Raw genomic sequence first — 115,343 nt, 5'->3', positions numbered from 1 at the left:
GTGTTCCTCATTCGCAGTGTTAGGTTTCCGGTTGTAGTAAACCGGTAGTTGACCGACTGACCGAGGAAGGGAGACGGGGAGGCGGCCGCCGGGATTGTGTTCACCAAACATCACTTCGGCGATTCCCTCGCCGCCGTGTTCGCCCGGAAGCCACGCATAGAGGAGCGCGGGCGCTTCCTCGGCGATCCACTCGAGAGAGTGGGGTTTCCCGCTCACGACGACGACGGCCAGCGGCGTCCCGGTCTTGTGGACACGTTCGACGAGTTCCTGTTGCACGCCCGGGAGACCCAAATCGACCACGTCGCAGCCTTCACCGCTGGTCGGGACGCTAGGAAGGTCGGCTTGCTTCTCGTCCAGATCTGTGAAGTCGACGGCGGAGCGTGCGCCGACGAACGCGATGGCGACGTCGGCGGCTTCGGCCGCCTCGACCGCCGAATCGAAGTTATCAGTCGAGGACCCGGTCGTTGTACACCCCTGCTCGTATCGAACATCGAATCCGGCTTTTTCACCGCGTGCCTGGATGGCGTCGAGGGGAGTCGTAGCATCGAGGTTGACCTCCTCCGTGGGATAGTGGGCTGGATATGCGTAATCGCCCATGAGTTCCTGTGCGTTGTCGGCTTTCGGTCCGACAATGGCCACGGCATCCAGCGTCCCGCCGTCGAAGGGAAGGACGTCACCCTCGTTCTTCAGGAGGGTCATCGATTCTCGAGCAGCACGAATGGTGAGAGTTCTCGCGTTCTCGGTCTTGAACGGGTCGGCGGCGGCGTCGACGTCAACGGTCGGATCGTCGAGGAGCCCCTTCTTGACCTTCGCACGGAGTACCCGTCGAACCGCCGTGTCCACCGTCGCTTCGGCCACGTCCCCATCTTCGACGGCGTTCACGAGATGCTCGCCGTAGCAGTCAGTATAGGGGAGTTCGACGTCGAGACCGGCCTCAACCGCCATCACCCCCGCCGCTTGCTCAGACACCGCGACGCCGTGCTCGCTTCGCAGGTATTCGACGCTATAGTAGTCAGAGACGACCGTCCCATCGAATCCCCACTTGCCGCGGAGAACGTCCGTTAGTAACCATTCGTCGCTCGCGCATGGGATGCCGTCGATGTCGTGATAGGCGTTCATCACGGATTCAGCGTCGGCTGTTTTGATGACAGCCTCGAACGGGAACAGGTGGGTTTCCCAAAGTTCCCGGCGTCCGACGTTGACCGAACTGCGATTTTTTCCGCCTTCTCCGGCCCCGTGGCCAGCGAAGTGTTTGAGCGTCGCCGAGATACCGTCGCCTTGGAGGCCGTTCACGTACCCGCAGGCCATCGCCGCTATCAAGTACGGATCCTCCCCGAACGTCTCCTCAACGCGTCCCCACCGGGGATCTCGTGCGACGTCGAGGACCGGAGAAAGCGCGTGTTTCGTGCCGATGGCCGCCAATTGACGACGAATCGTGGCCGTGATTTCCTCGACGAGCGACGGTGACCACGTACTCGCCACCCCGATCATCTGGGGAAACGTTGTCCCTCCAGGACCCATGTATCCAGACAGACACTCCTCGTGGGGAATCGCGGGAATACCAAGTCGAGTCTCGTCTCTGAGAAACGCTTGAAGTTCGTTCGTCCGTTTCGCGGCCTTCCGTGGCGGAAGGCTCCCCTCTCCCCCAAGTCTCGTCAGGTGACCGACTCCGTGTTCGAGGTGTTCCTCCATCGCTTCCCGGTCGTGGGTCGCGTCGCCATTGAGCAGTTTGTTTGCGTTTACCGAGCCGAGCTGTGCGACTTTCTCCTCAACGGTCATTTCATCGAGGAGTTCCTGTATCCGCTGCTCGTCGGCGATACGACGAGGTCCAGAATCCGGTCCAGTTTTCATCGCTTAGGTCCTCGCAATCACATCTATTAATAGTTTGGATAGGTGAGCAAAGAGATTTCGTATCACTGGAGAGATTCGTGCAACGATTTATTCTCCGTATCAGAATCAAATGAACGAACAGAACCCTCCGAGTCGAGAACAGAAGAATCGAAGAATACCAGACTTGTCACACCGTGGCACTGTGACTCTGGTTCGAACCGCGATACGAGACTGCTATCCCATCGTGTGGAGTCTCTCGCCAACGAATCTCCAGATACGTTCCCTAATACAGAAACGTCTTTCCGAGGCGTAACCGGCGAATGCACACACCTGCGGCGTCGGTTCCCGTACCTCGCCGTAGATTGGCTAATATCCCAGCCAAATTCGAGATTGCGAACCCATTCGAGACGCAATGAAGAACGTGACAGCCCAACTGGATACCGTCGCCGGAACTCGCGGCGTCTTACGATCCGAGTATATTCGTGATCACATGTTGGACGATATCTGTTGGAGATATTTTCGTTCGATACCTAATCTAAACCGACAACAACGAGATCCGTGAGAGAACTTCCTCGCGTTTTAGCGCTTTGAAGCGCACCCTTACTCTTGTTCAGCGATCAAAGCAGTATGTCGGGGAGGGCGACTAACTCACAGCAGTTCGTATCAAAGACTAGTAGAAAATGCGCGAAATAGCGTCCCAAGTTCGTATCCACGATTCCACTCCAAAAATTGAATCAATTTTCCACTTGATTACGCGAATAATTCGACGGTTTTCATTACATAGGTAGTTTTGTAATTGATCCAGAGATTACCGCGTCAAGCGCTGTCGGAACCGGTCTCATCTGCCAACCGATCGACTTCGGTAATGGGGGACCATTTGTGACATCTGTGACTCTGCCCCGACCGGATCAAGTAATCGCTGACCTCAAACACTGACGATAGCGGTTTGAATAGCTCCGTCGTTATCCAGACATAACGTACCGTGTGAATAGCACCCACAATTACGTTCGACCTCGACGAGCGAGATGGCGACCACCTGCGAAGAGCTCGTATCTTGGGCGACACAATCGCCTCCCCGAGACGCTGGGTCCGCTCACGAGAACCGTGCTCGTGCCGCTGGAGTCGTTCACCCACCAACGGCACCCTCGCGCCATCGATATCGCCGCATCGCCCGACTCGTGAACGATACCGTCCGGTCACCAGGTCGGTTCCGGAAGATGACTGGTACCGAGTCCGGCGTAGTTTGTTCTGTATTAGGGACTAAAGAAAAACGGTCGCCACCCGGAGTCTGCTATCGTTTACCGTCGAAGGTGGTTCGGAAACGACCGTGTCTTCGGTGGAAGCCAGGGAAGAATGTCGCACCGTCACAGGATTCCCGTCCTCGACTTAATACGATGAAAGAAAGGATGAACTATTCTCTATTACAAAACGAAAAGCGCGAATCACTGTATATTGACCGTTCGGAGAATTTTAGAGGGTACCGTCGAACACGTGGGGAAAAGGAATGCGAAGCGGAGAGCACGTCAACGAGCACCGATCGTCCCGTTTCGTGGAGGACGAACTGGTATCTCGATGTCGTCCTCCTGTGTTCTACAATACAGAACGCCACAGTCAACGAAGGACGATCGAGTAGATTGGCGCAATCGACCGAAGCTTTATGCTCCCACCTCCGTAGGTGGAAATCATGACCGATCAAACCAGCGTGCTTCTCATCGGGGAGAACACGTTCCCCTTCCACGAATTTGATGAGATGGCACCCCGTATCGAGAATGCTCTCGGGGACGACGTTGCCGTGACTCGAACGACGGATCGAGATGCCCTGCGCAGCCTCGACGACTACGACGTCCTCGCCGACTACCTCACCGACAGCTCCCTTTCCGGCGCTCAGCGAGACGGTCTCTCGTCGTTCGTCGCGGATGGTGGCGGTTATCTTGGGATACACTGTGCCGCGGACATCACCAGTACCCACGACGGGTCCGGTGGCATCGACCACCGAGACGAACCGTTCCCTGAACTCCGGGAGTTGCTTGGCGGGCACTTCATCGGGCATCCGGAGCAATCGACGTTTCGCGTCGATATCGCCGACACCGATCATCCGGTTACCGCTGGGGTCGAAGATTTCGACGTGTTCGATGAACCGTACACGGTCGATTACGACGAGGACGCGGTACGCGTGCTCGCCCGGATGGACCACCCCGATCTCGACGACTATCCGGTCACCTGGGTACGGACGGTCGGCGACGGAAACGTCTGCTACGTCTCGCTCGGGCACACAGCTGAGGCATTCGAAAACCCGCAGTACCGACGCCTCCTTCGAAACGCCGTTCGATGGGTGAGCGCCTGATCGGCGTCTTACCTTTCCACCGCTACATCTGTAGGGGTCCCCTCGATCACGAGCAGATCATAGCCGGGAACGGTCTCCTCACCTAACCGAACGTCTGCGTCGCCGACGTCGACGTCTATCGGTTCGCTGCCGTAATTGAACACCCACGTCAAATCGCCGCGGTGGGCGACCCGGACGCGGTCCGGGAGCGGGTCGCTCGCGTGTGTGACGTTAGCCCGCGTGAGCACGTCGGAGACGAGGGCGTCCGCGAGGTCGTCGTCCGGCCAGATTCCGACGTAGGCGACCGACCCAGGTTCGGCTTCACGCACGGTGATGGCCGTACGGCCTTCGCAAATCCCGGTCGCGTACTGCCCCACCATCTTCGCGTCGTCAGCGTCGATCCACTCCGCCCACGTTCGATATCCATACCGTTCGCCCCGATACGAGAGGCGGGCGTCGGACGAGTCCGCTGGGACGCTCTCGTGCTGATCGACACGAACACCTGCGAGGTCGGCGAGCGGTCCCGGCGGTCGCGTGGCATGAAGCTTGTTATGCGGGTCCTTCTCTCCCGAACGAATCGTAAACAACAGGTGACCACCGCTCTCGACGTATCGTCGGAAGGTCGATACGACCTCGTCCCCGACGAGGTGCAGCGATGGGGCGAGGACCGCATCGTAGTCTTCGAAGTCGGCGTCGGTCGGAAGTATGTCCACTTGTACGCCGCGACCGCGAAGCGCGTGGTAGTACGTGTGGAGGTGGCTCCAATAGTCGAAATCGGGCGACATCGCCTGTTCGTTGAGCGCCCAGAGGCTTTCGTAGTCGAGGACGAGCGCGACGGGTGCGCTGACCGAACCCCGGTCGAGATCGGCGAGTTCCGCCGCCGCCGTCGTCGCGTCGTGGTATCCGCGGTCGGCGGTCCCGTCCCGCTTTCGAAGCCCGGCGTGATATTGCTCCTGTCCCTCCAGACACCGTCGCCACCTGAAGTAGGAGACGACGTCGGCGCCGTGAGCGACCGCGTGGTGTGCCCAGAGACGCATCGCACCCTCTGCCGGTTGGGTGGTCTCGGGCGGCCAGTTGATCGACCCGGGCTGTTGCTCCATGACCCAGAAGTTCCCGGGTGCGGCGCAGCGATAGCGGTCGTGATTGAATCCGATCTGGTCCGGGTTTCCGACCCGAAGTTCGTCCGCATCGGCCGGGTCGTCGCCGGCGACTTGGGGGAATCCGGTCGGATACGAATCCCACGCGGCGAAGTCGAGATCGTCGCCGACGTCGTAGGGGTCTAGCTGGCCGAAATCGAACATGAAGTTGTGGGTGACGAACCAGTCGTCGTTCGCCTCCCGCAGTCGATCCGCTTGCGATCGGTTGTAGGATACGACGCTCTCGTTCGCGAAGCGGTGGTAGTCGAGCAACCGTCCCGGATGGTGATCGGTGACCGTGTGACGCGGCGGGTCGATCTCCTCGAAATCGGTGTGATGCTGGCTCCAGAACGTCGTCCCCCACGACTCGTTCAGCTCGTCGATACCGCCGTACTTCTCACGAAGCCAAGTCCGAAAGGCCGTCGCGCAGTCGTCGCAGTAACACCGGATGGTGTCGTGGCAGCCGTACTCGTTGTCAGTCTGCCAACCGACGACCGCTGGATGGTCAGCGAAGTGTTCGGCGAGGACGGTGATGATGCGGTCGGTCTGCTCTCGGTAGCTCTCCGAGTTGAAGCAGTAGTGTCGCCGACTGCCGAAATGGCGGGCATCCCCGTCCGGTTCCTCCTGAAGGATGTCCGGGTGCTCGTCGACCAACCATTTGGGTGGCGTCGCCGTGGGGGTACACAGTACCGCTTCCATTCCATGCTCGTGCACGAGATCGACCGCGGTTTCGAGCCACTCGAAGTCGAGTTCGCCGGGTCGCGGTTCGAGTCTCGACCAGGAGAACTCGCCCATGCGAACGTATTCGATTCCCGCCTCGGCCATCTGCTCGACATCGGTGGCCCACCGTTCGCGGGGCCAGTGTTCCGGAAAATAACACACGCCTATCGACATACCTTCGTGTGTCGTGGAAACTATTATCAAGCTGTCGGTGGCATCGAACGGCGCTCGTTCTCGATTCCGGCTTCTCGTCGATCACGTCATCGAGGTAAACACGATGAAGGCGACGGTCGTCGGAAACAACGCCAGGGTGCTTCGAATCCGACCGAGACTGTAGCGTCGTGCGAGCACTGGCCGAAGGAGGAGCGCACAGAGAAGCCATCCGCTGATCCGGAGCAGCCGTACGATTTGCATCTGCTGTGTACTCCGGATGTTCATCCGTACTTCCATGATCTTCGGTGCCATCTGTGAGACGTTGCTGCCGGAAACGGCGGCGATGCCGACGTCCGAGCCGGAAATCGTGAGCGCGAGAACGGATGCGACCACGAAAATCGGGACGAACACCACGGAGAGGTACCCACCGACTTTGAACGTGGTAACGTCGAGACTTCGATTGGAGGCGATCAACCCGGCGATCGCACCGATCGTTCCGAAGAAGAAGAACAGCAACAACAGCGTCTGGAAACCCGTGTAGATAAAGTTGAGGACGAACGCCGACAGCAGCGACTGGAACGGCTCACCACCCTTCATCACTCCTGGTTCGATGAGGTACGTAAATCCGCTCCGAAAGAGGACGTGAGCGAAAACGCCGATCGCGGGTGCCGTCCAGCCGTAATATTCGATGGATTCGGCCGCCTCACCGAAGTCATCCGCGTCGAGGAAGGCCCGCCACGCGTCAGTGGTCGAATCGACCCTGGCGCGCCAAGCCCCGTATGCAGTTTCGAACGCCATGCAACGTTCAATTTTACCGGGCTATCAAGAGTGTTTCGACCGTGCACCAAGACGTTCGGTACCAAAATGTTATTACCATCCGGGGAATGTAGTGAGACGAAGTAGCATGGTGAAATACTATCAGTTACGGAATCAGTTCCTCAACAGAGTTTCGCTACCTCGAAAGTATCGTCACCTCCTGTCGAAGGAGAGCGTTTGGGGTTGGTTATTTCTCGTTCCGACCCTGGTCTCGCTCGGTCTGGTAAGCGTCTATCCCGTCATCCGTGCGGCGTACTTGAGTATGAACGAGTACAACGGAATCACCCCGCCGACGTGGGTTGGCCCGGCACACTACGTGAAGATACTGTCGGGATGGCCGGAATTCTGGCAGGTGTTACTCAACACCGTTTCGTGGGCGTTCGGCTCAATCATCATCATGCTCATCGTCGGGATGGGGTTCGCCGTCCTTCTCAATCGCGAATTTCGAGGGCGAAACGTCGTTCAGGGGTTGCTCCTGCTGCCGTGGGCGATGCCGTACATCGCCGTGGCGCTGAACTTCCAGTGGATGTATAACTACAATCTCGGGGTGTTCAACGGACTCTTGCGGTTGGTCGGTCTCGGCGCGATTCCGTGGATCGGGAGTTCGAAGTTCGCGCTGTTTTCGGCCATGCTCGGCTGGGTGTGGCGAAACTTCCCGTTCTTCATGATCAGCTTCCTCGCCGCGATGAAAGCGATCCCCGATTCGCTGTACGAGGCGGCGCTCGTCGATGGCTCCTCCCGATGGGAGCTGTTCCGCCACATTACGCTACCATACCTACAGCCGGTTATCATCGTGACGACGCTGTTGATGAGTCTGTGGACGTTCAACAATTTCACTATGATATTCGTGCTGACGAGCGGTGGTCCGGGAATGTCGTCGATGGTGCTCCCGGTGTACGTGTACAACAACGCGTTCCTTTCGAACTCCGTCGGGTTGGCAAGCGCCATCGGGATGGTCATGATGGTCATCATGCTCGGGTACGGACTGGTGTACCTCCAGCTCTACCGGCAGGATATCGGTCAGGTGTGAGGTGAACACGATATGGCAACCAAATCACCGCAATCGAACTCGTCGTTCCTGAACGACCCGAGGCTCAAAACGATCGGATTCCACGCGTTCGTGTGGAGCCTTACGCTCATCGTCCTGTTTCCCATCATCTGGATGGTCGTCACCTCGTTGAACGTGACGACCGTCGAGGAGCTAACGCAAATTGGTATCACGGGGTGGCTAAGCGGAGTGAGCCTGAACAACTACATGACGATGTTGAACCAGACGACGTTCCTTACTTGGTTCATCAACAGCGCCATCGTCTCGCTGGCGTCCACGCTCATCAGCATCGTCGTCTGTATCTTTGGGGCGTACAGCATCGGACGATTGCGATTCCGCGGTCGAAAGGTGGTCGCAACGTTCCTCCTCATCACGCAGATGTTCCCGTACGTAGTCATCGTCATCCCGCTGTTCCTCGTCTTCCGTGACCTCGGGCTGTTCAATACGCTCACTGGCCTCGTCATCGCGTACATCGCCTTCACATTACCGTTTACGACGTGGATGTTGCGGGGATTCTACGAGAACCTCCCCGCCCAATTAGAAGAGGCGGCGATGGTCGACGGCAGTACCCGCATCGGGGCGGTCATCAGTGTCATTCTCCCGCTGTCCGCGCCCGCCATTGCGACGACGTTCATCTTCGGGTGGATTCTGGCGTGGAACGAGTTTCTCTTCGCGCTCGTGCTCATCAACGACCCGACCAAGAAGACGCTACCCCCGGGGATCGGCTCGTGGATCGGACAGAACACGGTTAACTGGGGGCTCATCATGGCCGGTTCGACGGCCGTCAGTTTGCCGCTCCTCCTGCTGTTCGTCTTCCTGCAACGCTACCTCGTCGAGGGACTAGCAGAGGGTGCTGTCAAGTCGTAACGGACGTCCGAGAGCAAAACGACACGAATTTTCACAAAAGTAAAGTTCGGTGGGGTCCGTTCTGTTTTCTATGGAGCAATCACATACACCCCCATCCGGTCAGATCTCCGGATACACTCGTTTCGACCGGTCCGAAACGAGCGAAATCATCAGAACCGCGGCCGAGGAGATGGGGAGCCTCGTCCGAAGCACGCTCGGACCGTCTGGCCTCGATAAACTCATCGTTCGCCGACAGCAAGACAACGAGATCCGCGGACTCGCGAGCAACGACGGGATTTCCATCATCGAGGAGTTCGAGGGGGAGACGAACCATCCGGTCGCACAACATTTCATCGAAACGGCGGAGGCACAGGAGGACGACTTCGGGGATGGAACGACGACGACGGTACTACTGACGAGCGAACTGCTCACCGCCGGACTCGACCTCGTCGACGAGGGCGTCGCCCCGACGACCATCATCGAGGGATTCTCCATCGCCGCACAGCGGACGCTCGAAGTCTGGGATGACTCCAGCGTCTCATTAGCGTCGTCAAACGGTGCATCGCTCGACCGCGATCTCCTTCGGAACGTGGCGATAACCGGGATGACGAACGGGAGTACGAAATCCTGGTCGCTGCACGGTCTCGCCCACCCCGTCGTGGAGGCCGTCCTCCGCGTGTCGAACCCGCAAACCGGTTCGGTAGACCTCTCGTTCATCCGAACGGAGGCGATGCCGGGCGGGGGCGTCGCCGATTCGTCCCTCGTGCCCGGTGCATTCCTTCCCCAGGAACCGTACTGGGGAACCAGCGAACTGCCGGTCGAGGGACCGGCGCTGCTGGTCGGCGGCGACGTGGCACCCAGAAATCCGGCGTTTCAAGGCAACGTAACGGCGGACACGGGCGGATTCGACGGTGTACGGACCGTAGACACACGTCGGTTCGACGACATCGCGGCCGCGATTTGCGCGACGGACGCGGTTGCCGTCCTCGCGAGCGGGGATATTCACCGCGATATCGCCCAAGAGCTGGGTAGCCGTGGCGTGCTCACGGTGCAGAACGTGAAGGATTCGCGCATCGAGTTCCTCGCCCGTGCGACTGGAGCACCGGTATCGACGCCGCTCGTTTCGGCCGACGTGGTGGACGCCGAAGCGACGGCACCCGTGCACATCGACCAACGGGTCGACCAGCAGGACGAGAGCTGGTTGGCAGTGATGGCGACCGGCCCGGATGTCCCAGAGGCGGTGTCGTTCGTCGTCCGCGGCGGCAGCGACTCCGTCGCCCGCGAAGCCGAGCGGCGGGTCAAGGACGGACTGAACGCCGTTCGAGCGGCGGTGATGCGCCCGGAAGCGCTTCCCGGCGGGGGGGCGGCGGAAATCGCCGCGGCGGTGGCGCTCCGCGACTTCGCACCGGGTGTCCCTGGACGGGCACAGCTCGCGGTCGAAGCGTTCGCGGACGCGATAGAGACGATTCCGCTCACGCTGGCTCGGAACGCCGGTCGCGATGCGCTCGGTACCGTGCTCGACCTCCGGAGCCGTCACGCCACCGAGAGTGGACGGGCGGGGATCACTGCGAACGGAGTCGTCGTCGACGACGTGTTCGACCACGGCGCGTTCGACCCGCAACTCGTTCGGACCAGCGGATTCGTTCGCGGCGTCGAGTTCACGAACAGCTACCTCCGCATCGACGGCATCCTCTACAACGCGACCCCCGGCAGTCCGCTCGACGGAGCATCGCCGTGACTCGAAAAAGGTCGGTGGTGGCGAGAGCGGAGCTGAGTACGAATACGGGTGTAGCAGTCGAGTGGTAGGTCCCGTCCGGTCGGCAGTGAGCGTCGTCCGTTTTCCGCAAACGGCTATCGGACCGGTGGGTCTTCCCGCTGCGTCCGCCCCTCGACGAGGAGGTTGTTGCCCGTCTCCTCGTCGAACAGGTGAATGTCGTCATCGTCGAAAGTGATGTACACCTCGTCGCCGACGTCGGGATTTACATCGGGCGGGACGAACATCACGTATTCCCGTTCTTCGTCCACGTCCGCCTCCATCGCCGACGGCTCAAAGTACAGAAGATTGTCCCGGCCGAGCGGTTCGACCAGCTCGACGGTGACCGCGCTCGCGTTCCGGTGGGACGATTCGCACAGTTCGAGGTCTTCCGGTCGGATGCCGAGAACGAATCGGTCCGAAGCGGTTCGTTCGGCCTTCTCGGCGATATCGTCCGATAAGACGTGGTCGATCTGTCCCGTGAACCGGGCGACTCCTTGTCGGTCCTCGACGATTCCGTTGAAGATGTTCATGCTCGGACTCCCGATGAACTGGGCCACAAACAGGTTCGTGGGGTCGTTGTATACCTCCCGTGGGCTGCCCACCTGTTGGAGTTCGCCGTGGTTCAGGATGGCGATCCGGTCCGACATCGTCATCGCCTCCTCTTGGTCGTGCGTGACGTAGATGGTGGTCGTCCCGAGTTCCTGCTGGATGCGGTTGAGTTCTGTCCGCATATGTTTGCGGAGTTTGGCGTCGAGGTTCGACAACGGTTCGTCGAAGAGGAACACCTCGGGTTCGCGGACGATAGCGCGTCCCGTCGCCACGCGTTGTTTCTGTCCGCCGGACAGCTGACGGGGTTTGTTGTCGAGGAGTTCCGGGATACCAAGCAGATCGGCCGTCTCCTCGACGCGTCGGTTGATTTCCTCCTTGTCGAGCGTCGTCGAACGCTTGAGCCCGAACGCGAGGTTCTCACGCACGCTGAGGTGCGGATACAGTGCGTAGTTCTGGAACACCATCGCGATATCCCGGTCACGTGGCGGGAGGAAATTCACGACTTCGTCGTCGATGGATATCTCCCCAGCCGTTATCTCTTCGAGCCCGGCGAGCATTCGGAGCGTCGTTGATTTGCCCGAGCCGCTCGGCCCGACTAATGTCAGGAATTCTCCGTCGGCGACCTCGAGTTCGAAATTATCGACGGCAACCGTTTTGCTGCCGTAGACCTTTTGAACGGAATCGAAAACTATTCGTCCCATATACCATGTTGATAGGGAACAGTTGTCTATAAAAATATTCCGTCGTTATCGACGGGATTTTTCCCATCAGATACAGCTCTCCGAGCCGAGAAATCGTCGTTTCAGTGGATCGGATGGCGAAGGTTATCAACCCAGACCAAACCCGACGGGCCTCATGGATGTGGTGTCGGGAACGGCGGATGTACCCACCTTGTCGTCATTCGTAGGGATTCCAGATCTTCGGCGTGTTGTTGGAACCGGTGATCCAATCCTGCACCTCCTTCGGAGCGTCGTCGAGGCTCGGTTTCTCGGACTTGTTCTTGAGCGTGTAGTCCAGTTTCTTGTTCGCCTCGTTCCGAACGTTGTTGGCCATGCCGACCAACGCTTCCTTCGGGTCCTTGTTCGAGCCCAGGATGGCCGAAATCGCTTGGCTGTATCCGGTCGTCGAACCTTCGACCGATCCGAGGAACGGCGTGTCCTGTCCGCCGCCGTAGACGCCGTATCGCCGAGTCTCCTGTGCTTGGGTGACGAATGCGTCAAGCCAGTCGTCGGGAAGCTTCGTCGGGTTCTTCGTGAAGAGGTCCATCTGTTCCTGACTCTTTCGTACCGGCATGAAGACGGGTGCGGACGCCGCGAAGTAGTCGGACTGGTTGTCCGGTTGCATCATGTACTTCACGAACTCGTTCGAGAGATCCCCGACATCGTGTTTGGAAACGTCGTCGGTGAACGGGCTGAGACAGGAACCGCCGCGGAACGACCACTGTTTGCCAAGCGGTCCCTCGGGCATCGGCTGGATACCCACGTTATCCCGAAGGCCAGCGTGTTCCTTCGTCCGGGCGAGACGCGCGTCCTCCGCGCCGAGGTGCGCCATCCCGGCGTCTCGCTCCCGGAAGAACTTGTCCGTCGCGCTCGAATCCTGGCTCGTCCAACCGTCTGCTGGCAGGTTCCACGCCTTCTTCAGGCTGGCGTAGAACAGGTGACCGAACAGGGACCCGGCAGAATCGAGTTCCACCTGCCACTTCCCGTCCTTCTTGCTGTAGAACTTCCCGCCCGCGTTCGCGGTGTAGGCGAACGTGTGTTGACCGGTCGTGAAGTCGCGAGCGCCGGGTTCGATGTACCCCGGATTTCCGGTCTCTTTGACCACGTCTTTCCCGATTTTAACGAGCTCCTTCCAGTCCTTCGGCGGCTTGCTGTGACCTGCCTTTTCGAGGAGGTCCTTCCGATAGTACATCGGTCGCGTCTCGACGAACCACGGGACGCCCCACTTCTTGTCGTCCCAACTGGCCCATGCTTCCATCGGCCCGTACCAGTCATCGTACGAATCGTAAATGTCCGTGATGGGTGCAGTCGCACCGAGACTTCCGAAGTTCACGGCGTGTTCGTTGGCCATCTCCGAGACGTTTGGCGTCGTCCGTCCCTGAATGGATGCGTTCCACTTCGGGAACACCTGATTCCACACGATGACGTTCGTCGAGACGTTGACCGGCGAATCCGAGTGTTTTTCGAAGCCCTTGGCGGCCTGTTTGATGTTCTTCGTCACTTCCGGGATGTATCCGCGCATCGTCCAGAAGATGAAGTCCTTTTCACCCTTCGTTTTGCTATCACCGCCGCTACCGCCGAACTGTTCGGTACATCCGGACAATCCGGCCGCGGCACCGGCTGCACCCATGGATGCAGCGGCCTCCATGAAACCGCGCCGGGAGTAGTCTCCCTCGTCGGGGGTACCGGTTATCGTCTCGTCAGTAGCGTCGCCGATCGATGAATCAGTTGCCTTCGGCATAGTGACACGGATTATCATTACTATAGAGGACAATAATCTTTTCCCTTAGGATGATTCGCGCCTCGTCGAACAGCCCTTCGAAGGAAAACGAGAATCCTACCCGTTTAGGATAGCACGACAGTCGCTCACGGCTGCCGTGTCGTCCCCTTCGGGAGAGAATTCGCACCCGATGTATCCGTCGTACCCCGCAGCGGCGAGCGCGGGGAGGATGTTCTCATAGTCGAGTTCCCCCGTTCCGGGTTCGTGTCGGCCGGGAACATCCGCGATGTGGACGTACCCGATATGGTCGAGGTGACTCGTCATGTTGGCGATGACGTTTCCTTCCGTGATCTGCTGATGGTACACGTCGAAGAGGAGTTTGACATTCGAATCGCCGACTGTATCGACTATGTCGTATCCTTCCGCCGACGATTCAAGGAAGTAACCGGGGTGATCCACGGCCGTGTTCAGCGGTTCGACGGCGAGCGTAACGCCCGCGTCGGTGGCGTCGGGGGCGACGCTCTCGAGAGCACCCACGATAGCACCCCGTTGGGTTGAGTGGTCGATATCTTCCTGTTCCTGTCCCACGGTGATAATGAGGGTCGGACAGCCGAGGCGTGCGGCCGTTTCGATGGATTCACGCATGGATCGGCGGGCCTCGGAGGTTCGGTTCGGGTCCGTCAGCGGGACGTCGCTGCCGAGCATGGCTGCGACGTTCAGGCCGTGTTCGTCACACGCGTTGGCGACCGCATCGAGGTCCTTGTCGCGCCATCCCCAGAACTCCACCGCGTCCGCGCCGGCCGCCGCGGCGAGACCGATTCGCTCCGTAAACGGTGCTCCTTTGAAGACCATCTCGACGCAAACCGACAGTTCTGGCATCGGTCAATCCTCGGCCGGTTCCGGAGTAAGCGTTCCATCTTCGATCAGCGCATCGAGGGGGTTGTCCTCGATGCCGAGCGGCAACTCGACGCGGCCGTGTCGTCGTGACGATTCCCACGCGCCGAAGATGATTTCCGTCGCCTTGAGCGCGTTCTCCGCGTTCAGTTCGGAGGTGGAATCGTTCTCGACCGCTTCGACGACGTCGGCTATCGCACGGTCGATGAAGACTCGACCGAACTCCCGGGAATCAAGGCCGTGGAGACCCTCGCCATCACAGTCGACGTATTCCCACTCGTCATCCTCGTCGCGCTTAATGCGGAGAATCCGGTCGTCGGTTTCGTTGTCCGGGAAGCCGTGTCCGATTTCGACGGTGCCCTTGCTGCCCACAAGGCGGTTATGACAATTGACCAGATCCGCTCCGATTCCGGTCGTCGCAAGTCCGTAGACGCCGTTCTCGTATCTCCAAGAGGTGAGCGTCTGGTTCTCGTTGTGAGCACCGAACCACAGGTCTTCGTCTCGGTAGTCGAGTTGGGAGATGACCCACTCGGCCCTCCCCTCGTCGTTGAAGTAGTTACAGAGGTCTACCGAGTGGGACCCGTAGTCGTAGATGTTGGGAGCCGCGCACTCGACCCGCTGGAGATCTCCGATTTCGCCGGCATCGAGCAATTCCTTGGCCCGTCGATATCCTCGGCCAAAGCGGCGTTGGTGATTGAACGTCAATTTTACGTCCTCTTCGTCACACACCTCCACCATTCGCTCGACATTCGACCACGTTCTATCCATGGGTTTCTCGCAGTGTATTGCCTGCACCGCATCGCTTCGTGCGATGTCGGTCACAATGTCGGCGTGCGTTGGCGGGGGCGTACAGACGCTGACGATGTCGGGTTCGACCGCGGTGACCATGTCGAGATACTCCTCGAACACGCCGTCCGCTTCGATACCCCAATAGTCGGCGAACGCTTTCGCGTTGGGTTCGACGATATCGGCACAGGCGACCAGCTCCGCCCCCGCGTGTTCGTACGCCGCGGCGTGGCGATACGCCATCGCAAATCCTTGGTTGTTCTGTGTCTCCGGGTCCGGTCCGGTTCCGACGAAGGCGCTAGTAACTGCTTTCATTGCCTCTGAATCACGTAAGGAGGTTATTCGAATTCAACAATAAAGTTTGTGATTTGGTAACTTGTATCTCTCCGATGGCGTCCAGGGGTGTGACAGGACAAATTATATGAATCGACCGTGTGATTATCAATCATGGATGTCGGAGTCCTAACAGTCGCATTAGCCGAAGAATCGATAGAAGACACGTTCTCGTATCTCTCCGACCTCGGAGTCGGTGCGGTCGAACTCGCCTGTGGCGGGTTCGTCGGCGACACACATCTGCCGAAGGAGGAGTATCTGGACGACGAGGACGCACAGTCCGAACTACAAGCGCTCCTCGACGAGAACGACCTGTACGTCTCGGCGTTGGCGACGCACAACAATCCGTTACATCCTGTCAACGGCGACGAGGCTGACGCGGAACTCCGCGACGCGATTCGGCTCGCGAGCCAACTCGGTGTGGACGCCGTGACGACGTTTTCGGGACTTCCGGCGGGCGGACCGAACGATTCGGTTCCGAACTGGATCACCGCACCGTGGCCGGACGAGCATCACGAGGCACACGAGTACCAGTGGAACGAGGTGGCGATTCCCTACTGGCAGGAGTTGGAATCGTTCGCGGACGACCACGGCGTGGACATCGCCATCGAGATGCACCCGAACATGCTCGTCTACGAACCGCGCGGGATGCTCGAACTCCGCGAGGCGACGGGCGACCGCATCGGCGCGAACTTCGACCCGTCTCACCTGTTCTGGCAAGACATCGACATCACCGACGCGATTCGACTGCTCGGCGAGGCGGACGCCATCCACCACTTCCACGCCAAGGACACCAAGGTGTACGACGCGAACGCCCGCGAGAAAGGCGTGCTCGACACGACGCCGTACACCGACGAAATAGACCGGTCGTGGCTGTTCCGCTCCATCGGGTACGGTCACGGCGAGGCGTTTTGGAAGGACGTCGTGTCGACCCTGCGAATGGTGGGGTACGACGGCGCGCTCTCCATCGAACACGAAGATTCGCTTACATCGGCGACGGAAGGGCTGGAGAAGGCCGTCGACGTACTCGACCGAGCGGTGTTCGAATCGAACCCCGGCGACGCCTACTGGGCTTGAGGTGTGCAGATGGACGAACCACTCTCCGTCGGCGTCCTCGGTTATCGATTCATGGGCAAAGCGCACGCCAACGCGCTCGCTCGACTGCCGATGTTCTTCCCGGACGCGCCCGAAGTCGAACGACGTGTTCTCGTCGGTCGGGACGAGGCGGCACTGTCGGACGCGGCGGACCGGCTCGGTTTCGAGGGGTACAGCACCGACTGGGAGTCCGTCGTCGGCGACATCGACGTGTTCTACAACCTCGGCCCGAACGCGATTCACGCCGACCCCTCCATTGCCGCGCTCGAAGCCGGAACGGCCGTGTTCTGTGAGAAGCCGCTCGCACACACCCTGTCCGAGGCGGAGCGAATGCGGGACGCCGCCCGCGACGCCGACGCGACGGCGAGTATCGCGTTCAATTACCGGTTCGTTCCCGCGGTTCGGTACGCGAAACGGCTCATCGACGCGGGCGAACTGGGCGAGATTCACCACGTCAGGGGGAGCTATCTGCAGGACTTCCTCGTCGATTCCGAAGCGCCGTGGTCGTGGCGACTCGACGCCGATGTCGCCGGAAGCGGCGCGCTCGGCGACCTCGGCGCGCACACGCTCGACCTGACGCGCTTTCTGGTCGGGGACCGAACGGGGAATATCGAAACCGTCCGTGGACAACTGCGAACGTTCGTGGACGAGCGTCCGGTTTCGGGAACGAACGAAACGCGGCCGGTGACCGTAGACGACGCGTACACGGCGCAAGCGACGTTCGAGAACGGCGCGGTCGGGACGTTCGAGGCGTCGCGATTCGCGACCGGACACAAGAACGACCACGCGGTCGAGGTGAACGGGTCGAAGGGAAGCCTCCGGTTCTCCATCGAGCGACCGAACGAGTTGGAGTTTCTCGGCCCGGACGACAGCGGCTTCCAGACGATCATGGTCACGGCGGACGAGGACCCGTACCTCGAACAGTGGTGGCCGGACGGGCACGTTCTCGGGTGGGAACACACCTTCGTCCACGAGAACTACGAGTTCCTCTCCGACGTCGCACACGGGACGAGCGCCGAATCCGGCGACCGACCGTCGAGCGACGTTCCCTCCTTCGAGGACGGCTACCGCGTCCAACAGCTGCTCGCCGCCATCGAGACGTCCGACGAGACGGGCGAGCGAATCGACGTTTCCTAATCGGCAAAACGGTCTCGGGAGAACCGAGCGGTCCACCGGACGATGGACGCTTCCCGGGCCCGAAATTGTCTGTTCCGGACGCTACGAAACGGGCCGTGTCGACTATGGGATTGACCGTCGCGCCGCTTAGCTCATCGTCTCGGCGAGCCACTGCTTGATGAACCCACCGTGCTGTTCGGGGGCGTCCTTCAGGGTCCACGGCACGTTCGCACCCGAACCCGGGGAACTGAACATCGTCGGCGCCCACGAGTCGTCGAAGCACCACGCGAGCCATCCCATGTTCTCGTACGACGCCACCCAGTCACGGAACGGCTGGCCCCAGCCGGAGTTAGTTCCCTGATCCAACCCGTCGCTGTCGGGGTCCCACCCGAACTCGGTGATGACAATCGGCACGTCCTCGGCCGGTGCGCCGTAGGTTGCGTCGAAGTCGCTGGGCTGGCCATTGTCCGGGTAGATGTGACCCGAGTAGACGAGGTTATCGCCGTCGAAAGGGTACTGTGGAGCCATGTTGGGCACGGACGTCCATCGCGGCGACCCGATTATCACCGGCGTCTCGGGGGCGTGACTCCGCACGAGGTCCACCCACGGCTGGGCGGTGTCCCGCCACGTCAACCACGCCGTCTCGTCGTCGCCCCAGTACGCGGGCGTAGTCGGCTCGTTGAACAGTTCGAAGAGGACGTGCTCGTCGCTCGCAAACTCGGGAGCGACGGTTCCCCAGAAGTTCCGGAGGAGTTCGTCGGGGTAGGCGTCGTACGACGTGTCCGCGTTATCGGTCGCCTCCTCGGTGTACGGTCTGACGAGGTGGTAATCGACGAGCGCGTACACGCCGCGCTGCCCGAGCAGGTCAACCGCCGGTCTGAGCACGTCGGTGACGAATCCCTGCGGCCCACCGAACGCCGCGACCGAATCCTGCGTGCAAGGAAGTCGAACGATGTTGGGGTACCAACCGCGACTCTCGTCGGTCGCCCACTTCAGCACCTCCGCCACGCTTTTCGGATGGTATTGCGCGTAAAATCCGGGGTCCGCAACCGCGAGACCGCGCAGTTTGACTGCATCGCCGTCGGGGTTCCGTATCCACTTTCCGTCGGTGTGGAGTCGCGGCGTCGGCCCCGCCGCGGCCGCGGTTTCGACAGTCGCTCCCATGGTCAACGCTCCGATGCTCGCACCCGCGGCGCGGACGGCACTCCGCCGCGTCAATCGAGCGAGGCCTTCGGCTGGCTGTCCCTCTCTGTGTTGCTAGTTGTCGCGTACCATGCACCTATTAATCCATAATATATAATATTAAATTTTTTTCTGGAAACCATAGTTATTTCCCGGATCTGCTGTCACCGTCAGGAATAGGTGGCGGACGAAGTACGGCGATAGTGACGCTCGCCCGTTCCGCGCGGTGGTGGCACCGACCTCACATGGTCCCAAAAGTCGTTTCGAGCGAGGCGAGTCGCTCAGTAGTTGATATTGAGTTCGATGACGTTCGCCGCGTTGAGCACTCGCTTCGACAGTTCGCCGTGGAGGTCGTCGTCGCTCACCCTACTCGCCGGGGCCGAGACGCTGATGGACCCCAACACTTCGTTCGAGGAGGCTTTGACCGGGGCCGCGATACAACGGAGGCCTTCCAGTCGCTCTCCGTCGTCGATGGCATATCCTCGCTCGCGGACGTTCTCCAGCGTCTCGAACAGTTCTTCCCGCGTGCCGATGCTCTGGGGAGTAACCCGTTCGAGACCGTGGCGTTCGATAATCCCGTCCACGCGTTCCTCGGGGAGGTGTGCGAGGATGGCCTTCCCGAGCCCGGTAGTGTGAAGGTACGTCCGAAGCCCGGCGTGGGTATCTAAATCGACCGCTTTCGCCCCTTTGGCTCGCATCAGATAGACGCCCTTTCCCTGTTCTTCCACGAGGAGGTTCGCGAGTTCACCGGTTTCGTCCGCGAGCGACTTGATCTCCGGTTCCGCAACCTCGTACAGTTCCATCGATTTCCGGATGTGACCGCCCACTTCGAGAAACTTCAGCCCGAGGCGATACTCGTCATCAACCTTCACGACGTACCCGTGTTTTCGGAGCGTCGTCAGATGGTTGTGAACCATGCTCTTTCCCATGTTCGACCCGTCGGCGAGTTCGGTTACACCACACGACCCCCGCCGCATCAGCTCCTCGATCAGCGCGAGCGTTTTTTCGGTGGTTTGCACCGGGTGTTTTGCGTCCATGTCAACATAGGCCACACATCCCCTCCGCATAAACGTTCTGGATACCAGAACGCGAATTTTAACGTGTAACCCGAAGGGACATGTCACCCGTCGGTGACGCCCCACGTCACCGTGAAGACCGTTTGACCGGTCACCCTTCCACGTCGGCTATCGTTCCCGTACGTCCCGTTCGACGTTCAGTAACTGTCGTACACCGTCTTCTCGATGGTGTAGAACTCCATCCCTTGGTCACCCTGCTCGCGCCACGTCTCGCTAGAGGAACGCTTGAACCCGCCGAATGGAACGTGGAGTTCGAGCCCCGTCGTCTTCTCGTTGACCTTCACGACGCCCGCTTCAGCCTCGTCGACGAAGCGGTTTGCTTCCGTGTGGTCGTCGGTGACGATGCTCGCCGAGAGGCCGTACTGAACGTCGTTTGCGACCGCGACGCCCTCGTCGAAGTCGCTCGCCTTCAGCACGGCGACGACCGGCCCGAAGACCTCCTCCTGTGCGATTCGCATCTCGGAGTCCACGTCGGTAAACACGGTCGGTTCCACGAAGTACCCGGTCTCGACCGCTTCACCGTCGGGAGTGTTGCCCCCCGCCGCGAGCGTCGCCCCCTCGTCCTTGGCGATTTCGATGTAGTCGAGCGTCGATTCGAGTTCGCTTTGGCTCACCTGCGGTCCCATCTCGTAGTCGGCACCCGGACCGACGTCGAGGGACTCCGCTCGGTCCACGAGTTCGGCCACGAACTCGTCGTACACGTCCTCGTGGACGATGGCGCGGGAACACGCGGTACAGGACTGGCCGGTCGTCCCGAATCCACCGCCCGCGACGATATCGGCGGCCTCCGCCGGGTCGGCCGAGGCCGCGACGACCGTCGGGTTCTTGCCGCCGAGCTCCGTCTGGACGCGTTTGCCCGCGTCGGTCGCCCGGTCGTACACCATCTCGCCGACTTCGCTGCTACCGGTGAACGAGACGGCATCCACCGCATCGTGCTCGATGAATTCGGTGCCGACGGTGCTCCCCGACCCGGTGACGACGTTCAGCACGCCGTCGGGGAGTCCGGCTTCGTCCAGCGCCCGCGCGAGTTCGATTGCGACGCCGGGTGCGGCCGACGCCGGTTTGAGCACGACCGCGTTCCCGGTCGCCAAGGCCGGTGCGAGCTTCCATGCCGGAATGGCGATGGGGTAGTTCCACGGCGTGATGAGCGCGGCGACGCCGACCGGTTCCGTTCTCGTGTACAGGTTCTGGTTCGGTGCGCTCGGACTCTTCATCGTTCCGCCGAGGTCGGCCGCTTTTCCGGCGAAGTAATGGAAAATGTCGATAGCCCGCTGGACCTCTCCACCGGCTTCGGCGTGGGCCTTCCCTTCCTCGGCGACGAGCACGTCCGTCAGCTCATCCTTACGCTCTTCGAGCAGGGTTCCGGCCGCGCGGAGAATGTTCCCGCGCTCCGGTCCCGGCGTCGATGCCCAGTCGTCGGCCGCGGCCGCGGCGGCTTCGACCGCTTCCGTCGCGTCGGTCGTATTGGACGACTGATAGCGTCCCACGACTTCGTTCGGATTTGCGGGGTTCTCGACTTCGATGGTGTCACCCGACTCCGATTCGATCCACTCGCCGTTAACGTAGTTGTACGTTGTCTCCGACATCACGCCGTTATTCTCACTTCTGCCATACGACTGTTACGGTTCGACGAACGTTTGACGGGAATTTTACTACGGCCATCACTAGTTTTTTGCCGACTGGGTTGAATCGTCCGAGTATGACCATCGACGACTACCTGAGCGGTATCAGACAACGGGATTGGGAAGAGCTGGAATCGGGCACGCTCCGCGTCGCCGTCGTGGGGCTCGGTTGGTGGACGCGCGAGCAGGCCGTCCCGGCGATTCGAGACTCGAAGTTCTGCGAGACGACCGTCGCCGTCAGCAGTTCCCACGAAAAGGCCGAGGCCGTCGCCCACGATAGCTCGACCGTCAGCGCCGCCCTCACGTACGACGAGTTCGTGAACGGCGACGCGACCGACGAGTACGACGCGGCGTACGTCTGTACGCCGAACGCGTCTCACCTCCAGTACGTGTCCGCCGCGGCGGACTACGGGAAGGCGGTGCTCTGCGAAAAGCCGATGGAGGCGACACTCGATCGCGCCGAGGAACTCGTCGCGGCCGCCGAAGACGTTCCGTTGATGGTCGCCTATCGAATGCAGACCGACCCGCAGGTTCGTCGGATGCGCGAGCTCGTCCGCGACGGTGCCATCGGCGACCCGGTGGCCGTCCACGGCCACATGGAACAGCAGATGCTCGACGTCGTTTCGGGCAACCCTGACCAGTGGCGACTCGACCCCGACCTCGCCGGATACGGTTCGACGGTGATGGACCTCGGTATCTATCCGCTGAACACCGCTCGGTTCGTCCTCGACGCCGACCCCGTGAGCGTGACCGCACAGATGCACTCCGAACACGACGCGTTCGACGACGTTCCGGACGAACACGCCACCTTCTCGCTCCGGTTCGACGACGGCACGTACGCCGCCTGCACCGTCAGCCAGAACGCGCACCTATCGGGCGGGTTCCGAGTTATCGGTACCGAGGGCGAACTGCGCCTCGACCCGGCGTTTTTAGGTGCCACTCCACAGACGCTCACGCTTCGACTGGCGGACGGCCGCGAGATGGAGATCGACGACGGCCGCCGCGACCTGTTCGGCGACGAGATGACCGAGGAGTTCGACTACTTCGCCGACCGGGTCGTTCGAGGGGTCGAGCCGACGCCCGACGGCGAACACGCCCTCGTCGATATGCGGACGCTCGCCGCCATCTACGAGGCCGCCGAAACCGAGAGACGGGTGTCGGTCGAGTGACCGATTCGGACGATATCTCCCGAGTCGCAACCTTTACTACCGACCTCTGGAAACCCCTCGCATGCAATGGTTGATCAAGCGAAGCTCCGCGACCCGAACGCGGAGTATACGATGCGTGACCTCTCCGCCGAGACGATGGGCCTCACCAACCGACGCGGCGGGGTCCGCGATGCGGAGATAACCGACGTACAGACGACGATGGTGGACGGGAACTACCCGTGGATTCTCGTTCGCGTCTACACCGACGCTGGCGTCGTGGGAACCGGCGAATCCTACTGGGGCGGCGGCGACACGGCCATCATCGAGCGGATGAAGCCGTTTCTCATCGGCGAGAATCCGCTCGACATCGACCGACTCTACGAGCATCTCGTCCAGAAGATGTCCGGCGAAGGCTCCATCTCCGGGAAAACCATCTCGGCCATCTCCGGTATCGAAATCGCCCTGCACGACCTCGCGGGGAAACTCGTCGAACTCCCGGCCTACCAACTCGTCGGCGGGAAGTACCGCGACGAGGTGCGAATCTATTGTGACTGCCACGCGGGAGACGAGTCGGAACCCGAATCGAACGCAGCGGAGGCGGAACGCGTCGTCTCCGAACTCGGCTACGACGCAATCAAGTTCGACCTCGACGTTCCCTCGGGGTACGAGAAGGACCGCGCGAACCGCCACCTTCGCGGCCCCGAGATAGACCACAAAGTCGAAATCGTCGAGCGAGTCTGTGAAACGGTCGGCGACCGCGCGGACGTGGCGTTCGACTGCCACTGGTCGTTCACGAGCGGCAGCGCGAAACGCCTCGCGCGCGAACTCGAAGGCTACGACGTGTGGTGGCTCGAAGATCCGATTCCGCCGGAGAATCACGACGTACAGCAGAAGGTCACGGAATCGACGACGACGCCCATCGCCGTGGGCGAGAACGTCTATCGGAAGTTCGGTCAGCGGACGCTCCTTCAACCGCAGGCGGTGGACATCATCGCGCCGGACCTGCCCCGCGTGGGCGGGATGCGCGAGACGAGAAAGATCGCCGATCTCGCGGACATGTATTATATCCCGGTCGCCATGCACAACGTTTCTTCGCCCATCGGAACCATGGCGTCCGCACAGGTCGCGGCGGCGATACCCAACAGCCTCGCCGTGGAATACCATTCCTATCAACTCGGTTGGTGGGAGGACCTCGTCGAGGAGGACGACCTCATTCGGGAAGGGAGGATGGAAATTCCCGAAGAACCGGGCCTCGGCGTGACGCTCGACATGAACGCCGTCGAGAAGCACATGGTCGAAGGTGAGGAGTTGTTTGACGAGGCATAGATTCGTCGAGCCAGCAAAGCTTTGCTTTGCGTCGTTTGACGAAGCGTGAGCCTCGCCGTGCCAGTGAGCCAGTGGCTCACGCGGGTCGTCTAAATGTCGAAGGGACCCGTTTCGTCACCGGCAAAACGGGTTTCTCCACGGCGATACTCTTTTAACACCTTCCGCTCATCACTGTGTATGCGCTATTACCGACTCCCCGGGGGAGAGCCTCGCTCATCCGCGGATACGTTGGTCGTGATCGACGACGACGGAACCGCATACGACCTCACGTCCGTCTCAGCTGACCTCAGCTCGTTCAGGGCGCTCGCCCGCGCGGCGAACGCGAACGACACGTCCATCGATACCGTCGCTCGAAACCGCCTCGACGACGCCGACCGCATCGAGTTTGACGACGCCGACCGGAACATCCGCCAACCCATCGTCGCCGACGAGGTGTGGGCGGCGGGCGTCACGTACCGGATCAGCGAAGAGGCGCGCAAAGCCGAGAGCGGCAAGCCGGAGGTGTACATCGACGTGTACGACAGCGGGCGACCGGAGCTGTTCATGAAGGCAACGCCGTCGCGGACGGTCGGTCCGTGGGAAGATGTCGGCGTGCGCGGGGATTCGGAGTGGGACGTCCCGGAGCCCGAACTCGGCATCGTCCTGCACCGCGGCGAAGTCGTCGGCTACACGGTCGGCAACGACGTCTCCAGTCGGGATATCGAGGGAGAAAATCCGCTGTTCCTTCCACAGGCGAAAGTGTACGACCGGTGTTGTGCCATCGGTCCCTGCATCGCTTCGGCGGAAACGGTCGGCGACCCGCACGACCTCTCGATGTCCCTCTCGATACGACGCGACGGTGAGACGATGTACGAGGAATCGACCACGACGAGGGAGATGGCGACCACCTGCGAGGAACTCGTCTCGTACCTTCGACGGCATAACAGCCTCCCCGAAACGTTGGTTCTGCTCACGGGAACCGCACTCGTGCCCCCGGAGTCGTTCACCCTCACCGAAGGCGACGAAGTTATCATCGACATCGACCGAATCGGGCGGCTCGTGAACGGAACGGTTACGGTCTGACCAGACGACAACCGGCGACGCGACCGGATAGAGACGTCTTTCTCCGGAAATCAGCTTCCCGACGTGATACCGCCACGCGACTCGTGAATGGTCCGTTCCCAATACCAGAACGGTCCGGGTGCCAACCCCGATTTTCGCCAGGTTTCAAAAGCGGTTGATAGCCGGGAAAGTCAGCGATATTCGACGGAATCGATGGAAAATCGGACACCGAAGTCCCTCGGGTGGACCGCTAATACGTTCTCTATATCAGAACGTATTTCGGTCGAAGCGACCGAGGAACGGTGATCCCTCCATCCGCACGCCAAGAATTACAGCACTATTATTGTAATGCTAGGGAGAGGAGCGGACGGAAGTCCCGTTCGACCGCGGTGCGTCGAAGACGTCGAGACGCGGTACGTTTTCGATGTCAGAACCGGGCCTTCCGTTCATCCGTCGGACACGGTACGTTCCACTCCTCGTGTGTTTTCGCCCGTCGAGTGCGACCGACGGGCGTTCGGTGCGGGCGGCGGTCGGCGCTACGCGGTCACCTGTTCGGCCAGATTGTCGATGTCCTGCAGGTCGTTCGGTACCAAGACCAACCGAAGTCGCGGACGGCCGACGTCGATGGGAACCTTTTCCGTCTCTATCAGGCCGCGGTCTTCGAGTCGCGTTTTCGTCCGCGAAAACGTTGCTTTACTCGCGACGCCGGTGTCCTCGCCCCATTTGCTGATGTCGTAGAGCAGTTCCTCGTTGTTCGCTCCGACCAGCAGCGCGATGGCGACCTCATCGAGCTCGTCGTCCTCCCCCGGAATCGTATCGACCGACTCGACGATCATCATGAAATCGTCCTTGACGTCCTCCCCGAAGTCTTCGTCGAGCGTTTCTTTCACGCGGGAGAACGGCGGGGTCCGCAAACTGAACGTATCGCCCGTCTCCCACTCGTCCATGAACGTCGTCCGAACGTTTTCGACCAACTCCTCGTCAGACGACTGCAGCCCCGTCAGTTTCCCGTCCAAGGTTATCACCGTCACGACGAGGTCCTCGCTGACGAGCAGGGAATTCCGTGCGATATCCGAGGTCGTGCGGAGCGTCAGTACCTCCTGTTCGACCAAATCCGCGACGCGACTCGCGAGGATGAAGTCCTCGACGGCCGATTTCAGCACTTCGGAACTGGCGAGCACCTTGAGGTCGGGAAGGTCGATGTCGGATTCGACCGCCGTCAGTATGAGCGCTCGAAACACGGGCGGTGCGGGATTCACTATCAGGACGGAATCCGCATCTTCGAACAGCGAGCGAACGGTTTCTTCGAACTGTTGATCGACGACAGTTGTTTCGGATAGCATACATCCACCATCGAGCGGAGGTATCTTTGTTTCGACCACATTACTAATCGAAAGAGGCGGCTAAAAATAGCGGATGGAACGGATTAACTTGGGGTGCAGAGAAATGCGAAAAGTCTCAGAACACGATGGTCCGATTTGTTACCAATGTGTGACCACTTACTGAATTCGGTCTCGTGAGTGCATCCTGCTAGGTCTCCCAAAACGTATAAAAAGCCAGATAATATGGAGAGTGAACGGAGCGGACAATTCCTTTTTGTGAAGGAAAACGCCGTATAGACGGCCTGTATCCATCGGTAGTTCGAATACCGATTGAGCGTATTCCAGAACCGCTCTCGACCCGGTTATACTACAATCTGACAGCTTGGGATTCCGTTCTCGATATCAGGTCTCGGTACCGATACCAGTACCACGAGTGCATCCGCAAGTTCGCTCGGATTACCCGTGGTAGCGTGCGCAATCCTCGGTTATAGTCGGCGATTACCACCGTGTTCACTGCCGGATATGGGCCGAGAACGCTTCGATAGCGACGGTCGCCGAAAATCGGGGTCGGTCCGTGGTCGGCACGGTCAGCCGCGCCTTCACCCGACGTTCTATCGCGCGTCGCCATCACTCGCGTTCGTCGGCCGACTAGTCTTCGAGGAGCGGAGGGCTACCGCCGCGATGCCTCGATGACTTCGACCGGATGGCGCACGTCGGCGGACAGGAGATCCACGAGCTGCTCCGTACAGGAGGTTCCGGAGGCGACGACGGTCCGGTCGGTCTCGTCCTCGAACTGGTCGCGGAGCGTCTCCCCGACGTCCATGCTCAACTCGTAGTACTCCGATTTGTACCCGAAGCTCCCGGCCATGCCGCAACACTCCACGTCCGACGTAGCGACGTCGTAGCCGAGGCGCTCGAAGACCGCCTCGGTGTAAGCGTCCACTCCGAGCGTTCGCTGCTGACAGTGGCTGTGGTAGGCGAGTTTCGTGCCCGGACTCGCAAGCGCGTCGGCGTCAGCGCCGTTTTCCAGCAGTCCGAACACGTATTCGAGCACCTCGTAGCTGTTCTCGGAGAGGGTTTCGAAGGCGCGCGGGGGGAGCAACTTCTCGTACTCCCGTCGGAACATGGCGAGGTCGCTCGGTTCGATGACGACGACATCGCGGCCGCGGTCGATGTGCCGACGGAGGCGGTCGAACACGCGGTGGGCCTTCGATTCCGCGGTGTCGACCATTCCCTGCGAGAGCGGTGCGCGGCCACTTCCGGGGACGTCGGGAACGACGACCTCGACGCCGAGGGATTCGAGGAGGGCCACCGCCGCCTTCCCGCGGTCCACGAGAACGTAGTTCGTGTACACGTCGGGGTACAGGACGGCGGTTCGGTCGGCGTCGCGGACGCGACTCCCGCCTCGGGCCGCGAACCACTCGACGAGCGATTCACCCTGGAAGGTCGGCAGGTCGCGGCGGCGGTCGATTCCCGCGAATCGGCTCATCGCGGCCCTGACAGGGGCCGACCCGAGCAGTCGATTCGAGACGGGGGCGGTTTTGCTCGCCACCTTCGCCAGCGTCTCGAAGTTGCCGAACGCGCGCTTCTGGAGGTCGAGACCCGCGGGTTCCTCGTCCGGGGTCAGCCCTTCGACGAGGAAGTCGAACTCCGACGAGTCGTGCTCGCGGTTGAGCCGGTCGCGGACGACCGTGTTTATCCACGGGATGTCGATTTTGACCGGGCAGGCGTTCACGCAGCGCGAGCACCCCGTACAGAGGTCGTTGAACTCGCCCGCGCTCTCGATGCCGTGGACGCCGGTCTCCCAACCGGTGGCGATGCCGCCGGTGTACGTCTCGCCGCCGAAGGCGTGGCCGCCGACGTGCTGGAAGTTCGCACAGGAGTTCGCACAGGCACCACAGCGGATGCAGTACAGCGTCTCGCGCAACTGGTCGTCCTCGCGCATCGCCATGCGGCCGTTGTCGATGAGGACGAGGTGGAACTCCCGGTCGCGCTGGGGTCCGAATCCCGGCTCGTCGGGGTGCTCGAAATCCAGCGTGGGCGAGTCGGTCGGCGGACTGAACAGCGAGACGTACTGGGCGATGTCCTGCCCGGTGGCCGACCGGGCGATGAGTTCCACGAACGGCCCGAGTTCCGACAGCGACGGGATGACCTTCTCGACGCCGGTGACCGCGATGTGGGTATCGGGCGTCACCGCACACTTCCGCGCGTTCCCCTCGTTGGTGATGAGCGTTATCGTCCCCGAGTCGGCGAGGACGAAGTTCGCGCCGGTCATGCCGACGTCGGCGTCGCGGATTCGCTCGCCGAGGTAGTCCCGGGCGAAGTCGGTGAGCTGTTCCGCCGTCTCGAACGGTTCGTCCGGGTCGAAGTACTCGTTGAAGAGGTCGGCAACGTCGTCGGTCGTCCGGTGGAACGCCGGTCCGATGAGATGCGACGGCGCTTCGTCCGCGACTTGGATGACGAACTCGCCGAGGTCCGTTTCCCAGACGTCAACGTCGTCGGTTTCGAGCGCCTCGTTGACGTCGAGTTCCTCGGTCGTCATCGACTTGCTCTTGACGACGGATTCCGCGTCGGCATCGTCGACGACGGTTCGGATGTACGCGTTCGCGTCCGCGGCGTCGTCGGCGACGTACAGGTGGCCGCCGTTCTCCTCGACCGACTCGCGGAGGGTTTCGACCAGTTCGGGGAGTCGGTCGATGGCGTCCTCCTTGATGGCGCGCGCTTCCTCGCGGACCGCTTCGTACCCGTCGAACTCCTGAATCGCGTCGTAGCGTCCCTCGTTGAAATGCGTCGTGTTCTCCTGAACGCTCTCTCCCTCCGTCTCCAGCAGGTTGCGAATTTTCGCCGCCGTCCGGCGTCGGCTCTCGCCGCTCATCAGCGCCCCTCCACGACGATGACGCGGACGTCGCCCGGTCCGTGAACGCCTTCCACGAGCGCGCCCATGTCGCCCGTGGCGCTGACGCCGGTGGCGAAGACGGCGGACCGCCGACCGGCGTCGAACTCGCTGTCAAGCCGTTCGAGCGCGTCTCGAACATCGGGAACGATGTCGCTCTCCCGAACCACGGCGACGTGACGGGGAGGATAGAGACTGACGGGTTCGGTCCCCTCTGCGGACGACTGCAGAAGGAGACTTCCGTGTGCTGCGACGCCGAGCGCGGCGGGTGTGACGCCCGTCTTCGCGTCCGCGAGTTGTCCCGTGGACGGCAAGCGCATCACGTCCGCGTCGTCCATATCTATTCCGTCGATGTCCAGTGGGACGCCCACCGCAGGCGCCTCGATTGCCGCGTCCAGCGCGTCGGGGAAGTCATTGACGGTCGTCACTGTACACGGCACGTCGAGCGTTCGTAACGACGATTCGAACGTCGCGGTCGATTCCGTCGGCATGGTTGGGTCGTTGTGGTGGCGGCCTAATAACCATTCCCGTGGCGGCGATGTTCCACCCGTTTCCTCGAAACCGCCGTCTTCCTGCCGCGATACCGATACCTCCTTTCGACCCGTGTGTGGATTTCCGTTCGCGCACGTCGAAGAACCAGCGTGGCCGGTGGAACGGTCACCGACCGTCAACATCCGTCCAAACGGTTCGCCAAGTATTCATTACATCACTAGTGGTGTAATTCACCATCGGGTCGATGAACGCGAACCGCTCAAACGTTCCGGACGCCACAGGTAGTTTGATAAATTCAAACGAAAGCCAGACCGGGGCTACCCGTAGAAAAACGCGCGGTTGCACGACGAACCGTGGCTCATCGAGGCCGTTTCCGGCCGAACCACAGGTTGTTCACGAATAAATAGAACGTTTGTTGTTCTGGAATCCCCGTCAGCCCGTGTGAACGTCCCGACGGCACACCGGTTTTTGTTTTAGTATATCAAACGGCGAGCGAAGCCGAAACAATAGATTTGATGATTTCAAACGAAAAGCCGTAGCTCATACTAGCTCCCACACCACTGGAATCGGTGCGAAACGCGCGATATTCTCCGTTTAGGTGCGCGGTTTGTCCTTTCTCGGAGCGTTTCCGTCCCTCGTCACGACGCCGTATTCGGAATCAGTATTCGTATTATTTGATGTGGTCAAACACTTCCGCCGCTCATCGACGGGACGCCATTATCTCGTCGTTTCGAGGTTGCAAATAACCGCCCAGGAACGCGAGAATCACCGGTTGCGCATCCGTGGTACCCGGACGGACTATCCGACGAACCACCGGAACGGTCACGGGAAACGTGAGCGTCGGATGTCGCCGCGGGAAGTCCGGGCAACCCGTGCAGGGACCGCCGAGTGGGGGAGAACGAAAACGAAGCGAGGCGGTTCGGTCAGTACGTCTCGGCGAGGTGGCGAACGGAAATCGACTCTTCCAACTCCTCGTCGGAGACGTCACGCTCGGATTCGTACGCGAGCGTCCGCTCCTCTCCCGGCGCGAGGTGGAAGTAGTTGTCCTCGAACCGCCCGCGTCCGTCGCTTCGCAACTCGACGAAGAGCGCGGCTTCGGGGGCGCGAACGATTGCGTTTCCGTCGCGCACCGTCAGTTCGAGGTCGGAGTCCGGCAGCGAGAGCCGTTTGTACGGGACGAGCGTGTGATACGCGGTCGAATCGGTGTCGAGAGTCACCGGGGTCGCCCGGAACAGCACCTCCGAGCGCGCGGCGTCGCCGAGTGCGGTTCCGACGTCGACAGTGCCGATTCGGTCGCTCCCGTCCTCGTGTACCTCGGCGGCGAACGCGGTTTCGAACAGGTGCTCGCCGTCCACCGTGACGGCGTCCACGCGGACCGTCCCGGAAATCGGCTCGCCGCCGTCGTTCGTCACCCACAGTTCGAGGTCCTCCTCGTCCTCGACCATCGAAACCAAGGTCGGTTCGTAGAATCGCCGCGCGATGTGGTGGAGCGCCTTCCACTCGCCGCCGTATTCGACGGACGACCACGACGCACACTGCCAGAGGTCGTTCAGCTGCCAGTAGAGCGTCCCCATACAGTGTGGTTTCCGCCGTCGCCAGTGTTCGACCGCGGTACGGATGGCCAACCCCTGCTGAATCTGGCTCAAGTAGACGAAATCGTCGAAGTCCGACGGCATGCGGAAGTGGTCGGCCATCCGCTGGAGGATGCGCTTGTTGCCGCCCTCGTTACGCTGGTGGTGTTCCATCAGCGGCGCGGTCGGATTGTGCTGGTCGGCTGGAACCACGTTGGCCAGCGTTTCGACCGAGGGGAAGGACTGATAGCCGAACTCCGAGACGAACCGCGGTTCCGTCTCCAGAAACGCCGAGAACGGTTTCCCCTCGTGCCAGACACCCCAGTAGTGGATGTCGCCACGTCCTTCGTCCTCCGGGTCGAGCCTGTCTGGACCGCTGGACGGGGAGGCAGACCAGTACGGACAGGACGGGTTCTCCTCGTCCACGACCGCTCCGAGGGTTTCCCTGAACAGTTCGTCGTAGTCGTCTTCGAGTCGGTCGATGTGGTCGCTGTCCGCGAACCAACTCTCCACGCCGACTTCGAGTTCGTTGTTGCCGCACCACAGCGCGACCGAGGGATGGGTCGAAAGACGACGGACCTGATAACGCGCCTCCGCCTCGACCGAGTTCACGAACGCGTCGTCGCCCGGATACAGCGCGCAGGAGAACATGAAGTCCTGCCAGACGAGCAGTCCCTTCTCGTCGCAAAGGCGATAGAAGGCGTCTCGTTCGTAGTAGCCGCCGCCCCAAACGCGAACCGCGTTCATGTTGGCATCGACGGCGCTGGAGAGCAAGTCGTCGTACGTTTCCGTGGTCACGTTTCGATACATGGCGTCGGCGGGGATCCAGTTCGCGCCGCGGGCGAAGATCGGTTCGCCGTTCACTCGGAGGTGGAAGCCCTCGCCGTCACCGTCCCCGTCGGGCGGTCGAACGAGTTCGACGTCACGGAATCCGATCCGTTCGGTCACCGAGTGGGCGACGTCGCCTTCGACGGTCACGCCGAGGTCGTACAGCGGTTGGTCGCCGCGACCGGCGGGCCACCACAGTTCCGGCTTCTCGACGGTCATCGACAGCGCGACTTCCCCGTCACCGTCGAGCGTCACCCGCCGACTCGCCGACGCGTCGGTTCCATCGACCGCCGCGGAAACCTCGTACTCGCCGGGGGTCGGCACCGAGAGTCCGACTCGAACGTCGAGTTCGACGTCCCCTTGGCCGTGGCGCTGTACGGGCGTTACGTGGTCGATTCGCGGCGACGAGTGGGCGACCAGTCGGAGGTCGCGCCAGATGCCGACCGTGGGAAGACACGGCCCCCAGTCCCAGCCGAAATGACACTGGGCCTTTCGGATGAAGTTTCGAGCGGGCTGGTCGACCGGATATCGAAGCGTGGGCACGTCGTACGGGTGGTCCGCCGCCCGCTCGGCCGCGTACTCGACGGGCGAGCGAAACCGGATTCGAACCTCGTTTTCCCCTGCTGTCAGGGCGTCGGCGACGTCGAACACGTGTCGTCGGAACATGTTTTCGGCCCCGCCGACGATTTCACCGTTGACGTAGACGGTCGCAACGGTGTCCAGACCGTCGCACTGAAGCACGACCCGCTCGTGGTCGAGGAGCGATTCGCCGACCGTCACGACCCGACGGTACTCCCAATCCGATTCACCGACCCACTGCAGGTCGAGTTCGTTGTCGTTTTCGTACGGATCGTCGATCTCGCCCGCGCTCAGTAGGTCTCCGTATATCCCTCCGGGAACGGTCGCCTCGCGCCAGCGTTCGTCGCCGGAACGTCGAAACTCCCAGCTCCCACTAAGGGTGGCTGTCTGCATACTGCTACCAAATTTCGACGGGGAGATATAATACTTCCCCTCTCGACGATGCGACGGAAACCGCCACCCGTCGTCGGCGACATGACGGGGGCGATGATATTTTTATACCCCGTCGAAGAAACATGGGGCCATGCTCGAACGGACGAGAGACGCGACCACGCTCCGCTACGACATCGACGAGGCCCAACTGTCGATTCACGACGCCAACGGCGTCGTCTTCGCCGGTTCTCCCGGTGTCGTTCTCGACGGCGAACTCGTCACGTCCGACGGGTCCGAAGCCCGCTCCGCCGACGCCACGCTCGACGATTCGACGCCCGCCGTCGTCCACCGTTGCCGACGCGACGGCGGAGAACCCGTCGAACTCCGTCTCGAACTCGATACGCATCCGAGCGGCGTCGTCGTGACCATGGAACTGGAAAACGAGTCCGAAACGGCCGTAACGGTCGATTCCTTCCGGATAGCGGGCGGCAACGTCGAGTTCGGTTCGGACGCCCGCGTGTACCGACACGGCTACCAGTCGTGGACGCCGACCGGGGCGCTTCCGGTCGGGGAACGCTTCCCGCCGGAGAACGAGGACGCCGCACCGATGATGTACGACCTGGCGACCGACGGGGAAACGCGGACGAGCAACTACGTCACGGCCGTCGCTGACGGGTCGCGGTCGCTCACCCTCGGGTTTCTGGACCACGACCGCTACGTCACGCGGTTCGACATCGCGGACGATTCGACCGGCGTCTCCGGCGTGACGGCCGTTTGTCCGGCCGACGGCTACCGTCTCGCCCCCGGCGAAACGCTGACCAGTTCCCCGCTTCTGGCGGACGCCTCGCGGACCGTATCCGATGCCCTCGCCGCGTGGGCGTCCGCCGTCGGCGAGCGAATGGACGCCCGCGTCCCCGAGACCGTCCCGACGGGGTGGTGTTCGTGGTATCACTACTTCACGGACATCTCCGAGGCCGACGTCCGAGAGAACGCGGAGGGGTTGAACGAGTGGGGGATTCCGGTCACCCTCGTGCAGGTCGACGACGGGTACACGACAGCCATCGGCGACTGGCGGTCCGTCAACGACGACTTCTCGGACATGGGCGCGCTCGCCGCGGACATCGAATCGGCGGGCTACACCCCCGGCATCTGGCTCGCGCCGTTCCACGTCGCCGCGGATTCGGCCGTCGCCACGGAGCACCCGGAGTGGCTCATCGCCGACGAGGACGGTCCCGTGGGAGCCGGATTTCGGTCGGGGGAGTACCTGTACGGCCTCGATGCGACCCACCCGGAGGTCCAGACGTGGCTCCGCGAGACGTTCCACACCGTCGTCCACGAGTGGGGCTACGACTATCTCAAACTGGACTTCCTCTTCGCCGCCGCGCTACCGGGCGACTACCACGACGAAACGGCGACGCGGGCGGATGCCTACCGGACCGGGCTGTCCATCATCCGCGACGTCGCGGGCGACGAGACGTTTATCCTCGGATGCGGTGCACCCATCGGTCCCAGCGTCGGCATCGTGGACGCGATGCGAATCGGCCCGGACGTGGACCCGGTGTGGGAGACGCCCGGCGAGTCGGACAGCCAGCCCGCCCTGAAGAACGCCGTGCGGAACACGCTCAACCGCCAGTTCACTCACCGTCGCCTGTGGCTCAACGACCCGGACTGTCAACTCGTGCGGACGACGACGGACCTGACCGACGCCGAGCGGCGGGCGTTCGCGGCCGTCGTCGCGCTCACCGGCGGCCTCAACGTCTTCAGCGACGCCATCGAGGAAATCGACGACGCGGGACGCGACCTCCTCGAACGAACGCTTCCGCCTGCCCGAACCGGCGATGTCGTCGGCGTCGGGAGCGAGGAGTTCCCGGACCGCCTCGTCTGCGACCACCCGTTCGGCGACGGTGCGACGATCGCGGCGTTCAACTGGACGGACGAACCGGCGACCGTCTCCGTCTCACCCGAGGAGGTCGGCGTCAGCTCACCCGTCGCGTGGGACGCGTTCGAGGAGCGCGCCGTTTCGCTCGACGGGGCGGGAATCGAGCGCACGCTCGCCCCACACGACGCTCTCCTCGTCCACCTGTCCGAACCCACTGACCGACCGGGAGTCACCGGGACGCGCGACGCGCTCACCGGCGGGTCCGGCGCGATTCGTTCGACGTCGTGGGACGACGGGACGCTGACAATCGAACGCGCGGACGCTCCGCCGGTCGAAGCGCTCGTCTCGGTTCCCGAGGGGTGGTCGTTCGACGGCGAGGACCTCGCGGGAGGCGAGGACGGCACCCGGATATTCGCGGTCGAACTGGAGGCCGCCGTGACGGAACTGACGTTCTCCCCACCATCAGAACTCGACTGAGACGGAAATCCGCCAACGGAAGCGGCGCTTATCGTCCGCCCTCGACAGCGGTACGGACGTTCTCCTCGGCCTCCCGGAGCGCGGGGAGCGCCCGGTCGTCCGGGAGTTCGTACTCGACGACGAGCGGCGCGTCCACGGCACCGTGGTCGTCGAACAGGCCGAGAACGGTCGGAAGGTCGAGCGTTCCGGCACCGGGGAGGTCCTCTATCTCGTCGTCGCTGGTGTCCTTCAGGTGGACGGCGACGATTCGGTCGCCGACCGTCGAAATCACGTCGGCCGGAGACTCGTCCATCACGAGGAAGTGGCCGGTGTCGATGCAGACGCCGAGTCGAGGGTGGTCGTATCGGTCCACCACGGACCGAACGTCGTCGATGCCGGAAAACACCGTCGAGAGGTCGTCGTGGTGGACGGTCGAGTAGTTGTGAATTCCGACATCGAGGTCGAACGCCTCGGCGAGGTCTACGAGTTCCTCGGTGATGTCGTCCCGCGCTGGCGGGTAATTCACGGTGACGTACTCCGCGCCGAGGTCGGCGGCGAACGCGAAGCTGTCCCGCGCTTCCCCGGTGTCTTCGATATCGATAACGCCGTACCCATCGACCGCCACCGACGACTCCTCGACTCGGCGTCTGCCCGCCGCGATGGTCGCCTCGTCGTCCTCGGGGGACAGGTGCTCCCCCCAGAGTTCCAGTCGGTCGATATCGGTCGATTCGAGCGCGTCGAGAAGATCGCCGAGCGACCGGGAACGGAACACGACGCTCTGTACACTGATGCTGTAGTCGGACGGATTGGACATGGTAGCACCCACGGCGGGGCGCGCGAAAAGCGCACCGACACGTCCGGGGTTCTTGCACACTTATTATCGACACCTTCGTACGTCGAATACCGCCATGTACTCCGATACGCATCCCTCCGTGTCGCTCCACAACGTCGCGGAGACAATTCCCGCCGACTGGGCGACCGACGGCACACAACTGTGTCGCGTCCCGACGTCCGTCGGGAACGACCTGAACGTCGACGCGCGCGAACGCGTTCGTCACCCGACAGGGTGCGAGGTTCGATTCGTCCCGAAACGCGACGACGCGACCGTCCGTGTGACGCTCTCGGCGGCCGAATCAGCGGTTGTTCGGCCGTTCTGGGGCGAGTTTCAGTCGTCGGAACTCGTCACCATCGGACCGACGCCGACGACGTTCGAGTTCGCCGTTCCGGAACGGCTTCGAAAACTCGACGACGAGACGGAGCGAGCGGGCGCGTTCTCCCCCCGGGTCTGCCGACTCCGATTCGAGGCCGGTGCGCCAGTCGCCCTGCACGGCGTTTCGGGGGACTGCCGCCCGCCGACGTCGGATGAACTCCCGAGCGGACGGTATCTCGCGTACGGAACCTCGATCACGGAAGGGGCGGCGGCTTCGGCGGGCCACCTCTCCTACGTGGCCCGAGTCGCCCGCCACCTCGGTTTGGACGCGCTGAACCTCGGATGCTCGGGGTCTGCGTTCTGTGAACCCGCCATGGCCGATTACCTCGCTGGTCGTGACGATTGGGACGTCGCAACCCTCTCTCTCTCGGTGAACATGGCGAACCGAGGATTCACGCTCGCGCAGTTCCGCGATCGCGCGGATGCGCTGGCGAACGCGGTCGCCGGTGCGCATCCGACCCGCCCGGTCGCGTGCGTGACGCTGTTTCCGTATCACGCCGACGTGGTTCGGGACGACGACGCCCGGCGCGCCGCGGACTTTCGGGCGGCGTTACGGGATGTCGTCGCCGAGTCGTCACACGACAACCTTCACGTCATCGACGGCGACGAGGCGATGGATGCGACCGGACTGACCGTGGACATGTTGCATCCGGGGGACGCCGGAATGGAGGCCATCGGACGCACCGTGGCCGGACGACTCGCCGAACTGCTCGATTGAATGGATGGCCTCCGGATCGCCAACGGGCGTCGCGGGACGACTCCGCCGACCGTCACGTATTTCTATCGGGCGTCGCTGTCTTCGGTCGAATGACGGGTGATAACGACGAAATCACGGCACTCGACCCGGAAACAGTTTCACCGGGCGACGTGGACACCGAAGGCCTCCGCGCGGCGCTCGAACGCGAGGACAACCTCGTCCGAACCCACGCGGCGCGACTCGTCTCGGCGGTAGCCGAACGGGATCTCGATAGCGTCGAACCGCTCGTTCCCACGCTCGTCGGGGCGCTCGACGACGACCGAATCGTCGTCCTCCGGGAGTCGCTGGTCGTCCTCGCCGCCATCGCGGAGGACTCGCCGGAAGCCGTTCGTGAAGCGATTCCGTCCCTCTGTTCCCTGCTCGAACACGAGACGCCGCTGATTCCGGCCCTCGCCTCCGAAGTCGTTCGGGTGCTGGCGGTCGAACGCGCCGAGTGGTTCGTCCCGCACGTCGGCGAACTCGTCACGGCCATGGAAACCGAACCCACGGACCCGACCGCTGGCGGAGCGGACGCGTTTTCGAACGATGCGGAACCGCGGGCACACGTGACCGACGTTTATCGGGAAGAACTGCGACGGCAAATCACCGCTCGAACCGTCGTCGCGAACGTCGTCTACGAGGTCGCAACCATCGACCCCGAGTCGGTTCGCCCGCACGCATCGCGGTTCGTCGCCCTCATCGAGGCCGGGTCCGGTGCGGTGCTGTCGGCGAGCGTTTGCGCGGTGAACATGATTTCCGAGGCGAATCCGGAGGCCGTGGAGAATGCGGTCGAACCGCTGTGTGACCGCCTCTCGGTCCCGGACAGGGCCGTACAGGTTCACGCCGTCAGTGCGTTAGGTAACGTCGGCGACCCGACCGCTGTCGAACCGCTCCGCGAGTTCGCCGACGGGGACGCACCGCTCGACGACGAGATTCGGTCGTTGGCGCGGACGACAGCGGACGGGACGGCCGACGATTCTCGAACCGCGTGACGGCGGACGGTCGGTTCGGGCGGATTACCGTCTCGCGTATCGACGGACGCTGTACCAATACACACCGGCGACGACCGCCCCGAGGCCGACGATGAGTGCGAAATCGACCAGGAGCATCGCGGCCGACGCGGGGTTCGACTGCCCGAAGACGAGTGCGGCCCCCGAAAGTACGAGGAGGAACAGGAGGAAGAACAACAGCAACTGGAGGTACCGTCGAGCGCCGTAGACGAGCTCCCAGAACCGGTCGTATTCGTTCATACCGGCGTATCGTCCGATTCCGTCAAGAAAGTTCGCAAACCGGTTCGTTCGGGACGAGTACCGTCGTCCTATCCCGTACGTCGCTTTTCGTCCCGAACGGAGCGTAATGGTTGATGGTGTGCAAACATTTATCTATGACTAATGTTCTGGTTCTATTGGACCATGAGAGACGATTCCACGAGTCGTAGTGACGTATATAGCCGTCGGCATCTCCTCGCGATGGCCGGGACCGCTGGCGCCGCCGCGCTGGCCGGGTGTAGCGGCGGGGGTGACGACGACAACGGCGGAGACGGAACCGGCGACGGGTCGCAGATATACGACAAGAAACACATAAGCCGTGTGAATCAGGTTCCGACGAACATTCAGTGGAACCCTTCGAACCCGTCGAGTTACGCACAGGCGTCACAGAACCTGTTGTTCGACCGCTTCGCCCAGTACAATCTCGCGAAAAACGAGTTCGTCCCGTACGCGATAACGGACTGGTCGTTCGGTGACAAATCGTTCACCATGAAACTGCGAGACGGCCTGACGTGGGCGAACGGGGACGCGGTTACCGCGGACGACATCGTTACCCAGTTGAAACTCGGCATGCACACGGGCACGGGGTACGCCGACTACACGAAATCCATCGAGGCGAAGGACGATTCGACCGTCGTCATGCACTTTTCCCAACCGGTCAACAAGACCATCGTCAAGTTCCAAGTGCTCGTCAACAACTACGTTCAGCAGAAAAAGAGCGTCTTCGGAAAGTACCTGAACAAGATAGAGAAAGACGAGAAGTCCGGCCTCCACGAGCTACAGAACTTCGCGTGGAAGGAACCGATAGCGAGCGGCCCGTTCGCGTTCGAGAGCACCAGTCAACAACAGGTGGTCACGAAGCGCCGCGACGACCACCCCGACTCGGACAAGATCAACTTCGAGACGTACTCCTACCTGTACATGGAGGGGAACCAGTCGGTGTACAACGCGATGACCTCCAACCAAATCGATTCGGTCGCCACCGCGTTCACGCCACCCCACATCCTCGACCAGTTGCCGAAGAGTTGGCAGGAGATCAAGTTCCCGTCGGGCGTCGGCTACGGCTTGGTACCGCAGTTCGACCACAAGCACGCGGGCGACCGCGCGGTTCGACAGGCCATCGCCTACGTCCTCGACCGGAATGCTATCGTCAAGAACGCCGGACCCGCCTCGAAGAAGCCCGCCGAACTCTCCGTCGGAATCGCCTCAAGTGCGGTCGATAAGTGGCTGGGAGATTCCCGGAGCGACTTCACGGACTACGGTAAATCCGAATCGAAGACCGCAAAGGCCGAGGCGGTTCTCAAAGACGCCGGATACAAAAAGCAGGGCGGAACGTGGCACGACAGCGACGGCGACGTCGTGAAGCTCCCCGTGCAGGTTCCGTCCGGGTGGTCGGACTGGGTGACCGCGACACAGACCGTCGTGGATCAGCTCAACAGCTTCGGGTTCAAATCGAGCGTGGACGGCCGTACCTTCGGCAACCTGCAGGGACAGGTGTGGCCGAACGGCAACTTCGTCCTCGCCTCGGGGAGTTGGCTTCCGGGTGGCGGACAGGCGACGTTCCCGTACTTCTCGCTGCGCCAGATGATGTTGGAGAACTATCGCGGATTCACGTACAACTATCCGGCGGCGAACGAAAATCGCGGCGGGAACCACGGCACGGTGACGGTCCCGAAACGCGGCGGGTCGGGCGAGATGACGGTCAATCCGTCGGAGCGGTTGAAAGCCATGTCGCACGCGACGGACGAGGCGAAAGTCACGGAGATCGCCGTCGAACAGGCGTGGGTCACGAATCAGGACCTCCCGATGCTCCCCGTGGCCGAGAAGCAGACGCAATCGTTCCTGACGGGCGACGTGTGGGACATCCCGGAGAAGGGAGCCGAGGTGTCCAAGGTCCGGTGGCCGGAAACGTGGCTGCCGCGTCTCGGAAAGATGAACTACGCGAGTAACTGAACTACGGATAACGAAATAACGCATCCACACTATATACCACTGCGAAGGATATATCGAAACCATGGCCAACTACTACGTTAAACGAACGGCACGGGCGCTTCTGACCCTCTGGCTCGTCGTCACGCTCACGTTCGGCATGATTCGGCTGTTGCCGGGAGGGCCGTTGACCCAGCTCCGAGGAAAGTTGATCCGACAGGGATACCCGCCACAGCAGATCAACTCCATCATCGAGACGTACCAGAACCTCCAACCGGACGCGCCGCTCTACGCCCAGTACTTCGATTACATCACGGCGCTGCTCCACGGCGACATGGGGAAGTCGTTCACGTACCCGCGAACTGTCGCGAGCATCATCGGCGAAGCGCTACCGTGGACGATATTCGTCATGGTGACGGCGACGATAATCATCTTCGCCATCGCCATCGTCTGGGGCGCATTGATGGCGTACAAGGAAGGAACCAGATTCGACATGGTGTCGAGCAGCCTGTCGATTCTGCTCTCCTCGATACCGTTCTACGTCCTCGCCATCGGGCTGGTAGTCCTGCTCGGATACAAGTATCAGGTGCTGCCGGTTCGGTATCGGCTCAGCCCCGGCGTCGAACCCGGATTCACGCTCCAGTTCGTCACCGACGCACTCTATCACGCGTTCCTGCCCATCGTCTCCCTCGTCATTTCCGGAGCCGGATTGCAGGCGCTCGCGATGCGGGGGAACAGCATTCAGGTGCTCGGCGAGGACTACGTTCGGGTCGCACGACTTCGCGGCCTCTCGGACCGCCGCATCTCGGTGTGGTACGTGGGACGGAACGCCGTCCTCCCGATGTACACGGGCTTTCTGACCCTCATCGGGTTCAACCTCGGCGGGTCCGTCATCCTCGAACAGATATTCACCTATCCGGGCGTCGGCTACTACCTGTTTCAGGGGTTACAGAACCGCGACTATCCGCTGATGATGGGTATCTTCCTCGTCATCACGACGGCGCTCGTGCTCTCGGTGTACATCGCCGACCTGAGTTACGGAAGGATCGACCCGCGGGTTCAATCGGGTGATTCCAGTGAAGCGTACTGACGACTCGAACGCCGTCGCCGACGGCGGGTCGAGGGTCGAGGAGTTCAGCTTCGAGACGACCACCTCGGACGTCGAGGTCACGTGGAAGGAACGACTCGGGGACTTCTACACGGAGTTCGTCTACAAGCCGGGCCTCGTCGCGTGGGACGACCGCCGAACCCGAATCGGCGGTATCATCCTCACCGTCTACATCCTCATCGGAACCGTCGGCGCGTGGTTCTACCCCGAGCCGATTTCGAACCAAGTGCCGCGGAATCTCGCGCCGTTTCAGGACTGGAGCGCGCCGCTGGGGTCCACCCAGTCCGGCGTGGACGTGCTGGCGATGGCGATTCACGCGACGCCATCGATGCTCATCATGATCGCAACCGGTGGCATCTTCGCGACCGCCATCGCGCTGGTCATCGGGACCGTCGCCGGGTACAGCGGCGGAACCGTCGACGCCGTGCTGACGTCGTTTTCCGACATCGCGATGACGATTCCGGGGCTTCCCCTCATCATGGTGTTGGCCGTGGTCTTTCGACCGGACAACCCCGTCCTCATCGGCATCCTCATCACCGTCAACTACTGGGCCGGGTTGGGACGGTCCATCCGGTCCCAAGTGCTCACCCTGCGCGAGGCGTCCTACGTGGAGGCCTCGCGGACGATGGGCGTCAGCACGCCGCGCATCCTGTTCAAGGACATCATCCCGAACCTGATGCCGTTCGTGCTGGTCAACTTCGCCAACGCGGCCCGGTACGTCGTCTTCACGTCGGTCGGTCTCTACTATCTGGGAATCCTCCCGACGTCGGTTCCGAACTGGGGAATCCAGCTGAACAACGCGTACAAGCAGGCCGGTGCCCTCGTCGGGACGAGCGCGCTGTACCAACTGGTCGTGCCGATGGTCATGATAATGGGTATCGCGCTGTCGCTCATCCTGCTCGCACAGGGTCTCGACCGCGTGTTCAACCCCCGCGTCAGAACCCGTCTCGCGGGAGAATCGTCGTCGCTCGAAGAGTCAGACGAGAACACCGAGGTGATGTCACAATGATATCCGAACAAACGAACGTTCACTCCTCCGAGGTAACGGATCCGATACTGAGTATACAGAACGCGTCGGTCACCTACGACGACGGCGAGTCGTACGTCCTGAACGACGTAAGTCTCGACATCGGGCGCAACGAAATCGTCGGCGTCGTGGGCGAGAGCGGGTCCGGCAAATCGATGTTCGCCGAGACCATCCTCGATGCCATTCCCGACCCCGGGATACTCGAAGGACGGGTCGTCTACCGCCCGGACGGGGGGACGGAAATCGACGTCCTCGAACAGAGCGACGAAGGACTACGGTCGATGCGCTGGGAGCAGATATCGATGGTGTTCCAGGGTGCGATGAGTTCGTTCAATCCAACGATGTCCATCGGTGACCACTTCCACGACACGTTGGACGCGCACGACGCCGACCGAACGGCGGGAATGGAGCGGGCGCGAGAACTCCTCTCGGACCTCTACCTCGACCCCGAGCGCGTCCTCGCTTCGTACCCACACGAACTCTCCGGCGGCATGCAACAGCGGGCGCTCATCGCGCTGTCGCTGGTGCTGGAACCCGATATCCTCGTGATGGACGAACCAACCGCCGCGCTCGACCTGCTGATGCAACAGTCAATTCTCATCCTGCTGAAGGAGCTTCGGGAGAAGTACGACCTGACGATGGTGTTCATCACCCACGACCTGCCGCTCGTTGCCGCGCTGGCGGACAGGCTCGCGGTGATGTACGCCTTCGACATCGTGGAAGTCGGACCGGCCGAGGAGATAGTCGACGACGCGGCACATCCGTACACGCGGGCGCTGCTGAACTCGACGCCGAGTCTGAACGCGCCGCTGGAGGAGATGCGTCCCATCGAAGGCCAGAGTCCGGCACCCATCAACGTCCCGGACGGCTGTTCGTACCATCCGCGGTGCCCGCTCGCAACCAGCGAGTGCGTCCGAAACGACCCAGCGTTCGAAACGCCGTCGCCGAACCACGCGGCCGCGTGTTTCCACTGGGAGGAAGCACGGGAGGAAATAGCGTTGAACTACGAAGACCTATTGGAACATCCGTCCGAACGGCCGGGAGGTGAGGACCGGTGAGCGACGCGCCGCTCCTCTCACTGAAGAACGTGGAGGTCCACTTCGAGAACGAGCCCGGACTCCTCGATTTCGACGGGGAGGCACAGACTGTCCGCGCCGTCGATGGAGTCACCATCGACATCGAGGAAAACGACGTCATTTCGCTCGTCGGCGAGTCCGGGTGCGGAAAGACGACGCTCGGCAAGACGGCCATCGGACTCCAACGGCCGACCGCCGGGAGCGTCGAGTACAAGGGCCACGACATCTGGGATATCCGGGACGGAAACAGCGACGCGGACATCGCGTGGAGCGACGTGCGCCGGTCGCTACAGATAATCCACCAAGACCCGGGGAGTTCGCTGAATCCCAACCGTCGCATCGTGTCCATCCTCTCCGAACCGCTCCGGCAGGTCAGTCCCGGTCTCAGCACCGGCGAGCGACGGGAGCGAATCTACTCGCTGCTCGACAGAGTTGGCATGAGTCCGGCACCGGACTTCGCCGAGCGCTACCCCCATCAACTGTCGGGCGGGGAGAAACAGCGCGTCGTCCTCAGCCGCGCGCTGTTGATGAACCCGGACGTGATTCTGGCGGACGAGGCTATCAGCGCGCTGGACGTCTCGTTGCGCGTCGAGATGATGGACCTCATGCTCGAACTGCAGGACGTGTTCGACACGTCCTACGTGTTCATCTCGCACGACCTCTCGAACGCCCGCTACTTCACCGAACACGGCGGGGGGAGAATCGGCGTGATGTACCTCGGGAAGCTCGCAGAACTCGGTCCCGCCGAGCGACTCATCCAGAACCCACAGCACCCGTACACCGAGGTGCTCCGCTGGGCGACGCCGAACCTCGGTATGAACATGTCCGTCACGAGCGACTTCCCGATGCGGAAGATCGACGTTCCAGACCCGATAAACCCGCCGTCGGGCTGTCGATTCCACACGCGCTGTCCGAAGGCGCGGGGGGTCTGTACGCGCGAGACGCCCGACTCGATTTCGGTCGATGAATCGTCGGAAGCGGCGTGTTTCCGGGCCGACGAGCGACACGAGTACTGGAACAGCGAGCCACTCGACGGCGTGGAACCCGAGTCCGACCCCGGTTCGACGAGCGGCGGCGTCGAGATGGACTGATTCGAGCGCTGTACCCGTTTCCGCAACCCGTTTTTCGATTCCGCCACCGGAAAACCAGTCGAACGGCGTCGAACGACGCGAAAAGAAAGTTCTCCGTCTACTGCTCGGCTTCCTCGAGGGCTGGTTCGGGGACGATAGCACCCGAATCCACCATCGATGTGAGCGGGTTGTCATCGATGTCGAGGGGTAAGTCCACCCGTCCGCGACGGCGTACCGATTCGTAGCCCGCGAACAGTATCTCGGTCGTGTTGAGTCCGATGCGGCCGCTGATGGTAGATTCCGCACCCGTTTCGAGCGAATCGACGATTTCTGCGACCGCACGGTCGTGGAACTCGGAGCCGTATCGTCCCTCCTCCGCTCCCGTGTGGTGCATCGTTTCGCCGCCGACGTCGATTTCCGTTTTGGTCCCGCCCCGTTCGAGTTCGAGCATCGGACCGTCGGTCGCGTCGATTCTGATGATGCCCTCCGTTCCGCGGAGAAGGAGCGCCGCGTCGACGAATTCTGCCTCGGGTTCGGTGGAAGCCATGCCGTACACGCCGTTCGTGTAGCGCCACTGCGCCCACATCTGGTTCTCCTGATGCACGCCGAACCGAACGTCCTCGTCCCGGTAGTCCAACCCCGCGATGACCCACTCGGCCGGTCGGTCGTCGTTGAACATTCCGGCGAGGTCGACGGTGTGCGCGCCGGTGTCGTAGAAGTCGCCCCAGCCGATTTCGACACGACGAAGCTCGCCGATTTCTCCCGCATCGAGCAGCCGTTTGGCCTCCGTGAACGGACGGCCGAAGCGCCGCTGTCGGTTGAACGTCAGTTGGACGTCTCGACGGTGACACTCCTGTACCATCCGTCTGGCGTCCGCCCATTCGGTCGCCATCGGTTTCTCGCAGTGAATCGCTTCGACGTCGCGCCGAGCACAGCCGACGACGATATCGGCGTGTATCGCGGGTGGAACGGTGACGCTTACGATGTCCGGTTCCAGCGCGTCGAGCATCTTCTCGTACGATTCGAAGATACCGTCGTCCGGAATGTCGAACGCGTCGGCGAAGGCTACGGCGTTCTCCGGGACGATATCCGCACAGCCGACGAGGCGGCAGTCGTCGTGGTTCGTGTACGCTTCCGCGTGTCGATACCCCATAGCGAATCCTTTGACGGTCGGGTTGGATGGGTCTGGCCCAGTCCCGACTATCGCGACGGTGTGCTCACTCATTGAGACATGTACTCAGTGGGAGAGCGGTATCATAGTGGTTTCCCCTGTTGCGCCCCGTTTTCCGTCTCACCGGATTCGTTCGTTGCCACTACCCCGTTATTTTATAGTGGTCAATTCGCCTACCGTGGGTATGAAACGTGGAGTGATAGCCATCGACGAGACGGAAGCGCACGAAACACTTCTCCGTGAGGCCGGGCAGTGGGCCGCCGCGGCCGACGCGAAACTCGTGGTACTGACCTTCCTCGACGAATCGGAGTACGAAAAGGGCGTCGAGACGCTCGAATCGGTCGGGAAAGTCGAGAACGTGAGCTACGACACCGGTGCCGTCACGGAGGCGGCGGCCGACGACGCCGCGGCGTTCGCCGCCGGTGTCCTCGACGGGATGGGCGTCGAGTTCACGACCGTCGCCGCCGTCGTCGGGGACAAAGAACGCGGGTCCCGCGTCGTCGAGGCGGGTGAGAAATACGACTGCGACCACGCCTTCGTCGTCGGAACGGGGCGCTCTCCGACGGGAAAGGCGCTCTTCGGCGATTTCGCACAGCAAGTGATACTCAACTTCGACGGACTCGTCACGATCACGATGGAGTGAACGATGCGGTCGGGAACCGGAGCAACGGGAAATCGTGAATTCGGGGCCTTTTTCGCCGGTCGTTAGAACCGTCCCAAAACGCCGCCTCCGTGGGAGAGCGATTCCAACGGAGCTTCGGGTTCGTCGTGTTCGTAAATCGCCCACTCGACACCGGCATCGCGGACGGCGCTCGCACAGGCCGGGACGTCCAGCACGCCGTCCCCGACCTCCGTCGGCGAGCGCGTCTCGTCGGCGTCGGAGACGTGAACGAGCGGAATCCTGTCGCTCCAGCGTTCGAGGAACGCCGTCGGGTCCGCGCCCGTCGCCGTCGCCCAGCCGAGGTCAACTTCGAGTTCGAGCGCGTCCCCGGACGCCTCCGCGAACCGTTCGAACGCGGGGCGGGCTCCGACCGTCTCGAACTCGTGGTCGTGGTTGTGGTAGCCCAGTTCGACGTCGTGTTCCGCGACCGCCCGCGCGAGCGACGTGAGTCGCTCCGCGGTTTCGTCGATGGCCGCTTCGCTCTCGAAGTGCTCCGGGTCGAGCCACGGGACGACGAGCCGGTCACAGCCGAACGAGCGATAGAACGAGACCGTCTCGTCGAGGTCCTCCTCCAGTTCGTCGATACCGACGTGCGCGGCGACGGATTCGATTCCGCCGTCGTCGAGCGCCGCTTTCACGGCGTCGGCGTCGGTGTCGGTGATTCGGTTCGCGAATTCGACGCCCTCGAATCCGGCGTCCCCCGCACGGGTAATCAGTTTCGCGAGGGGTTCGTCTACGGTACGGAGCGAGTACAATTGCACGGCTGGTCGTGCCATACTCGTACCACTCGAACGGGCGGGTGAAAACAGTTGCTTTCTCGGAAATCGTATCGAAACGCATACCGTCGGGTCGGCCGTCGGATAGCGGTCGGTCTCGGCGGAGGCGACAGGGAAAACTGAATATCGTTGCCGCCAGAGCCATGGGCATGCGTAACGACCAAACGCTCGACGTCGGGGTCGTCGGCCTCGGAACGCACGGGTTGAACCGTGCACAGACGCTCGTTGATTTCGACCAGCGAGTGTACGGTTCGGACGCGAGTCCGGACGCTCGAAATCGGTTCGAGCGGCGGTTCGGGAGTGCCCACTTTGAGAGTCCGACCGAACTGTTCGAGGAGGACCTGAACGCCGTCGTCATCACCACGCCGAACAAGTTCCACGAACCGGTCGCGACGGCCGCGATGAAGCGGGGTATCGACGTGTTCATGGAGAAACCGTTAGCCCACACGTTGGCGTCCGCGGAACGCATCGCTGACACCGCGGCCGAGACGGGCCAAACCTGCATGGTCGGCTTTCAGAGCCGATTTCTGAACGTCTGCAAGATACTCAAATGGTACATCGACAGGGGATTTTTCGGGGAGATAACGCACGTTCAGTCGGCGTACATGCGCCGCCGCGGCGTCCCCGGCCGCGGGTCGTGGTACACCTCGAAGGAACTGGCGGGCGGCGGCGCGCTCATCGATATCGGTATCCACGTGATAGACCTGCTCTTTTACTTCCTCGACGAACCGACCGTGGCCGACGTCGCTTCGACCACGCGACGAGATTTCGGCAATCAGGAGTCCTACGCGTACCTCGACATGTGGGGCGAGGACGACGACGCAAACATGTTCGACGTGGAAGATTCGGCGTCGGCGTTCCTGGAGTTCGAAGGCGACAGGACGGCGACGATGGAAACCGCGTGGGCGGTCAACGCCGATTCCGTACACGCGTATCAAATCCACGGCACGGAGGCCGGGGCGCTCTTGGACATCACGGACATCCCCAACACGGACGGCGAGGTGGACCAGACGCTCGAATTCTTCGAGACCCGGAGCGGGGGTGTGGACCACTACCTCGACACGTCCGTCACCGCGAACCGGAACAACCCGTACCGGGAGCAGATACGGGCGTTCCTCGACGCCGTTGCGGCGAACGACACACCGGACATCAACACGGTCGAGCAAGCGCTCGCCGTCCAACGCCTCGTCGAGCGCATCTACACCGACAACGAGTGACGGACGGCGTTTGACACCATCAAATCGAGGGATACATTCATATATCGACGGGATACAGGTAAGGTCATGGCGCGAAACGGTCACGGGAGCAAGACCATCAAATCGGTGGGGAACGCGTTTCGGATTCTGGAGGCGCTGGAAGCGAACGAGCCGATGGGCGTTACCGAACTGAGCGACGACGTGGGACTCTCGAAGGGGTCGATACACCACTACCTCGCGACGCTCCTCGAACACGATTTCGTCGAGCGATGCGACGGGAAGTATCAACTCGGTCTTCGGCCCCTGACGTATGGCGGGGAAGTGCGCGAGCGGGAGAAGGTCTTTCAAATCGGCAAGGAAGGGGTCGATAGACTCGCGAAGACGACGGACGAAACGGCCCGTCTGGTCGTCGAGCGGGGCGGTTACGGAGTCACGCTCTACCAGTCCACTCATCACGACCGCTCGGGGATACGAACCCACCTCGGGACCCAAGAGGACCTCCACAGCACGGCCGCCGGAAAGGCGATGCTCGCGGCGATGGACGACGAGCGTATCGACGACGCCCTCGAATGGGGAGCATTACCCAGACACACGGACAACACTATCGTCGATGAATCCTCGCTCCGCGCAGAAATAGACGATATCCGGTCCCGTGGCATCGCCTTCGACGACGAAGAGCAGTTCGAGGGGGTCCGTTGCGTCGCAACCGCGCTGGTGACCGAGATGGACGAGCTCCTCGGCGCGATCAGCGTCAGCGGTCCCGTGGACCGAATCGACGACGAGACCTTCTCCGAGGACATCCCACAGGAGATTCGGAACGTCGCGGGCGTCATCGAGGTCAACACGACGTACCTCGACTGGATGGAGTAGTTCCGTAACTGAAGCCGAAAACGGGATTCGACTATTGCTTGCCATTCGAATGACTTTTGCCGCCGTGTAGGTCACCAGTTCGGTCGCAAGCGAACCACGGAAACACGACGCGGTAGACTGTGATTATCGGCAATCGCATCGAGCGTCGGAATCGCCCGAGCGACGGGAAGGAATTATATACTTTCATCGAGAGCTACCTCTCGTACGAGCGGGTAGTTTACCTCGTTGGCAGAGGCATCTCTACCCGAGTTGCGACGAATCATGACCGGTACCGTTCTCGATTTCTGGTACCCCGCTGTCTCGACCGCGAGCACGGCGGCTTCTACTGGGAAGGGAACGCGACGGATACAGCCGCCGCGGAGCGCAGCCGGGTACTCGGAGGGGCGCTGAGAGTTACCGGGTTAGAACCAACACGATTGGGTACGGGAAAAATAAACTGACGGATCTTCGTTCGTTCTAAGATCCATCCAATAATAATATAGATGTCTGGAAAGGTAGTCAGACAATGATTTCTAAACGAGTTTATCACCGCTCAATTGACCCGTTAAGTGCCCCTCACCATAAAAGCTACTTTATTCTGACTAGTATGTGTAAATGGATATTTCTTCCCACCTATCTCTGAATGACACCCGATATTCATATAGTGGAATAGAGTATATCATGCGCCGCAAAGTCGGTCGCCCCCTCCCCGTTTAAACTCCCCCATATGTCGAGGGGAAACTCATTACTCCGGCGCTAGCAACTATCTATATAAGGGCGGATACATTGCATCACTAGCAACTGTCTCCACAACGAAGGAACCGATATCCAATGAACGAATACGAATTCACCTGCTCGGAGTGTGGGCAACAGATCGAAATCAACGGGCCGATGCGCGAGGCGACCCTCACGCACGGGTGTCCCGTGTGTGGGGCGACCGTCAGTCCGGACAATTTCGCACCGTGTTAGGAACCCGACCGTTCGCTCGTCTTTTCGACGCTCTCGGTCCCGACGGTCGTTATTCGTTCTCTTCGCGGTCGATTTCCGTTCGACGGCCGCTCAACGTGGTCGGTTCGAATTCGTAGAGTTGGATGTCGAGGTTCTGTTTCGACTTGCCCCAGATTTCGAAGAGGGGACGCTTTGCCGCACCGTACTGTTCGATGTGTTCGACGGTCAGTTCTTCGGGGGGAATCTCTTCGAGCAGTCCGACGGCGACGGCGCTTCTGTACGTCGTTTTGTCGCCCGTCTCATCGTACACGACGAGGCGGGCATGCGGTGAGGACGCGAGGAAGCGTCGCTTCTCGCTCTCTGGCGTCGAAACGAGTCGCATGAAGAACGTCCGTTCACTGGCGTCGTACCCATACGAGATGGGAATCGAATACGGCTGTTCGCCCTGAGCGAGAGATAAGACGCCAGTCTCGTGCTCACCGAGGAAATCGTCGATTTCCGACTCCGTCATCTCAGTTTCGTGGGCGAGTGTCATGGTCAGTACGTTTACCGACCGCGCGTTCTGCCTTAAACTATTCCCACTGCGATAGGCCACCCCAACCACAGTCGGTACGTACCGCCGAACGGCTCAGACGGGCGTGAACACGTCGGACGAGACGACACTCCCACAGACCGCGCATCCGTGGTCGAGAAGGGCGTCCTTCATAGCGGAGTCGACCGTGGTTGACCTAGCGCACTCCGGACAGACGAAGGTGTAGTTCTCGGTCCTGCTCATCGTTAGTTTGTAGTACGTCGTTTGGGGATAAATGACGTCCTCTATTTCCAAGGGCGTGAGAACACACCCGTCGAACCGCCACGCCGACGGACGGCAGGGGTTCCTGCGTGCGTCACCACCAGTACGCTAAAGGTGCGCGGAGGGAAAGACAGGAGTGGTACGATGGCGTCCGGGATACGAGCGACGGTGAAATTCGATTCTCCGGGTGAGTGTCCGCTCGCTCAGTTCTCGGAGACAGCGGACACGACTATCAATCACGTCTCGTCGAGCGTCGCCCTACCGAATTCGACGGGGAGCGTCACCGAGTTTTTCGCCGCTGTGGACGACCTCCCGGACGACGTAGACAGGGAGCCGGTGTTCTCGTACGGGTCGTCGAATCTATATCGAATCGCGCACGAAGGAGACGTGTGCTGTCCGTGCGAGTGTCTCGGTCAGTTCGGCTGTCCCGTCCACCGATACACCGCAGCGGAGGGTGTGCTGACGCTCGTGTTCCACGCGGAGGATTTCCGCCAGCTACAGGACGTGATGGCGGAGTTCCGGGAGCGGTACACGTCGGTCGACGTGCAGCAGTTACTCCAACCGCCGCTGGAAGGAACACCGGAAGAGCGGGTGTTCGTAAACCGAGGGAAACTCACGGACAGACAGCTGGAGGTGTTACAAGCCGCCTACGAGAAGGGGTATTTCGAGCGACCGAAACGGGCGAACGCGACGGAAATCGCGGCGGAACTCGGTATCACCCAATCGACGTTTACCGAACATCTGGTCGCGGCACAGTCGAAGATTTTCGAAGACGTGCTGTGACACGGTGTGCTGCTCGGTTGCCTTTTCGAACCGCCTCGCACCGATATTCGGCAGGAGTATATAAAGCACCCCCGATATGAGTGGTGCAGACTGGTTTCGATAGCGGCCATCCAATAGTATATGAGCCAATCATCTATGGCGGCGGTCGGAACGCAGGTACGACAGGGATACGCAACCGATTCGACGGTCGTCACCGATGCCACCGAGGTACAGGCGATTCTCGATACGATAAACGACGCCGACTGCCGTGCAATCCTCGACGTGACCGGCGAAGACGTCCTCTCGACGAAGGAAATCTCCGAACTCTGTGACATCCCGCTCTCGACCACGTATCGGAAACTCGACTGTCTCACCGACGTCGGACTGCTGGAGGAAACCATCAGTATTCGACGGACCGGGAAACACACCAGCGAATACTACACGCGCGTCTCCGACGTGATGATGTCGGTCAACGCCACCGACGGACTCTCGGTCACGATTTCGTACTCCGCACCCCCGAACTAGTTCTCGAACACGTCGATGGCGAGCGAACGGGAAATTCTTATTGTGCACTGACTGGTTACCGACGGGTATATGGACGGGTTCGGCGACGCCGTGGACGGGTATTTCGACGTCGAAGACCAGCTCTCCCGCTATTTGCTGCAGCGTGCGGACGACCTCGGCTCGAAGGGACGGGACCGAACGGCCGCCGTCGATTCACGAGAGGACTTCGAAGCACACCGCGAGCGCGTGCGCTCGACGCTCCGTTCGCGTATCGGCGGCGTCCCAGAGCGACCCGACGACCTGTCGGTCGAGACGACCGGCCGCCGTCGGGGAGACGGGTACTCGGTCGAATTGCTCACCTTCGAAAGCCGTCCCGACTTCCACGTGACCGCGAACTGTTACGTCCCCGACGGCGACGGGCCGCATCCGGGAATTCTCTTTCTCTGCGGCCACGCCGAGCCGCCGAAATCCGACCCGTTGAACCAGAAGGCGTGTATCGAACTGGCGCTACACGGGTTCGTCGTCCTCATCATCGACCCGATAGGACAGGGGGAACGCAAGCAGTACCGCGACGTGGAGATAGAGGGAACGGCCGTGAGCGGCGGCGGCGGGACGTTTCCGCACAGCTACGCGGGCCAGAAGTGCTTCTACGCGGGGGCGAACCTCGCGCGATACATGATAAACGACGACCGATGTGCGCTCGATTACCTCCACAGTCGCGACGACGTGGACGACGACCGAATCGGCGTCGCGGGCACCTCTGGCGGAGGCATACAGACCCTGTACCTCTCGCTTCTGGACGAGCGAATCGACGTCGCGGTCCCCTGCTGTTCGATTTCGCACCGCTACGAGCGGCTGAAAACGGGGGGACGAACCCACGCCGAACAGGCGATTACCGGCAGCGTCGCCGAGGGAATCGACGACGCCGACCTCGTGGCCGCGATGGCACCCCGGCCGGTCTGCATCGGCGCGGCGGCGTCCGACCGGTACTTTCCTATCGAAGGCGTCCACGAGACGATCGCCTCCGTCCGGCGTCTCTACGATATCTACGACGCCGGGGAACGGGTGAACCTCGTCGTCAGCGATACCGGACACTGTTCCGTGTACGAACTCGGAGACGAGGTGTTCGAGTGGCTATGTGAACGACTCGGCGACACCGAGTACGAACCACACGACGAGCTACCGACCCTCGACGAAGCCGAACTCCACTGTACACCTCGTGGGAGCGTCCGCGACGCGTACGCGAACGAACGGACGATAGACGACCTCATCCGGGAGTACGTCACGAAGACGTATCCGGATGCGGGGACGAAACCTACCGTCGATTCCGACTGCGGGTACGCCGAGCGATTGCGACGGACGCTCACCGAGACGTTCGTCGCCGACCGGGAGAGCTGTGAACTGTTCCCGCGCTTCATCAGTCGAACCGAATCAGACGGGGTGCGGGTCGAACGCGTCTGGTTCAAAACCGAACGGGACCCGGACATCGTTTGTACGGGCGTGTTGGTCACGGACCCCGAATCGGCCGCCGAATCCCCCGCCGTGGTCCTGTACGAACGCGGGACGGACGAACTCCCGGAGCGGAGCGAAGACGTCGCGTCGCTCGCGCGCGAGCACGGGGCGGCGTTCGTCTTCGACCCGCGCGGCGTCGGCGCGGTGCGGAACCGAAATATCCCGGTGCCGAACTGGGCCGACCACCACGACGGCATGTACGGCACCGAATTCAAACTGGCGAACGACGCGTTGCTATTGGGGTCGTCGCTCCTCGAAATGCGCGTCTTCGACGTGTTCCGCGCCGGGTCGTTCCTCCGCTCGGAAACCGACGCCGAGCGCGTCTCGTTCGTCGGCGAGGGAATCGGCGCGTATCACGCCCTGTACGCCGCGGGCATCGCCCGGAACGTGGACCGGGTCACGCTCCGGTCGCTCGGTCCCAGTTTCTTCGAGTTGGCGACCCGTCGGGAGGCCCCGTTCCGTCCACAACTCACCGCGTTCGACGTCGTTGGCGACCGTGACGTCCCCCACGTGCTCGCGGCGCTCGACCGGCGAGAGGTGCGCGTCGAGCGGGAAATCGGCGAACGGAAAACAGCCGACCGATGACCGCCGACGATGGACGCGGGCGACGGCACACCGGCAAACGGTGAAGGGGGAGGACAGCGAATCTCACCGTAGGACAATGTACTCTCACATCGTGATCGCCGTCGATGGAAGCGACGAGGCGAACCGGGCAGCGCGGCGCGGTCTCGCATTCGCGGGGGAGTTCGACGCGACAGTCGACGTCCTCCACGTCGTCGAACGGAAAGCGCTCGGACTCACGACGAGCGGCGACGAAGAAGAACGGCTTCGAGAGCGCGGCGAGCGAATCCTCGCGGACATCGAGGACATCGCTTCGGAACGCGGACAGTCGGTGACGACGGCGCTTCGGGAGGGCAAGCCCGTCGTCCAAATCAGCGAGTTCGCCGACGAACGGAACGCGAACCTCCTCGTCATCGGTCGCCAAGGAATGTCCGGGGTTGGGAAACAACTCCTCGGCGGCGTCACAGAGCAACTCCTTCATCGGAGTACGATTCCCGTGTTCGTCGTCCCCAAGGGTGAGGAAGAGATGACGAACGCGACCGACTACGCTCGCATCCTCATCCCGACGGACGGGAGCGAAAACGCCGACGTCGCGGTCCCGCCCGGTATCGAAATCGCTCGGCAGTACGATTCGGCCGTTCACGTCCTGAACGTCGTGGACCTTCAGGCGGCCGGTGGGGCGTTCGACGCGGGCGGCTTGGAAAGCGAATTCGTCGAACGACTCGACGAGAGGGGGCAAACCGCGGTCGAGGAGGTCGCACGTGAGGTCGAAGAAGGCGTTTCGGGAGCGGTGACAACCGCCGTGGAGCGCACGACGTCCTTCGAGGGTGCCGCGGCGGGCATCCGGGAGTACGTCGGGGAAAACGACATCGAACTCGTCGTCATGGCGTCCCACGGCCGGTCGAACGTCGGGCGGCAGTTTCTGGGAAGCGTCGCCTCGACGCTGCTTCGGACTATCGATGTCCCAGTGGTCGTCGTGAGACGGAGTTCGTAACCCACGACGCGGCGGCACTCGCTTTTCGAAGGGAGTGCAGTCACCGGAGAGCGCACCCGCGGAATCGGGAACGCAATTGAAGTCGGTTCGAGGCGAACGCTTCGTGGGGGTTCGATGTACGACTCGATTCTCATTCCGACTGACGGCAAAGACGGGACGAAGCCAGCGATTACACACGGCATCCGGCTCGCCGCCGCGTGCGACGCGACGGTACATACGCTGTACGTCGTCGATTTGCCGTATCTCTCCGGGTCGCGGGCCGAACAGCGGGTCGAACCGCTCGAAGCCAAGCTGAACGAAGAGGGGCGGGACGCGACCGCTTCGGTCGCAGAGCGGGCGCGCGAACGTGGTCTCGACGTGACGGAAACGGTTGCGACGGGCCTCCCGTTCCTGTCGATCATAGAATACACCGACGCGCACGACATCGACCTCGTAGCGATGGGAACCGAGGGTGCCGGAAGCTCCAAGGCCCGGCTCGTTGGGAGTACCGCGAAGAAGGTGGTCCGTCTTTCGAAGGTGCCGGTACTGACGGTTCGAGCGGTCGAAACCGCTCCGGCGACGGAGTATACGGATGTCCTCCTCGCAACCGACGGAACGCGAGGGTCACGTCGGGCGATTTCCCACTGCAGCGAGCTTGCCGCCGCGTACGATGCGACCGTACACGTCGTCTCGGTCGTCGATTCACGACTGATGCGCGAGGGGTCGGGACGTGAACTCATGGCCCAGCAAGCTGAGCAGGCGTGCACGGATGTGGTCGCTCGGATTTCGAACACCGGCGTTGCGACTACCAGTGACGTTCTTCACGGTCACCCCGCGGACCGAATTCTCGACTACGCGGACGACCACGACATCGACCTCGTGATTCTCGGGACGCACGGCCGCTCCGGCATCGACCGGTTCGTGATGGGGAGCGTCGCCGAAACGGTTCTGGGGCGAGCCACGACACCGGTCCTGACGGTTCGAGACCTGAGCGAGGAGGAGTGAGCAACGGCGACTCGGGGTCGTGAGCGCGGAACTCGATGGGTCAGCACGAATCGCTTCCACATCGGACGTCGCGGTTCGTTTTGTGACGGTCGGTTCCAGCAGGGGTTCCTCAATCGACCAGATGCGATTTTGGCAGACGAGTACAGTACCTCATGAGGGTTACTGTGTGCCGGAGACGAACGGCGGATAGTCTTTGTCGAGAGCGTTCGCTCTCGCAGCGAGCGTTTTTGTCACCCCTCGGAGGTCAACCGGAGAGTACAGTCGGAACGGACAACAATGGGTAGAGGTTCACACCCGCATCACTCGATTTGTCGCCAACTCCATTCGGGTTCCCAGCCGAACAGGTCGTCTGCCTTCCCGGTATCGACCAGCGACGAGTAGTCGTCATCGCCGAGCGCATCACGAACCTCGACATCGGGGAAAACGTCCTCGATGAGTTCACGAGTGGGCGTCTCGGCGCTGGTATCGGGCGCAGACACCCAGACGCGTTCGTGGCCTCGAACGCTCGCCTCGACGGCCAGACGGACGAGTTGGACCGCATCCGACAGGTGAACGTACGTGAACAGCGTGTTTCGCTGGGTGTGAAAGTTGTCGGAGTTTCGCATTCCGTCGAGGGTTCGGTCGGCCTCGACGAACGTCTCGCGGGCGAGACTATCGTCGACCACCCACGGGAACCGCAGGGAGATAATCGTCCGAGGCCGGTCTTCGACGCGACGGGCGAACCCGTCGGCCGCGATTTCGGCCGTCTGTTTTCCCAATCCGTAGGGGTTCGATGGCGTCAGGCGGTGGTGTTCGTCCAGCGGAAGATAATCGACGGTGATTCCCTCGGGCTCGAATCCGCCACCGATAGCACTGAAACTCGATGCCAGTACCACCGTCTCGATTCCCAACGCACCCGCGGCCTCGAGAACGTGATAGCTGGACATGGCGTTACTCTCGTAGGTTCGGTATCCGGGCGTTTCGTCCGGCGTCGGAATCGTGCCCAAGTGCACGACCGCATCGGCGTCACTCTTCCCGAGCGAACTGTAGACCTCCCCCGCATCCACTAAGTCGGTCCGCAGATAGACGTCCGAGTGGTTCTCGTCGCGCTTGCCACGCGAGAGGTTCACGGTTCGATATCCCTCCTCGTTCAGGTACGCCAGCACGCCACGCCCGACCCGGCCGTTTCCGCCGGTGACGACGATTGTCTTGGTCACAGACCCGCCGTTCTCGCTCCTGCCGTAAAAATACTCGCCGGGTGTCGCTCCTCCGGTGAGTGGCCACAATTCATATACCGTTCGGTAGCCCTCTCCGATACACTAACCCGCTTCTTCAATGAGCCATATCGAAAGCGACGATGATGAACGGACGGGAAGTATAGAATACATCCTCGGAAAGTCGTACGAACTCTTTGCGACTACCCTGTTCAGGGGGAACCGAAAAGTCGTCCTCGTCCTCACGACTGCCGTCTTCGTCAGCACCGCCTATCTCCTGACGCATCGCTATCCGGCGTACGGTGCCGGACTCTTCCTCAAAACATCCGAAACCATCGTGAGCGGGAACTACGCGTTTCCCGACCGGGTGATGGGCTATACGCGAAGTGGGGTTCCGTTCGCGTATCCTCCCCTCACGTTCTACGTCAACGCCATCCTCCTCGACCTCGGCGTGAGTCCGTTCCAGATCTCGCGCGTGCTACCGGCGATGGTGACGTCCATCGCCTTCGTTCCGTACTTCTATCTCGCCCGCGAGTTCCTCCCGTCGTCCGAACGGGCGGGTGTTGCGGCGATCATCGCTGCCGTCACGCCGATGCTTCTCCAGTGGCATCTATCCGCCGGGGGAATCGTTCGAGCACCCGCGTTTTTCGTCCTCCTGTCCGGGTTGTACGTCGGTATCCGGCTGTTTCGCTATCGGACCCGCCGTTCACTCGTCGTCGGCACCGTCCTGTTCGGACTGATGGTGCTTACTCATCCGACGTATTCGATGTTTTTCGCGGCCAGTTACGTCCTCTTTTTCCTCCGAGAGGACCGGTCGCTCGACGGGTTCGGGCGGGGACTCGTCGTCGCCGGAGGTGGACTGCTAATCGCAAGCCCGTGGCTCGTTCGAGTGGCCTCGACTCACGGCATCGACGTGTTCACATCGGCGGCAGGGACGCACGGTGGACTCGGAGCGGGCGTGATGGTATTTCTCGACCGGCTTGGCGACCCGTTCGCCGGTTTCCCCGTTATTTTGGTCTGGTACGTGCTTCTCACCTTCGGCATCTACTACTTCGTTCGGAGGAAACAGTACTTCCTTCCCCTCTGGTTCGGCGTTTCCGTCTTTCTGATGGACGAGATACGGTTCGCATTCATACCGGGCGTCATGATTCTCACGCTCGGGGTGACCGACGTGATGCCAACTATTCACGCTCGTCTCTTTCGGTCGGAACGGACTGCCACGTCGCAGATCGCCGTTACCGCGGTCGTCCTCTGCTTGTTCGTTAGTCTCGGTGGGATGTTCGTCGCGAATCAGTCGGTCACGAATCACGACCCGATGCCGTCGTTTATCGACGGCGAGGACACGTCGGCGATGACGTGGGTACAGTCGGAGACGCCATCCGATGCGGAGTTCGTGGTCATCGGTGACGCCGCGGAGTGGTTCCCGTACTTCACCGACCGAACGATTCTCGTCGGTCCGTGGGGCGTCGAATGGAAGACGCCCGCGGCGTATCAACGGCAGATGGACGCCTATCGGAGTCTCTCGGATTGCGACACGGCTCGTTGCCTGACCGATGCCCTCCGGTCGAGTGGCCGTCACCCGGCGTACCTCTATATCCCGAAAGGACAGTACACGGTACGGGGAGTTTCCACCGTACAATCGAGCCGTATGCGTCGTTCGCTCGAACGAAGTGACCAATACGAAATCTCGTACGAAAATACGGGCGTGCTGGTCGTTCGGATTCGTCCGCATACGTGACTCGCGTCGTACGCGTCCACGTTTACTCGACCTCCTATCACGTGGACGTGGAGGAACACAACTCAGCGATGTATAAAATCATAACCATCGGGCACAGTCTTTATCATACGACTCGACAATCGACCTTCTACGAATGGATTCCCGGATTTCCCGCCGTCGTTTCCTCCAAGTGGGTGCAACCTCCGCTTCCATCGGGTTCGCTGGCTGTAACGCGTGGTCCGTCTCGTCGGCCGATGAAACGGGTCGCACACAGGGTGTAAACGCTTCGTCGCGCGAACTGGCATCGAATCGGGACCCGGTGGACGTCCGCGGGGCCATCTACATCCCGACGCGGGCGTTCAACCGGTACCAGATGTGGCACGAGTACGACCCCGCGGTTATCGAGCGCGACCTCGGGTACGCCGCCAGTTTGAACCTGAACGCCATCAGAACGTGGTTGAGCTACGAGTTCTGGCTCGAAGACCGTACGGCACACGAAGAGCGATTGGAACACTTTCTCGAAACCGCCGACTCGTACGGCATCGAAGTCCTCCTCGGCCTGTTCGACAGTATCGGCGAAGAGCCGACCCTCGAGAATCTGTACGACATGGGCCTTCTCACAGGCGTCCAAACGTTTTCCCCATCGACGAGAACGATGTTGGACAAGGAACTCTGGGGGAATCCGCGCGACTTCATCTACTGGTTCATGACAAAGTACCGAGACGACGAACGGTTGCTCGCCATCGAACTCTCGAACGAACCGGGGTGGAAGCGGTCGTCTCGGAAGTTCGTCGAGGGAATGGCGAAGATGATGACGCACTATCGGGGGTCGATTCCGCTCACCATGGGGTCGACGAGCCTCGCGAACAACACCGACTATCTCGACTGGGGGTTAGACATTCTCCAATTCCATTACAATTTCGCACAGACCCCAGCGCTGTTTCGGCGAGTGCTCGAACAGGCGGCGCTCACGAAATCCAGACAGGGAAAGCAAGTGTGGCTCTCCGAATGGCAGCGGGTGCGACCGGGAGAAGGGTTCTTCGCGGACGTGACTGGCGAAGCACGTTACCCGGACTACTCGTCGCTCGCCCCGCTCATTCACGAAGCGAACGTCGGGAACTTCTTCTGGTCGCTCATGCTACGGCCGGCCTCGGAACTCCACTTCCGTCGCCAAGGCGTGGTGAACGGCCTCTTTCACGAAGACGGTGCCGTCTGGAATCTCGACGACGCCCGCGCCATCAAAGCGATGTCCGGCGACCCGGAATACGACGGAACCGAACGCAAGGAGTACCCGGACTGGATGTCCGAGATGAAGGGATCGACGATTCCGAGAACCGGCCCCCATCCGAGATGATGCGTGCCGACCGGACGACCAACCTACGGTACACCGCTTACCCCCTCTTGAGTCGTTCGACAATCGGGGCAGAGGTTACCAGCGAACGGAAACGCCGCCCGTTCGGATCGAAATCAACGACACGTCACCGTTCGTCGGGACCGTTATCGTCGTCGGTTCGACGATGATAGCGATGTGCCCACTGCCGGGTATCGGCACGTTCGCGACCCCGGTCCCAGCAACCGTCACCGTCGTGTCTCCTTCTACCACCGTCACGTCGCCGGTGACTCCCGTTCCCGCCGGAACGACGGGCGTGACCGGTGCGTTCGCTGGCTGGTCGGCGACGAGCGAGCCGAGCCAAATCCCCCCCAGGAAGAGCGCCAGAACCACCAGTATCGCCAGCAAGAGAGCGCCAATCGCTCCGATGACGATGGACAGCGTTCCACGGCGGTTCGACCGCCGAGTGCGGCGCGATGCCCGTTCGTACCCCTCGTCGTAGCCACGGTCGTACTCCGACCCCACATCTTGTTTTTCATTTTTCATTTGTGTCACCCCCCTACCGAGTAGGAACGCGTGAAATTCGTCGCGGAATCGCGCGACGGAATACGAAAGTCGATGGGACCTCACGGAAGCACCGTACGCAACGGCCGGATTCATAGCGGTCGTCTTGCCCCCAGATGACCAGTCGTTCGTCGGTACCCCCGGTGAGCGCCCCTCGCCTCTCCAACTATAGATAGGACAGCTATCAGTATAAAGATTTGTAGAAATAGAGAACAGTCGGGGACGAGAGTGGGGAGGGTCGGCCGCTCCGACGCGAGAGTCATCAGCGACGAAATGCCGATGTCGCGGCCAAGCGCGCCGCACAAATGCGGCTTCAGTGAGCGAGAGCCCGAAAAATCACCGTTTCGACTCCGATTCCGGCGCTATCGGTTCGCTATCGGTCGGATAGCGACCCCGGAGTCCACGACCCGTCGAAATCCTCGTGCGTGAACGACTTGGCGTCCGCCCCAGCGTAGGTTCCGACGACCTGTCCGTCGCCTTCGAGGTAGTACTGGTAGGTCGTCAGGCCTTCGAGGCCGACCGGTCCCCTCGCGTGTATCTTTCCGGTACTGATTCCGACTTCGGCCCCGAGTCCGAACCGGTAGCCGTCGCTGAACCGAGTCGAGGCGTTGTGGAACACGCTCGCCGAATCGAGACTGCGCATGAAACGGCTCGCACGCTCCGCGTCCTCGGTCACTATCGACTCCGTGTGTTTCGACCCGTACGTGGTGATGTGGTCGATGGCCTCGCCGAGCGAATCCACGACTTTGACGGCGACGACCAAATCGCCGTACTCCGTCGCCCAGTCGTCCGATTCCGCCCGTTCCATATCGACGATTGCACGGGACGCCTCGTCGCCTCGCATCTCGACGTTCGCGTCCACGTACCGCTCGGCGATTTTCGGCAGGAACTCCGCGGCCACGCTCTCGTGGACGAGTAGGGTTTCCACCGCGTTACAGACGGCGGGATACTGCACCTTCGCGTCGTACGCGATGTCCGCCGCCATCGAGAGGTCCGCCGCGTCGTCCACGTAGACGTGACAGATGCCCTCCGTGTGGCCGAGGACGGCGATACTCGTGTTGTCCTGTATGTATTCGACGAACGCCGAACTGCCCCGCGGCATGAGGAGGTCGATGGCGTCGTCCATGTCGAGCAGCGCATCGACGTCCGCGCGCGCCTCGATGAGCTGAGACCACCCGTCGGGCATCTCGGACGTCGCCTCCCGAATGATTTCGAAGAGCACCCTGTTCGAATGGCTCGCCTCGCTGCCGCCCTTCAGTATCACCGCGTTCCCCGACTTGAGGCCGAGGGCGGCGATTTGGACGAGCGCGTCGGGGCGCGATTCGAAGATGGTTCCGATGACGCCGATGGGAACGGTGCACTTGTACAGTTCCAAGTCCTCGTCGAGTTCGCGCGCCGTTTGGGTCTCCCCCAGCGGGTCGTCCTGGGCGGCGACGCTCCGAACCATCTCGGCGATGCTATCGAGCTTCGACGGCGAGAGTTCGAGTCGGTCCACGAGGGCTCGACTGTACTCCCCCGCGGCGAGGAGTTCTTCCGCCTCGCTAACGTCCCGTTCGTTGGCTTCGAGTATCTCGTCGCTTCGCTCGATAATCGCATCGGCAATCGCGTTCAGCGCCGCCGACCGCTCGTCGTCGGACAGTTGCGCGAGTTTCAGCGCGGCACTCTCCGCCTCTGCCACTTTCGTTTCCGTCGATTTTTCAGTCATCGTTGGCTCCGTCTTCCGGAATGAATATCGTTCCGACCGCGTTTCCGTCTACGATTCGGTCTACGACGTCCTCCTTCGTGGACCGCGCGATGATGGCCGGAATACCACGCTCGCTCACCGAGTGTGCGCCCGCAACCTTCGTTTGGATGCCGCCGAACTTGGCGGTCGCGCTTTCGTCGACCATCTCCTGTACGTCCCCGTAGTTGCGACCCACCGCTTCGATGCGGTCCGCCGCGGGATTCTTCTTCGGGTTGCTGGTGTAGACGCCGCCGACGTCGGTGAGCGTGACGAGCAGGTCCGCGTCCACGCCGACCGCCACCGACGACGAGAGCATGTCGTTATCGCCGATTCGAATCTCCTCGGTCGCCACCGCGTCGTTCTCGTTGATTATCGGGACGATACCCCACTCCAGCAGCGTTTCGATGGTGTTCTTGAAGTTGGTGAACCGTTCCGCGCTGTCGAGGTCGTTCTGCGTGACCAAAATCTGGGCGATCTTCTGGTCGTAGCGTTCGAAACTCTCCGTGTATCGACGCATGAGGTGAGATTGGCCAACGGTCGACAGGGCTTGGGATTCCTCGACGGTATCGTTCGGATACCCGACCCGGCCCTTCCCGGCACCGATGGCACCGGACGAGACGAAGAGCACTTCCCGCCCGCGCTCACGGAGCGTCATCACGTCGTCCACGAGTTTGTCGAGCTTTTCGTCGTCGAGCTTCGACGTCTCGTCCGTCAGCGAGTTCGTCCCGGCCTTCATGACTATTCGGTCGGCCGTCGCCGCCTTCCGTCTCGCGCGTTCCAGGTCCCGCGTTTCTCTAGCCTCATTCGTCGTCATAGTCGGGTGCCAACTCCTTCGAGCGATTTTCCGCCGCCGCCACTGCTTCCCCAATCGTTGCTTCCACGGAACTGTCGCGGAGGACTTCCATCCCCGCTATCGTCGTTCCTTTCGGTGAACACACCGCGTCTATCAGTTCCTCGATACTCTCGTCGGACTGGAGCACGGTCTCGGCGGCCCCTTTGAACGTCTGTGCGGCGAGTACCGTCGCGTCCTCCGGACGCAGGCCGCTCTCGACGCCAGCCCACTTCATCGCGTTGAGCAGGTAAAAGACGAACGCGGGTCCGCTGCCGTTGACGGCGGTTGCGACGTCCATCTGCGCTTCGTCGATCTCGACGAAGACGCCGAGGTCTTCGAGGAGCGACGCGACGTCATCGGAGATCTCCGCCCCGGCGACCGCCGCCGCCATCGTTCCAGACTCGGCCGCGAGATTCGGCATCAGACGAACGACCGTCGCGTCGGTTCTCGCTTCGAGCGCCGTCATCGGAACACCCGCGGCGATAGAGAGTAGCGTTTGTTCCGGGGAGAGGTCGAGTTCGGTAACGACGTCAGCGACCAAATCGGGTTTGACCGCGACGAACACGATCTCCGGCTCGGTCGCCACCGCGATATCCGTCGTCGTTTCCGAGCAGTGCCCCGATACCGCATCGAGGGCGTCCGGGTCCACGTCGTATGCGACCACGGAATGGTTTCCAGTTCTGGAGAGTCCCCGAACGAGGGCACCCCCCATGTTTCCACACCCAATAACGCTAGCCTGTACCATCCTATACTGACCCGTCGTAGGGACGGAGACTAAATAACGTTGGTAACGGCAGGGACTGCCATTCGAGTGAATCGTTATCGAATGGAGGGGAATTCGGCCCGTTCGTATCCCTTCCGCGGACCGACGAACGGGACACGACCGTGGCGGCAGATATCCCAGCGTGAAATTCCCGTCGTCGCGGGTTCGACGATGCGATTGTTCGACGATTCCCGTACCGCGTTACTTCACTGCGCCGAATCCGTTTGGGATGGGCTCGGCGTTTGTACGTGCGAGAGATACCCAGTGAGGTCCGTCGTCGAAATCATTCCGATGACGCCCTCCGTCTCGTCGACCACGGGCATGTGATGGAATCCGCCTTCGACCATGCGGTCGGAGACCTCTCGAATCGAATCCTGTATCGACGCGGTACTCACGTCGGCAGTCATGTAGGCGGAGACGGGCGTTTCGTCCTTGGGCTGGCGTTCGGCCACGATTTCGACGAAATCGGTGGTCGTCAGGATACCCTCGAGGTGATTTTCGTCGTCGATGACGATAACCGACCCCACGTCGTTAGAAAGCATCTTCTGTGCCGCCTCTTCCACGAGCGTTTCGGGCGTTACCGTCTGAAGCGTGGTAGACATGAGCCGCCCTACCAAAACATCTTCCATACCGTTGTCTCTCTCCGAATATGGATAAAAGTTGCCGCTGATACAGTTTCAACTATCGGAACGATTGGACCGCTTGGGACTACTCCTCGGGTACCCGGTTCGGCACCGGTGGCGGACGAAAAGCGCCGTATTCCACAACCGGCGATTATGTCGCAAGGATTGTCATTGTCGTTTACAAACCACAATATCTGCCAGTCTCACTCACCTTATATGGGTCTGGGTAGCACACTGAACTGGCTATCATGACCAGGGATCGATTTATTCGGGGACTTCCCCGAACAAACTCCACCTTCCGATTCTGACGTACAGTTCCTCGATACCACGCTCCGCGATGGCGAACAAGCGCCCGGCATCTCACTGACGCCGACGGACAAAGCCGAAATCGCACGAAAACTCGATGCGACCGGCGTCGGCGTCATCGAAGCGGGCAGTGCGTGCACGGGAGCGGGCGAGAGAGAAACGATTTCGCGCGTCGCCGACCTCGGCCTCGACGCGACGGTGACGAGTTTCGCTCGCGGTATCAAGGGCGACATCGACTTGGCGCTCGACTGCGGCGTCGGCGGTGTCAATCTCGTTGTCCCGGCGAGCGACCGCCACATCGAGGGGAAAGTCGGCACGACGCGCGACGATGTCGTCGAGACCGCGGTCCGTCTCACCGAATACGCGAAGGACCACGACCTGTGGGTCGAAGTCCTCGGCGAGGACGGGTCACGCGCCGACCTCGACTTCCTCGAACGACTGATGCGCGCGGCCCTCGACGCCGGTGCCGACCGCATCTGCTACTGCGATACGGTCGGGCACGCGACGCCGGACCGCACGGCGGACGTCATCTCTCGATTGGCTCCGCTCGGTCCCACGAGCACCCACACCCACGACGACCTCGGCTTGGCGCTCACGAACGCGCTGGTGAGCGTCGCGGCCGGGGCCGACCTCGTTCACGCCACCGTGAACGGCATCGGCGAACGCGCCGGGAACGTCGCGTTGGAGGAAGTCGCGGTGGCGCTCGACCACGGATACGACGTCGAGACCGTCTCGACCGAGAAGTTGTACGACCTCGCGCAGACGGTCGCCACGGCGACCGACGTTCCGCTCGCGCCGAACAAAGCCGTCATCGGAGAGAACGCGTTCACGCACGAGTCGGGCATCCACACGGACGGGACGCTGAAAGACGACGCGATGTACGAACCGTACTCGCCGAGTGCCGTCGGCCGCGAGCGGCGACTCGTTCTCGGAAAGCACGCCGGACGTGCGGGTGTTCGTGCGGCACTCGACGAACACGACGTCGACGTGACCGAGGACGAGTTGAACGCGATAGTCGAGCAGGTGAAGGAGATCGGCGAACGCGGAAAGCGTATCACCGATACCGACCTGCTCGCCATCGCCGACGAAGTACAGGGCCGCGAACGAGACCAGCGCGTCGAACTGCTGGACCTCACCGCGACGAGCGGCGGTGCGACGCCGACAGCGAGCGTTCGACTGGCCGTCGACGGCGAAGAGCAGGTGGCGAGTGGCGTCGGGAGCGGTCCCGTCGACGCCGCCATCACCGCCACCCGGCGGGCGCTCGACATCGATGCGACGCTCGAATCGTATCACGTCGATGCGATTACCGGGGGGACGGACGCGCTCGTCACCGTCGAAGTCGAAGTATCGCACGGCGATCACTCGGTGACGGTGAACGCGAGCGATTCGGACATCACCCGCGCCAGCGTCACCGTCATGCTCGATGCGTTCAATCGACTCCTCGACGGGAATCCGGAACCCGCTGTGGCCGACGATTAGCGCCGCGTACGGCGGCTAGATGGGAACTCTTTTTTAAAGAATGCGTCCGTCGAGAGCTGAGTGCCGTTCGGGTCCCGGGTGGGACGGTAGTATACACAGTGCGTCTGTCTAATAGCAAGAATTATGTGAGAGAATGACTAACGTAGAACCGTCGTCGTATAGTCATCCAACCAAGGTTGTCAGGAATGATTGCCTGTCGTCCACGCCACGAGGTAGACGTCACCCGACGTCTGCTTTCGATACGCTCCTTCATCCCAAACTAAGAATTACGGAGACCGCGGACCGACGACGAGATGCGATTCTACCGATATTTGATTCGGTACGTCGACCGGGGGGAGTCCACCGATTTCGCGCTTTGGTTCCCCGCTGTGAGAGAGACGAAATTCGTGTGAGCGGTAGACCCTGGGCGCGTCCGCCTCGCCAACCACCGACCTCGACTCACCTCACGGCGCGGTGTTATCGAACGGCGGCTCGGTTTCCGGCGGAAGCGGCGTCTCGTAGCTCTGTTCACCGGTTTCCGCGTCGAACTCCTCGTTCGCTTCCGCGACGATGGACGGATTCTCGATGAGCGTGTACGCGGTTCCGCCGAGCACTTTCGCGGCGTAGACGGCCCCCTGTTTCCCGAAATCGCCGTTCGCCGCGGTCGCCTGCCACGTGTGGCCCGGCGTTCCGACCGCCCACGTCGCCGCTCGGAACTGACCCGTCGGCGTGATCCAACTCACGTCACCCACGTCGGTCGAACCGCCGCCGACGTCACCCTCCGCGTGCGGTGGAACCGGGACGTCGTAGAGGTTCGCGTCGCGTATCTCCGCCGCGTACTCCTCGGGCACGTCTTCGAGACTCGCCTCGATCCGTTCGTCGGAGACGGTCTCCTTGAGTTCGCCCGCGAACGTTCTGTCGTCGTCGGAGTACCCGATCTCACCGACTTCCTGCATGGTCTCCCAGATGACGTCGGTGACGGTACGGTTGGGAAGGAAGTCCCAGCAGCCGGTGATGAACCGGCGGTTCACGTCCGTTTGCGTCATCGTGGCCGCGCCGTCGGCGATGTCCGTCAGCCAGTCGCTGATTTGTTCGACTTCGGAGCGCGTGGGTGCACGGACGTAGTACCACACGGTGGCTTTCGCGGGGACCACGTTGGGAGCGTCGCCGCCGTCCGTGATGACGTAGTGGACGCGGGCTTTCTCGGAGATGTGTTCCCGCATGTATTCGACGCCCGTGTTGAGGAGTTCAACGGCGTCGAGCGCACTGCGCCCGGATTCCGGTGCCGCCGCCGCGTGTGCGGAAACGCCGTCGAACGTGAACTGGATCGAGTCCAGCGCGAGCGACCGGTCGAGCGTGGGCGTACTGAGGGTCGATGGATGCCACGTGATGGCCGCATCGAGGCCGTCGAACACGCCATCGCGGGCCATGAAGACCTTCCCGACGAGCGTCTCCTCCGCCGGACAGCCGTAGAATTCGATGGTTCCGTCGATATCGCCGCGTTCGATGGCACGCTTCACCCCGATAGCCCCGCCGACTCCGGCGACGCCGAAGAGGTTGTGACCACAGCCGTGACCCGGCCCACCTTGTTCAACGGGGTCGTGTTCCGCCGTTACCTTCTGGGAGAGGTCCGGGAGCGCGTCGTACTCCCCGAGAATCCCGACCGTCGGGTCGCCGCTTCCGTACGAAGCCTTGAACGCCGTCGGCATTCCGCCGAGTCCGACCTCGACGTCGAACTCTTCCTCCATCAACCGGTCGATGAGCACCTGCGCGGATTCCTCTTCCTGCAGACCGAGTTCGGGCGTCTCCCAGATGCGCTGAGCCATCGATGTCAGTCGTTCCCGCTCGCTCTCGACGTCCTCGTACACGGTCGCTCTCGCCATGGCTCTCCGCTCGTATGCCGGGACCATCAACGTTCGGCTCCCGCACGGCCTTCACCGGTATTCCGCGACGGTGCGGGCTGACGGAAAAGCGATATCCGATTCAGTAGAGCGTTCCCCCGGGAGGAACCGATTTTTCGGGCGTGACGAGGACCGGATTCCCGTCGTCGCCCGGGACGCCGACGGTCAGCGCCTCCGATTCGAACCCAGCGATCCGAACCGACCCCAAGTTCGTCGCACAGAGCACCTGCGTCCCTACGAGGTCGTCGACATCGTGGTGATACCCCAACTGTGCGGCCGATTGAAGCGATTCGTCGCCCACATCCAACCGGAGTTTGACCATCTCGGGCTTCTCCGCTTCGGGGAACGCTTTTGCCTCTCGCACCTCGGCCACGCGAATGGTCGCGTCGAGCGGACTGTCGGTCATACCGGCTTCACTACGGACGCCCGCAAGTAAGTGGTACTGTCCGTTTCCGTCCGGGCCGACGTGGTGAGGGTTCGCCGACTACTTCGACCGGAGTCGCTCGATGATGCTCGCCGTCTTGTCCATCGCCTCGATGTCGGAAATCGAATCGCCGACGCCGATCCGACCGGATTCGACTACATCCGCACATATCCCGCCGCGGCCGTCTTTGAGCGCTCGGGCGACGCCCTCCTGTTCGTTGAGTTGTTCGACGTGCGCACAGGGCGGCCGCGGTCTCGTCCCCTCCAACAGCGCGTCACCGACTCGAAAGCGGTGTTTCAGGAGGTCGTGCACGTCGATGCCCTCCGTGACGACGTTGCGTCGATGCTCGCCAGCCGTCAGGTCGAGGCCGAACTCCCGGTCGATTGCGTCGATCGCTTCGTTCGCTATCAACGTGACCTGACAGACGTCGTACGGGGAGTAGTAGCCCGTTCCGTTGAAATATCGGTCGCCCCGGAGTCCCCTGTCGGCGACCGCGTGTACCTCCGTGACCGACTGCATCGGTTCGGACCCGGTCCCTGTGATGAAGAGGTCCGTAATCTGTGCCATACCCATCCCTTCGTCTCGAACACGGATAACGACTCATCTCTGTTTTTCTCTCGGACATGGTGTCCGAAGCGTCACTTTCGACCGCCCGGTTCAAACACCCGTGCAAGAGAGGTGTGGAAGCGAATCCCGGGATATTCGCTGAGAATCGTGGAGCCAATCCGGGACGTCGAATTACCTGCTTGAATATGCAGCCCCATCGAGTATAACGCTCAAATACCACATTCTGTTGAAAGGATTTACTATGAGACGACATTGTTCGAAAACCGAAACCAGTCTCCCTCAAGAGTACAAATCGTTGCGACACCTCTCTTCTGATGACACGAGCGAATTGAATTGCGATAGCGATCGAACCACGCATCAGGATAGATCGGATCTGAGTAGCGCTGGTACCACGTAAAATGGTCGAGCATACCCGTACACTCGGATTCAAGGTTGCGTTCGCGCTCGGTCTCGGGACGATGATTGCCGCCGGTATCTTCTCGCTGTCCGGGACGGCGGTGGCGGCGGTGGGGAGCAGCGCGATTATCTCGTTCGTTATCGCGGCGGTCATCGCAAGTATCACGGCATACACCTACTCGGAGTTCGCCTCCATCTACAGCGAAAACGGCGGCGGGTATCTGTTTTCCTCGCGTACGTTCGAGGAGGACCGATTGCTGTTCGCCATCGGTTCCTCGTTGTTTCTCGGATATTGCGCGACCACGGCGTTCTACCTCGCCACCATGGGCGAGTGGTTTCACCAGTTCATCATTCCCCACGGCATACCGATTCCGCACGGCGGTATCGCCGTTCTCACCGCGATTCTCCTCGGATACCTCAATTCGAAGGGGACCGAGGAGAGCGGCACGTTTCAGGTACTCGTAACGAGCGCGAAGGTGGCCGTTCTGGTGGTGTTCGTCGGCGGAGCCTTCGGAAGCGCTGGTCCGGCGGAAGCCATCGGTACGTTCACGACCGGATTTCAGAACGACGTCGGTGGCATCGTCTCCGTCGCCGCGGTCGCGTTCATCACGTTCTTCGGGTTCTCCGCCATCGCCGCCAGTGCGGGTGAAATCATCGAACCGCGAAAGACGGTCCCCAAAGCAATCGCCGCGAGTATTCTCACGGTGACGGTCCTCTACATCTTCGTCATCGTCGCCATGGTCAATTCGCCGATTCCCGCGGAGGTAGTCGCTCGGCAGGGCGAAACCGCCATGGGAAAGGTCGCCGCGGCGTTCCTGGGTTCGTTCGGAAAGTGGCTCATCGTCGCCGGTGCCATCTTCAGCATGGTGTCGGCGTCGAACGCCTCCATCCTGGCGGCGTCGGGTATCGGTTCGTTGATGGGGAAACAGGGCCAAGCACCCCGACGGTTTAGCCGCATTCATCCGACGTACGCCACCCCGTTCTGGAGCGTGATAACGACGACGGGGGTGATTTCGGCCCTCATCGTCGCCTTCATTACGCTGTTTCCCAGCGAGGGCGGGGTCGGCCCGCTTCACCTCGGCCTCAACGCGCTGACCGGGTTTGCGAACCTGAACCTGCTCGCCCCGTTGGCGGTCGTCAACGTCGCGCTCATCGCCTCTCGGCGTCGGTTCCCCGACCTCGAACGGCCCATCCGGGTCCCGTTCTCGCCGTGGTTGCCCGTGTTGGGAATCGTCGCCAATCTCGCGCTCATCGCCAAGTTGCCGCCGACGGGAATCGCGGTCGGCGTCGCCGTCGAACTGCTGTTCATCGGTGCGTATCTCGTCTGGGGCGGCGCGCCCAACGTGGACGAACTGGTCAGGCACGCCGTCGAACAACAGACGCAACCGCTCGGGACGACCGGAGACGGTCAAGCCGGAGCGGAGACGCCATCGGAACTCGATACCGACGTGGAGGCGGCAGGCGAGGAATCGGAAGACCGCTATCGCGTACTGGTACCGATGGCGCGCATCAACCGCGCCCCCGACTACGTTCGATTGGCGGCGACGCTGGCGAACGCACGCGACGAAAACCCCATCGTTCACGTCCTCAACGTCACACACATCCCCGACCAGACGCCGTACGAGATGGTCCAAGAGACCGCCGAAAAGCGAGCCGACCGACTCGTGGAGCGGCTCGACACCGTGGACGTGAACGCCGAGTATACCGTCGGCGGGCACATCTCACGGGACGTCGGGTTCGATATCAACGAGACCGCCCGCAGTAACGAGGTGGACCTCATCCTGATGGGATATCCCGAGGAACACTACGAAATCGCCGAGTCGGTCGAATACAACGCCCCCTGTGACGTCCTGTTCGCGCAGAACTTCGACATGGGGGATTCGGAGCAACTCGACACCATCAACGTCGGTGTGGGCGGCGGTCCGCACCACGAATCGATGCTCTCGCTCGTCGGAACGCTCGGGAAAGCGGGCGCAACGGTTCACGTCATCAACGTCACCCCGACCGGTAACAACGGGACGACGGAGGAGATGCAGGAAACCCTCGATGAACTGCCACCCGATATCGCCATCGAGCGCCACGAGGTCACGGCCGAAAGCGTCGCCGACGGAGTGGTCGACGTCGCCGCCGAGAACGGAGGCCCGTTGTTCATCGGGGCGTCACGGACGCGGTTGCTCAAACGATGGGTCCTCGGGTCGACTCCCGATCAAGTCATTCAGCGGGCCGACGCCGCCGGTGTCCCGGTCATCGTCTACGCGACCCCCACCGGTATCACCGGCCGTCTCAGTGAAGCGTTGACCCCGCTCGGTCGGCTTACTCGGCGAGTGTTCAGGCGAAACCAGGAACGAGATTCGGCCACGCCGGTTCGGTCGGACTGACGCACACGCCGACGGTATTCGAACGCACACTGGGACGAACGTTTCGACTGGGGACAGTCGGAATCACCGTGTTCTCCGGTCTTTTCTTCCGCTATTCACTCGGTGGTAAAACGATGGTCTCGCTCTCGACGGTGCCTCCCGTATCACTGTTTGAGCGTGCAGTCCGACTTCGTGTTCGACCTTCTCGCGTCCCTCGTCGCCCTCTTCGTCTGTCTTTTTTCGCTCTCGGTCATCCGCTTGACCGCCCTCGGGAGTTCCGTATCGACGTATCGGGACGAGGTATCGCTCCTCGCCGCGTTCACGGGACTCGGGTTCGGCATGGGCGTGCTGAATACGACCGTACCGGCAACGATCAGACTTCTCATCGCCCTCCTCTAGCCGCTTTGGCCAGTTCCTCAAATCACTCATCCGTCCAATACGGTCCTCATTTTTCCGCTTTCCAGTCACCGGCCTCTTCGCCGTGGAACTCACCCTTCGCTTCGCGCGTGGTCGGCCAGAACGTCACGACTGCCGTTAGCAAATAGAAGAGAAAGACACCGCCGATGACGACGACACCGGGAATTCCCGGGACGGCAGCGGTCGCGAGCGGACTCTCGTTCGGGACGAAGACGGTAATGCGGAAGAGCCACGCCACGAGGAGAACCGTGAGCAGCGGAAAGTAGATCCGTTTCAATCGACGTGACATCGCTTCCCGTAGCGACACTTTCACCGTCGGTTTCCGAAGGTCCGCGCCGATCTTTTCTCGCCAGTCACGGTGGACCGCGCCCTCCGGGTCGAACGCGTTGGCGAAGATGTTCTCTTCGATCATCCGCACACGCGAGCGGGTCGCATCGTACGTGCGATACCGCCGAACGTCGAACAGCAGGAACATGACCATCGCAAACATCCCGATCAGCAGGAAATAGGGCGGACTATCCGTACTTTCGAATGACAGCGCGAGCATCGCTACGATAACGGCAATCGCCCAGTCGATAGTGAGGTCCAAGCGGTCCAACCGAGTGGACATCTGTGAGACTTCGCCCCGGTAGTAGTGGGGTATCAACGAGAGGAAATCGGAACGCTCCTCTGCCGCCTTCGTCGCCACCTCACGGGCATGACGTTGCTCCGGGTCGAACTCCTCGTCTTCGCGGTCCCCCATACGAATGAGTTGGAGATACGCGGATAACTATCGCTCGGTAGGTATGACGGTTACCACGTATCAATCAGTGCAATCCCCGCTTTTCGGGAGCGTATGGGGTAGTTTACGAGGCCACAGAGAGGGTGGCTCGTCTCGACTTCATCCGTCGCGAGATAGGGGTTTCCACATTCTTCCAGTACGTTCGCGACGAGCGGCCCGTTCTCCCTCGTAAATGGCCTCTTTGATGGTCCTCGGTGCGCCGCATCCCGACTCAGCGGTCGTCGTTCGCTCTCCCCATCCGTCGCGCCGCTTCGACGAGGGTTCCGAGCGCCTGTCGAACGTCGTCGTCGCGTAACGCCGCGAGCAGGCCAAACAGGCCGAGTTTCTTCGGCTTCGTCTCGTCCGTGAACGCGCTCAATCCGGCGTCGAGCGAGTTCACGACCTCGGGTTGGGCGGCCGTCTCGGTCAGCGCGACCAAGCCCTCCATGTTCCTCCCCAGTTCGTACATGTCCGGCGTCTCGCGCTCCCGGCGGGCGTCGGTGAATCCTTCGACGGCAAGCCGCAAGTCCGCGATGGGTTCGCGGTTGTTCCGGGCGACGTCCGTGAGTTCGGGAACGAGGTCGTCGGCCAGCCCGCGCGTCACGTCGAGGAGTTCGAGGAGTTCGACGAGCGCGTCGGCGTTCTCGCCGAGTCGTTCGAGGAGGACGATTGTTTCTTCCTTCTCGAACGCCGCTCGCAGTCGCTCGATAGTCGCACGGTTCTCGCGGACGACCGTGACGAGTTCCGGCACGAGGTCCTCGGTCAGCCCGGCGCTGACTTCGAGCACGTCCAGCAGTTCGACCAACTGTTCCGAATTGTGCCCGACCTTCTGGAGCAGGACGAGCGTCTCTTCGCGCTCGAACGCCACGCGAAGGTCGCGGATGGGTTCGCGGTTGTCGCGGGCGACGTCCGTCAGTTCGGGGACGAGTTCCTCCGCGATGCCCTGCGTCGCATTGAGGGCGTCGAGCAACGCGATGAGGTCCTCGGCGTTGTCGTCGATTTTGTCCACGAGCGCGTCGAGGTCCTCCGAGTCGCGTTCGATGACCGCCTCTTGTGTCTGTGTATCACTCATTCGTGATCACCTACGGGAGCGGGTCGTAACCGTGCAGCCAGAGGTTCCAGTACACCGACGGCAGCACGTTGACGTCCAAAATCCAGTTCATCTTGCTCTCGACGGGCGCGGAGATGCTCTCCTCGTAGTCGAACTCCGCCATCATCGCCTTCCCCTTCTTCGTGAGGAGCGGACAGGCGGCGTAGCCGGAGTACTTCGCGTGCGGCGTCCGTCCCTCGATGAGGGCTTCGAGGTTGTCGGCGACGACGTGCGCTTCTTTGCGGGCGGCCGCCGCGGTCTTCGAGTGGGGCGCGTTCTCACAGTCGCCCAATGCGAACACGTCGTCGTACTCCGTGTGCTGCAGCGTGCGCTCGTCTATCGTCACGTACTCGCCGTTCTCGCTGCCCTCGGTCAGGGGAGAACCTTCGGTGATGGCCGTCTGACCGTACTGGGGCGTCACCGGGGCGAGGAGGTCGTACTCTATCTCCCGGCCGTCGGCGGCGCGGACGACCTGCTCGTCGGGGTCGATTGCTTCGACTGAGAAGTTCGCTTCGAACTGTATGTCGCGGTCGTCCCACAACTGGTAGAGTTTGTCCCGGTAGGGCTGGACGCCGAAGTGGTGGTCGGCGTTCCGGGTCATGATGAACTCCGTCTCGTCGCGGATTCCCTTGCGCCGAGCGAAATCCTCGGCGAGCATCGTCATCTTCAGCGGCGCGCCGGGACATTTGATGGGCGTGTTCGGTTGGGTGACGACGAACGTTCCGCCGTCGAAGTCCTCGAACGCCTCCCGCATCGCCATCGCCGCCTCGTAGTGATAGAACGGATAGACGGAATCGGTTTCCTCCCACCCTTCGAGCAGTCCGGGGGTCGCTTCGGGCGCGAGTCGATGGCCGGTGGCGACGACGAGATAATCGTACTCGATGTCGCCCTCGGCGCACTCGACGACCTTCTCGTCGGGGTCGACGCCGGTCACCTCGTCCTGCACGAACTCGATGCCGTTGTCGAAGAGTTCGCGGACGTCCCGAGCCTGCTCTTCGGCGTCGAGATAGCCGAAGGGGATGAGGTAGAACGACGGCTGATACATGTGCTTCGTGCTCTTATCGACCACCGTGATATCGGCGTCAGTGCCCAATTTCCGTCGAAGGATGTTCGCTGTCATGGCACCGCCCGTACCCGCACCGAGAACGACTATCTTTACCATACCTACTTACACGTGTGGTCCCACGCCCATCAAACTAGAGATAGAAGCAACATTGTTGTGCAATACTCACAACACCGAAAGACGGCGGCAAAATTTGTATCCCAGCAGAAGCGGACGATACAGACCGGTTGCAGCGTGTGGGGTCACTCCGTCTCTATCGGCGCGTCCACGAGGTTTCCCCATTCGCTCCACGACCCGTCGTAGTTTCGCACGGTCTCGTAGCCGAGGAGTTCGGAGAGGACGAACCACGTCAGGGCGGAGCGCTCGCCGACGTGACAGTAGACGATAACGTCGTCGTCGGCCGCCACCCCTTCCGCCTCGTAAATGTCCCGGAGTTCGTCGCGGCGCTTGAACCAACCGTCGTCGTCGAAGATGTTCGACCACGGAACGTGGACGGAATCGGGGATGTGACCGCCCACCATCGTCGCGGGCATCCCCTCGCCGTCCGGCGGTGCCCGGACGTCACCGACGAACTCCTCGGAACTCCGCACATCGAGCAGCGTCACGTCCCCCGCGAGCGCCCGTTCGACGTCGTTGCGAGTCGCCCGGAGGTGGTCGAACGGACCGCTCGCGTCGTACTCGCGCTCCGTAACCGACGGAATCTCGGTCGTCGTGGGATAGCCCGCCTCGACCCAGTAGTCACGACCGCCGTCGAGGAGATAGAGGTCGTCGTGGCCGAAATATTTGAACAGCCAGTAGGCGTAGGCGGCGAACCAGTTCGACTCGCCGCCGTAGAGGACGACGGTGCTTTCGTCGGTGATGCCGTGCCGACCGAGCGACTCCTCGAACGTCCCTTTCTCCGGAACGCCGCGGCCGTTTTCCGCCGTCAGATGCGTCAACCAGCCGAATTTGATCGCGCCGGGAATGTGACCGTCCTCGTAGGCGTCGCCCGTGTCAGCCTCTATCAGGCGAAGCGACGGGTCGTCGCTTCGAACCTCGTCCAAGCGCTCGGCGAGCCACTCCGCCTCGACGAGGACGTCCTTTGCGTAGCCACGCTGGTCCGGCCCGTCCAACGCCAGCCCGTAACAGGTCTGTCGGGCGTCGCGGAGCGCCGGTGACGATTCGAGCAACCCCGCGTCGTCGAGCTGTTTGATACCGTAGCGCGTCGTTCGGGCCGACAGCATCGTCTCCTCGATGAGAGCCTTTTGAGTCATTCGACCGTTCCGTTCGAGCGTCTTGTAGATGAACTTAGAACTGGGAGGGAGCCCATCGAGTTTCTCACGTATCGAGTCCGAATCAGACATCGCGGGTCACCTATCCGTCGTAGTGGTCCCAACGTAATGTGGTTGCCGGTTTGTTCCAGTCAATAAGGACATTATCACACAATACTGCCGAGACCACCCCGAGCCTCACCGAGGGGTCAGTGGAAGATGCGGAAACGTTCGAAGAAGGGGCAAAAATGTTGATTACCCGTGTTCGACATCCGGTATCGGAGCGATAACCCGGCAACAAAACCGTCCTGACGAACCCTTATTATTGCATAGACAATACAATTCGATGCAATGGTTCAGGAAATCACGGTGGAGGAATTGCGAGATAAGATCGACGCGAACGGAGACGTTACCCTGTTTGATACGCGAAACCCCGAGGATTACGCGGACTGGCACATCGCCCAGGCCGAGAACGTCGAATATTCGGGCGCGAACGACGAACTGGTCGGCGACTTCGACGCCCACCGCGAGGAACTCAACGCCGACGACGAGATTATCACCATCTGTGCGACCGGCAGTTCGGCCGGACAGTTCGCCGAGTGGCTCGAAGCGGACGGGTTCGAGAACGTACTGACTGTCGAGGGCGGCATGGAATCCTGGAGCATGCTCTACGACGTCGTACCCATCGCAACGCGGAACGACGACGTGGAAATCCTCCAGTTACAGCGCCGTTCGAAGGGCTGTCTCGGCTACGTCGTCGGCGACAGGCGCACCGGCGAGGCCGCCGCCATCGACGTGACGCGCGCCACGGAGACGTTCAAGAACGCCGCCGCGGAGCGCGGGTTCGACATCACGCACGTCTTCGATACGCACATCCACGCCGACCACATCTCCGGCGGTCGCCGACTCGCCGACGAACTCGGCGTCCCGTACCACCTCGGTTCGCCCGCCGCGACGCGCGACCCCGAATACGACTTCGACGGCGTCGACCCGAACGACACGGTAAACGTCGGTGACGTCGATATCAAGTCGGTTCACACGCCCGGTCACACGACGGGCATGACCTCGTGGCTGATCGACGACGAGGCGCTGTTGACCGGCGACACCCTGTTCGTCGAGTCCATCGGCCGCACCGAACTCCAGTTCGCCGACGCCGACGCGCGCGACGGGGCACGCGTCCAGTACGCGACGCTCCAGAAGGTCATCCTGTCCCTTCCCGACCACGTGAAGATTCTCCCGGGCCACTTCTCGGTCACCGACGACGGCGAGTACGTGGACGTCACGCCCGGCATGCCGATGGTCACGACGGTCGGCTCCGTTCGGCAGACCAACGAAATCGTCCAGTTGGACGAGGAGGAATTCGTCGAGCACATGTTCGAGAACCTTCCATCGAAGCCGCCGAACTACGAGACGGTCATCGCCACGAACCAGGGTAGCTACCAACCGGAAAACGTCGATGAGGAGAACGAACTCGAACTGGGACCGAACCGCTGTGCGGCGACCGAAGACAGCGTGGTCGCCGACGACTAACGATTCGACATCGACGCTCCTCCCGACGACGTGAACGCCCGAGAACTCGTCGGAATCTCACTCACAGGTAGGTTATTCACGAGCTTCGTCTGTTCGGCGCTCGACGTCGCCGTCGTCGCGCCGTTCGGAACATGGTAACGGGCGCTCTCTGGCAGTAACTGCCCTCGACGTTTCCGCGGTTCGACACTCGTTTTGAAACCCCCGCCGAACGCGTCGAAGAACGCCCGGATCGAACCGCATGGCGGGCGAGTGATTCGGTTTCCCGACATATAGCACTCCAAAAACTTACTGGCCAGTCAATCCATCGGAACCGGGTGGAAAGACGTCCCAAACACCCCCAGTCGTCCGAATCACCGCGTTTCAAGCGTTATTTCCCGTCCATCAGTTAGTCGGCACCTGCCAAGCCGGAACGTTTATCCGCGTTGCTAACTGAGTAGTTAGTAAGAAATGATTCGGAGCCACAGCACACATCATCACATCGAGGAGGGACCCCGATAGTGGGCGTACTCGATACGGACCGTCGAATTCTCGCGCTCGCGTTCGCGCGGATGGCCGACTCCATCGGGAATTCGTTCCTCATCGTCGTCCTCCCGCTCTACATCGCCAGCGGCGTGGTCAGCGGGGGAACGTTCGGCCTCAGCACCGCCCTCGTCACGGGACTCATCCTATCCGCGTTCGGGTTCTTCATGAGCGGCGTCCAGCCAATCGCGGGGAACCTGTCCGACAAGACCGGGAAGCGGAAAGCCTTCGTGGTCGCCGGACTGCTCATCCTCGCGGTTTCGAACTTCACGTACTCGCTCGCCGGGAGTTACGGCGCGATGTTGCTCATCCGCATCGGACAGGGAATCGGCGTCGCCGTCACCGTTCCGGCGACCATCGCGCTCGTGAACGACCTCTCCACGGACGACACGCGCGGCGGTTCGATGGGCGTGTTCAACACCTTCCGTATGCTCGGATTCGGTATCGGCCCCGTGGCGGCGGGCACCGTCATCTACGGCGGTCCGTACGCCGTCCTCGGCTACGCGGTCACGGGCTTCGAGGCGGCGTTCTACATCGCCACGCTCGGTGCGCTCGTCGGCGCAATCCTCGTCTTCGCACTGGTGAGCGACCCCGACATCGACATCGACGCGGAGAACACTGCAGACGCGGGCGGCGAACACAGCGTCGCCGTCTTCGAGCGAGACGGCAACGGCGTGCTCGACTCCGTGTTCACGCTCGGCATCGCGTCGCTCTTCATGGCCATCGGCATCGCAATCCTTGCGCCCCTAGAGAGCATCATCAACCAGCATCTCGGCCAGAGCGCGACGCTCTTCGGCATCGAGTTCGCGGCGTTCACGCTCGGTCAAGTCGTCACGCAGACGCCCGTCGGCACCGCGAGCGACAGGTACGGCCGGAAGCCGTTCATCCTCGCGGGGCTCGTCCTCCTCGTGCCAGCGACGCTCGCACAGGGACTCGTTGCGACGCCGGTCGGGATGGTCGCCGCTCGGTTCGTGCAGGGAATCGCCGGAGCGATGGTGTTCGCACCGGCCTTCGCGCTCGCCGGTGACATCGCGCGGAACTCGAACGCCGGGACGACGCTCTCCGTGCTGACGATGGCGTTCGGTCTCGGCACCGCCATCGGCCCGCTCGCGGGCGGGTGGCTCGTCGGCTTCGGCTACGTCGTCCCGTTCGCGTTCGCCGCCGCGCTCGCGACGTTCGGTCTCGTTCTCGTCTACACGCAGGTCGAGGAGACTCACGCTGGCGAGAATCTCGGCGAGGACCTCACGCGGGTCCTCCTCGGGCGCGACACCCAGCCCGCGGACTAGCCCGACGCCGGAGCGCGGTTTTACACGGTTACTCGAAAAATCGAAAAATACGGTTAGGCGGCGGGCCGTCCGGCGGTGCTGTCGTCGGTTATCGTCTCACCGAGGTCCTCATCGTCGGAGGCGTCGAGTTCGGTGTACGCCGTCGCGAGCACGGCGGTTGCGAAGACCGTCGCGATAGCGCTGGCGGCTTGCGCGAACACCAAGGCGACGAAATCGCCGACGAAACTGCCGCTCGCGAGGTCGCCGAAACCGAAGACGAGGTTGAGGAGCAGCGTGATGAACGCCACCGCCACGCCCAGCATGAAGAGGTTGAGGCGGTAGCCCCGCGTCAGTCCCCAGCTGCTTCGAAACGCCTCGACGAAGTTCTGGTCTTCGACGGCCACGTAGACCGTCCAGAACACCAGGGTCACGAGCAGGAAGATGCCCGGAACGACCAGCGCGACGAGACCCAGTGCCACGATGATTGCGAAGACTATCGTCCCGACGAAGAGGTTGACCGCGGCCCAGACCATGTTCCGGGTGAAGAACTCTCGCGGGAGACGCTCGGTTTCGTCGCTCACGAACACGCGAATGGCCGCGATGCTCACGACGAGCAACGCGATGCCCAGTATCAGGGAGACGATACCGGCACCGAGCGGCGGAACTATCACCAACGGATTCGCCTGCACACCGGCGGCCCCACCCTGTCGGGCGACCCACCGGTCAACACCGAGCCCTAACACGCCGTTAAAGACGGAGATGACGAAGAGTATCCCCATGAGCATGAGGCCGTTTCGCTCGATACTTCGACTGTAGCCTCGCTTGAGGGTGGTTGTGATGTTGATCGGCATGGTCAACAGAATATATGTCACGAGAGGAGATATACTCGACGAGTAGTTCTCAGCGGGCGGGAAAAACGGGGAGGGAGTAGGGTCAGTTCGAGCGACGAACGAACAGGCCGAGGACGAATCCGAGCACGAGTGCGAGCGTCACGTTCCGGGATTCCGAAAAGCGGACGAACCGCGTCTCGTCCGGCGTGACTTCGAGGACGCCGACCGGGGACGCACCCACGCCGCCACCCAGTCCACTTCCCTCGTCGCCGCCGCCGCCGCCGAACCCGTAGCCGACGGTCGCAACCGGGACGACGGTCCGGTCGCCGGTCGAAATCGGGTCGCCGTACACCGTTTCGACCGTCGCGGTGCGCCGGAGTCGTTCTATCAACGAGTCGAAGTCGTCGAAGCCGTTCATAGCCCTCCGAGACGACGAGCAGCGACAAATGAGTTTGGGGAGCGACACGATTCGGCGGGGTACTTCGGCACCACCACGAGCCGCAACCGAGAATTCGGTCGGAAAATACACGAGACCGCTCGTGACCGTGGTTCCGAGGTCAGTCGGGAGACGAGTCGGGCGGCGTCGAGTCGGTGACGAGGGCGTTGACGCGGGCCGCGGTTCGCGTCGCGACGAGTTCGAGCGCACGCCTCGTCTCGCCGCCGTCCTCGCGGAGTGCCATCGGCTCGGCGCTCGTGGGGCGTTCGCGTTCCGCCTCCGTCCGGGGCAGTTGCAACCGGCCGAGGAGCGGAACCGAGACGCCGGGCGGGTCGGGTGGGTCCTCGCCGCGTTCGAGTTCGCCGACGGCGGGGTCGAGCGGAATGTGCCCAAGAACGGGCACCTCGAACGCCTCGGCCAATCGGTCGCCGCCGCCCGCGTCGAAGAGGTCGTGGACGGAACCGCAATCGGGACAGCGGAATCCGGCCATGTTTTCGACGATACCGAGAATGGGAACGTCGTACCGTGCGAACCCTTCGAGTCCACGCCGGGCGTCGTCGACGGCGACCGCTTGCGGCGTCGTCACGACGACCGCACCGGTCACGGGCAGATGTTGGACGAGCGAGAGCTGTACGTCCCCGGTACCGGGCGGGAGGTCGACGATGAGGTAGTCGAGGGGACCCCACTCCACGTCGCCGAACAGTTGCGTTAGGAACCCGTCCACGACCGGGCCGCGCCAGATGACCGGGTCGTCCTCGCCGACGATGAACCCCATGCTCATCACCGAGACGCCGTGCGCTTCGCGGGGAACCATTCGGTCGTCGAGGGTTGCGGTCGGCGTCCGTTCGCCGACGCCGAGCAGTTGGGGTGCGTTCGGCCCGTAGACGTCGGCATCGAGCACTCCGACCGACGCGCCCGCATCGGCGAGCGCGACGGCCACGTTGGTGGCGACGGTGCTTTTGCCGACGCCGCCCTTCCCGGAGGCGACGGCGATGACGTGTTTCACGTCGGGGAGCAACTCGACGCGGACGCCGGGGTCGGGTACCCGTGGCTCGAAGCGGCACGTGACCGCATCGATGCCGTCGATAGCGCCGACCGCCTCCCGAACGTCGCGCTCGACGACCGTTCGGACGTCTCTCGCGGGAAGCGGCAGCGTCACCGGGACGATTGCCGTCCGGCCATCGACGCGAACGCGTCCGAACCCGTCGAGGTCGTCCAGAGCGTAGAACAGACCGTCTCGCCCGATGTGGGCGTCCGCCAGCGCGCGTTCCACTTGAGCGGCGAGTGACTCGTCGTCGGATGGTGTCGTGCCCATCCGCGTTACTCCTCGTCGGCCGTCGTCGACAGGGATTCGGGGTCCCAGCGGCCGGGGCGTCCGATGGGCCCGTCCACGAACCACCCCGCGTCCGCTCCGGAGTCGGTCGGAGGGGCGATGGGGCGTTTGAGCCACTTCGGGCGACGAAGCCCGTCGGGTCCCGGAGCCGGTTTCGTCTCGGCGAGCCACTCGCGGTAGATTTCGAACGACCGCTCCGTATCGACGTAGATGTCGCCGTAGTAGTCGTCCGCCTCCGCCGGTCGGATGGTCACCTTCTGGTGCCAACAGTGCATTCCCGAGATGGGGTCGGGATGCGGGGCGTGCGTGAGGTTCTGTGCGACGCCGCCGTCCGTCCACCAGACGCGCTCGCTGTCGCTGTCGTCGCTCTCGAACGGATGGATGCCCTCGACCTGTCGCATCCCCCACCGGCCCGCCTCGGTGTTCAGGTCGACGGTCACCTTCCCGTACGGGTCGCCGCCCTCCTGAACGTCCGACTCGTCGTTGTCCGGGCGGTCGATTTTCCACTGTCCCATGTGGTGGCTCATCGCGGCGATTCCCGGTTTGATGGACTCCGTGACCCAGACCTCGTTGACGTAGTAGCCGATTTCCGTCTCGACACGACAGAGGTCGCCCGTTTCGAGGCCGAGTCGGTCGGCGTCCTTCGTGTGAAGCCACACCGGGTTGTTGTGTGAAATCTCCTCCAACCACTTCGAGTTGGACGACCGGGAGTGAATCGCCGTCGGGAGGCGGAACGTCGGTACCAGTACCATCTCGCCGTTCTCGTAATCGACGTTCTCGGGATGGACGTGGGATTTCAGGTAGTGCGGAACGGTGTATTCGAGGTCGTCCCAGCCCCACTCGGCCATCGTCCGCGAGTAGAACTGCTGTTTGCCCGTGGGCGTCGGGAATCCGCGTTTGGGTTCGCCGTCGACCATCACGCCGAGAACGTCCGAGCCGTCGGACGCGGACGCGCTCGACGGTTTCTCGCCGCGACGAATCGTCCCGTACTCGTCGACGGTCACGTCGTCGGCGTCGAGGATGGACTCGTCGAGCGGTTCCCGATGCAGTTCGTAATCGTTCTCGGACGCCTCGAACGCCCCGTGGTGTTTCATGTATTCGAGGGGCGTCATGTCCTTTTCCGCGGCGAGTTCCACGAGGTTGTCCTCGTGCTCGAAGATATACCGGTAGTACTCGTCCACGGTCATCTTCGCCGGGTCGTCGCCGTCGCCGTCGCGGTAGGGTGACTCGAAGTGCTCGCGGATGCCGAGGGTTCCGTCCTCGTCGAGACGCCACGACAGTTCGATCCAAAATTCGTCTTCCTCCCAGACCTCACCGGGATTGGCCTCGTAGGTGAACTCGACGTCCTCACCCTCTCGTTCGGCGTACTCGCGGAGGACGGGCTGTCGGTACGTGACCCACGTCCCGGCGTGCGTCTCTTGGCTCTGGATGTCGTGTCGTTCGGGCGAATGACCCATCGGGAGCACGTAGTCGGCGAAGTACGCCGTCTCGTTCCACGTCGGCGTGAGTGCGACGTGCATGCCGACCTTCTCCTCGTCCGTCAGCGCCTCTATCCACGAGAAGCCGTCCGGGTACGTGTAGACGGGGTTGAACACGCGCGTGAAGTACACCGAGAGCTTCCCGCGACCCTCCTTGAGGAAGTACGGGAGCAGTTGGCTCAGCTCGTAGTGGGCGAACGGATACTCGGGCGGAAGTTGTAACTCGTCCCAGAGCCGCTGACGGGGTGGTTCGTTCGGCAGGTGCGGGTCGAACTTGTGCCACGCGTTGGGTGCCGTACCGCCCTTGGTTCCGACACTTCCCGTCAACACCGAGAGGAAATGGAGGGTGCGCGAGACCTGCCAACCGCCGTCGTTGCCCGAGGCCGCCGAGCGCCAGATGTGGCTGGCAAAGCGGTCCCCGGCGGTGCCGACCTTCTGAGCGACCGTCTCGATTGTGTCGGCGTCGACGCCGCTTTCGGCCGCCGCGAATTCGGGCGTGAACCCGGCGTACACCTCCCGAATCGTCTCGATGTAGGAGTCGAAGCTCCGCTCGCGGTCCGGGAACTCCTCGTCGAGGAACTGCTCCCAATTCACCCAGTTGCGGACGAACTCGGCGTCGTACAGGTCCTCGTCGAGGATGACGTTCGCCATCGCCAGGAGGACGGCCGCCTCGCTGCCGGGCTGGGTCGGAAGCCAGAAGTCGGCCATCGCGGCCGTGTTCGACAGCCGCGGGTCCACAACGGCCAACTGGCCGCCGTCCTGCATGCCTTCCATGATTCGCTGGGCGTGCGGGTTGAAGTAGTGGCCCGATTCGAGGTGCGCCGACAGGAGGAGGATGAACTCCGCGTTTGCGAAGTCGGGACTCGGACGGTCGTACTTGTGCCAGAGGCCGTACCCGGCGCGGGCACCGGCGCTACAGATGTTCGTGTGGGAGTTGTGGCCGTCGACGCCCCACGCTTGGATGACCCGGTCCATGTACTCCTCGTGGCCGGGGCGACCGACGTGGTAGGTGATTTCGTTGCCGCGGTCGGCCACGATGGCCTCGCGCATCTCCCCGGCGATGTCGTCGAGGGCCTCGTCCCACGAGACGCGAGTCCATTGGCCGCTCCCCCGGGGACCGTCGCGTTTGAGCGGGTGCTCGATGCGTTGGGGGTCGTTGATCTGGTTGACGGTCGCGGGCCCCTTCGCGCAGTTTCTGCCGCGGGAGCCGGGGTGTTCCGGGTTCCCTTCGATCTTCCTGATGGAACCCGTCTCCTTGTCGATGTAGGTGAGAAGCCCGCACCCGGCTTCGCAGTTGAAGCAGGCGGTCGGGACGACCGAGTACTCGGTCGGTTCGCCGGTCGAATCGTACTCCACCCACTCGTGCCACGTTTCGGGGTCGGGATAGCTCGATAGTTCGCCCGGTGCGGCGATTCGATTGACGGCACCACTGGTTCCCTGTCGTTGCTTCGACGTGCCCGTCGAGCGGTCGGACAACAGCCCGAGGCTCTCGGCGAGTTTCTCGATTCGACTGAGTTCGTATTGGTGTCCCATGGTTATGCGAGCGAGATGGTTTGCGGAGCGGTTATCCAGCAGTACTCGAAGGCGAACAACCCGGCGAGGGCGAGCACGCCGCCGACCGCGACGACCGCGGGACTAGCGCTCGCCGCGAGGGCGACGAGCGGCAGCGCGATACCCACGAGGATGCCGCCGATCCAGAACGCCCGGCTGAACCGACCGCGGGTGATGCGCGCGGCGGCTTCCTCGGCGTCCTCGGTCTGGTGCGGCGTGAATATCTCCGAGGCGATTATCAGCAGATGGACGACGAGGGCAGCGGCGAGCGTGAGCCGAGAGAGGCCGACGAACGCGTCGAACCCGGCGATACCGGCCAGCCCCAACAGCCCCGTTACGCTGGCACCGGCGACCACCGCTTGGGTGAACATGTGGAGCGGCATCGTCGGACTCTGCCAGAGGTCGCGGCCCTTCGACTGGCTGAACAGGAACGCGGTGTAGACCGCCGTGGCGGCCGCCAGTACCGCCCCGACGCCGAGCGTGACCGGGTTGGTCACGAGGGTCTCGACGCCGAGCAGCCAGCTCCCCGCGACGAGCGTCAGGAAACCGCCGGTGGCGGTCAGGATGTATCCGCCCTTCACGAGCCACGAATTCCAGTTCGGGCGCAACAGGACCCAGTGGAACCGGGTCGGCTGTTCGAGGTCGAGGACGAGCAACAGCGTGGTGAGGCCGAGGAAAACGAGGCTCACGAGCGACGCGACGCCGATGGTGGTCGCGTTCGGTTCGACGAGCCCCGCGAGCGTGAACAGCGCCGGGAGCATGAACACGCCCGCGGCGATGGATTTGGTCCACGTGTACGAGTAGACCTCCCATCCCCACGAGGTGTAGTGGCTCTCGCCGATATCGTAGACGCGTCGTGCCTCTTCGTGGAGGAGTTCGTACGCGCGCTCGGTCCGACTGCTCTCCCGTTCGTCCGACCCACCACTCCGGTGTCCGTCCGCCCTCCCCGCGGCCGATGTCGCCGTTCCTCCGTCCGAGGCAACGCGGTCGTCGCACCGGCACTCACCGCCGCACCTACCGCCGCAGGCACACCCTCCGTCGGACCGCGCCTCGTCGCTCCGTCCGAGGTCGACGTCCGAGTCGGCGAGCGATTCGGCGGCGCGACGGATGTCGAACTCCTCCCGCGCTGCCCCGCGCGTCTCCACGCGGTTCGGGGCGTCCGACCACATGTAGTGGTCCTCGCGGGCGGTAGTTCCCGGCGTCGTGCTTCCTTCGTCTCCGTTGACGTAGAACAGCGTCGGGTCCGTCCCTTTCTCCGGTTTGCGCGCCTGTACCTCCTGTTTGGAGATCGTCTCGGCGATCTCCGTGTCGGGATTCTCCACGTCGCCCGCGATGATGGCGTCTTCCGGGCAGACGGTGACGCAGGCCGGTTCGCGCCCCGTATCGACGCGGTGCGAGCAGTAGTTGCACTTCGCCGCGGTCGAGGTCTCCGGGTCGATGTAGAGCGCGTCGTACGGACACCCTTGCATGCAGGCCTTACAGCCGATACATCGCTCGGGGTCGAAATCCACGATTCCGTCCTCGCGCTCCCAGAGAGCGGTGACCGGGCAGACGTCCGTACAGGGCGAATCGTCGCAGTGGTTACACCGCATCACGGAGAAGTTCCGGTTCGTGTTCGGAAACTCCCCTTTCTCGATATACTTTACCCATGTTTTGTTAACGCCGATGGGGTCGTCGTGTTCTGTCTTACACGCGACGGTGCACGCGTGGCAACCGATACATCGCCTGTTGTCGATGACGAAGCCGAAATTGGTGATTGTCACCACCTCTCCTGAACAATGTTACCATTAAACGTGACATAGGCACTTATACTTTTCTCGCTATTCCCAATATTCCGCAATATCATTAGTGCGGTCGCCGGGAAGCGGATCCGAAGGGTATCCGAATACGGAAATCAGTCGGCAGGTAGCACGTCACTGCCGGGTATCGACGGTCCGTCCGCTTCCGCGCATCGAGAAGAGACCGACGGGCGAAAACTCGAACGAACTCTCGTCGAACGACCGGTATGTGAAGATGGGTATTGCACGGAGGGAGCATACGTCACCGAGACGCGACGAGAACCAAGAGACGGCGCCACGGGAACACCCGACGCCGACGATGACCGTCGTTCAGACGCTCGGTCGTACACCGCGAACGAGACCGCGGGCGGTGAGGACCGCGAACGCGAGTGCGAGGAGCAGGCTCACCGCGAGGTGGACCGGGAACGTGAACAGCGCGTCCGCACCGGGGGCGTTGACGTATCGGAGTCCGGCGATGGCGAGGAACGCGACGCCGAAGGTCGCGTACGCGACGAGCGCCGCCAGGGAGATCCCGGAGAATCGCCCCGCCGTAACCGCAACGCCAGCGCCGACCGACACGCCGACGACGAGACCGACGACGAGGCCGAGCATGCCGACGCCGGGGCTTTCGCCGTACACGGCACTCAGTAGCTCGATAGTGGCGGCACCGGCGAGCAAGACGGTCGTGACGGCGCTCGCAACTGCGAAAAGGATGGCACGTGCGTTCATAGATATTTATAGGCGAGAGGAGAACATAACCGTAGACAGTTGCTCTTACTGGGTGAGAACTGACTCGGCCGGTCCGAGAAAGTCGTTCGAGGTCGAAGACGAACGAATCGAAGAACGGGGGAGCGGGCGGGACGGTATTCAGTGGATTTCGATGTCCGTCCAGTCGAGATATATCTCGAAGTCCTGATAGTCGCCGGTGACGACGCGGCCGAGGGTGGCTTGATAGGGCGTGATGTACCGGTTACCGTCCTCGTCACGTTCGGGCAACGGGATAGCCGCATTGTGTTCATCGACGGAAACGATGACGTGCGATTCGACGGGAGACGTTCCGTAGAAGAGATAATACTCGTAGCTATGGCTCGGCGCGGGGAGTTCCGCGGTCCACTCCTGCTCGACATCCGCGGCCAACGCCTCGGTTCTCTCCAAGCGGAGGTTGACGTCGTGTTCGTACACCCAACACGCGCGCATCGATTCGTCGTCCGAGCGAACGGGATGCATCGTGAACGGGTGTTTCTCCCAGTTTTCGATTTCCGATTTGCCGACCGCGTCTCGGATTTTTGATTTCGAAACCATGATACTATTCTAAAAGAATGTTTGATATATAAATTTTCAGCCGAGATGTCCATTGCCCGCAACGTGAATACCGACATCGAGACGCGAGCGGAGCGTCGTAACCACCCGCAAAGGAATAACCGTGCTAGAACGGACGACATTTATCCGATAGTTGATTTCAGAAATGAGTGGATTCAGCACGGGCACTAGCGAAGAATAACGGCATTATATTCAAACTGAAATTAAGAATTTACAAAGTTTAAAATGAAAGTCCAGAAGAATATACGTGCAGGATAATATCAGTAGAAAGTACAGTAAGCCGTTGTTCGTAGATATTTCCTCATACGCCCATGTTATAATCATATATTATTAGATGGAATATAATACAGTTCACACAGACATGATTTATAATTTGTAGAGTGACGGGCCAAACTGCAATAATTTCTCTAACAGAATCAAAAAATAAGTGTTATATTTTCAATAGGGAAAGTTTTAATATATTATGTATTAATGTGTTAATTGCATGTCCGTTGCAATCAACAGCACGGCGGCACAGATCGATAAAGAAAGCTACGACGCGGAATTCGACGCCGCAACGTCGGAAACCGAATTCGACGAGGACGACCTTCTCGGACCGGCCGAGATGTGCTGGTTCTCGTGTGGTCTCAGCTGCGGCCTCACCGGATAAAATAACGAAATCACAGATGCCCTTGCATCTGTTGTCCGAACGCTCCAGTCGAATGCGACAAGGGTCGAAGGTGCGAATCGTTTTGATCAGTCACGAGAAGATAGCAGTTTGATATGAAACACACGCAAACATGTTCGGACAAGAGGTTTTAATAAACATATACTATTTGCATCGGTATATGTCAGTCCAAATTTGCAATATGCCTTTCGAGGCGTATGAAAATTGGAGCGGCGTCGGTTCGACGGCGGTCAGTCGGCCTCATCGACTCGGCAGTCGGCGTGCCGTTTACGGGCTGGGTTGTACCACCCACCTGACGCGGTTCGAACCCGTCACGGACGACGCGAATCGAAACGACGAGACACGCCGACGGATTCGACAACAAACCACACCACGGACGTTTTCGAGGATACGATGGACACGACATTCACGAAACAGGAACGGCGCGAGATTGCTGGACGGGCACGAACCGTCCACGAACGAGTTGAAGGACCCCCGAACGAGCCGGGAGCGGAACCGCCGATAGAGCCGGAACAGATTCTTCACGAGTGGAAGGACAAGTTCCCGGACGAAGCGGCGTTTTACGAGCGTCTCAGGCGCGACGGACTAACGGAAGAAACCGTCCGCGAACAGCTCGCCGCGACCCGCTGGCCCGCCGACCATCCCCTTCCCGACTGGATACACACGGTCGAAGAAATGGTTCGACACGTCGAAGCGACGCCGACCGCCGACCGACGTGCAATCGGCGTTACGGTTCCCGAGGAGACGCCGTTCGTGGAGCTGTTGGCCAGCATCGCGGAGTACGCCCGTCAGCGACTACCGACGGGTACCGTCACTATCGACGCTATGTCGCCGATGGTCGAGGGGTTCGTCTCACAGCTCTCGAAAACGTGTGTTCGACCTCTGTACGTCGAATTCAAGAGCTTCGTCGAGTATCACGACCCGGAGTTGGCGAAAGCCGACCCCGGCGACGTTGCGAACCCGGACACGACGTACTACGACCAGTTCATCGACGCCATGTTCGAACACGGCTTCAAAAATCTCTTTGTGGAGTATCCGGTGCTCGGACGGCAGGTCGTCGTGTTCGTCGAAAACTGGATCGACGCGATTACTGAGGTTTGTGAACGGTTGGAACGAGACGAGATGACCCTCCGTGAACGGTTCGGCGTCGAGGGGAACATCACGGCACTCTCCCCGCTCGCCGACGACGTTCACGGCGGGGGTCGTATTCCGGTCCGCGTCTCGTTCGAGACGGGTGACGTGATTTACAAGCCGCGACCGGTCGATGGGGGCGTCGCGTTTTACACGATTCTGGAACGGCTCGACGAGTACCTCTCGCTTCCGTCCTTCGAGACGCCGACGTACGTCCCCCGCGAGGAGTACGGGTGGATGGAGTACGTCGAGTATCGGGACGTACCCAACGAAACCGCCGCCACTCGATACTACGAGCGTGCTGGTGCGATGTTGTGTGTCGCGTACGCGCTCAACTTCACCGACTGCCAGTTGGAGAACCTCATCGTCGACGGAGAGAACCCGATGATAGTAGACGGAGAAACGCTCTTTCACCCGCACATGGACGCGGACGCGAAACAAGTCCCGGAGGAGATATTCGACGTGATGGACGGCTCGGTCCTGCTGACCGCGCTGCTTCCGTGGTCCGCGGGAGACCCGCGCGAACCGGACAAGCAAGGGTTGGCGGCGTCGGTGGCCGGGTTCGGGAGGAAAAGCGGTCAGACACAACTCGCAAATCGGTCGCTCCCGTCCGTCGAGGCCGTCAACACCGACGTGATGTCGGTCAAAGAAGAGGAGATGACGGTCGGTTTGAGCACGAACACGCCGAGTATAGGCGGAGAAGACCAATCGCCGGACGACTACATCGACGCGCTCGTTCGTGGGTTCGAAGAGACTCACGAAACGATTCGTCGGCTCCACGTGGACGGGAAGTTCCTGTCCACCATCGCAACGTACGACCTCATCGACGGCATCGAAAACCGTCTCGTGTACCGGGCGACCATGCAGTACCGGTCGATTCGGCGCTCGACCACCGCGCGAAACCCGCTCCGGGACGGTGCACGCTTCACGGTCGAGTTCGAAGACCTCGCGGTTCCGTTCTTCGACGGCCGGATCAAAACGGATCGACACTGGGAGTTGTACGAAGCAGAGCGGCGCGACCTTCGACGGCAGGACATCCCGCGGTTCACGTCCCGACCCGACCAACGGCGGCTGTTCCACCACGGGGAACCGCTGGACGTGGTGGCGGACGAGTCGGGGTACAACCACGCGAAACGGCGCCTCGACGCGATGGATGAGGACGATTTGGCGGAACAGGTCTGGTTGCTCAGACAGATATACGATACCGCGGAACCGGACGAATTGACCCCCGAACCGACGGAGATAACCGAAGACCGACTGCAGCGCGACGCGGAGGAACTGTTCGACGACGTGATGGACGCGGCCATCGACACACCGGACGGCCACGGGTGGATTTCGGTGTGTCCGACCAATACCATGGTCAACCTGGCTCCGGCGAGTTATTCGTTGTTCTGGGGGCGAGGCGGTATCGCGCTCTCCGCAGCGGCCCTCTACGACGCGACCGGCGAGCAGCGGTACCGACGGGTGGTTTCGGAAACGCTCGACCCACTGCTCGAAGACCTCTCCAGCGGGGACTTTTCCGCGTCGCTCGGCGGAACGAAGGGGGTCGGGTCCGTCGTGTACACCCTGTCGGTCATCGCCGAACTGCTGGACGACGACGCCTACCGAGCGGGTGCGTTGGCGGCGACGCAAAAAGTGACCGCGGAAAAGCTCGCGCGTGACGACGTGTTCGACGTCATGGAGGGGTCCGCCGGGACGCTGCTCGGACTGCTCGCCTACTACGAGCGGTACGGCGAGTCGAGCGTCCTCGACCGCGCAATCGAGTGTGGGGAACGACTGCTCGAAGCGCGCGTCACGGTCAACGGGTGTCGGGTGTGGAACACGGGCGACAGGGAGACGCCGATAACCGGCTTCTCGCACGGGTCGAGCGGAATCGCGTACGCGTTGGCTCGGCTCGCCGCCGCGACGGACGACGCGCGATACGCCGAGGCCGCGCGGGAGGCGCTCGATTTCGAATCGAGTTTGTACGCGCCCGACCGGGACAACTGGGCGAGTTCGTCGGCGGTCGAGAACTATCGGGACAGGTGGTGTCACGGGCGGGCCGGAATCGCGCTCGCTCGCATCGGTATCAGCGAACAGCTAAACGACTCGTCGTTGCTTCCAACGGTGAACGATGCGCTGTCCGCGACGGCGACGGAGCGGCCGTCGCATCTCGACAACGTTTGTTGTGGAAACCTCGGCCGCGTCGAGACGATGCTCGTCGGCGCGCGTCGCGCCGACGGCGACCTCGATGCGGCGGAAACGTTACTGGGTCGCTGTCTCACTCGTCGGGACCGTGACGGCGTGCTGTCGCTCCCCGGCCATTCGGAGGCGTTCGTCAATCCGACGTTCTTCGACGGGATTTCGGGAGCGATTTACACGCTCCTTCGACTCCGTGACCCCGATTCGCTCCCCAGTGTCCTGCTGCTGGAGTGAGCTCACGATATCATATTCGTGGAAATCAGCTGTGTACCGTTCGTATCGGTACAAAACACGCCAGCGAAGAGGTCACTCATCGAGTATGACCGCTGTTTTAATAATTTAACTAGAGCAATAAGTTTAATATGATTGCACTAATATAATTATATTGCATGTCAGTTGTGATAGAAGATAAGAGTTCGATTCAGTTCGACAAGAAAAAATACGATGCGGAGTTCGACGTTCCGATGGAAACGCCGGATATCGATGACGACGAGTTCGTCGCAAAAGCCGACGATTCGTGGTGCTTGATCACGTGCGGTGTGTTCACGTGCACCATCACCGGCTAACGTCGCCGCATCAAACGACGGACCCCATTTTTAGTCGAGCGATGGTACTACTCTCACCGAGGATTCTCAAAAGGACCACACAAACGGACGACAATGAGAATAATAGAAGATAAAAGCGGTGTTGGTCGGATATACCGTTAAATAGCATCCGCAAATTCGGAGTATTGGTATAGTTCTATAGATATTGGATTCAATTTCAGTCCGGTAGTAAATTTTAATATATATCATGATATACGTATTGTATGTCAATCGTAATTGACAGTCCGGTGGCGGCACAGCTTAACAAAGACGTCTACGACTCCGAGTTCAAGACGGATGCGCTGGTTCCTGAATACGAGGACGAAGAGGACCTTGGCCCGGCGAAGCTGTGTCTTCTCACGTGCACCGTCAGCTGTGCAGTTACGGTCAGCGTCTAAGCGACGACGAGTGCTCGAACTGACCGACACATCACACAATTTTACGCGGCGGCGTGCCATATCCAACAGATTCACGACAAGATTATTTTTCTCGATATCAGCATAAGAATATAGTACAGTAATAAAAGATTGAATATAATACTAATATTTAATACTGTATAATTTAAAGTGTACAACGCATGTCAGTTGCAATTGATAACACGGTGACGGCACAGCTCAACAAGAACGCGTACGACTCCCAATTCGACGTGGAGATGACAGCCGACCTCGACGACGACACGCTCGGTCCGGCGAAAATGTGCATCATCACCTGCCTCATCACGGGTATCTAAGACGTCGGTACCGAGGGGGGAACTCCCCTCGATTCGAACGAATTTTATGAATCCCCATTTCCGTCCCCCAGCACCGCATACCGAAGCGCCCGCGGTAACAGGAACCACCATCCACCGTCCGGGTCGCCGTCCCGAAACGGGAAATCGTCAGTAGTGCCCCATCACGCCTCTCGTGCGCGCTGTAATGCCCGCTCGGTAGAAGCAGTAGTAGCCGACCACGAGGTAGAAGACGCTGGTTGCGACGAACAACGCGAGTTCGGAGGTGGGAAACTCCCAGAGTCGAATGCCGTTTTGCATCGCCATCCGCGTGAGATAACTGCCGTGTGCCACCGGCAGGAGCTTCAGCCACTCGATATCGCCGGTCGGCGCGGCGATGAGACCGATGAATCCGAACTGGACGATTTGGAACACGTTTTCGATGCGCTTGTACACGAGGGCGAGTCCCGCGAACAGGAACCCGATTCCGATGACGGACATGAGGGTCAACAGCACCAACGGGACGACCGTCAGCGGGTCGATGGTCAGCCAGCGCCCCGTCGTGAGCATCATAAACACCAGCAGAACACCCGCCCAGAGGACGCTCATGCAGACGTTGACGACCGTCTTGACGGCCATCACCGTTCCAAGCCCGTGTGGGGACATGAACAACCGCTCCAGCGTCCCCCACTGGGCTTCGCGCGTCACGTTCCACGCCAGTCCCGAGTAGGCGATGATCGACAGGGTGAACAGGAAGAATCCGACGATGATCCCGTCCAACGAGTCCGTCAGGGCGGCACCGGAAACCGCCTGTCCGCCGAAGAAGACCACCGCGAAGAGGATTATCAGCGTGAGCAGTCGAGCCACGGTGTTGACGGGATAGCGAACGAGGAGGATGAGGTGTTTGGACACCATGACCTTCACGAGCGCGAGCAACGAGGCGTCGTCCCGCGTCTCCGTTCCGGTATCAACGGTCGCCATCGGCGCTCACCTCCGTCGTGGCCGCGGTAGGCGGACCGTCCGAATCGCCGGGAACCGGCCGAGTACCCGTTGGAGCGGACGAATCGTCGGTCGGCCCGTCGCCGGTTTCGGTGAGTCGGAGGAACACCTCCTCCAAGTCCGGGTCCACGGATTCGACATCCCGTAACTCCGCTCCCGCGTCCCGGATGGTGTCCATCACGGCGTACATCTCGTCGCCGTCGGTCGCGGTGAACGTGACGGTCAGGCGGTCACCGTCATCGGAGCAGTCGGCTCCGACCGCCCGTTCGAATCGACGGAGAACGTCGTCGGCGACCGGCGATTCGAGCGTGACCTGATAGTCGCGGGTTCGGAACAGTTCGAGCAGGGAATCGACGGTATCGTGCTCGACGACAGAGCCGTCGTTGAGTATCAGAACGCTGTCGCAGACGGTCTCGATGACGTCCATGTCGTGACTGCAGAGGACGATGGTGACGTCCTCGCGGTCGGCGAGACGGTCGAGTTCCGAACGGAGTTCGAGGGAAGATTCGATGTCGAGCCCCAACGTCGGTTCGTCCATGAACACCACATCGACGTCGCGTGCCAGCGTCGATGCGAGCGAGACTTTCTGTTTCATGCCGCGAGAGAGGTCGTTCACCGGCGTATCGGCGTACTCCGAGAGACCGAACTGTTCCAAGAGGGACTCGTGTCGCTCCCGAAGATCGTCGGGGTCATCGCCGCCCAATCCCGCGAAAAACGAGAGGTTTTCCTGGACGGTGAGCCGCCAGTACACGTTTCGAGCGCCTTCCAAAATCGCACCGACGTTCCGATACGCTCGCCGTGGTCGTTCGTGGACGTCGATACCGGCGATTTCGACGGTTCCGGAATCCGGGATCACCAGCCCGAGGATGGACTTTATCGTCGTCGTCTTTCCGGCCCCGTTCGGTCCGAGCATCCCGACGACGGTTCCCGTTTCGATGTCGAAGGAAACGCCGTCAACGGCTGTTACAGCGTCATCGCCGTCGCCGAACGACTTCCGTAATCCGTCGACCCGAATCGCCGGGGTTCCGCCCGAACTCGTGTCAGTGACCATAGTTTTCTATTTGAATTTTACTTCTTCATATACTTTAATTGTTGTGATTATTTTTAAATCGATTACGCCCACATAATCCAGAGATAGGTCGAATCTGGTGTCGAGCTTCGAATCGGCGATATCGACCAGGTGCCGAGAAAAGAGACGGGGCACCGTCAGGTTGGAATACGGATGGTCACGACACTCCCCGACGGGTCGTTTTCGCCGATGGAGATATCTGCACCCAAGCGAGAGACCCCCCAGTAAACCAACCACAGGCCCAATCCGCTTCCATGCTGGAGTGGCGTCTCTTCGCCGTCCAGCAGAACCGCGCGCTCGTGGTCCGGAATCGCGGGACCGTTGTCCCGCACTTCGATGACGACGGACTCGTCCGCTCGCCGGACGAGAATCGTGACGCTGGGGTCCACCGTCCCGGTGTGTTTGAGCGCGTTATCGACGACTTCCGCGAGCGTCGCTTCGAGAATTTCCCGGTCGGTACGCGCGTCGATACCGTCGTCCGGTGTCGAAATCGTGAGTTCCCCGTCCGGGTACGTCCGAGCGACGTCGGAAGCGACCGACCGAACCAACGCATCGACGTCCACCGGTTCGCGGTCGAGGGCCTCGCGCGCGAGCAATCGCTCCGCCCGTTCGACGGTCGTTCCGAGGTGGACCAGTTCCCGCGAGACATCCCGAATCCGCGCGGCGACGGTCGGCGTTTCCATGGGGCCGTCGTCACCGAGCGTTTCCGCAAACGCTCGAACGGCGTCGAGTTCGTTCCGGAGGTTGTGTCTGAGGACGCGATTGAGGACTTCGAGGCGCTGTTCGTGCGTCCGTTGTTCCGTCACGTCTCGGAAAAGATAGACGTGCCCGATGTGAGTTCCGTGTCGCTCCGTCAGGGACGAGCGACTGACCTCGAACTCGCGGCGACCATCGACGGTTTCGAGAGAGATGACTTCGCCCGTCGGGACGTCCAGTGCGACGCCGAGAACATCGTCCACCGACTGGCCGATGGCGTTCTTCGTTTCGATGTCGAAGGTGCGCGTTGCCTCCCGATTCGCGTCCAGGAGACGACCCTCTCGGCCGACGACGCAGACGGACGCCGACAGTTGGTCGAGAACGGTTTTCCGAGCGAGATGACCCGTACTCGGGCCGCTTTCGAACAGTTGGTAGTTGCGCTGGACGAGAACGGCCGCCGCGCTGATGGCGACCGCACCCAGCAGAACCACGTCCGTTATCACCTCGAACCGTGCCGTTTCGAGGCTCGCCGGAAGGGCGAGGAGGGTAATGCTCGCCCCGAAGACGGTCAGGACGAGCGCCCTGTCGGACGGTAGGTCGTCGTACGAGATGGCCGATTGGAGGACGAGAAACACGCCGAAGCCGCCGACCGAGATGGTCGCTAGCAACACGACGCTCCCGAAGGCGAACGAGGCGGATTTGAACGGGCCGGAGAGCGAATTTCGAACCACCGCGTTCACCCAGACGAACGCGGGTAGCAACAGCAACCCGGCGACCCGGCGACCGGTCATCGTCGGACCGCGACCGGTGTACTCGAACGCGAAGACGGCCCATATCACCGACGCGACCATCCAGCAGATGATGAGGCCGCCGAGAGCGAGTTCCGTCGAAAGGACCCCCGTTCGCCCGAGGACGACGAACCCCGTCATCGAAACCAGCGCGAGCAACAGGAAGACGAACGCATCCGCACCGGGGAGTTTCCGATGGCGGACGGCCATGGTGGTTGCGACGGCGAACAGCCCTATCGCACCGACGCCGGAGACGAGAACCGTCGCGTCGGTCACCGTTCGGCACCTCCATCGACCGGAGACGGAGCGTCTCGGCTGAGGGAGCCATCCCGACCGGACGAATCCGTCCGTCCCGAAGCACGCGACGCCGAACCGATGCCGGGAAGTCGGACGCGGATACGACGACCGTCGGTTTCGTCGGGTGAAACGGAGACGGAACCGTTCGCGTGTTCGACCGCGAGTCGGGCGATCTGCATCGAGATGCCGTCCGAGAACTGTCCCTCGTCTTCGGCGGAGTCCGACTCGGACGGACCGTCATCGACAATTCGTATCGTCACCATCTCATCCGTCTCTTCGACGGCGACGGCGACGGTTTCGGCGGCGTGACGGACGGCATCGTCCAGCAGCGTTTCGACCGTGGTCCGGAGGAGCGACCCGCCGATTGCAACCGGGACCGGACCGTCGGGGAGCGTCGGCACGATGTCGATGTCAGCGGAATCGGCGTTCACCACGTCCCGGACTATCGGAACCGCATCGGTTCGCTCGTCGGCCCCGGTCCCGTCGCCGTTGGCCAGCGCACGCTCGACTTCGCGGGTGCGCTCGACGAGCGTCAGCAGGTCCGTCGTCGTCGTGTGGATGCCGTCGCCGACACCTTCCGGGTCCGTCGCCTCGGCCGTCTCGGAATCGAGCAGCGCGGTCACATCGTCCGCGACGGCCCCCATTTGCTCACGCATCGCGCCGGTCAGTAGGTGGTTGAGGACCGCCAATCGGTCCTCACGATTTCGGCGGTCGGTGACGTCCTGACAGACCAGGAGGTGGCCAAACAGGCGGTCACGGTCGTCCGTGACGCTCCGCACGGTGACCGACAGAATCGTGTCGTCGTCCGTTCGAACGTGGGTCGGTTCTTGGGCAGCGGCCGCGCTCGCCGTGTCGAACGGAACCGGGAAGACATCTCCGAGCGGCCGTCCGAGGGCCGCGCTCCGGTCGATGTCGAACACCGTCTCGGCGCTCGGATTGAGGTCCCGAACTCGACCGTCGCGGTCGACGACCACGACCGCATCCGATAGCTCTTCGATGATTCGGTCCCGCCCGGCGACGCGGACGACGGGAAGCATCTCGAACGGACGATAGCGGCTCACGGCCACGCTCAGCAGTCCGCTCGCTGCGATGAACATGGAGGGAACGACGACGGGATTCGGAAACTTCGACGCGACCACGGGAACGAGGACGAGGACCGCCGCACCGCCCGAGAGTAGCATCGACCCGCGAATCAGGAACTCGTTTTCCTCGTAGGAAACCGTGACGACGACGATGAGGCCGATGACGACCAACGACGCCAGCACGAGGATGACGGAGTTGAGGAGGACGTTGACCAGAACGAACCGCCGGAAGAGCGACGTCGCACCGGCGATATCGATGCCGAGCATGGTGACGGACAGCCCAGCGACGAGCGCGACCGCTAACGGAGTAACTCGTCCGCCGCGGCCGGTATACCGGAGGGCGAAGAGGAACCAGAACCCGCCGCCGAAGACGATGACGGAGTACATGCTAAGGAACCAGAATTTCGTGAGGAACGTGGTCACGAGCGGGTGGACGACGGCACCGAGGAACACGACGACCGCAACGCCGAGCAACGGCAAGGAGGTCGGTTCCGACCGAACTCGCCACATGATCACGAGGAAGTATCCCGTCACGAGGACCGAGACGAGGTTTATCGCAACGCGCAGCCCCAACTCGACGTCCATCATTCGACTAGCACATCACCGCACGCGGCGCTGGGTTCCTGCTAACGGTGCGATACACTTCGCGGGGGAGGGGAGTGACGTCACGGTCGTAGGGCGAACGGATGAAGCACACATAACGGGCGGACACTGACGGATAGGTCTTATTTGTGAACGGTATTAAACCAAGAGGAAACCAACGCGGGCCGGAACGGCCGGGGATAGCGATATCGGAACGGAAAGACAGGAAAGACGCCGCGGTCGCCCCGAAAACCGGTAGCGGACGGGTCTGACTCCGCACCTGACACGACCGCCGTTTCGATATCGACCGGTCCGTTCGACAATCCATATGAGGTAGCTAGCGCCCATCACTGAAAATGTCCCCTCTAGGAGTACAGATACCGTACGGGTCAGCACCGCGAGACGGCACCGACGCCGCGCGTGGACGTGGCAGTTTCCCGTCGAAAATAGTTGGTAATTATATGATGGCGACGAGATACGACGGGTAAGGCTCGATTCAGATGGTGAGCGATACGGACGACGAGACACTGGCGAAGGCACTCATCGTGGACGACCAAAAGGAGGTCGCAGACGCGTACGCGCTCCGACTCCAAGGACTCTGTTCGGTCGAAACCGTCTACGATGGGGAGGCCGCTCTCGCAACGGTCGAGGAGTCGACGGTCGACGTCGTTCTCCTCGACCGCCACATGCCCGGCATGTCCGGAGACGAGGTACTCTCCGAACTCACCGGTCGGGGGTTCGACGGCCGCGTCATCATGGTGACGGCCATCGACCCCGGCTTCGACGTTCTGGATATGCCGTTCGACGACTACCTCTGTAAGCCCGTGGACCGCGAGGACATCCGAACGGCCGTTACACAGCAGTGTACGATTCTGGGATACGAAATGCTCGGCGAGTACTTCAGCGTCGAGTCCAAACGCGCGGTTATCGAGGCGGAGATACCCGAAGGAAAGCGCCAAGACCATCAGCAGTATCTCGACATCGAGCGCAAAGCGGCGCAGTTGGCCCACCGAATCCATCGATTGCTCGACGACCCGCACGAACTGTTCGAGGCGTTCGAGGCCATCGACCGCGAGGGACGCTAAGTCCACACCGAACCGTCACCGAATCGAGAGCGGGTGTGTTCCCGTTTCGTCTCCTACTTTCGAACCACCGAAACCGAGTCGTCGAAAAACGAATCCAACAGCTTCCGCTGTGCCGCCCGAAGGTGATAGAGGAGCGTCGAACCGGTGATACCGAGGGTGCTTGCGACCTCCTCGGCGGTGCTTCCCCGCGGCGATTCGAAGTAGTCGGCGAAAAAGGCCGTCCTGAGCACGGCCTCCTGTTGGTCGGTCAGCCTGTCGCCGAGTTCGTCACGGAGTTGGTTCGCGGTCGTAACGGGTCGCTCGCGTTCCCGCACGGCAACGACGTCCGCGTCGAACTGCCGCGTCACTGCATCGGCGATTCGACGAACGCTTTCGTCCGGGGAGAGTTCGACGACGATGCGCCCGGACCCGTCCTCGAACTCGGCGGACCGGATGGAGACGCCCAGCGTCGAGAGCACCCCGAGCAGGGTTTCGGTGCCGAGTTCCATCTCGACGGAACCGGTCTCCGCGCTATCGTTGACGATGCGGGAGACGACGGCATCGTCGCCGAAATCGAGCGTCTCGGCCACCGTCGCTGGCGGTTCGCCATCGACCCTGAAATAGCAGAGCAGTCCCCTGTCGTCGTGTGAAACCATCCCGGCGAGCGAGAGTGCAGCCGAGAGGTCGGCGCTGGCGGCCACGAGAGGGGAGTCCGGGTCCGTCACCTCGAACGTGAGTTCGGTGACGGTATCCGATAGGAGGAGGTTTCGGTTGCGCGTCGCGTTCACGGCGAATCCGGCGATTTCGCCGACCGTCTCGAAACTCGCGCGCTCGCGGGAGGAAAACGCCTCCTGTTCGGACGAGTAGACGCCGACGACGCCGTGTACCTCCGGTCCGAACGTGAGCGGAATCGCCAGCATCGACTGCAATCCCTCGGCGAAAGCCGCTCGACGGACGGCCTCGGGGACCGTATCGTCGCTCGCCAGCGAGCGAACGACTTGGAGCGTTCCCGTCTCGGCGGCGCGTTCTTCCGGACCCATTTCGGACCGCGACAGGCTCTCCGTGAGGTTCTCGAACGTCCGACCGGTCGCCCCCGAGGACGCGCGGACGACGATTTCGTCCGCGCCGAGTTTCCGCTCCCCGACCCACGCGAACTCGTAGATGTCCGTCTCGCCGAGGCGCTTGCAGATGGTCTCGGCGATTTCGTCCCGCGTGGACGCATCGACGAGATCGGTGAGAATCTCGGAGATGAGGCCGTTGAGGAGTATCAACCGGTCGAGCTGGCCTTGGATATCCGCGACGGTCCGTTCGTGGCTCCGGCGGTCGGTCACGTCGCGGAGATAGACCGTCACCTCATCGTCCACCGGGACGAGCGAAACCACGAGCCACCGTTCGAGTTCGGGGTAGTACTCCTCGAACTCGCGGTCCTCCGTGGGCGGTCCCGCATCGAGGACGGTCGAAAGCGTGTTCTCGACGCTCCGCGGAAACACGGTTCCGACGTCGGCACCGGTCACGTCGGCCGTTCCGACGTCGAGGAGCCGCCGGGCGGCCTCGTTCACGCCGGTCACCGTGCCGTCCGTCGAACAGTCGAGAACGCCTATCGGCGCTCGGTCGAGTTTTTCGTCCATCGTTGTGCTGGTGTCGAAGTCGTCCCTGTCGGTTAATCGATACGATTCCTGCTATTTCACCGTGTCGCTCGCTACGACCGCGGGGTCGAATCGTCGCGGCGAACGTCGCACACCTCGAATCTGGCTCCGCCGTTCGCCGACTCCTCGATTCGAATCGTCCACTCGTGGGCCGCGACGATGCGGGCGACGATGGCCAACCCCAAACCGGTTCCCCGTTCGTGGGAACTGTATCCGGGTTCGAACACGACCTGTCTGTCCCGCGGCGGTATTCCCGGTCCGTCGTCGGCGACGTAGAACCCGTCGTTCGAGTCCCGCGATAGCCCGCCGATGCGGACGGTCGGCGTCTCGCCGCCGTGTTCGACCGCGTTTCGGAACAGGTTCTCGAACAGTCGGCCAACGTGGTCCGCGTCGGCGACCGCCGTCGGAAGCGAGTCTTCGACGGTCAGCGTCGCCCCGTCCGTCTCGACCGTCTCCCACGCGGCCACGGCCAACTCCTCGAAATCGACGGCTTCGGAGGGGTCGACTGCTATCGTATCCGTCCCGCGAGAGGCGGTCAGAACGTCCCGTATGATGCGCTCCATGCGCTCGTGTGCTCGCTCGACGTGCTCGAAGTGCGCGTCGTCGCCGGTTTCACGACCCGCGCGGAGACGGGCCTTGGCGACGTCGAGCGGATTCCGGAGGTCGTGGGTGATGACGCTCGCCACCGACCCCCACCGCTCGTCTCCCGGTTTCGTTCGCGGACGTTCGCAACCGGGTGCGAAGACGACGTGTCCGCCGGACCCGTCGGACGCGGGTACCACCCGGACGAGATAGCTCGTTCCGTCGTTTCCGCCGTCCCCGTTGCCCCCATCGGCGTCGGCCCGTTCCGGGACGCGAAGACGGGTACCGAACTGCTCGTTCCGAGAAACGCGAGTCACGAACTCGGTCGGGGAGGAGGTCCCGGAAAACTGAAATCGGTCGAAGACGGAGCGGAGCGAGACGTTCGACGCGTCTGCGTCGAACGTCTCCCGGAACGCCTCGTTACCCGCTCTCACCACCGGTCGTTCGTCCTCGAAGCCGTATTCGAGCACCGGGTCGGGGTACCCGTCCACCGGGAGCGGTTGCAGTCCGTCGTCGGAGTCATCGTCGGTCATGTTCGTTAGCGGTTCTGACGGCTGTAAGCACGAAAATACGCGGATTCCGGCGTCCCGGTGCGCGAGAGGGCACGTCGCATTTATCCTACGTTAGGCCGCCTCGAACTTAGTGGTGGATTCTAGCTATGCAGAGGTTGGCGTCGAACGAGGCGGTCGTCGTGGGTGTGTGGTTGGGTCGAGAAGAAAGTCGGCGGGAGACGGGTAGTTAGGTCGGGCGGGGCACGGAGGTGAAGGTGGAGGTGGAATGGCGTCAGCGGGGAAGCGAATGGAGGGCGTCAGCAGGTCGGCGGGGACGGAGGAGGGAGGGGTGTCGAAGGGGAGAGTCGAGCGCGCCAGCGGGAGTCGATGGGAACCGAGGAGACTGGACGAAGCGGTCAGGTCTGTCGAAGCGCTTCGATGGGGTCGATTCGAGCGGCGCGCACGGCGGGGTACAACCCGGAGACGATACCGACGCCGACCCCGACCGCGGCGGCGATGGTGATCCAATCGACCGGATACGTCATCGGCCACTCCGCGAGGGTGACGGCGAGGTAGCCGAATCCGATACCGACCAGAATACCGAAGACCGCACCGATGGCACCGAGGATGATGGATTCGACGAGGAACAGCTGAACGATGTCCCGTTTCCGTGCGCCGATAGATTTCATGATGCCTATCTCCCGCGTTCGCTCGGTGACGCTGACTATCATCATGTTGGCGATGCCGATGGACCCGACGACGAGCGAAATCGCGGCGATACCGCCGATGAGGACCGTCAGTTGGTCGAGAGTGGAGGACACGCGGTCAACCTCGTCTCGAATCGTCTCCACGACGATATCGAAGTCGTCGGCCTTGAGCTTCCGAGCGTCCGACCGTTCGTGCATGTAGTTCGCCGCGGCTTGCTTCACCGAATCGACGTCATCCATGCTGGTCGCCCGTATTTCCACGCCGGAGTAGGCGCGCTTTTCCTCACCGCCGGGCGTCCGGACGGTGGTCGCGTACTGTGAGCCGAGCGGGACGTACACGATAGGGGACGCGGCGTGACTGCCGATATCCTCATCGACGATGCCGGTCACGGTGACGGTCTTTTGCGAACCGTCCTGGAACGAGAGGGTCACCGTCTCGCCCGCCGAGACGTTCTTCTCGAACAACTGTGCCGCCCGCGTGTTCATCACCGCTTGGTCGTCCCCGGAGAACACCTCGCCCTCGGTGAACTCGTGCGGTTCGCCGTGTTCGAACCGGTCGGTAGTCGTGGCCTGCACCGCGAACATGCCGGTGATGCTGTCGTTTCCGTGCGACAGTTGGGCGGCCGGAACGCTACCGAGCGGGGCGACGTACTCGACGTTATCGAGCTGTCGCAAGGCCTCGACGTCGGATTCGGTGTAGATGGGAGAGTGGCTCTGTTGGATACCGACCGCGCCCGTCGACCGTTGCGTCGATATCTTCATCACCGGTTCGTTCATCGCGCCCACGTCACCGAGGATGTTCGCGGAGAACGCGCCGCCGAGAATCATGAACGTGATGACGGACCCGATACCGACGATGACGCCGAGCGTCGTCAGCGTGGACCGGAGTTTGTGCGAGGTGATCGTCCGCCAACTGATACGGAGGCTTTCGCCGAGTTTCATTCGTCGGTCCCTCCGGTGTCGTCGGAGTCGGTGTTCGAACGCTCCGCGGACGCCGATAGAACCTCGATGTCGTCGATAGCTCCGTCGACGAGGTGGATGATTCGGTCGGCGTACTCGGCGATTGCCCGCTCGTGGGTGATCATCACGATGGTCCGCCCCTCGTCGTGTAGCTGGGTGAACAGCTCCATTATCTCCTCGCCGGTTTCGGTGTCGAGGTTGCCCGTCGGCTCGTCGGCGAGCACGAGCGTGGGTTCGTTCGCCAGCGCGCGTGCGATGGCGACCCGCTGGCGTTGCCCGCCGGACAGTTCGTTGGGCGCGTGGTCCAATCGGTCGCCGAGGCCAACGCGGTCTAAGAGCGTGCGAGCGCGCTCGCGGCGGCTTTCATCGACGGCATCGTGAAACACCATCGGCAGGGTGACGTTTTCCGCCGCCGTGAGTTTCGGCATCAGGTTGAACTGCTGGAAGACGAATCCGATTTCCGTGCCGCGGAGGCGCGCCCGTTCGTTGTCCGAGAGCGAATCGACCGCCTGCCCGTCGATACTGACGGTGCCCTCGTCGGGCGTGTCGAGACAGCCGAGCATGTTCATCAGGGTACTCTTCCCGGAACCGCTCGGTCCCATGACCGCGGTAAACGACCCGTCCGGGAGGGAAACGGAAACGTCGTCTAGCGCGTGAACCGGCTTTCCGAGGTGGTAGGTCCGTCGAACGCCGCTGGCCGAAACCACGGCCGGACGGTCGTTCGCCGTTCCGTCGTTCGTTCCGGGGCGTGGTCTATCGGTCGACGACGAGTCGCCGTCCAACACCGAGCGTTGGGAGCGACCCCCGTCGTCAGCATCACTCATCATGTTTCGAAATAATCGAGGAGGTCCACTCCCCTGTCATGACACGCTAGCTATCACGATGCGTTACCGAACCGCGTCTAGTAATCATGACGGCGGCGACGAAGCCGGGTGAAAGCGTCACGACGGCGGTTCTATCCCGCGGAAAGCGGTGCACAGTGCCGGACGCTCGTCGTCTCGCCGAGAAATGTAGGGATGTGATAGCTTCGTTTGAACGACGGTATGAGGGATTCGTTCGACCTTGTACCGATAATTCGTTCGACCTCGTGCCGAATCAGGCGTGCGTACGCTGAAGACGGTATGTTGGGTCGGGGGTTCAGACGAAGAAAACGCCGGAGCGTCCAAACTGATAGACCCGTCGTTCGGCGGTCGTCTGCATAGTAAGACACCCAAACCAGAAGGCGGTGAGCCGTCCGTACACGTAGAGATGAACGAGTCCTCATCGAACGACCGCGACCGCCACACGTCGAATCGAACCACATCCCGGTCACGGAGACGGGTGCTGCAGCTAACCGGGACGGTCGGCGTCGCGCTCGCCTCCGGCTGTCTCGACATGTTTCCCAGCGGGAGCGTCGAAGCGGAGGCGACTCCCGTCACAGTTTCCGACGAGGCGCTCTCGAAAACGGGGTACAGCTTGGTCGATACGGAGGGGTTCGGACTGACGAGCGGGTTCGACCTCCCGGACGGATTCGAGGGGGTTTCGGTGCACAGCCAGATTTCCAAATACCGTCGGAACGGGACGGACGCATCTCTGCCCGCGTTGTATTTCGGCCTCAGCGTGCCGATAGCCAAAGTGAGCGGGCGGACCATCGACCCGCTTCGAGAGATGAACGAGCGGGAGATAATCGAAACCGAAGGCGGCGTCATCGACACCGCTTTCTCGAACAACTACGGGACCGTGACCGTGAGCGGGAAAAACGGCACCAAGTCCATCAACCTCCTCGGAACGACGACGGACCTCGTTACCTTCGACGGCACGGCGAAGAAGGACGGTGCCTCGACCGACTTGCGGTTTTTCGTCGCGAAGACGGTCGACGACGGGGACCAAATCGCGGTCGTCGGCGCACAACCCTCGAACGCCGCGAACGAGGACGCGTTCAGACGGTTGACGAGGGCGCTCCAGCACGGCTAACGGGTCGGCAACGACGGGACTCGTGGGGAGTAGGAGGCGGGAACGCCGTCAGGAGAAAACAGCGGAAAGTCCGTCACGAAAGCATGGCCGCAATCCCGTCGTGTGGCCGCATACTCAGCCGAGACTCGTTCGAACGGTCGGAAGCCGCCAGCCGAACCGAACCGCGGCGACCCGCGTGACGAGCGTGACGGCCGCGCATCCGCTCGCCGCGACGTTCGCGTCGCCGCCGAGGGCGAGCAGGCACCAGTAGGCGGAACCGCCGATGACGGCACAACTCGCGTAAAAGTCCCGCATCAGCACGAACGGCGAGCGGTCGAGGAGGATGTCCGCCATCGCGCCGCCGCCGACGGCGTTTATCGTCGCGACCGCGACGACGCCGAACGGGGAGACGCCCGCTCCGGACGCGACGATTGCACCGGCAGTGGTGAACGCGGCGAGGCCGACGCCATCGGCGGCCAGCGAAATCGGGTGTCGGTCCGGTTCGTCGAACAGGATGGACAGCACGACCGCGGTGGTCACGCCGACCACGCCGAACCCGATGTTCGAGAGGGTCTGGAGCGAGAGCGGAATGCGATTGACGAGCACGTCGCGGGTCGTTCCGCCGCCGAATGCGGTGACGAGGCCGACGACCGTCACCCCGAACGGGTCGAATCCCTCCCGGATTGCCTTGCTCGCGCCGACGAGCGCGAAGGCGACCAACCCGACGGCGTTTGCGATATAGAACAGTTGGTTCGAAAGCATCAGTCACCGTCCCGTTGTGTCACCGCGGTTAATACGACAGCGATTGCGGTCAAACCGTCGGAAGTCGGCCACGGAGTTCGTATCTGGTCGAGCGTTCGTGTGTGAAAAGACATGTTTCCGGCAGTAAGATACGCTCATCCCGTCAGACAGTAATGATTAACCATGGTTGATGCAACCATCGACGTAATCCACCGGGGCGGATTGGAGTGCGACCTCAACTACCTCATCGAGGGCAACACGCTCGGGTCCCACGACGAACCGAATCCGGACACCGACTACGTGGAGATACCCGTGTTCAACCTCGTCATCGACCATCCCGAGGGGACGATTCTCTGGGATACGGGTAACCACGAGGACGCGCTCGACGGTCACTGGCCGGAGGGGTTGAAACAGGCGTTTTATCCGCACGACGTTCGGGAACACGACCTTCGGGACGACCTCGCGGATGCGGGGTACGATATCGACGACATCGATTACGTGTTCCAGACACACCTTCACCTCGACCACGCGGGCGGCCTGCACCACTTCGACGGGACGGACACGCCCGTGTTCGTCCACGAGGAGGAGTTGAAGTTCGCCTACTACAGCACGAAGACGGACGAGGGAAGCGGCGCGTACATCCTCGGCGACTTCGACCACGACCTCAACTGGCGGGTGCTCCACCGCGACCGAGAAACGCACTTCGAGGACGTCGAGTTCGTTCGTCTCCCGGGTCACACGCCGGGATTGACGGGGACGGTCTTCCACCTCGACGGTGCGGGAACGGTCGCGTTCGCGGGTGACGAAATCTACCAAACCGAGAACTACGAGAACGGGACGCCGCTCGGTGCCGGACTGCTCTGGAGTCACCGCCACTGGTTCGACAGCCTCCAGAAACTGAAGGAGATAGAGCGCGAGCACGACGCCGAGGTGGTGTACGGCCACGACCCAGAGCAGTTCGAGGAGATTCAGGGAGGGTGGCCCTGAGATGAGTTACGAACGCTCCGTCTCCGCGCCGTCGCACGAACTCTCGCCGGAAACGGTCTGGCACATCCAGATGCCCCAGATTCGATTCGGACGGGACGCGACGGACGAACTGGCGTTCCAGTTGCGCGACCTCGGCGTCGAGGAGGGCGCACACGGCCTCATCATCACCGACGAGACGCTCTCGGACATCGGCCACGTCGGGCGCGTCGAGACGCACCTCGAAGACGCCGAGTTCGCCGTCGACGTCTACGACGAATCGGAGCGCGAACCCTCCATCGCGGACATCGAGAACTGCTTGGCGTTCGTCCGCGACGAGAAGGGCGAGGAGGGTTACGACTTCTACGTCGGTCTCGGCGGCGGCAGTTGCATGGACACCGCGAAGACGACCCGCGCTGTCATCGCCAACGGTGGCGGCCCGCTCGACTACATCGCCGAACCGACCGGCGAAGGGAAGGCCCTGGACGAGTCGGGACCGCCGCTCGTCCTGATGCCGACGACCGCTGGAACGGGGGCCGAAATCTCGCCGGTTTCCATCCTCTCGGTGGAGGAAAAGGAAATAAAGGAAGGCATCTCCAGCAACCACATCCGCGCGGACGCGGCGGTCCTCGACCCGACGCTCACGACCACGCTTCCGCCGGAACTGACCGCGAAGACGGCGATGGACGCCCTCGGCCACGCCATCGAGGGGTACACCACCCACGAGTACGACTCGCTCCTCCGGCCGACGGACCCCCGCGAACGGCCCGTGTACGCCGGGCGGACGCCGCTCACCGAGATGTTCTCCGAGAAGGCCATCGACCTGCTGTCGGGCAACGTCCGAAAAGCGGTTCACAACGGGGACGACCTCGAAGCGCGCGAAAACATGTTGCAGGGTGCCCTCTTCGGTGCTATCGCCGGATTGACCGCGGGCGCGAGCCTCTGTCACGCGATGGCCTATCCCGTCGGGAACAAGTATCACACCTACCACGGCGAGACCATCGCGGTGCTCACTCCCGCGAGCACGCTGGGCTACAACGCCGCGAGCGACCCGGAGCGGTTCGCCTCGCTCGCCCGTCGGTTCGGCGTCGACACGACGGGGATGAGCACGAACGAGGCCGCGGACGCCCTGAAAGGGGAGTACATCCGACTCCAGCGGGACTTGAACGTCCTCCCTAGCGGCCTCGCCGAGTTGGCCGGGATTACGGAGGACGACGTGGATTGGCTGGCGAAACAGACCGTGGACACGCAAGCGCGGTTGCTCCGCTGTAACCCCCGTCCCGTGACGGAAGAGGATGTCCACGCCATCTTCACAGACGCGCTATACAACTGGGAACCATAACTGGGGACGCACGAAGTGCCGTGCGCCGCGAGCGGGATGGTTGACATCGATAACTCCCTCTCGTTAAATCTTTCCAAAGATAACGATATTAGGACGGTTGGCGACCATCAATAAACGCTTTTGCCAGTGTGGGCACATGGCACGGACGACGCATGAATCTCGTTCACCACGTGGCGGACGCGGCGGCGGAACGCGGCGAGGCACCGGCGCTCGTCTACGACGGGCAAGAGACCTCCTACGAAGCGTTCTGGACGCGAACGGGGCGGTTCGCGGCCGGACTCGCCGAGCGCGAAATCGGCGCGGGCGACCGGGTCGCCATCTACCTCCCGAACCTCCCCCAGTTCGTCACCGCGTTCCACGGCACGCTCCGCGCTGGCGGGGTGGTCGTTCCGATGAACCCTCAGTACAAGCGCCGGGAACTCCGCCACCTCCTCGGGGACAGCGGTGCGAAGGCGGTCGTCACCCTCCCGGACCTCGTACAGCACGTCGGTGCGGTTCGGGAAGAAACCGACGTGGAAGCCGTCGTGACCGTCGGCGAGGGTGACGGCGACGTTCGGTTCGAGGCATTCCTCGCCGACGAAACGCGTCCCATCGCCGACCGAGCGGCCGACGACGTCGCTGTCCAACCCTATACCTCGGGAACGACGGGGACGCCGAAGGGCGTCCTCCTCACGCACCACAACCTCGCGTGGGATGCGAACGCCTCGACGAACCCCATCCCGGACGGAATCCGACCGACGGACCGCCACCTCGGCGTCCTTCCGCTGTTCCACATCTACGGCATGACGGTGACGATGAACGCGACCCTGTTCGACGGCGGAAGCTACTACCCGCTACCGGCGTGGGACGCGGAGACGGCCGCATCCCTTATCGAATCGGCGAAGTTGACGCTGGTCCACGCCGTTCCCGCGATGTACAACGACCTCGCGGGTCTACCCGAAGACGCGGAGTTCGACCTCTCATCTGTCCGATTCGCCAACTCCGGCGGAAGCGGCCTGCCCGAAGAGGTTCGCCGGGCGTTCGAGGAACGGTTCGACGTCGAACTGCACGAGGGCTACGGCCTGACCGAGACGAGTCCCGTCACGCACGCCAACCACGCCGGGGAGCGGCGACCGGGCAGTATCGGCAGACCGCTCGACGGCGTGTCCGCCCGCATCGTCGATGACGCGTTCGACGAGCGACCGCCGGTGGAACGCGGCCCCGTCGAGGAGGGAAGCGTGGACCTCGACGAGATAACCGGCGAACTCGTCGTCGCGGGACCGAACGTGATGACGGGGTATTACGAGCGCCCCGAGGCGAACGCGGAAGCGTTCACCGAGACGGACGGAAAGCGCTGGTTCCACACCGGCGACATCGGCTACGCCGACGAGGACGGCTTCTTCTTCGTCGTGGACCGCAAGAAGCACATGATAAACACGGCAGGGTACAACGTCTATCCGCGCGAAGTCGAGGAACTCCTCTTCGAACACCCGGCCGTGGCAGACGCCGCCGTCGTCGGCATTCCCGACGAGCGCCGGAACGAGACGGTCAAGGCCTTCGTCGTCCCCGAACCGGACGCGGACGCGACGCCGGAGGACGTGCGGGAGTACTGTCTCGAACGACTCGCGGCGTACAAACATCCCCGCGAGGTCGAGTTCGTGGAGGAGTTACCGCGGACGACGACCGGGAAGGTCCAGAAGTTCCACCTCGAAAGCCGGGACTGACGGGAACGAAAGGGGAAGGAACCGCGGGAGACGAAGACCTTTGAACGCGGGCGAGAAGGGAACAGTATGGCACACCCCAGCGTGCACCACCACGGAATCTCCGTCTCGGACCTCGACCGCGCGGTCGAATTCTACAGCGACGTGCTCGGATTGGAGCTGCTCGACCGATACACCCTCTCCGACGACGCGCTCTCGACGGCCATCGGAAGCGGACCGATAACCGGCCGCTTCGCCCAACTCGGGGGCGAGACGTCCCGCGTCGAACTCATCGAGTACGAGAGAGACGACGGCGATGCGGGCAATTCGGACGAGGGGAACGAGACCAGTGGCGCGGACCGCACGGACGACGCGGACGACGGCCGCGCCCGTGACGTGTACGAAACCGGCGCGAAACACCTCGGACTACGGACGGACGACATCGAGCAAGTCTACGCGGCCCTGCCCGAGGACGTGGAAACCATCAGCGAACCGCAGACGACCGGCAGCGGGACGCGGATTTGCTTCCTCCGGGACCCCGACGGGAACGCGGTCGAACTCCTCGAACTGTAGGGACCCGTTCGAGCGACGCGGAACGATTGGGGCACCTGTTTCTTCCAACCATAAAAAGAACCAAGTATTCAGCTGACAATCGTTACGTATGCGGCTCGAAAATAAAACAGTGTTCGTCACGGGTGCGGGACAGGGTATCGGAGAAGCGACGGCCAAGCGGTGTGCGAGGGAGGGTGCGTTCGTCATCTGCACCGACGTGAACGAGGAGACGGGACCGGAGACGGTTGCGGACATCGCGGACGACGGCGGCGACGCGGAGTTCTTCGAACTCGACGTGACGGACGCCGAGTCGTTCTCGACCCTCGTGGACGCCGTGGTCGCGGAGCACGAACTCGACGTGCTCGTCAACAACGCGGGGGTCGGTCACCCGCCAGCGTACGTGGAGGACGTACAGGATTCGGTCTTCGAAGGGGTCTTCGACGTGAACGTCCGCGGCGTCTGGAACGGCTGTCAGGCCGCGCTCCCGCACCTGAAAGAGCGAGGGTCGGGGAACATCGTCAACGTCGGGTCGCTGGCGTCCTTCTACGGACTGCCGATGCAGTCCGTGTACTCGCTGACGAAGGGTGCCGTGCTCAACTTCACCCGCGCCGTCGCCGCCGAGGCGGGCCGTGCGGGCGTCCGCGCGAACGCCGTCCTCCCGGCGTTCACGGACACCGAACTCGGGCGCGAGTTCTTCGAGACGCGACCCGACCCGGAGAAGGCGAAAGAGGAGTTGCTGAAACGATATCCGCTCGGCCGACTCGCCCGTCCCGAGGAGGTTGCCGACGCGGTGTTGTTCCTCGCGAGCGAGGAAGCCTCGTTCGTGAACGGCCACGGCCTCGTGGTCGACGGCGGATTCTCGGTGCAGTAAGCGCGATTCAGAGAGCGGGTTTCGACGGACTCCGGCCGTCGAGCAAATCTCAACACCGTGCTAATTCATCTCATCTATCAGAAATTCATAAAAGATTTCATCAAACGGCGGTGGTAATTTTCGGTCGCATGGTCACACGAAAGTCCCTCCTGACACTTGGTCTCCTCACGCTCGTCGTCGCCGCCTCGGTCGGCGGCTATGCGAGCATGGAGAGTTCCGATCAGGTACAGGATACCTCGACGCCATCGGAATCGACCATCGAACAGCACGCCCTCGGCAACAACACCACGGTCACCAGCGTCACCGGAACGGTGACCGTCGAAACCGAGCGGGCGAACGACACGCAGACCGTCCGCGCCGACGTCTGGCAGCGTCTGCCGAACCACGTCCGGTACGAGTACACGGACGGACCCACGGCGGGCGACGTGATGGTCTCGAACGGGTCGGACGTCTGGATGTACAACGACACGCGGAACACCGCCCGTCACCTGCGGCTCAGCGGCGAGAACGCGGGTCTCGTCCAGAACCTCACCAAAGCGTTCCAGCAGTTCTCGGACGCGTTCACCGCGGAGTACCAAGGGGAAGCGACGGTCTCCGGCCGCGAAACCTACAAGGTGACGCTCCAGCCGAAAAACGAGTCCCTCGGGAACTTGATGCAGAACCAGACGGTCTGGCTCGACCAGGAGAACTGGTTCCCCGTCAAGACGCACGTGGAGACAGCCGTCGGAAACGATACGACTACGACGACGATGACGTATTCGAACCTGTCGTACGACGCGTCGATTTCCGACGAGCGGTTCACGTACACCCCGCCGGAGGACGCAAAGGTCATCGACGTCGGGCTGCCGGAAACCACGACGTACTCCTCGGTCGCTGACGCACAGGAGGCGGTCGATTTCGCCATCCGCGAGCCGACCGACGTTCCGGACGGCTACTCGCTCGAAAACGTGACGGTCACGACCTCGAACGGCGACGCGTCGGTGTCGCTGCGATACTCGAACGGAACCGACTCGCTGGTCGTCTCGCAGACGTCCGCGACGCGCCCGTCTCGCGGGGACCAGACCGTCTCGGTCGCCGGACACGACGCCACCTACACCACCGTCGGCGAGCAGGGCCTGCTCCAGTGGTCGGACGACGACAGCAGCTACTCGGTAACCGGGTCGCTCTCCAAGGCGTCGCTCATCGACGTCGCCGAATCGATGTACTGCTGATTCGACGCCGATAAACAGGGGGTTCGGTTCCCCCAACGATTTTTATTCGTGCCTGCCGACCGGGGTCGGCTTCGGTTTCGGTTTTACGGGTCACGCTCCGTGCGCTCGTAGAACCGCGGGCACTGAGTCGGCGTGAAAACCGGTTCAGGGACCGCCTACTCGGCACCCACAGCACGGATTTCGACGTTAATTTTCGTACGTCCGGTGGATTCCGTGTCGTCGCAACAAGTGTCGAACGATGTTGAGCTCCCAAGCCGTCCGCGTTTTGAGGCTCGTCCCGTACC

The 115,343-nt window shown here is 62.0% G+C and carries 95 protein-coding genes (1 of these 95 running past the window's edge); 46 read left to right on the top strand and 49 right to left on the bottom strand.

Annotated elements, in window-relative coordinates; genetic code table 11:
- Nucleotides 1-1,779, bottom strand: partial view of a glycoside hydrolase family 3 N-terminal domain-containing protein gene (locus OPC11_RS12440; protein WP_264782282.1) — the 5' portion only. Its footprint begins 474 nt before the window's first position; only the first 1,779 of its 2,253 coding nucleotides appear in the window; it begins with the start codon at nucleotides 1,777-1,779; its stop codon lies off the left edge, out of view.
- Nucleotides 1,780-3,514: 1,735 nt separating this feature from the next.
- Between OPC11_RS12440 and OPC11_RS12435 the strand changes: the two genes are divergently transcribed.
- On the top strand, nucleotides 3,515-4,174 hold the full coding sequence (locus OPC11_RS12435) for a ThuA domain-containing protein (RefSeq protein ID WP_264782081.1): 660 nt from the start codon (nucleotides 3,515-3,517) through the stop codon (nucleotides 4,172-4,174).
- Nucleotides 4,175-4,182: 8 nt separating this feature from the next.
- Here the strand turns inward: OPC11_RS12435 and OPC11_RS12430 are convergent, their stop codons facing one another.
- Nucleotides 4,183-6,183: a beta-galactosidase gene (locus OPC11_RS12430; protein ID WP_264782080.1), complete on the bottom strand. Its 2,001-nt coding sequence runs from the start codon at nucleotides 6,181-6,183 to the stop codon at nucleotides 4,183-4,185.
- A gap of 81 nt (nucleotides 6,184-6,264) precedes the next feature.
- The gene (locus OPC11_RS12425; RefSeq protein WP_264782079.1) at nucleotides 6,265-6,960 is read right to left on the bottom strand and encodes a hypothetical protein; all 696 of its coding nucleotides are present in this window, start codon (nucleotides 6,958-6,960) and stop codon (nucleotides 6,265-6,267) included.
- Nucleotides 6,961-7,240: 280 nt separating this feature from the next.
- Here OPC11_RS12425 and OPC11_RS12420 point away from each other — a divergent pair, with 280 nt between their 5' ends.
- From OPC11_RS12420 to OPC11_RS12410, 3 genes are all read left to right on the top strand, one after another.
- Complete coding sequence (locus tag OPC11_RS12420; protein WP_264782078.1) at nucleotides 7,241-8,008, top strand: sugar ABC transporter permease; 768 nt, start codon at nucleotides 7,241-7,243, stop codon at nucleotides 8,006-8,008.
- 12 nt (nucleotides 8,009-8,020) lie between these two features.
- Entirely contained in the window at nucleotides 8,021-8,893 is an 873-nt protein-coding gene (locus tag OPC11_RS12415) for a carbohydrate ABC transporter permease (RefSeq protein WP_007983146.1), read from the top strand.
- Nucleotides 8,894-8,963: 70 nt separating this feature from the next.
- Entirely contained in the window at nucleotides 8,964-10,610 is a 1,647-nt protein-coding gene (locus OPC11_RS12410; protein WP_264782077.1) for a TCP-1/cpn60 chaperonin family protein, read from the top strand.
- 113 nt (nucleotides 10,611-10,723) lie between these two features.
- Here the strand turns inward: OPC11_RS12410 and ugpC are convergent, their stop codons facing one another.
- From ugpC to OPC11_RS12390, 4 genes are all read right to left on the bottom strand, one after another.
- Complete coding sequence (ugpC, locus tag OPC11_RS12405; RefSeq protein ID WP_264782076.1) at nucleotides 10,724-11,878, bottom strand: sn-glycerol-3-phosphate ABC transporter ATP-binding protein UgpC; 1,155 nt, start codon at nucleotides 11,876-11,878, stop codon at nucleotides 10,724-10,726.
- Nucleotides 11,879-12,074: 196 nt separating this feature from the next.
- The gene (locus OPC11_RS12400; protein ID WP_264782075.1) at nucleotides 12,075-13,637 is read right to left on the bottom strand and encodes an extracellular solute-binding protein; all 1,563 of its coding nucleotides are present in this window, start codon (nucleotides 13,635-13,637) and stop codon (nucleotides 12,075-12,077) included.
- 96 nt (nucleotides 13,638-13,733) lie between these two features.
- The gene (locus OPC11_RS12395) at nucleotides 13,734-14,495 is read right to left on the bottom strand and encodes a TIM barrel protein (protein WP_264782074.1); all 762 of its coding nucleotides are present in this window, start codon (nucleotides 14,493-14,495) and stop codon (nucleotides 13,734-13,736) included.
- A 3-nt stretch (nucleotides 14,496-14,498) separates the two neighbouring features.
- On the bottom strand, nucleotides 14,499-15,611 hold the full coding sequence (locus tag OPC11_RS12390; protein ID WP_264782073.1) for a Gfo/Idh/MocA family oxidoreductase: 1,113 nt from the start codon (nucleotides 15,609-15,611) through the stop codon (nucleotides 14,499-14,501).
- 132 nt (nucleotides 15,612-15,743) lie between these two features.
- On the opposite strand from OPC11_RS12390, the gene OPC11_RS12385 reads away from it, so the two are divergent.
- Nucleotides 15,744-16,706: a sugar phosphate isomerase/epimerase gene (locus OPC11_RS12385; RefSeq protein ID WP_264782072.1), complete on the top strand. Its 963-nt coding sequence runs from the start codon at nucleotides 15,744-15,746 to the stop codon at nucleotides 16,704-16,706.
- A 9-nt stretch (nucleotides 16,707-16,715) separates the two neighbouring features.
- A complete protein-coding gene (locus tag OPC11_RS12380; protein ID WP_264782071.1) occupies nucleotides 16,716-17,861 on the top strand; it encodes a Gfo/Idh/MocA family oxidoreductase in 1,146 nt (381 codons plus the stop codon).
- A 126-nt stretch (nucleotides 17,862-17,987) separates the two neighbouring features.
- On the opposite strand, the gene OPC11_RS12375 is transcribed toward OPC11_RS12380, so the two are convergent.
- The 3 genes from OPC11_RS12375 to OPC11_RS12365 form a co-directional block, all read right to left on the bottom strand.
- Nucleotides 17,988-19,004 carry a glycoside hydrolase family 5 protein gene (locus tag OPC11_RS12375; RefSeq protein WP_264782070.1) on the bottom strand — a complete coding sequence of 339 codons (1,017 nt, stop codon included), beginning with the start codon at nucleotides 19,002-19,004 and terminating at the stop codon, nucleotides 17,988-17,990.
- A 299-nt stretch (nucleotides 19,005-19,303) separates the two neighbouring features.
- Complete coding sequence (gene xacR / locus OPC11_RS12370) at nucleotides 19,304-20,059, bottom strand: HTH-type transcriptional regulator XacR (RefSeq protein ID WP_264782069.1); 756 nt, start codon at nucleotides 20,057-20,059, stop codon at nucleotides 19,304-19,306.
- A 176-nt stretch (nucleotides 20,060-20,235) separates the two neighbouring features.
- On the bottom strand, nucleotides 20,236-21,684 hold the full coding sequence (locus tag OPC11_RS12365; protein ID WP_264782068.1) for an aldehyde dehydrogenase family protein: 1,449 nt from the start codon (nucleotides 21,682-21,684) through the stop codon (nucleotides 20,236-20,238).
- Between the two features lie 113 nt (nucleotides 21,685-21,797).
- Here OPC11_RS12365 and gfo6 point away from each other — a divergent pair, with 113 nt between their 5' ends.
- The 3 genes from gfo6 to OPC11_RS12350 all read left to right on the top strand — a co-directional run bounded on the left by gfo6 (nucleotide 21,798) and on the right by OPC11_RS12350 (nucleotide 25,256).
- Nucleotides 21,798-22,889: a D-xylose 1-dehydrogenase Gfo6 gene (gene gfo6, locus OPC11_RS12360; protein WP_264782067.1), complete on the top strand. Its 1,092-nt coding sequence runs from the start codon at nucleotides 21,798-21,800 to the stop codon at nucleotides 22,887-22,889.
- Between the two features lie 66 nt (nucleotides 22,890-22,955).
- Entirely contained in the window at nucleotides 22,956-24,194 is a 1,239-nt protein-coding gene (locus OPC11_RS12355; RefSeq protein ID WP_264782066.1) for a mandelate racemase/muconate lactonizing enzyme family protein, read from the top strand.
- Nucleotides 24,195-24,371: 177 nt separating this feature from the next.
- Nucleotides 24,372-25,256 carry a fumarylacetoacetate hydrolase family protein gene (locus tag OPC11_RS12350; protein ID WP_026177898.1) on the top strand — a complete coding sequence of 295 codons (885 nt, stop codon included), beginning with the start codon at nucleotides 24,372-24,374 and terminating at the stop codon, nucleotides 25,254-25,256.
- 515 nt (nucleotides 25,257-25,771) lie between these two features.
- On the opposite strand, the gene OPC11_RS12345 is transcribed toward OPC11_RS12350, so the two are convergent.
- From OPC11_RS12345 to OPC11_RS12330, 4 genes are all read right to left on the bottom strand, one after another.
- Nucleotides 25,772-26,578 carry a DUF5821 family protein gene (locus OPC11_RS12345; RefSeq protein ID WP_264782065.1) on the bottom strand — a complete coding sequence of 269 codons (807 nt, stop codon included), beginning with the start codon at nucleotides 26,576-26,578 and terminating at the stop codon, nucleotides 25,772-25,774.
- Between the two features lie 649 nt (nucleotides 26,579-27,227).
- The gene (locus OPC11_RS12340; protein ID WP_264782064.1) at nucleotides 27,228-29,432 is read right to left on the bottom strand and encodes an LUD domain-containing protein; all 2,205 of its coding nucleotides are present in this window, start codon (nucleotides 29,430-29,432) and stop codon (nucleotides 27,228-27,230) included.
- The gene (locus tag OPC11_RS12335) at nucleotides 29,432-29,941 is read right to left on the bottom strand and encodes an LUD domain-containing protein (RefSeq protein ID WP_264782063.1); all 510 of its coding nucleotides are present in this window, start codon (nucleotides 29,939-29,941) and stop codon (nucleotides 29,432-29,434) included. Before OPC11_RS12335 ends, OPC11_RS12340 begins: the two co-directional genes overlap by 1 nt.
- Nucleotides 29,942-30,865: 924 nt before the next feature.
- Nucleotides 30,866-33,313, bottom strand: coding sequence for a glycoside hydrolase family 2 protein (locus OPC11_RS12330; protein ID WP_264782062.1), 2,448 nt, complete (start codon nucleotides 33,311-33,313; stop codon nucleotides 30,866-30,868).
- A 130-nt stretch (nucleotides 33,314-33,443) separates the two neighbouring features.
- On the opposite strand from OPC11_RS12330, the gene OPC11_RS12325 reads away from it, so the two are divergent.
- Nucleotides 33,444-35,648 (top strand): glycoside hydrolase family 36 protein, encoded by a 2,205-nt coding sequence (locus tag OPC11_RS12325; protein WP_264782061.1) that lies wholly within the window; start codon nucleotides 33,444-33,446, stop codon nucleotides 35,646-35,648.
- Between the two features lie 28 nt (nucleotides 35,649-35,676).
- Here the strand turns inward: OPC11_RS12325 and OPC11_RS12320 are convergent, their stop codons facing one another.
- On the bottom strand, nucleotides 35,677-36,441 hold the full coding sequence (locus OPC11_RS12320; RefSeq protein ID WP_264782060.1) for a sugar phosphate isomerase/epimerase: 765 nt from the start codon (nucleotides 36,439-36,441) through the stop codon (nucleotides 35,677-35,679).
- A 94-nt stretch (nucleotides 36,442-36,535) separates the two neighbouring features.
- On the opposite strand from OPC11_RS12320, the gene OPC11_RS12315 reads away from it, so the two are divergent.
- Together OPC11_RS12315 and OPC11_RS12310 are read left to right on the top strand one after the other, a co-directional pair.
- Complete coding sequence (locus tag OPC11_RS12315; RefSeq protein WP_264782059.1) at nucleotides 36,536-37,555, top strand: SGNH/GDSL hydrolase family protein; 1,020 nt, start codon at nucleotides 36,536-36,538, stop codon at nucleotides 37,553-37,555.
- An 89-nt stretch (nucleotides 37,556-37,644) separates the two neighbouring features.
- Nucleotides 37,645-38,565 carry a HEAT repeat domain-containing protein gene (locus OPC11_RS12310; protein WP_264782058.1) on the top strand — a complete coding sequence of 307 codons (921 nt, stop codon included), beginning with the start codon at nucleotides 37,645-37,647 and terminating at the stop codon, nucleotides 38,563-38,565.
- A 24-nt stretch (nucleotides 38,566-38,589) separates the two neighbouring features.
- Here OPC11_RS12310 and OPC11_RS12305 read toward each other — a convergent pair whose 3' ends face one another.
- Entirely contained in the window at nucleotides 38,590-38,823 is a 234-nt protein-coding gene (locus tag OPC11_RS12305; RefSeq protein ID WP_007983100.1) for a hypothetical protein, read from the bottom strand.
- Nucleotides 38,824-38,985: 162 nt separating this feature from the next.
- Here OPC11_RS12305 and OPC11_RS12300 point away from each other — a divergent pair, with 162 nt between their 5' ends.
- From OPC11_RS12300 to OPC11_RS12280, 5 genes are all read left to right on the top strand, one after another.
- Complete coding sequence (locus OPC11_RS12300; protein WP_264782057.1) at nucleotides 38,986-40,794, top strand: ABC transporter substrate-binding protein; 1,809 nt, start codon at nucleotides 38,986-38,988, stop codon at nucleotides 40,792-40,794.
- A 61-nt stretch (nucleotides 40,795-40,855) separates the two neighbouring features.
- On the top strand, nucleotides 40,856-41,860 hold the full coding sequence (locus OPC11_RS12295) for an ABC transporter permease (RefSeq protein ID WP_264782056.1): 1,005 nt from the start codon (nucleotides 40,856-40,858) through the stop codon (nucleotides 41,858-41,860).
- Nucleotides 41,847-42,887, top strand: coding sequence for an ABC transporter permease (locus OPC11_RS12290; protein ID WP_007983093.1), 1,041 nt, complete (start codon nucleotides 41,847-41,849; stop codon nucleotides 42,885-42,887). The genes OPC11_RS12295 and OPC11_RS12290 overlap by 14 nt, the downstream gene beginning before the upstream one ends.
- Nucleotides 42,884-43,963, top strand: a complete 1,080-nt coding sequence (locus OPC11_RS12285; RefSeq protein WP_007983091.1) for an oligopeptide/dipeptide ABC transporter ATP-binding protein — start codon at nucleotides 42,884-42,886, stop codon at nucleotides 43,961-43,963. The genes OPC11_RS12290 and OPC11_RS12285 overlap by 4 nt, the downstream gene beginning before the upstream one ends.
- Nucleotides 43,960-45,072 (top strand): ABC transporter ATP-binding protein, encoded by a 1,113-nt coding sequence (locus tag OPC11_RS12280; RefSeq protein WP_264782055.1) that lies wholly within the window; start codon nucleotides 43,960-43,962, stop codon nucleotides 45,070-45,072. Before OPC11_RS12285 ends, OPC11_RS12280 begins: the two co-directional genes overlap by 4 nt.
- A gap of 97 nt (nucleotides 45,073-45,169) precedes the next feature.
- On the opposite strand, the gene OPC11_RS12275 is transcribed toward OPC11_RS12280, so the two are convergent.
- Nucleotides 45,170-46,204, bottom strand: coding sequence for a Gfo/Idh/MocA family oxidoreductase (locus OPC11_RS12275; protein WP_264782054.1), 1,035 nt, complete (start codon nucleotides 46,202-46,204; stop codon nucleotides 45,170-45,172).
- Between the two features lie 202 nt (nucleotides 46,205-46,406).
- Between OPC11_RS12275 and OPC11_RS12270 the strand changes: the two genes are divergently transcribed.
- On the top strand, nucleotides 46,407-46,865 hold the full coding sequence (locus OPC11_RS12270; protein WP_264782053.1) for a universal stress protein: 459 nt from the start codon (nucleotides 46,407-46,409) through the stop codon (nucleotides 46,863-46,865).
- A 62-nt stretch (nucleotides 46,866-46,927) separates the two neighbouring features.
- Here OPC11_RS12270 and OPC11_RS12265 read toward each other — a convergent pair whose 3' ends face one another.
- Nucleotides 46,928-47,659 (bottom strand): sugar phosphate isomerase/epimerase, encoded by a 732-nt coding sequence (locus OPC11_RS12265; protein WP_264782052.1) that lies wholly within the window; start codon nucleotides 47,657-47,659, stop codon nucleotides 46,928-46,930.
- A 149-nt stretch (nucleotides 47,660-47,808) separates the two neighbouring features.
- Between OPC11_RS12265 and OPC11_RS12260 the strand changes: the two genes are divergently transcribed.
- The 3 genes from OPC11_RS12260 (at nucleotide 47,809) to OPC11_RS12250 (ending at nucleotide 50,673) form a co-directional block, all read left to right on the top strand.
- A complete protein-coding gene (locus tag OPC11_RS12260; protein ID WP_264782051.1) occupies nucleotides 47,809-48,876 on the top strand; it encodes a Gfo/Idh/MocA family oxidoreductase in 1,068 nt (355 codons plus the stop codon).
- Nucleotides 48,877-48,942: 66 nt separating this feature from the next.
- On the top strand, nucleotides 48,943-49,725 hold the full coding sequence (locus OPC11_RS12255; protein ID WP_264782050.1) for an IclR family transcriptional regulator: 783 nt from the start codon (nucleotides 48,943-48,945) through the stop codon (nucleotides 49,723-49,725).
- 810 nt (nucleotides 49,726-50,535) lie between these two features.
- Nucleotides 50,536-50,673 carry an FmdB family zinc ribbon protein gene (locus OPC11_RS12250; RefSeq protein WP_007983078.1) on the top strand — a complete coding sequence of 46 codons (138 nt, stop codon included), beginning with the start codon at nucleotides 50,536-50,538 and terminating at the stop codon, nucleotides 50,671-50,673.
- Nucleotides 50,674-50,722: 49 nt separating this feature from the next.
- On the opposite strand, the gene OPC11_RS12245 is transcribed toward OPC11_RS12250, so the two are convergent.
- Both OPC11_RS12245 and OPC11_RS12240 read right to left on the bottom strand, forming a co-directional pair.
- A complete protein-coding gene (locus OPC11_RS12245; protein ID WP_007983076.1) occupies nucleotides 50,723-51,187 on the bottom strand; it encodes a pyridoxamine 5'-phosphate oxidase family protein in 465 nt (154 codons plus the stop codon).
- 93 nt (nucleotides 51,188-51,280) lie between these two features.
- Nucleotides 51,281-51,427 carry a hypothetical protein gene (locus OPC11_RS12240; RefSeq protein ID WP_171970527.1) on the bottom strand — a complete coding sequence of 49 codons (147 nt, stop codon included), beginning with the start codon at nucleotides 51,425-51,427 and terminating at the stop codon, nucleotides 51,281-51,283.
- A 162-nt stretch (nucleotides 51,428-51,589) separates the two neighbouring features.
- Here OPC11_RS12240 and OPC11_RS12235 point away from each other — a divergent pair, with 162 nt between their 5' ends.
- The 5 genes from OPC11_RS12235 to OPC11_RS12215 all read left to right on the top strand — a co-directional run bounded on the left by OPC11_RS12235 (nucleotide 51,590) and on the right by OPC11_RS12215 (nucleotide 56,762).
- Nucleotides 51,590-52,228 (top strand): helix-turn-helix domain-containing protein, encoded by a 639-nt coding sequence (locus tag OPC11_RS12235; RefSeq protein WP_264782049.1) that lies wholly within the window; start codon nucleotides 51,590-51,592, stop codon nucleotides 52,226-52,228.
- Between the two features lie 120 nt (nucleotides 52,229-52,348).
- Entirely contained in the window at nucleotides 52,349-52,732 is a 384-nt protein-coding gene (locus OPC11_RS12230; protein ID WP_264782048.1) for a helix-turn-helix domain-containing protein, read from the top strand.
- Between the two features lie 69 nt (nucleotides 52,733-52,801).
- Nucleotides 52,802-54,808: an acetylxylan esterase gene (locus OPC11_RS12225; protein WP_264782047.1), complete on the top strand. Its 2,007-nt coding sequence runs from the start codon at nucleotides 52,802-52,804 to the stop codon at nucleotides 54,806-54,808.
- A 76-nt stretch (nucleotides 54,809-54,884) separates the two neighbouring features.
- A complete protein-coding gene (locus OPC11_RS12220) occupies nucleotides 54,885-55,778 on the top strand; it encodes a universal stress protein (RefSeq protein ID WP_264782046.1) in 894 nt (297 codons plus the stop codon).
- Between the two features lie 114 nt (nucleotides 55,779-55,892).
- On the top strand, nucleotides 55,893-56,762 hold the full coding sequence (locus OPC11_RS12215) for a universal stress protein (protein ID WP_264782045.1): 870 nt from the start codon (nucleotides 55,893-55,895) through the stop codon (nucleotides 56,760-56,762).
- A gap of 299 nt (nucleotides 56,763-57,061) precedes the next feature.
- On the opposite strand, the gene OPC11_RS12210 is transcribed toward OPC11_RS12215, so the two are convergent.
- Entirely contained in the window at nucleotides 57,062-57,958 is an 897-nt protein-coding gene (locus tag OPC11_RS12210) for an NAD(P)-dependent oxidoreductase (RefSeq protein ID WP_264782044.1), read from the bottom strand.
- Between the two features lie 118 nt (nucleotides 57,959-58,076).
- Between OPC11_RS12210 and OPC11_RS12205 the strand changes: the two genes are divergently transcribed.
- Both OPC11_RS12205 and OPC11_RS12200 read left to right on the top strand, forming a co-directional pair.
- Nucleotides 58,077-59,693 (top strand): glycosyltransferase family 39 protein, encoded by a 1,617-nt coding sequence (locus OPC11_RS12205; protein WP_264782043.1) that lies wholly within the window; start codon nucleotides 58,077-58,079, stop codon nucleotides 59,691-59,693.
- 133 nt (nucleotides 59,694-59,826) lie between these two features.
- Nucleotides 59,827-61,026 (top strand): glycoside hydrolase, encoded by a 1,200-nt coding sequence (locus OPC11_RS12200; protein ID WP_264782042.1) that lies wholly within the window; start codon nucleotides 59,827-59,829, stop codon nucleotides 61,024-61,026.
- Between the two features lie 75 nt (nucleotides 61,027-61,101).
- Here the strand turns inward: OPC11_RS12200 and OPC11_RS12195 are convergent, their stop codons facing one another.
- From OPC11_RS12195 to OPC11_RS12175, 5 genes are all read right to left on the bottom strand, one after another.
- Nucleotides 61,102-61,548, bottom strand: coding sequence for a hypothetical protein (locus OPC11_RS12195; RefSeq protein WP_264782041.1), 447 nt, complete (start codon nucleotides 61,546-61,548; stop codon nucleotides 61,102-61,104).
- A gap of 391 nt (nucleotides 61,549-61,939) precedes the next feature.
- Nucleotides 61,940-63,271: a glutamate-5-semialdehyde dehydrogenase gene (locus OPC11_RS12190; RefSeq protein WP_264782040.1), complete on the bottom strand. Its 1,332-nt coding sequence runs from the start codon at nucleotides 63,269-63,271 to the stop codon at nucleotides 61,940-61,942.
- Nucleotides 63,264-64,103 carry a glutamate 5-kinase gene (gene proB, locus OPC11_RS12185; protein ID WP_264782039.1) on the bottom strand — a complete coding sequence of 280 codons (840 nt, stop codon included), beginning with the start codon at nucleotides 64,101-64,103 and terminating at the stop codon, nucleotides 63,264-63,266. Before proB ends, OPC11_RS12190 begins: the two co-directional genes overlap by 8 nt.
- Entirely contained in the window at nucleotides 64,090-64,866 is a 777-nt protein-coding gene (gene proC / locus OPC11_RS12180; RefSeq protein WP_264782038.1) for a pyrroline-5-carboxylate reductase, read from the bottom strand. Before proC ends, proB begins: the two co-directional genes overlap by 14 nt.
- Nucleotides 64,867-65,090: 224 nt before the next feature.
- Nucleotides 65,091-65,513, bottom strand: a complete 423-nt coding sequence (locus OPC11_RS12175; RefSeq protein ID WP_069451446.1) for a CBS domain-containing protein — start codon at nucleotides 65,511-65,513, stop codon at nucleotides 65,091-65,093.
- A gap of 252 nt (nucleotides 65,514-65,765) precedes the next feature.
- Between OPC11_RS12175 and OPC11_RS12170 the strand changes: the two genes are divergently transcribed.
- Nucleotides 65,766-67,292 carry a (R)-citramalate synthase gene (locus OPC11_RS12170; RefSeq protein WP_264782281.1) on the top strand — a complete coding sequence of 509 codons (1,527 nt, stop codon included), beginning with the start codon at nucleotides 65,766-65,768 and terminating at the stop codon, nucleotides 67,290-67,292.
- 443 nt (nucleotides 67,293-67,735) lie between these two features.
- On the opposite strand, the gene OPC11_RS12165 is transcribed toward OPC11_RS12170, so the two are convergent.
- The 3 genes from OPC11_RS12165 to OPC11_RS12155 form a co-directional block, all read right to left on the bottom strand.
- Nucleotides 67,736-69,154 (bottom strand): amidohydrolase, encoded by a 1,419-nt coding sequence (locus OPC11_RS12165; protein ID WP_264782037.1) that lies wholly within the window; start codon nucleotides 69,152-69,154, stop codon nucleotides 67,736-67,738.
- A 100-nt stretch (nucleotides 69,155-69,254) separates the two neighbouring features.
- Nucleotides 69,255-69,578, bottom strand: a complete 324-nt coding sequence (locus tag OPC11_RS12160; RefSeq protein ID WP_264782036.1) for a tRNA-binding protein — start codon at nucleotides 69,576-69,578, stop codon at nucleotides 69,255-69,257.
- A gap of 78 nt (nucleotides 69,579-69,656) precedes the next feature.
- Nucleotides 69,657-70,169: an MOSC domain-containing protein gene (locus tag OPC11_RS12155; protein WP_264782035.1), complete on the bottom strand. Its 513-nt coding sequence runs from the start codon at nucleotides 70,167-70,169 to the stop codon at nucleotides 69,657-69,659.
- A gap of 392 nt (nucleotides 70,170-70,561) precedes the next feature.
- Here OPC11_RS12155 and OPC11_RS12150 point away from each other — a divergent pair, with 392 nt between their 5' ends.
- Both OPC11_RS12150 and OPC11_RS12145 read left to right on the top strand, forming a co-directional pair.
- Nucleotides 70,562-72,937 carry an amino acid permease gene (locus OPC11_RS12150; protein ID WP_264782034.1) on the top strand — a complete coding sequence of 792 codons (2,376 nt, stop codon included), beginning with the start codon at nucleotides 70,562-70,564 and terminating at the stop codon, nucleotides 72,935-72,937.
- A 156-nt stretch (nucleotides 72,938-73,093) separates the two neighbouring features.
- Nucleotides 73,094-73,315 (top strand): hypothetical protein, encoded by a 222-nt coding sequence (locus OPC11_RS12145; protein ID WP_264782280.1) that lies wholly within the window; start codon nucleotides 73,094-73,096, stop codon nucleotides 73,313-73,315.
- A gap of 46 nt (nucleotides 73,316-73,361) precedes the next feature.
- On the opposite strand, the gene OPC11_RS12140 is transcribed toward OPC11_RS12145, so the two are convergent.
- The 4 genes from OPC11_RS12140 to OPC11_RS12125 form a co-directional block, all read right to left on the bottom strand.
- Nucleotides 73,362-74,075 (bottom strand): DUF2270 domain-containing protein, encoded by a 714-nt coding sequence (locus OPC11_RS12140; RefSeq protein ID WP_007983045.1) that lies wholly within the window; start codon nucleotides 74,073-74,075, stop codon nucleotides 73,362-73,364.
- Nucleotides 74,076-74,325: 250 nt separating this feature from the next.
- On the bottom strand, nucleotides 74,326-75,165 hold the full coding sequence (locus OPC11_RS12135; RefSeq protein WP_264782033.1) for a DUF1641 domain-containing protein: 840 nt from the start codon (nucleotides 75,163-75,165) through the stop codon (nucleotides 74,326-74,328).
- A gap of 10 nt (nucleotides 75,166-75,175) precedes the next feature.
- Nucleotides 75,176-76,345, bottom strand: coding sequence for an FAD-dependent oxidoreductase (locus tag OPC11_RS12130; RefSeq protein ID WP_264782032.1), 1,170 nt, complete (start codon nucleotides 76,343-76,345; stop codon nucleotides 75,176-75,178).
- A 143-nt stretch (nucleotides 76,346-76,488) separates the two neighbouring features.
- Nucleotides 76,489-77,589: a rhodanese-like domain-containing protein gene (locus tag OPC11_RS12125; protein ID WP_342765961.1), complete on the bottom strand. Its 1,101-nt coding sequence runs from the start codon at nucleotides 77,587-77,589 to the stop codon at nucleotides 76,489-76,491.
- A gap of 258 nt (nucleotides 77,590-77,847) precedes the next feature.
- On the opposite strand from OPC11_RS12125, the gene OPC11_RS12120 reads away from it, so the two are divergent.
- Both OPC11_RS12120 and OPC11_RS12115 read left to right on the top strand, forming a co-directional pair.
- Nucleotides 77,848-79,026, top strand: coding sequence for a rhodanese-like domain-containing protein (locus OPC11_RS12120; protein WP_264782030.1), 1,179 nt, complete (start codon nucleotides 77,848-77,850; stop codon nucleotides 79,024-79,026).
- Nucleotides 79,027-79,523: 497 nt separating this feature from the next.
- The gene (locus tag OPC11_RS12115; RefSeq protein ID WP_264782029.1) at nucleotides 79,524-80,831 is read left to right on the top strand and encodes an MFS transporter; all 1,308 of its coding nucleotides are present in this window, start codon (nucleotides 79,524-79,526) and stop codon (nucleotides 80,829-80,831) included.
- A gap of 53 nt (nucleotides 80,832-80,884) precedes the next feature.
- On the opposite strand, the gene OPC11_RS12110 is transcribed toward OPC11_RS12115, so the two are convergent.
- From OPC11_RS12110 to OPC11_RS12080, 7 genes are all read right to left on the bottom strand, one after another.
- A complete protein-coding gene (locus OPC11_RS12110; RefSeq protein WP_264782028.1) occupies nucleotides 80,885-81,661 on the bottom strand; it encodes a hypothetical protein in 777 nt (258 codons plus the stop codon).
- Between the two features lie 82 nt (nucleotides 81,662-81,743).
- Nucleotides 81,744-82,058: a spore germination protein GerW family protein gene (locus tag OPC11_RS12105; RefSeq protein WP_264782027.1), complete on the bottom strand. Its 315-nt coding sequence runs from the start codon at nucleotides 82,056-82,058 to the stop codon at nucleotides 81,744-81,746.
- A 139-nt stretch (nucleotides 82,059-82,197) separates the two neighbouring features.
- Entirely contained in the window at nucleotides 82,198-83,391 is a 1,194-nt protein-coding gene (locus OPC11_RS12100; RefSeq protein WP_264782026.1) for an Mrp/NBP35 family ATP-binding protein, read from the bottom strand.
- Between the two features lie 5 nt (nucleotides 83,392-83,396).
- Complete coding sequence (locus tag OPC11_RS12095; RefSeq protein ID WP_264782025.1) at nucleotides 83,397-86,420, bottom strand: molybdopterin-dependent oxidoreductase; 3,024 nt, start codon at nucleotides 86,418-86,420, stop codon at nucleotides 83,397-83,399.
- Nucleotides 86,421-86,422: 2 nt separating this feature from the next.
- A complete protein-coding gene (locus tag OPC11_RS12090) occupies nucleotides 86,423-88,201 on the bottom strand; it encodes a 4Fe-4S dicluster domain-containing protein (protein ID WP_264782024.1) in 1,779 nt (592 codons plus the stop codon).
- A gap of 345 nt (nucleotides 88,202-88,546) precedes the next feature.
- The gene (locus OPC11_RS12085) at nucleotides 88,547-88,945 is read right to left on the bottom strand and encodes a hypothetical protein (RefSeq protein ID WP_007983026.1); all 399 of its coding nucleotides are present in this window, start codon (nucleotides 88,943-88,945) and stop codon (nucleotides 88,547-88,549) included.
- 138 nt (nucleotides 88,946-89,083) lie between these two features.
- Nucleotides 89,084-89,518, bottom strand: coding sequence for a hypothetical protein (locus tag OPC11_RS12080; RefSeq protein WP_264782023.1), 435 nt, complete (start codon nucleotides 89,516-89,518; stop codon nucleotides 89,084-89,086).
- Nucleotides 89,519-90,020: 502 nt separating this feature from the next.
- Between OPC11_RS12080 and OPC11_RS12075 the strand changes: the two genes are divergently transcribed.
- The 5 genes from OPC11_RS12075 (at nucleotide 90,021) to OPC11_RS12055 (ending at nucleotide 94,829) form a co-directional block, all read left to right on the top strand.
- Nucleotides 90,021-90,185 (top strand): hypothetical protein, encoded by a 165-nt coding sequence (locus OPC11_RS12075; protein WP_007983024.1) that lies wholly within the window; start codon nucleotides 90,021-90,023, stop codon nucleotides 90,183-90,185.
- Nucleotides 90,186-90,596: 411 nt separating this feature from the next.
- Nucleotides 90,597-93,749 carry a type 2 lanthipeptide synthetase LanM family protein gene (locus OPC11_RS12070; protein ID WP_264782022.1) on the top strand — a complete coding sequence of 1,051 codons (3,153 nt, stop codon included), beginning with the start codon at nucleotides 90,597-90,599 and terminating at the stop codon, nucleotides 93,747-93,749.
- Nucleotides 93,750-93,904: 155 nt separating this feature from the next.
- Nucleotides 93,905-94,081 carry a hypothetical protein gene (locus tag OPC11_RS12065; protein WP_264782021.1) on the top strand — a complete coding sequence of 59 codons (177 nt, stop codon included), beginning with the start codon at nucleotides 93,905-93,907 and terminating at the stop codon, nucleotides 94,079-94,081.
- Between the two features lie 242 nt (nucleotides 94,082-94,323).
- On the top strand, nucleotides 94,324-94,497 hold the full coding sequence (locus OPC11_RS12060; protein ID WP_007983020.1) for a hypothetical protein: 174 nt from the start codon (nucleotides 94,324-94,326) through the stop codon (nucleotides 94,495-94,497).
- 179 nt (nucleotides 94,498-94,676) lie between these two features.
- On the top strand, nucleotides 94,677-94,829 hold the full coding sequence (locus OPC11_RS12055; RefSeq protein WP_154652469.1) for a hypothetical protein: 153 nt from the start codon (nucleotides 94,677-94,679) through the stop codon (nucleotides 94,827-94,829).
- Nucleotides 94,830-94,976: 147 nt separating this feature from the next.
- Here the strand turns inward: OPC11_RS12055 and OPC11_RS12050 are convergent, their stop codons facing one another.
- The 4 genes from OPC11_RS12050 to OPC11_RS12035 all read right to left on the bottom strand — a co-directional run bounded on the left by OPC11_RS12050 (nucleotide 94,977) and on the right by OPC11_RS12035 (nucleotide 100,324).
- Nucleotides 94,977-95,786, bottom strand: a complete 810-nt coding sequence (locus OPC11_RS12050) for an ABC transporter permease (RefSeq protein ID WP_264782020.1) — start codon at nucleotides 95,784-95,786, stop codon at nucleotides 94,977-94,979.
- On the bottom strand, nucleotides 95,773-96,855 hold the full coding sequence (locus OPC11_RS12045; protein ID WP_264782019.1) for an ABC transporter ATP-binding protein: 1,083 nt from the start codon (nucleotides 96,853-96,855) through the stop codon (nucleotides 95,773-95,775). The genes OPC11_RS12050 and OPC11_RS12045 overlap by 14 nt, the downstream gene beginning before the upstream one ends.
- Before the next feature lie 155 nt (nucleotides 96,856-97,010).
- On the bottom strand, nucleotides 97,011-98,633 hold the full coding sequence (locus OPC11_RS12040) for an ATP-binding protein (RefSeq protein WP_264782018.1): 1,623 nt from the start codon (nucleotides 98,631-98,633) through the stop codon (nucleotides 97,011-97,013).
- The gene (locus tag OPC11_RS12035; RefSeq protein ID WP_264782017.1) at nucleotides 98,630-100,324 is read right to left on the bottom strand and encodes a PAS domain-containing protein; all 1,695 of its coding nucleotides are present in this window, start codon (nucleotides 100,322-100,324) and stop codon (nucleotides 98,630-98,632) included. Before OPC11_RS12035 ends, OPC11_RS12040 begins: the two co-directional genes overlap by 4 nt.
- Nucleotides 100,325-100,818: 494 nt before the next feature.
- On the opposite strand from OPC11_RS12035, the gene OPC11_RS12030 reads away from it, so the two are divergent.
- Entirely contained in the window at nucleotides 100,819-101,403 is a 585-nt protein-coding gene (locus OPC11_RS12030; protein ID WP_264782016.1) for a response regulator, read from the top strand.
- Between the two features lie 53 nt (nucleotides 101,404-101,456).
- Here the strand turns inward: OPC11_RS12030 and OPC11_RS12025 are convergent, their stop codons facing one another.
- From OPC11_RS12025 to OPC11_RS12010, 4 genes are all read right to left on the bottom strand, one after another.
- Nucleotides 101,457-103,010, bottom strand: coding sequence for a bacterio-opsin activator domain-containing protein (locus OPC11_RS12025; RefSeq protein ID WP_264782015.1), 1,554 nt, complete (start codon nucleotides 103,008-103,010; stop codon nucleotides 101,457-101,459).
- A gap of 71 nt (nucleotides 103,011-103,081) precedes the next feature.
- A complete protein-coding gene (locus OPC11_RS12020) occupies nucleotides 103,082-104,143 on the bottom strand; it encodes a HAMP domain-containing sensor histidine kinase (RefSeq protein WP_264782014.1) in 1,062 nt (353 codons plus the stop codon).
- A gap of 374 nt (nucleotides 104,144-104,517) precedes the next feature.
- Entirely contained in the window at nucleotides 104,518-105,750 is a 1,233-nt protein-coding gene (locus tag OPC11_RS12015; protein WP_264782013.1) for an ABC transporter permease, read from the bottom strand.
- Entirely contained in the window at nucleotides 105,747-106,595 is an 849-nt protein-coding gene (locus OPC11_RS12010) for an ABC transporter ATP-binding protein (RefSeq protein ID WP_007983006.1), read from the bottom strand. Before OPC11_RS12010 ends, OPC11_RS12015 begins: the two co-directional genes overlap by 4 nt.
- Before the next feature lie 421 nt (nucleotides 106,596-107,016).
- Between OPC11_RS12010 and OPC11_RS12005 the strand changes: the two genes are divergently transcribed.
- Nucleotides 107,017-107,721, top strand: coding sequence for a DUF6517 family protein (locus OPC11_RS12005; protein ID WP_264782012.1), 705 nt, complete (start codon nucleotides 107,017-107,019; stop codon nucleotides 107,719-107,721).
- A 114-nt stretch (nucleotides 107,722-107,835) separates the two neighbouring features.
- Here the strand turns inward: OPC11_RS12005 and OPC11_RS12000 are convergent, their stop codons facing one another.
- A complete protein-coding gene (locus tag OPC11_RS12000) occupies nucleotides 107,836-108,462 on the bottom strand; it encodes a trimeric intracellular cation channel family protein (protein WP_264782011.1) in 627 nt (208 codons plus the stop codon).
- A 162-nt stretch (nucleotides 108,463-108,624) separates the two neighbouring features.
- Here OPC11_RS12000 and OPC11_RS11995 point away from each other — a divergent pair, with 162 nt between their 5' ends.
- The 6 genes from OPC11_RS11995 (at nucleotide 108,625) to OPC11_RS11970 (ending at nucleotide 115,059) form a co-directional block, all read left to right on the top strand.
- Complete coding sequence (locus OPC11_RS11995; RefSeq protein ID WP_264782010.1) at nucleotides 108,625-109,428, top strand: N-acyl homoserine lactonase family protein; 804 nt, start codon at nucleotides 108,625-108,627, stop codon at nucleotides 109,426-109,428.
- Nucleotide 109,429: 1 nt separating this feature from the next.
- Nucleotides 109,430-110,746 carry a hydroxyacid-oxoacid transhydrogenase gene (locus OPC11_RS11990; RefSeq protein ID WP_264782009.1) on the top strand — a complete coding sequence of 439 codons (1,317 nt, stop codon included), beginning with the start codon at nucleotides 109,430-109,432 and terminating at the stop codon, nucleotides 110,744-110,746.
- 152 nt (nucleotides 110,747-110,898) lie between these two features.
- Entirely contained in the window at nucleotides 110,899-112,449 is a 1,551-nt protein-coding gene (locus OPC11_RS11985) for a long-chain fatty acid--CoA ligase (protein WP_264782008.1), read from the top strand.
- 66 nt (nucleotides 112,450-112,515) lie between these two features.
- Complete coding sequence (locus OPC11_RS11980) at nucleotides 112,516-112,998, top strand: VOC family protein (protein ID WP_264782007.1); 483 nt, start codon at nucleotides 112,516-112,518, stop codon at nucleotides 112,996-112,998.
- Nucleotides 112,999-113,086: 88 nt separating this feature from the next.
- Complete coding sequence (locus tag OPC11_RS11975; RefSeq protein WP_007982984.1) at nucleotides 113,087-113,848, top strand: SDR family NAD(P)-dependent oxidoreductase; 762 nt, start codon at nucleotides 113,087-113,089, stop codon at nucleotides 113,846-113,848.
- A 128-nt stretch (nucleotides 113,849-113,976) separates the two neighbouring features.
- Nucleotides 113,977-115,059, top strand: a complete 1,083-nt coding sequence (locus OPC11_RS11970; RefSeq protein ID WP_264782006.1) for a DUF4367 domain-containing protein — start codon at nucleotides 113,977-113,979, stop codon at nucleotides 115,057-115,059.
- Nucleotides 115,060-115,343 lie beyond the last annotated feature (284 nt).

It is taken from the genome of Haladaptatus sp. T7, from assembly GCF_026008575.1.
GTDB lineage: Archaea > Halobacteriota > Halobacteria > Halobacteriales > Haladaptataceae > Haladaptatus > Haladaptatus paucihalophilus.
Note: the sequence above shows the minus strand (reverse complement) of the source record. Positions and strands in the feature narration are given on the sequence as shown.

Coding starts and splice junctions, on each gene's coding strand:
- OPC11_RS12435 (WP_264782081.1), top strand. CDS start 3,515: ATGACCGATCAAACCAGCGTGCTTCTCATCGGGGAGAACACGTTCCCC.
- OPC11_RS12430 (WP_264782080.1), bottom strand. CDS start 6,183: ATGTCGATAGGCGTGTGTTATTTTCCGGAACACTGGCCCCGCGAACGG.
- OPC11_RS12425 (WP_264782079.1), bottom strand. CDS start 6,960: ATGGCGTTCGAAACTGCATACGGGGCTTGGCGCGCCAGGGTCGATTCG.
- OPC11_RS12420 (WP_264782078.1), top strand. CDS start 7,241: ATGAACGAGTACAACGGAATCACCCCGCCGACGTGGGTTGGCCCGGCA.
- OPC11_RS12415 (WP_007983146.1), top strand. CDS start 8,021: ATGGCAACCAAATCACCGCAATCGAACTCGTCGTTCCTGAACGACCCG.
- OPC11_RS12410 (WP_264782077.1), top strand. CDS start 8,964: ATGGAGCAATCACATACACCCCCATCCGGTCAGATCTCCGGATACACT.
- ugpC (WP_264782076.1), bottom strand. CDS start 11,878: ATGGGACGAATAGTTTTCGATTCCGTTCAAAAGGTCTACGGCAGCAAA.
- OPC11_RS12400 (WP_264782075.1), bottom strand. CDS start 13,637: ATGCCGAAGGCAACTGATTCATCGATCGGCGACGCTACTGACGAGACG.
- OPC11_RS12395 (WP_264782074.1), bottom strand. CDS start 14,495: ATGCCAGAACTGTCGGTTTGCGTCGAGATGGTCTTCAAAGGAGCACCG.
- OPC11_RS12390 (WP_264782073.1), bottom strand. CDS start 15,611: ATGAAAGCAGTTACTAGCGCCTTCGTCGGAACCGGACCGGACCCGGAG.
- OPC11_RS12385 (WP_264782072.1), top strand. CDS start 15,744: ATGGATGTCGGAGTCCTAACAGTCGCATTAGCCGAAGAATCGATAGAA.
- OPC11_RS12380 (WP_264782071.1), top strand. CDS start 16,716: ATGGACGAACCACTCTCCGTCGGCGTCCTCGGTTATCGATTCATGGGC.
- OPC11_RS12375 (WP_264782070.1), bottom strand. CDS start 19,004: ATGGGAGCGACTGTCGAAACCGCGGCCGCGGCGGGGCCGACGCCGCGA.
- xacR (WP_264782069.1), bottom strand. CDS start 20,059: ATGGACGCAAAACACCCGGTGCAAACCACCGAAAAAACGCTCGCGCTG.
- OPC11_RS12365 (WP_264782068.1), bottom strand. CDS start 21,684: ATGTCGGAGACAACGTACAACTACGTTAACGGCGAGTGGATCGAATCG.
- gfo6 (WP_264782067.1), top strand. CDS start 21,798: ATGACCATCGACGACTACCTGAGCGGTATCAGACAACGGGATTGGGAA.
- OPC11_RS12355 (WP_264782066.1), top strand. CDS start 22,956: ATGGTTGATCAAGCGAAGCTCCGCGACCCGAACGCGGAGTATACGATG.
- OPC11_RS12350 (WP_026177898.1), top strand. CDS start 24,372: ATGCGCTATTACCGACTCCCCGGGGGAGAGCCTCGCTCATCCGCGGAT.
- OPC11_RS12345 (WP_264782065.1), bottom strand. CDS start 26,578: ATGCTATCCGAAACAACTGTCGTCGATCAACAGTTCGAAGAAACCGTT.
- OPC11_RS12340 (WP_264782064.1), bottom strand. CDS start 29,432: ATGAGCGGCGAGAGCCGACGCCGGACGGCGGCGAAAATTCGCAACCTG.
- OPC11_RS12335 (WP_264782063.1), bottom strand. CDS start 29,941: ATGCCGACGGAATCGACCGCGACGTTCGAATCGTCGTTACGAACGCTC.
- OPC11_RS12330 (WP_264782062.1), bottom strand. CDS start 33,313: ATGCAGACAGCCACCCTTAGTGGGAGCTGGGAGTTTCGACGTTCCGGC.
- OPC11_RS12325 (WP_264782061.1), top strand. CDS start 33,444: ATGCTCGAACGGACGAGAGACGCGACCACGCTCCGCTACGACATCGAC.
- OPC11_RS12320 (WP_264782060.1), bottom strand. CDS start 36,441: ATGTCCAATCCGTCCGACTACAGCATCAGTGTACAGAGCGTCGTGTTC.
- OPC11_RS12315 (WP_264782059.1), top strand. CDS start 36,536: ATGTACTCCGATACGCATCCCTCCGTGTCGCTCCACAACGTCGCGGAG.
- OPC11_RS12310 (WP_264782058.1), top strand. CDS start 37,645: ATGACGGGTGATAACGACGAAATCACGGCACTCGACCCGGAAACAGTT.
- OPC11_RS12305 (WP_007983100.1), bottom strand. CDS start 38,823: ATGAACGAATACGACCGGTTCTGGGAGCTCGTCTACGGCGCTCGACGG.
- OPC11_RS12300 (WP_264782057.1), top strand. CDS start 38,986: ATGAGAGACGATTCCACGAGTCGTAGTGACGTATATAGCCGTCGGCAT.
- OPC11_RS12295 (WP_264782056.1), top strand. CDS start 40,856: ATGGCCAACTACTACGTTAAACGAACGGCACGGGCGCTTCTGACCCTC.
- OPC11_RS12285 (WP_007983091.1), top strand. CDS start 42,884: ATGATATCCGAACAAACGAACGTTCACTCCTCCGAGGTAACGGATCCG.
- OPC11_RS12275 (WP_264782054.1), bottom strand. CDS start 46,204: ATGGGGTATCGACACGCGGAAGCGTACACGAACCACGACGACTGCCGC.
- OPC11_RS12270 (WP_264782053.1), top strand. CDS start 46,407: ATGAAACGTGGAGTGATAGCCATCGACGAGACGGAAGCGCACGAAACA.
- OPC11_RS12265 (WP_264782052.1), bottom strand. CDS start 47,659: ATGGCACGACCAGCCGTGCAATTGTACTCGCTCCGTACCGTAGACGAA.
- OPC11_RS12260 (WP_264782051.1), top strand. CDS start 47,809: ATGCGTAACGACCAAACGCTCGACGTCGGGGTCGTCGGCCTCGGAACG.
- OPC11_RS12255 (WP_264782050.1), top strand. CDS start 48,943: ATGGCGCGAAACGGTCACGGGAGCAAGACCATCAAATCGGTGGGGAAC.
- OPC11_RS12250 (WP_007983078.1), top strand. CDS start 50,536: ATGAACGAATACGAATTCACCTGCTCGGAGTGTGGGCAACAGATCGAA.
- OPC11_RS12245 (WP_007983076.1), bottom strand. CDS start 51,187: ATGACACTCGCCCACGAAACTGAGATGACGGAGTCGGAAATCGACGAT.
- OPC11_RS12240 (WP_171970527.1), bottom strand. CDS start 51,427: ATGAGCAGGACCGAGAACTACACCTTCGTCTGTCCGGAGTGCGCTAGG.
- OPC11_RS12235 (WP_264782049.1), top strand. CDS start 51,590: ATGGCGTCCGGGATACGAGCGACGGTGAAATTCGATTCTCCGGGTGAG.
- OPC11_RS12230 (WP_264782048.1), top strand. CDS start 52,349: ATGAGCCAATCATCTATGGCGGCGGTCGGAACGCAGGTACGACAGGGA.
- OPC11_RS12225 (WP_264782047.1), top strand. CDS start 52,802: ATGGACGGGTTCGGCGACGCCGTGGACGGGTATTTCGACGTCGAAGAC.
- OPC11_RS12220 (WP_264782046.1), top strand. CDS start 54,885: ATGTACTCTCACATCGTGATCGCCGTCGATGGAAGCGACGAGGCGAAC.
- OPC11_RS12215 (WP_264782045.1), top strand. CDS start 55,893: ATGTACGACTCGATTCTCATTCCGACTGACGGCAAAGACGGGACGAAG.
- OPC11_RS12205 (WP_264782043.1), top strand. CDS start 58,077: ATGAGCCATATCGAAAGCGACGATGATGAACGGACGGGAAGTATAGAA.
- OPC11_RS12200 (WP_264782042.1), top strand. CDS start 59,827: ATGGATTCCCGGATTTCCCGCCGTCGTTTCCTCCAAGTGGGTGCAACC.
- OPC11_RS12195 (WP_264782041.1), bottom strand. CDS start 61,548: ATGAAAAATGAAAAACAAGATGTGGGGTCGGAGTACGACCGTGGCTAC.
- OPC11_RS12190 (WP_264782040.1), bottom strand. CDS start 63,271: ATGACTGAAAAATCGACGGAAACGAAAGTGGCAGAGGCGGAGAGTGCC.
- proB (WP_264782039.1), bottom strand. CDS start 64,103: ATGACGACGAATGAGGCTAGAGAAACGCGGGACCTGGAACGCGCGAGA.
- proC (WP_264782038.1), bottom strand. CDS start 64,866: ATGGTACAGGCTAGCGTTATTGGGTGTGGAAACATGGGGGGTGCCCTC.
- OPC11_RS12175 (WP_069451446.1), bottom strand. CDS start 65,513: ATGGAAGATGTTTTGGTAGGGCGGCTCATGTCTACCACGCTTCAGACG.
- OPC11_RS12165 (WP_264782037.1), bottom strand. CDS start 69,154: ATGGCGAGAGCGACCGTGTACGAGGACGTCGAGAGCGAGCGGGAACGA.
- OPC11_RS12160 (WP_264782036.1), bottom strand. CDS start 69,578: ATGACCGACAGTCCGCTCGACGCGACCATTCGCGTGGCCGAGGTGCGA.
- OPC11_RS12155 (WP_264782035.1), bottom strand. CDS start 70,169: ATGGGTATGGCACAGATTACGGACCTCTTCATCACAGGGACCGGGTCC.
- OPC11_RS12150 (WP_264782034.1), top strand. CDS start 70,562: ATGGTCGAGCATACCCGTACACTCGGATTCAAGGTTGCGTTCGCGCTC.
- OPC11_RS12140 (WP_007983045.1), bottom strand. CDS start 74,075: ATGGGGGACCGCGAAGACGAGGAGTTCGACCCGGAGCAACGTCATGCC.
- OPC11_RS12135 (WP_264782033.1), bottom strand. CDS start 75,165: ATGAGTGATACACAGACACAAGAGGCGGTCATCGAACGCGACTCGGAG.
- OPC11_RS12130 (WP_264782032.1), bottom strand. CDS start 76,345: ATGGTAAAGATAGTCGTTCTCGGTGCGGGTACGGGCGGTGCCATGACA.
- OPC11_RS12125 (WP_342765961.1), bottom strand. CDS start 77,589: ATGTCTGATTCGGACTCGATACGTGAGAAACTCGATGGGCTCCCTCCC.
- OPC11_RS12120 (WP_264782030.1), top strand. CDS start 77,848: ATGGTTCAGGAAATCACGGTGGAGGAATTGCGAGATAAGATCGACGCG.
- OPC11_RS12110 (WP_264782028.1), bottom strand. CDS start 81,661: ATGCCGATCAACATCACAACCACCCTCAAGCGAGGCTACAGTCGAAGT.
- OPC11_RS12105 (WP_264782027.1), bottom strand. CDS start 82,058: ATGAACGGCTTCGACGACTTCGACTCGTTGATAGAACGACTCCGGCGC.
- OPC11_RS12100 (WP_264782026.1), bottom strand. CDS start 83,391: ATGGGCACGACACCATCCGACGACGAGTCACTCGCCGCTCAAGTGGAA.
- OPC11_RS12095 (WP_264782025.1), bottom strand. CDS start 86,420: ATGGGACACCAATACGAACTCAGTCGAATCGAGAAACTCGCCGAGAGC.
- OPC11_RS12085 (WP_007983026.1), bottom strand. CDS start 88,945: ATGAACGCACGTGCCATCCTTTTCGCAGTTGCGAGCGCCGTCACGACC.
- OPC11_RS12080 (WP_264782023.1), bottom strand. CDS start 89,518: ATGGTTTCGAAATCAAAAATCCGAGACGCGGTCGGCAAATCGGAAATC.
- OPC11_RS12075 (WP_007983024.1), top strand. CDS start 90,021: ATGTCCGTTGCAATCAACAGCACGGCGGCACAGATCGATAAAGAAAGC.
- OPC11_RS12070 (WP_264782022.1), top strand. CDS start 90,597: ATGGACACGACATTCACGAAACAGGAACGGCGCGAGATTGCTGGACGG.
- OPC11_RS12065 (WP_264782021.1), top strand. CDS start 93,905: ATGTCAGTTGTGATAGAAGATAAGAGTTCGATTCAGTTCGACAAGAAA.
- OPC11_RS12060 (WP_007983020.1), top strand. CDS start 94,324: ATGTCAATCGTAATTGACAGTCCGGTGGCGGCACAGCTTAACAAAGAC.
- OPC11_RS12055 (WP_154652469.1), top strand. CDS start 94,677: ATGTCAGTTGCAATTGATAACACGGTGACGGCACAGCTCAACAAGAAC.
- OPC11_RS12050 (WP_264782020.1), bottom strand. CDS start 95,786: ATGGCGACCGTTGATACCGGAACGGAGACGCGGGACGACGCCTCGTTG.
- OPC11_RS12045 (WP_264782019.1), bottom strand. CDS start 96,855: ATGGTCACTGACACGAGTTCGGGCGGAACCCCGGCGATTCGGGTCGAC.
- OPC11_RS12035 (WP_264782017.1), bottom strand. CDS start 100,324: ATGATGGACGTCGAGTTGGGGCTGCGCGTTGCGATAAACCTCGTCTCG.
- OPC11_RS12030 (WP_264782016.1), top strand. CDS start 100,819: ATGGTGAGCGATACGGACGACGAGACACTGGCGAAGGCACTCATCGTG.
- OPC11_RS12025 (WP_264782015.1), bottom strand. CDS start 103,010: ATGGACGAAAAACTCGACCGAGCGCCGATAGGCGTTCTCGACTGTTCG.
- OPC11_RS12020 (WP_264782014.1), bottom strand. CDS start 104,143: ATGACCGACGATGACTCCGACGACGGACTGCAACCGCTCCCGGTGGAC.
- OPC11_RS12015 (WP_264782013.1), bottom strand. CDS start 105,750: ATGAAACTCGGCGAAAGCCTCCGTATCAGTTGGCGGACGATCACCTCG.
- OPC11_RS12010 (WP_007983006.1), bottom strand. CDS start 106,595: ATGATGAGTGATGCTGACGACGGGGGTCGCTCCCAACGCTCGGTGTTG.
- OPC11_RS12005 (WP_264782012.1), top strand. CDS start 107,017: ATGAACGAGTCCTCATCGAACGACCGCGACCGCCACACGTCGAATCGA.
- OPC11_RS12000 (WP_264782011.1), bottom strand. CDS start 108,462: ATGCTTTCGAACCAACTGTTCTATATCGCAAACGCCGTCGGGTTGGTC.
- OPC11_RS11995 (WP_264782010.1), top strand. CDS start 108,625: ATGGTTGATGCAACCATCGACGTAATCCACCGGGGCGGATTGGAGTGC.
- OPC11_RS11990 (WP_264782009.1), top strand. CDS start 109,430: ATGAGTTACGAACGCTCCGTCTCCGCGCCGTCGCACGAACTCTCGCCG.
- OPC11_RS11985 (WP_264782008.1), top strand. CDS start 110,899: ATGAATCTCGTTCACCACGTGGCGGACGCGGCGGCGGAACGCGGCGAG.
- OPC11_RS11980 (WP_264782007.1), top strand. CDS start 112,516: ATGGCACACCCCAGCGTGCACCACCACGGAATCTCCGTCTCGGACCTC.
- OPC11_RS11975 (WP_007982984.1), top strand. CDS start 113,087: ATGCGGCTCGAAAATAAAACAGTGTTCGTCACGGGTGCGGGACAGGGT.
- OPC11_RS11970 (WP_264782006.1), top strand. CDS start 113,977: ATGGTCACACGAAAGTCCCTCCTGACACTTGGTCTCCTCACGCTCGTC.